109 protein-coding genes, 1 tRNA gene, 3 pseudogenes and 1 riboswitch (1 of these 114 running past the window's edge) are annotated in these 115343 nt (G+C 54.0%); of the genes and pseudogenes, 24 read left to right on the top strand and 89 right to left on the bottom strand.

The genetic code is table 11. From position 1 onward, the window contains the following. Positions 1–372: the 3' portion of a DMT family transporter gene (locus ACFWUB_RS02250; protein ID WP_416184149.1), read on the top strand. Its footprint begins 180 nt before the window's first position; the window shows 372 of its 552 coding nt (coding positions 181–552); the start codon falls outside the window, past its left edge; it ends in the stop codon at positions 370–372. Here ACFWUB_RS02250 and ACFWUB_RS02255 read toward each other — a convergent pair. Further along, entirely contained in the window at positions 346–837 is a 492-nt protein-coding gene (locus tag ACFWUB_RS02255; protein WP_416184150.1) for a hypothetical protein, read from the bottom strand. The genes ACFWUB_RS02250 and ACFWUB_RS02255 overlap by 27 nt on opposite strands. Positions 838–873: 36 nt before the next feature. Here ACFWUB_RS02255 and ACFWUB_RS02260 point away from each other — a divergent pair, with 36 nt between their 5' ends. Next, positions 874–1809 (top strand): AEC family transporter, encoded by a 936-nt coding sequence (locus ACFWUB_RS02260; protein WP_416184151.1) that lies wholly within the window; start codon positions 874–876, stop codon positions 1807–1809. 170 nt (positions 1810–1979) lie between these two features. On the opposite strand, the gene ACFWUB_RS02265 is transcribed toward ACFWUB_RS02260, so the two are convergent. The 20 genes from ACFWUB_RS02265 to coaE form a co-directional block, all read right to left on the bottom strand. After that, positions 1980–2921, bottom strand: coding sequence for an ornithine carbamoyltransferase (locus tag ACFWUB_RS02265; RefSeq protein ID WP_296820138.1), 942 nt, complete (start codon positions 2919–2921; stop codon positions 1980–1982). A gap of 192 nt (positions 2922–3113) precedes the next feature. Next, positions 3114–3311 (bottom strand): cold shock domain-containing protein, encoded by a 198-nt coding sequence (locus tag ACFWUB_RS02270; protein WP_020311871.1) that lies wholly within the window; start codon positions 3309–3311, stop codon positions 3114–3116. A gap of 76 nt (positions 3312–3387) precedes the next feature. After that, positions 3388–3885, bottom strand: a complete 498-nt coding sequence (locus ACFWUB_RS02275; protein ID WP_020311872.1) for a dihydrofolate reductase — start codon at positions 3883–3885, stop codon at positions 3388–3390. Continuing rightward, on the bottom strand, positions 3885–4676 hold the full coding sequence (locus ACFWUB_RS02280; RefSeq protein WP_292108408.1) for a thymidylate synthase: 792 nt from the start codon (positions 4674–4676) through the stop codon (positions 3885–3887). Before ACFWUB_RS02280 ends, ACFWUB_RS02275 begins: the two co-directional genes overlap by 1 nt. 16 nt (positions 4677–4692) lie before the next feature. Beyond that, positions 4693–6513 (bottom strand): DNA helicase RecQ, encoded by a 1821-nt coding sequence (gene recQ, locus ACFWUB_RS02285; protein WP_292108417.1) that lies wholly within the window; start codon positions 6511–6513, stop codon positions 4693–4695. Positions 6514–6591: 78 nt separating this feature from the next. Then, positions 6592–7779 (bottom strand): PLP-dependent aminotransferase family protein, encoded by a 1188-nt coding sequence (locus tag ACFWUB_RS02290; protein ID WP_036204774.1) that lies wholly within the window; start codon positions 7777–7779, stop codon positions 6592–6594. 269 nt (positions 7780–8048) lie between these two features. Then, complete coding sequence (locus ACFWUB_RS02295) at positions 8049–9239, bottom strand: PLP-dependent aminotransferase family protein (RefSeq protein WP_416184152.1); 1191 nt, start codon at positions 9237–9239, stop codon at positions 8049–8051. An 834-nt stretch (positions 9240–10073) separates the two neighbouring features. Beyond that, the gene (locus ACFWUB_RS02300) at positions 10074–11000 is read right to left on the bottom strand and encodes a bifunctional riboflavin kinase/FAD synthetase (protein ID WP_302511926.1); all 927 of its coding nucleotides are present in this window, start codon (positions 10998–11000) and stop codon (positions 10074–10076) included. Positions 11001–11011: 11 nt separating this feature from the next. Further along, positions 11012–11893, bottom strand: coding sequence for a tRNA pseudouridine(55) synthase TruB (gene truB, locus ACFWUB_RS02305; RefSeq protein ID WP_292106282.1), 882 nt, complete (start codon positions 11891–11893; stop codon positions 11012–11014). Next, the gene (locus ACFWUB_RS02310) at positions 11890–12834 is read right to left on the bottom strand and encodes a DHH family phosphoesterase (RefSeq protein ID WP_292106280.1); all 945 of its coding nucleotides are present in this window, start codon (positions 12832–12834) and stop codon (positions 11890–11892) included. Before ACFWUB_RS02310 ends, truB begins: the two co-directional genes overlap by 4 nt. Positions 12835–12839: 5 nt before the next feature. After that, a complete protein-coding gene (rbfA, locus tag ACFWUB_RS02315) occupies positions 12840–13187 on the bottom strand; it encodes a 30S ribosome-binding factor RbfA (protein WP_072982909.1) in 348 nt (115 codons plus the stop codon). Between the two features lie 15 nt (positions 13188–13202). Next, positions 13203–15620 carry a translation initiation factor IF-2 gene (gene infB, locus ACFWUB_RS02320; RefSeq protein WP_416184153.1) on the bottom strand — a complete coding sequence of 806 codons (2418 nt, stop codon included), beginning with the start codon at positions 15618–15620 and terminating at the stop codon, positions 13203–13205. A 14-nt stretch (positions 15621–15634) separates the two neighbouring features. Beyond that, on the bottom strand, positions 15635–15940 hold the full coding sequence (locus ACFWUB_RS02325; RefSeq protein WP_292261028.1) for a L7Ae/L30e/S12e/Gadd45 family ribosomal protein: 306 nt from the start codon (positions 15938–15940) through the stop codon (positions 15635–15637). Continuing rightward, positions 15937–16197: an RNase P modulator RnpM gene (rnpM, locus tag ACFWUB_RS02330; protein WP_292261031.1), complete on the bottom strand. Its 261-nt coding sequence runs from the start codon at positions 16195–16197 to the stop codon at positions 15937–15939. Before rnpM ends, ACFWUB_RS02325 begins: the two co-directional genes overlap by 4 nt. Positions 16198–16200: 3 nt before the next feature. Beyond that, the gene (nusA, locus tag ACFWUB_RS02335) at positions 16201–17352 is read right to left on the bottom strand and encodes a transcription termination factor NusA (protein ID WP_416184154.1); all 1152 of its coding nucleotides are present in this window, start codon (positions 17350–17352) and stop codon (positions 16201–16203) included. Between the two features lie 14 nt (positions 17353–17366). After that, positions 17367–17828 (bottom strand): ribosome maturation factor RimP, encoded by a 462-nt coding sequence (rimP, locus tag ACFWUB_RS02340; protein ID WP_416184155.1) that lies wholly within the window; start codon positions 17826–17828, stop codon positions 17367–17369. 111 nt (positions 17829–17939) lie between these two features. Further along, a complete protein-coding gene (locus tag ACFWUB_RS02345; RefSeq protein ID WP_292297434.1) occupies positions 17940–18554 on the bottom strand; it encodes a hypothetical protein in 615 nt (204 codons plus the stop codon). 89 nt (positions 18555–18643) lie between these two features. Then, positions 18644–18728: transfer RNA gene (locus tag ACFWUB_RS02350), tRNA-Leu, on the bottom strand. Positions 18729–18733: 5 nt separating this feature from the next. After that, complete coding sequence (locus tag ACFWUB_RS02355) at positions 18734–19309, bottom strand: lytic transglycosylase domain-containing protein (RefSeq protein ID WP_292297435.1); 576 nt, start codon at positions 19307–19309, stop codon at positions 18734–18736. 10 nt (positions 19310–19319) lie between these two features. Continuing rightward, positions 19320–19928: a dephospho-CoA kinase gene (gene coaE, locus ACFWUB_RS02360; protein ID WP_416184156.1), complete on the bottom strand. Its 609-nt coding sequence runs from the start codon at positions 19926–19928 to the stop codon at positions 19320–19322. 195 nt (positions 19929–20123) lie between these two features. Between coaE and ACFWUB_RS02365 the strand changes: the two genes are divergently transcribed. Both ACFWUB_RS02365 and ACFWUB_RS02370 read left to right on the top strand, forming a co-directional pair. Beyond that, positions 20124–21800: a glycosyltransferase family 39 protein gene (locus tag ACFWUB_RS02365; RefSeq protein ID WP_296820166.1), complete on the top strand. Its 1677-nt coding sequence runs from the start codon at positions 20124–20126 to the stop codon at positions 21798–21800. Next, on the top strand, positions 21797–22732 hold the full coding sequence (locus ACFWUB_RS02370; RefSeq protein ID WP_302681485.1) for a glycosyltransferase family 2 protein: 936 nt from the start codon (positions 21797–21799) through the stop codon (positions 22730–22732). Before ACFWUB_RS02365 ends, ACFWUB_RS02370 begins: the two co-directional genes overlap by 4 nt. A gap of 56 nt (positions 22733–22788) precedes the next feature. On the opposite strand, the gene ACFWUB_RS02375 is transcribed toward ACFWUB_RS02370, so the two are convergent. Beyond that, complete coding sequence (locus tag ACFWUB_RS02375) at positions 22789–23673, bottom strand: LysR family transcriptional regulator (protein ID WP_416184157.1); 885 nt, start codon at positions 23671–23673, stop codon at positions 22789–22791. 125 nt (positions 23674–23798) lie between these two features. Between ACFWUB_RS02375 and ACFWUB_RS02380 the strand changes: the two genes are divergently transcribed. Beyond that, positions 23799–24812, top strand: a complete 1014-nt coding sequence (locus tag ACFWUB_RS02380) for a YeiH family protein (RefSeq protein ID WP_416184158.1) — start codon at positions 23799–23801, stop codon at positions 24810–24812. Positions 24813–24886: 74 nt separating this feature from the next. Here ACFWUB_RS02380 and ACFWUB_RS02385 read toward each other — a convergent pair whose 3' ends face one another. From ACFWUB_RS02385 to ACFWUB_RS02395, 3 genes are all read right to left on the bottom strand, one after another. Then, positions 24887–25450, bottom strand: a complete 564-nt coding sequence (locus tag ACFWUB_RS02385; protein WP_301877080.1) for a homocysteine S-methyltransferase family protein — start codon at positions 25448–25450, stop codon at positions 24887–24889. Continuing rightward, complete coding sequence (locus ACFWUB_RS02390; RefSeq protein WP_292108131.1) at positions 25428–25616, bottom strand: hypothetical protein; 189 nt, start codon at positions 25614–25616, stop codon at positions 25428–25430. Before ACFWUB_RS02390 ends, ACFWUB_RS02385 begins: the two co-directional genes overlap by 23 nt. A 90-nt stretch (positions 25617–25706) precedes the next feature. Further along, a complete protein-coding gene (locus tag ACFWUB_RS02395) occupies positions 25707–26450 on the bottom strand; it encodes an alanine:cation symporter family protein (protein WP_292108132.1) in 744 nt (247 codons plus the stop codon). Between the two features lie 189 nt (positions 26451–26639). Here ACFWUB_RS02395 and ACFWUB_RS02400 point away from each other — a divergent pair, with 189 nt between their 5' ends. From ACFWUB_RS02400 to ACFWUB_RS02410, 3 genes and pseudogenes are all read left to right on the top strand, one after another. Beyond that, positions 26640–28637, top strand: coding sequence for a BCCT family transporter (locus ACFWUB_RS02400; protein WP_416184378.1), 1998 nt, complete (start codon positions 26640–26642; stop codon positions 28635–28637). Then, entirely contained in the window at positions 28634–30007 is a 1374-nt protein-coding gene (locus ACFWUB_RS02405; RefSeq protein WP_416184159.1) for a DUF389 domain-containing protein, read from the top strand. The genes ACFWUB_RS02400 and ACFWUB_RS02405 overlap by 4 nt, the downstream gene beginning before the upstream one ends. 421 nt (positions 30008–30428) lie before the next feature. After that, a pseudogene (locus ACFWUB_RS02410) lies at positions 30429–31147 on the top strand (arylamine N-acetyltransferase family protein). On the opposite strand, the gene ACFWUB_RS02415 reads toward ACFWUB_RS02410, so the two are convergent. The 24 genes from ACFWUB_RS02415 to ACFWUB_RS02530 form a co-directional block, all read right to left on the bottom strand. Then, positions 31139–31735, bottom strand: a complete 597-nt coding sequence (locus tag ACFWUB_RS02415; RefSeq protein ID WP_416184160.1) for an HI0074 family nucleotidyltransferase substrate-binding subunit — start codon at positions 31733–31735, stop codon at positions 31139–31141. The pseudogene ACFWUB_RS02410 and the gene ACFWUB_RS02415 sit on opposite strands and share 9 nt — an antisense overlap. 140 nt (positions 31736–31875) lie before the next feature. Then, complete coding sequence (mutM, locus tag ACFWUB_RS02420; RefSeq protein ID WP_020310082.1) at positions 31876–32700, bottom strand: bifunctional DNA-formamidopyrimidine glycosylase/DNA-(apurinic or apyrimidinic site) lyase; 825 nt, start codon at positions 32698–32700, stop codon at positions 31876–31878. An 8-nt stretch (positions 32701–32708) separates the two neighbouring features. Beyond that, complete coding sequence (polA, locus tag ACFWUB_RS02425; RefSeq protein WP_416184161.1) at positions 32709–35285, bottom strand: DNA polymerase I; 2577 nt, start codon at positions 35283–35285, stop codon at positions 32709–32711. 19 nt (positions 35286–35304) lie between these two features. Continuing rightward, a complete protein-coding gene (locus ACFWUB_RS02430; protein WP_416184162.1) occupies positions 35305–35631 on the bottom strand; it encodes a hypothetical protein in 327 nt (108 codons plus the stop codon). A gap of 17 nt (positions 35632–35648) precedes the next feature. Further along, positions 35649–36122 carry an SsrA-binding protein SmpB gene (smpB, locus tag ACFWUB_RS02435; protein WP_014016334.1) on the bottom strand — a complete coding sequence of 158 codons (474 nt, stop codon included), beginning with the start codon at positions 36120–36122 and terminating at the stop codon, positions 35649–35651. A gap of 12 nt (positions 36123–36134) precedes the next feature. Continuing rightward, positions 36135–38471 carry a ribonuclease R gene (gene rnr / locus ACFWUB_RS02440; protein WP_416184163.1) on the bottom strand — a complete coding sequence of 779 codons (2337 nt, stop codon included), beginning with the start codon at positions 38469–38471 and terminating at the stop codon, positions 36135–36137. Between the two features lie 77 nt (positions 38472–38548). Continuing rightward, on the bottom strand, positions 38549–38785 hold the full coding sequence (gene secG / locus ACFWUB_RS02445) for a preprotein translocase subunit SecG (RefSeq protein WP_014016332.1): 237 nt from the start codon (positions 38783–38785) through the stop codon (positions 38549–38551). 44 nt (positions 38786–38829) lie between these two features. After that, a complete protein-coding gene (gene sigH, locus ACFWUB_RS02450) occupies positions 38830–39489 on the bottom strand; it encodes an RNA polymerase sporulation sigma factor SigH (protein WP_416184379.1) in 660 nt (219 codons plus the stop codon). A gap of 72 nt (positions 39490–39561) precedes the next feature. Continuing rightward, on the bottom strand, positions 39562–40308 hold the full coding sequence (gene rlmB, locus ACFWUB_RS02455) for a 23S rRNA (guanosine(2251)-2'-O)-methyltransferase RlmB (protein ID WP_416184164.1): 747 nt from the start codon (positions 40306–40308) through the stop codon (positions 39562–39564). Then, entirely contained in the window at positions 40305–40790 is a 486-nt protein-coding gene (locus ACFWUB_RS02460; RefSeq protein ID WP_020310076.1) for a Mini-ribonuclease 3, read from the bottom strand. The genes rlmB and ACFWUB_RS02460 overlap by 4 nt, the downstream gene beginning before the upstream one ends. After that, positions 40787–42232 carry a cysteine--tRNA ligase gene (gene cysS / locus ACFWUB_RS02465; protein ID WP_292107798.1) on the bottom strand — a complete coding sequence of 482 codons (1446 nt, stop codon included), beginning with the start codon at positions 42230–42232 and terminating at the stop codon, positions 40787–40789. The genes ACFWUB_RS02460 and cysS overlap by 4 nt, the downstream gene beginning before the upstream one ends. A gap of 329 nt (positions 42233–42561) precedes the next feature. Then, positions 42562–44016, bottom strand: a complete 1455-nt coding sequence (gltX, locus tag ACFWUB_RS02470) for a glutamate--tRNA ligase (RefSeq protein WP_416184165.1) — start codon at positions 44014–44016, stop codon at positions 42562–42564. A gap of 32 nt (positions 44017–44048) precedes the next feature. Continuing rightward, a complete protein-coding gene (ispD, locus tag ACFWUB_RS02475) occupies positions 44049–45209 on the bottom strand; it encodes a 2-C-methyl-D-erythritol 4-phosphate cytidylyltransferase (RefSeq protein WP_416184166.1) in 1161 nt (386 codons plus the stop codon). A gap of 9 nt (positions 45210–45218) precedes the next feature. Beyond that, the gene (locus tag ACFWUB_RS02480; protein WP_416184167.1) at positions 45219–46400 is read right to left on the bottom strand and encodes a PIN/TRAM domain-containing protein; all 1182 of its coding nucleotides are present in this window, start codon (positions 46398–46400) and stop codon (positions 45219–45221) included. A 184-nt stretch (positions 46401–46584) separates the two neighbouring features. Then, positions 46585–49443 carry a DUF3427 domain-containing protein gene (locus ACFWUB_RS02485; protein WP_239639569.1) on the bottom strand — a complete coding sequence of 953 codons (2859 nt, stop codon included), beginning with the start codon at positions 49441–49443 and terminating at the stop codon, positions 46585–46587. Positions 49444–49470: 27 nt separating this feature from the next. Further along, positions 49471–49869, bottom strand: a complete 399-nt coding sequence (locus ACFWUB_RS02490; RefSeq protein ID WP_022497332.1) for a (deoxy)nucleoside triphosphate pyrophosphohydrolase — start codon at positions 49867–49869, stop codon at positions 49471–49473. 351 nt (positions 49870–50220) lie between these two features. Next, positions 50221–51477, bottom strand: coding sequence for an RNA-guided endonuclease InsQ/TnpB family protein (locus tag ACFWUB_RS02495; RefSeq protein ID WP_416184168.1), 1257 nt, complete (start codon positions 51475–51477; stop codon positions 50221–50223). 256 nt (positions 51478–51733) lie between these two features. After that, positions 51734–53014 carry an AAA family ATPase gene (locus ACFWUB_RS02500; RefSeq protein WP_416184169.1) on the bottom strand — a complete coding sequence of 427 codons (1281 nt, stop codon included), beginning with the start codon at positions 53012–53014 and terminating at the stop codon, positions 51734–51736. A 236-nt stretch (positions 53015–53250) separates the two neighbouring features. Further along, entirely contained in the window at positions 53251–53580 is a 330-nt protein-coding gene (locus ACFWUB_RS02505) for a hypothetical protein (RefSeq protein WP_020311271.1), read from the bottom strand. Between the two features lie 449 nt (positions 53581–54029). Then, positions 54030–55409 carry a DNA repair protein RadA gene (gene radA / locus ACFWUB_RS02510; RefSeq protein ID WP_416184170.1) on the bottom strand — a complete coding sequence of 460 codons (1380 nt, stop codon included), beginning with the start codon at positions 55407–55409 and terminating at the stop codon, positions 54030–54032. A 9-nt stretch (positions 55410–55418) separates the two neighbouring features. Continuing rightward, positions 55419–57848, bottom strand: coding sequence for an ATP-dependent Clp protease ATP-binding subunit (locus ACFWUB_RS02515; protein ID WP_416184380.1), 2430 nt, complete (start codon positions 57846–57848; stop codon positions 55419–55421). A gap of 10 nt (positions 57849–57858) precedes the next feature. Continuing rightward, positions 57859–58923 (bottom strand): ATP--guanido phosphotransferase, encoded by a 1065-nt coding sequence (locus ACFWUB_RS02520; RefSeq protein WP_020311268.1) that lies wholly within the window; start codon positions 58921–58923, stop codon positions 57859–57861. A gap of 3 nt (positions 58924–58926) precedes the next feature. Then, complete coding sequence (locus ACFWUB_RS02525) at positions 58927–59442, bottom strand: UvrB/UvrC motif-containing protein (protein ID WP_014016303.1); 516 nt, start codon at positions 59440–59442, stop codon at positions 58927–58929. A 23-nt stretch (positions 59443–59465) separates the two neighbouring features. Further along, entirely contained in the window at positions 59466–59921 is a 456-nt protein-coding gene (locus ACFWUB_RS02530) for a CtsR family transcriptional regulator (RefSeq protein WP_416184381.1), read from the bottom strand. Positions 59922–60292: 371 nt separating this feature from the next. Here ACFWUB_RS02530 and ACFWUB_RS02535 point away from each other — a divergent pair, with 371 nt between their 5' ends. After that, positions 60293–62041, top strand: a complete 1749-nt coding sequence (locus tag ACFWUB_RS02535; RefSeq protein ID WP_416184171.1) for an ABC transporter ATP-binding protein — start codon at positions 60293–60295, stop codon at positions 62039–62041. Then, positions 62034–63668: an ABC transporter ATP-binding protein gene (locus tag ACFWUB_RS02540; RefSeq protein ID WP_020311264.1), complete on the top strand. Its 1635-nt coding sequence runs from the start codon at positions 62034–62036 to the stop codon at positions 63666–63668. Before ACFWUB_RS02535 ends, ACFWUB_RS02540 begins: the two co-directional genes overlap by 8 nt. A gap of 253 nt (positions 63669–63921) precedes the next feature. Here ACFWUB_RS02540 and ACFWUB_RS02545 read toward each other — a convergent pair whose 3' ends face one another. The 3 genes from ACFWUB_RS02545 to ACFWUB_RS02555 all read right to left on the bottom strand — a co-directional run bounded on the left by ACFWUB_RS02545 (position 63922) and on the right by ACFWUB_RS02555 (position 66887). Further along, positions 63922–64923, bottom strand: a complete 1002-nt coding sequence (locus ACFWUB_RS02545; RefSeq protein WP_020311263.1) for a VirK/YbjX family protein — start codon at positions 64921–64923, stop codon at positions 63922–63924. A 98-nt stretch (positions 64924–65021) separates the two neighbouring features. Beyond that, positions 65022–66053 (bottom strand): alpha-hydroxy-acid oxidizing protein, encoded by a 1032-nt coding sequence (locus ACFWUB_RS02550; RefSeq protein ID WP_292106660.1) that lies wholly within the window; start codon positions 66051–66053, stop codon positions 65022–65024. Between the two features lie 12 nt (positions 66054–66065). Further along, a complete protein-coding gene (locus tag ACFWUB_RS02555; protein ID WP_416184172.1) occupies positions 66066–66887 on the bottom strand; it encodes a 4Fe-4S binding protein in 822 nt (273 codons plus the stop codon). 176 nt (positions 66888–67063) lie between these two features. Between ACFWUB_RS02555 and rnhA the strand changes: the two genes are divergently transcribed. After that, positions 67064–67753, top strand: a complete 690-nt coding sequence (rnhA, locus tag ACFWUB_RS02560) for a ribonuclease HI (RefSeq protein ID WP_416184173.1) — start codon at positions 67064–67066, stop codon at positions 67751–67753. Positions 67754–68025: 272 nt separating this feature from the next. On the opposite strand, the gene ACFWUB_RS02565 is transcribed toward rnhA, so the two are convergent. The 9 genes from ACFWUB_RS02565 to ACFWUB_RS02605 form a co-directional block, all read right to left on the bottom strand. After that, the gene (locus tag ACFWUB_RS02565; protein WP_416184174.1) at positions 68026–69087 is read right to left on the bottom strand and encodes an RNA-guided endonuclease TnpB family protein; all 1062 of its coding nucleotides are present in this window, start codon (positions 69085–69087) and stop codon (positions 68026–68028) included. Between the two features lie 393 nt (positions 69088–69480). Beyond that, on the bottom strand, positions 69481–70278 hold the full coding sequence (locus tag ACFWUB_RS02570) for an MBL fold metallo-hydrolase (RefSeq protein ID WP_416184175.1): 798 nt from the start codon (positions 70276–70278) through the stop codon (positions 69481–69483). Between the two features lie 19 nt (positions 70279–70297). Continuing rightward, positions 70298–72046, bottom strand: coding sequence for a pyruvate kinase (gene pyk, locus ACFWUB_RS02575; protein ID WP_416184176.1), 1749 nt, complete (start codon positions 72044–72046; stop codon positions 70298–70300). Between the two features lie 45 nt (positions 72047–72091). Then, positions 72092–72769 carry a glycerate kinase gene (locus ACFWUB_RS02580; RefSeq protein ID WP_416184177.1) on the bottom strand — a complete coding sequence of 226 codons (678 nt, stop codon included), beginning with the start codon at positions 72767–72769 and terminating at the stop codon, positions 72092–72094. A 113-nt stretch (positions 72770–72882) separates the two neighbouring features. After that, the gene (locus tag ACFWUB_RS02585; RefSeq protein WP_296821051.1) at positions 72883–73959 is read right to left on the bottom strand and encodes a CdaR family transcriptional regulator; all 1077 of its coding nucleotides are present in this window, start codon (positions 73957–73959) and stop codon (positions 72883–72885) included. Positions 73960–73990: 31 nt separating this feature from the next. Then, positions 73991–74770 carry a ZIP family metal transporter gene (locus ACFWUB_RS02590; protein ID WP_416184178.1) on the bottom strand — a complete coding sequence of 260 codons (780 nt, stop codon included), beginning with the start codon at positions 74768–74770 and terminating at the stop codon, positions 73991–73993. 175 nt (positions 74771–74945) lie between these two features. Continuing rightward, positions 74946–76277: a branched-chain amino acid transport system II carrier protein gene (gene brnQ / locus ACFWUB_RS02595; RefSeq protein WP_416184179.1), complete on the bottom strand. Its 1332-nt coding sequence runs from the start codon at positions 76275–76277 to the stop codon at positions 74946–74948. A gap of 165 nt (positions 76278–76442) precedes the next feature. Beyond that, a complete protein-coding gene (locus ACFWUB_RS02600; RefSeq protein WP_416184180.1) occupies positions 76443–77699 on the bottom strand; it encodes an RNA-guided endonuclease InsQ/TnpB family protein in 1257 nt (418 codons plus the stop codon). A 176-nt stretch (positions 77700–77875) separates the two neighbouring features. Next, positions 77876–78424: a hypothetical protein gene (locus ACFWUB_RS02605; RefSeq protein WP_296821038.1), complete on the bottom strand. Its 549-nt coding sequence runs from the start codon at positions 78422–78424 to the stop codon at positions 77876–77878. Between the two features lie 72 nt (positions 78425–78496). Here ACFWUB_RS02605 and ACFWUB_RS02610 point away from each other — a divergent pair, with 72 nt between their 5' ends. Together ACFWUB_RS02610 and ACFWUB_RS02615 are read left to right on the top strand one after the other, a co-directional pair. Continuing rightward, on the top strand, positions 78497–78766 hold the full coding sequence (locus ACFWUB_RS02610; RefSeq protein ID WP_296821039.1) for a twin-arginine translocase subunit TatC: 270 nt from the start codon (positions 78497–78499) through the stop codon (positions 78764–78766). A 271-nt stretch (positions 78767–79037) separates the two neighbouring features. Continuing rightward, entirely contained in the window at positions 79038–79811 is a 774-nt protein-coding gene (locus ACFWUB_RS02615) for an alpha/beta hydrolase (protein ID WP_296821040.1), read from the top strand. 17 nt (positions 79812–79828) lie between these two features. Here ACFWUB_RS02615 and ACFWUB_RS02620 read toward each other — a convergent pair whose 3' ends face one another. The 6 genes from ACFWUB_RS02620 to ACFWUB_RS02645 form a co-directional block, all read right to left on the bottom strand. After that, the gene (locus ACFWUB_RS02620; protein ID WP_416184181.1) at positions 79829–80611 is read right to left on the bottom strand and encodes a TPM domain-containing protein; all 783 of its coding nucleotides are present in this window, start codon (positions 80609–80611) and stop codon (positions 79829–79831) included. 14 nt (positions 80612–80625) lie between these two features. Next, positions 80626–81744: a hypothetical protein gene (locus tag ACFWUB_RS02625; RefSeq protein ID WP_020310349.1), complete on the bottom strand. Its 1119-nt coding sequence runs from the start codon at positions 81742–81744 to the stop codon at positions 80626–80628. A gap of 10 nt (positions 81745–81754) precedes the next feature. Next, positions 81755–83077, bottom strand: a complete 1323-nt coding sequence (locus ACFWUB_RS02630; RefSeq protein WP_296821043.1) for an SPFH domain-containing protein — start codon at positions 83075–83077, stop codon at positions 81755–81757. A gap of 38 nt (positions 83078–83115) precedes the next feature. Further along, positions 83116–83799, bottom strand: coding sequence for a TVP38/TMEM64 family protein (locus ACFWUB_RS02635; RefSeq protein WP_296821044.1), 684 nt, complete (start codon positions 83797–83799; stop codon positions 83116–83118). Positions 83800–84116: 317 nt separating this feature from the next. After that, positions 84117–84527, bottom strand: a complete 411-nt coding sequence (locus ACFWUB_RS02640; protein WP_020310346.1) for a peptide deformylase — start codon at positions 84525–84527, stop codon at positions 84117–84119. Between the two features lie 14 nt (positions 84528–84541). Then, positions 84542–85009, bottom strand: a complete 468-nt coding sequence (locus ACFWUB_RS02645; protein WP_020310345.1) for a macro domain-containing protein — start codon at positions 85007–85009, stop codon at positions 84542–84544. Positions 85010–85136: 127 nt separating this feature from the next. On the opposite strand from ACFWUB_RS02645, the gene ACFWUB_RS02650 reads away from it, so the two are divergent. Continuing rightward, the gene (locus ACFWUB_RS02650; protein WP_020310344.1) at positions 85137–85598 is read left to right on the top strand and encodes an ester cyclase; all 462 of its coding nucleotides are present in this window, start codon (positions 85137–85139) and stop codon (positions 85596–85598) included. A 42-nt stretch (positions 85599–85640) separates the two neighbouring features. On the opposite strand, the gene ACFWUB_RS02655 is transcribed toward ACFWUB_RS02650, so the two are convergent. The 7 genes from ACFWUB_RS02655 to ACFWUB_RS02685 all read right to left on the bottom strand — a co-directional run bounded on the left by ACFWUB_RS02655 (position 85641) and on the right by ACFWUB_RS02685 (position 92304). Then, positions 85641–85964 (bottom strand): winged helix-turn-helix transcriptional regulator, encoded by a 324-nt coding sequence (locus tag ACFWUB_RS02655; protein WP_020310343.1) that lies wholly within the window; start codon positions 85962–85964, stop codon positions 85641–85643. Between the two features lie 14 nt (positions 85965–85978). Beyond that, the gene (locus tag ACFWUB_RS02660; RefSeq protein WP_292108318.1) at positions 85979–87289 is read right to left on the bottom strand and encodes an aminopeptidase C; all 1311 of its coding nucleotides are present in this window, start codon (positions 87287–87289) and stop codon (positions 85979–85981) included. A gap of 264 nt (positions 87290–87553) precedes the next feature. Next, entirely contained in the window at positions 87554–88795 is a 1242-nt protein-coding gene (gene pepT, locus ACFWUB_RS02665) for a peptidase T (RefSeq protein ID WP_020310341.1), read from the bottom strand. A 106-nt stretch (positions 88796–88901) separates the two neighbouring features. Beyond that, the gene (locus tag ACFWUB_RS02670; protein ID WP_416184182.1) at positions 88902–89495 is read right to left on the bottom strand and encodes an SAM-dependent methyltransferase; all 594 of its coding nucleotides are present in this window, start codon (positions 89493–89495) and stop codon (positions 88902–88904) included. Between the two features lie 321 nt (positions 89496–89816). Further along, complete coding sequence (locus tag ACFWUB_RS02675) at positions 89817–90056, bottom strand: hypothetical protein (RefSeq protein WP_020310339.1); 240 nt, start codon at positions 90054–90056, stop codon at positions 89817–89819. A 535-nt stretch (positions 90057–90591) separates the two neighbouring features. Next, the gene (locus ACFWUB_RS02680) at positions 90592–91440 is read right to left on the bottom strand and encodes an aldo/keto reductase (RefSeq protein WP_020310337.1); all 849 of its coding nucleotides are present in this window, start codon (positions 91438–91440) and stop codon (positions 90592–90594) included. Between the two features lie 9 nt (positions 91441–91449). After that, positions 91450–92304, bottom strand: a complete 855-nt coding sequence (locus ACFWUB_RS02685; RefSeq protein WP_416184183.1) for an aldo/keto reductase — start codon at positions 92302–92304, stop codon at positions 91450–91452. 159 nt (positions 92305–92463) lie between these two features. Between ACFWUB_RS02685 and ACFWUB_RS02690 the strand changes: the two genes are divergently transcribed. Further along, complete coding sequence (locus tag ACFWUB_RS02690; RefSeq protein WP_020310336.1) at positions 92464–93321, top strand: LysR family transcriptional regulator; 858 nt, start codon at positions 92464–92466, stop codon at positions 93319–93321. Here the strand turns inward: ACFWUB_RS02690 and ACFWUB_RS02695 are convergent. Both ACFWUB_RS02695 and ACFWUB_RS02700 read right to left on the bottom strand, forming a co-directional pair. After that, entirely contained in the window at positions 93315–93890 is a 576-nt protein-coding gene (locus ACFWUB_RS02695; protein WP_416184184.1) for a lecithin retinol acyltransferase family protein, read from the bottom strand. The two genes, ACFWUB_RS02690 and ACFWUB_RS02695, sit on opposite strands and share 7 nt — an antisense overlap. A gap of 276 nt (positions 93891–94166) precedes the next feature. Next, positions 94167–94625 (bottom strand): low molecular weight protein-tyrosine-phosphatase, encoded by a 459-nt coding sequence (locus ACFWUB_RS02700; RefSeq protein ID WP_292108385.1) that lies wholly within the window; start codon positions 94623–94625, stop codon positions 94167–94169. A gap of 396 nt (positions 94626–95021) precedes the next feature. Between ACFWUB_RS02700 and ACFWUB_RS02705 the strand changes: the two genes are divergently transcribed. The 7 genes and pseudogenes from ACFWUB_RS02705 to ACFWUB_RS02735 all read left to right on the top strand — a co-directional run bounded on the left by ACFWUB_RS02705 (position 95022) and on the right by ACFWUB_RS02735 (position 99350). Next, positions 95022–96269, top strand: coding sequence for an IS256 family transposase (locus ACFWUB_RS02705; RefSeq protein ID WP_020311933.1), 1248 nt, complete (start codon positions 95022–95024; stop codon positions 96267–96269). 116 nt (positions 96270–96385) lie between these two features. Then, positions 96386–96883: a hypothetical protein gene (locus ACFWUB_RS02710; RefSeq protein ID WP_416184185.1), complete on the top strand. Its 498-nt coding sequence runs from the start codon at positions 96386–96388 to the stop codon at positions 96881–96883. 123 nt (positions 96884–97006) lie between these two features. After that, the gene (locus ACFWUB_RS02715) at positions 97007–98263 is read left to right on the top strand and encodes an RNA-guided endonuclease InsQ/TnpB family protein (RefSeq protein ID WP_416184186.1); all 1257 of its coding nucleotides are present in this window, start codon (positions 97007–97009) and stop codon (positions 98261–98263) included. A 202-nt stretch (positions 98264–98465) separates the two neighbouring features. Further along, positions 98466–98612 carry a hypothetical protein gene (locus ACFWUB_RS02720; RefSeq protein ID WP_416184187.1) on the top strand — a complete coding sequence of 49 codons (147 nt, stop codon included), beginning with the start codon at positions 98466–98468 and terminating at the stop codon, positions 98610–98612. After that, positions 98590–98640 (top strand): annotated as a pseudogene (locus ACFWUB_RS02725) (hypothetical protein); the annotation flags it as partial. The gene ACFWUB_RS02720 and the pseudogene ACFWUB_RS02725, both read left to right, overlap by 23 nt. 40 nt (positions 98641–98680) lie before the next feature. Then, the gene (locus ACFWUB_RS02730) at positions 98681–98806 is read left to right on the top strand and encodes a hypothetical protein (RefSeq protein ID WP_416184405.1); all 126 of its coding nucleotides are present in this window, start codon (positions 98681–98683) and stop codon (positions 98804–98806) included. Continuing rightward, complete coding sequence (locus tag ACFWUB_RS02735) at positions 98787–99350, top strand: class I SAM-dependent methyltransferase (RefSeq protein WP_416184188.1); 564 nt, start codon at positions 98787–98789, stop codon at positions 99348–99350. The genes ACFWUB_RS02730 and ACFWUB_RS02735 overlap by 20 nt, the downstream gene beginning before the upstream one ends. A 131-nt stretch (positions 99351–99481) precedes the next feature. On the opposite strand, the gene ACFWUB_RS02740 is transcribed toward ACFWUB_RS02735, so the two are convergent. The 3 genes and pseudogenes from ACFWUB_RS02740 to ACFWUB_RS02750 form a co-directional block, all read right to left on the bottom strand. After that, a complete protein-coding gene (locus ACFWUB_RS02740) occupies positions 99482–99940 on the bottom strand; it encodes a hypothetical protein (RefSeq protein ID WP_416184189.1) in 459 nt (152 codons plus the stop codon). A gap of 86 nt (positions 99941–100026) precedes the next feature. Beyond that, positions 100027–101229 carry an IS256 family transposase gene (locus ACFWUB_RS02745; RefSeq protein WP_293989774.1) on the bottom strand — a complete coding sequence of 401 codons (1203 nt, stop codon included), beginning with the start codon at positions 101227–101229 and terminating at the stop codon, positions 100027–100029. 110 nt (positions 101230–101339) lie between these two features. Beyond that, positions 101340–101807, bottom strand: a pseudogene (locus ACFWUB_RS02750) (lactate/malate family dehydrogenase); the annotation flags it as partial. Between the two features lie 231 nt (positions 101808–102038). Between ACFWUB_RS02750 and ACFWUB_RS02755 the strand changes: the two are divergent. Beyond that, positions 102039–103388 (top strand): transposase, encoded by a 1350-nt coding sequence (locus tag ACFWUB_RS02755; protein ID WP_416184190.1) that lies wholly within the window; start codon positions 102039–102041, stop codon positions 103386–103388. A 272-nt stretch (positions 103389–103660) separates the two neighbouring features. Continuing rightward, positions 103661–104284, top strand: a complete 624-nt coding sequence (locus ACFWUB_RS02760; RefSeq protein WP_416184191.1) for a hypothetical protein — start codon at positions 103661–103663, stop codon at positions 104282–104284. Between the two features lie 836 nt (positions 104285–105120). On the opposite strand, the gene ACFWUB_RS02765 is transcribed toward ACFWUB_RS02760, so the two are convergent. From ACFWUB_RS02765 to ilvA, 10 genes are all read right to left on the bottom strand, one after another. Next, positions 105121–105342: a hypothetical protein gene (locus ACFWUB_RS02765; RefSeq protein WP_020309919.1), complete on the bottom strand. Its 222-nt coding sequence runs from the start codon at positions 105340–105342 to the stop codon at positions 105121–105123. Positions 105343–105368: 26 nt separating this feature from the next. Further along, the gene (locus ACFWUB_RS02770; RefSeq protein WP_416184192.1) at positions 105369–106853 is read right to left on the bottom strand and encodes a putative sulfate exporter family transporter; all 1485 of its coding nucleotides are present in this window, start codon (positions 106851–106853) and stop codon (positions 105369–105371) included. A 103-nt stretch (positions 106854–106956) separates the two neighbouring features. After that, positions 106957–107059: riboswitch (SAM riboswitch) on the bottom strand. A gap of 147 nt (positions 107060–107206) precedes the next feature. Then, on the bottom strand, positions 107207–107656 hold the full coding sequence (locus ACFWUB_RS02775; RefSeq protein ID WP_292282402.1) for a PPC domain-containing DNA-binding protein: 450 nt from the start codon (positions 107654–107656) through the stop codon (positions 107207–107209). Positions 107657–107880: 224 nt separating this feature from the next. After that, positions 107881–108207: a hypothetical protein gene (locus tag ACFWUB_RS02780; RefSeq protein ID WP_020309916.1), complete on the bottom strand. Its 327-nt coding sequence runs from the start codon at positions 108205–108207 to the stop codon at positions 107881–107883. A 921-nt stretch (positions 108208–109128) separates the two neighbouring features. Then, positions 109129–110664: a glutamine-hydrolyzing GMP synthase gene (gene guaA, locus ACFWUB_RS02785; RefSeq protein WP_020309915.1), complete on the bottom strand. Its 1536-nt coding sequence runs from the start codon at positions 110662–110664 to the stop codon at positions 109129–109131. A 104-nt stretch (positions 110665–110768) separates the two neighbouring features. After that, positions 110769–111287 carry a CBS domain-containing protein gene (locus tag ACFWUB_RS02790; RefSeq protein WP_020309914.1) on the bottom strand — a complete coding sequence of 173 codons (519 nt, stop codon included), beginning with the start codon at positions 111285–111287 and terminating at the stop codon, positions 110769–110771. Between the two features lie 19 nt (positions 111288–111306). Next, positions 111307–111777 (bottom strand): CBS domain-containing protein, encoded by a 471-nt coding sequence (locus ACFWUB_RS02795; RefSeq protein WP_292262568.1) that lies wholly within the window; start codon positions 111775–111777, stop codon positions 111307–111309. A 343-nt stretch (positions 111778–112120) separates the two neighbouring features. Next, complete coding sequence (locus tag ACFWUB_RS02800; protein ID WP_020309912.1) at positions 112121–112507, bottom strand: RidA family protein; 387 nt, start codon at positions 112505–112507, stop codon at positions 112121–112123. Positions 112508–112588: 81 nt separating this feature from the next. Beyond that, positions 112589–114022, bottom strand: a complete 1434-nt coding sequence (locus tag ACFWUB_RS02805; protein WP_416184193.1) for an amino acid permease — start codon at positions 114020–114022, stop codon at positions 112589–112591. Positions 114023–114035: 13 nt separating this feature from the next. Continuing rightward, positions 114036–115256 carry a threonine ammonia-lyase gene (ilvA, locus tag ACFWUB_RS02810; RefSeq protein WP_292299174.1) on the bottom strand — a complete coding sequence of 407 codons (1221 nt, stop codon included), beginning with the start codon at positions 115254–115256 and terminating at the stop codon, positions 114036–114038. Positions 115257–115343 lie beyond the last annotated feature (87 nt).

Raw genomic sequence — 115343 nt, forward strand, 5'->3', positions numbered from 1 at the left:
ATGAAAAAGGTCAGCGGCATCGGCGGTATCCTGTCCCCGGCCTGCCAGCTCCTGGTAGCATCGCTCGTCGTCGCCGCCGTCACCTTGTCCATGCCGACGGCGCCGGTCAGCCTGGATACGACCCACATTGCCTGCATGGTCTGCCTGGGCATCGTCAACACCGGCCTCGGCTACTACCTCTATTTTTCCGGCGTCCAGCGCCTGTCGGCCCAGAGCGTCTCTATCTGCGGCTACATGGAACCCTTTACGGCCCTGGCCCTGTCGGCCATCCTCCTCGGCGAAAGCCTGACCCTCCTGCAATGGATCGGCGCTGCCTGTATCCTCGGCGGCGTCGCCCTCAGCGAATTATGGCATCCCGGCAAAAAGGGATAAAAACTTTTTCAGCTTGTCTGTCATGCCGTCCTGACGATAAGCCAGGACGGCATGTTCTGTAAAGTCGTCGCCCAGGGGGATGACGCTCAGGCCGGGATAGGCATCGCTTTCGGGCATGGGCAGGACGGCAAAGCCCTGGGACAGGCTGACCGTCAGCAACTGTTCCGACAGAGTCTTGCACAGGTGGACCGACAGGAACTCCTGATGGAAGGCGTGGCGGCAGTGCTGGCGTATCTTGGCGGCATAGGCCGGGCTGTTGGACTTGGTCACAAAGTGGCTGTGAGCGATGATGTCGCCTACCGTACCGTAGCGTTCGAGGAGGGGCTTGGAACAGATGAAGGACTGGCGGATGGCAAACAGGCGCTGGCAGGTGAAACGGCCCATCAGGGATTGGGCATCGGAAAAGAGGAAGCCATCCAGGGCCCCGTTCCCCAGGCTTTCTCCCAAGGCCTCTATGACAAGCATGATAAAATAAGGGCGTTTTAGAAAGGAGTCCGGCTAATGAGCTATTTTTCCATTGTCTTATCGCAAATCATCGGTTTCGTCATCTATCTCCTCATCGGCATGGTTGCCGTGCGCATGCGCGTCCTGGGCAGCCGCTCCCTGGGCGTCTTCTCGCGGTTCATCACCAAGATTTCCCTGCCCCTGCTCTTATTCTCCAACACCCTCAACGGGGCGACGCGCCAGCAGTTCATCAGCGCTCTGCCGGTCCTGGCCGTGACGGTCCTGATGTACTTCTTATTATACCTGCTCTGTCTGTTTTTGGCACGCCTCTTCGGCCTGAAAGGCAATGAAAATCACGTCTACCGGGCCTGTGCCATGTTCGGCAACATCGGCTTCATGGGCATCGCCATCGTCGCCGCCGTCTTCCCGGAACAAGGCATGCTCTACATCGCCCTGTTCACGGTCATCGACCAGCTCCTGCTCTGGACGCTGGGTGTCAACCTGACGGCACCGGTAGACCGGGAAAATGCCATGTCCGTCATCAGCCGCCTGCGGAAAATGGTCAACCCGGCGACCATCGCCATCGTCCTGGCCATCGTCGGCATCTTTACGGGCATCGAGCTCCCGGCTCCGGTCAATACGGCCCTGACCAAAGCCGGCGCCCTGACGACGCCTCTGGCCATGATTTACATGGGTGGCCTGTTCTGCTACATCGACATCCCCCGCTATATCCGCAAGAAAGAGTTCTACGGCGCCGTCGCCATCAAGATGTGCCTCTTCCCGCCCCTCTTCTACATGCTCTGCCAGACCCTGGGGGTCATCCACGACGTGACGGTCACCATGAGCCTCCTGTCGGCCCTGCCCAGCATGGCCGCCGTGGTCATGCTGGCCCAGAACCAGCACTCAGCCGGTAACTACGCCGCCGGCATGATCCTGGTCACGACCCTCTGCTCCATCGTCACCCTGCCCCTGGTCTGCCTGGGATTGGGATGAAAAAAGGGATTGTCGCACATGCGACAATCCCTTTTAAGTTATTAGTGGCTAGCAGTTAGTTGTTAGTAGATGGTTTTAAATTTAAAGGTTTTCGCTGAAAACTACAAACTCCGTACTACAAACTATAGAGCGAAAGAATCCCTGCATGATGGCAGAAGCCTTCACGCAACTCAGGCATCCAATTTTCCCGTGATGAGGTAGACTAACAGGCCTTTTTCGGCGTGGCGTCTGTTTTCGGCTTCGTCGAGGATGGTTTCCAGGTGTTTTTCCATAACGTCCTGCGTGATTTCATAGCCCGGATGAATCGGCATGTCGTGGAAGACCATGGTATCCGTCCCTTCCATGAGGGCGGCGTCGATCTGATAAGGCATCATCATGTTGATGATTTGGTTCTTCTTTTCGGCATAGTCCGGATTGGTGAAGAATTCCATGTCGACCCAGGTGTCGGTATAGACGCAGTCCACGTCGGCGACGACTTTCTTCAGGTCTTCTTTGGAAATGTCTGTCGGCAGTTCCTTATAATGGCCCGTAGCCGTCAGTTTGTCGTAGAAATCGGCCGGCACATTGGTAATCTGACTGAACGGCGTCAGGCCGTACATCATGCCGCCCATCTTGGTGACGATTTCGCTGAGCGAGTTATACGTATTGTTCTTGGCGCCGATGTAGAGGACCTTGGCTTCAAAATGGCCGGTCTTTTCGTAGAGCGTCAGCATGTCAGCCAGGGCCTGCGTCGGGTGGAACGTATTGTCACAGCCGTTGATGACCGGGACCGTGGCGTTCTTCATGAAGCCTTCCGTCGTTTCGTCTTTCTTGAACCGGCCCATGATGCAGTCGACGTTGCGGCAGACGTATTTGACTTCACTCATGAGGTCGCCGATAGTGAAATTGCTGTCCTTCCACAGCTGGTTGTAGGCTTTGCCGCCTAATTCTTCCATGCCGATGGAAAAGGAAAGGTACGTCCGGTTCGACGTCTTTTCAAAGAGCGTGTACAATTTCTTGCCATCCAGGATATGGCCGTAATCATCTTGATGCTGCTTGATCTTTTCGGCCAGCAATAAAATGCCTTTCAATTCATCGGTTGTATAATCTGCGAAGCTGTTTGCATGTTTCATGTATATCCATCCTCCAATAGTTAAGACCAGAACTTGTTCGATGGATATATCATAGCACAGCCGTATGAATATTGCAAGTATTTATGCAAACTTTTTCGTGTTTTTATACATATACAAGGTGCAAAAAAAGGGCCGCGCAGGCTGGCCGAAGCCTTCCTGTGAGCCCCTTAAAAGGTCTATTTTACTTTCCGATTAGCATTTAACTATGTTAGCTGCCTGCGGTCCGCGCGCACCTTCAACGATGTCGAATTCAACTTCCTGACCTTCGGTCAAGGATTTGAAGCCATCTTCCTGGATAGCGGAGAAGTGAACGAAAACGTCGCCGCCATCTTCTCTTTCGATGAAGCCATAACCTTTTTCTGCGCTAAACCATTTTACTTTACCGTGCATAACAAAATCCTCCTAAAAAAACAAATCCAGCTATCTTGTAGCTCTTACGTTAGTATAACATAACGGATTAACAATGTCAATCGAAACGGCGGACATAGTGGACGAAAGAAAAAGAATATTTTTCCCGTCCGTCTGGACGGTGCAATTCCCGGTTTTGTTCCTCCCACTCGTCCTTTTTCCAGGCCGGGAAGAAAGTGTCGGCGCCGTCGAAGGCTTCGTCGATTTCCGTCAGGTACAGGCTGTCGGCCAGGGGCAGAAAGGCTTCGTACATGGAAGCGCCGCCGATGACGAAATAGTCCTCCCCGGCTTCCATGGCCTGCTGCATGGCTTCGACACTGTGGAAGATAGTGACGGCGTCATGGCTGACGCTGTAATCCTTTTGATGGGTCAGGACCCAGTGCGGCCGGCCGGGCAGTACGCCGGGCAGGCTTTCGAAAGTCTTGCGCCCCATGAGCATCGTATGGCCCATGGTGAGGGATTTAAAACGTTTTAAGTCGGCCGAAATATGGCACAAGAGGTCGTTGTCCTTGCCAATACCGCCGTTCCGGTCGACGGCTGCAATGAGATGGATCATCAGACGGCCACCTCCATGGGCAGTTTACCCAAGTGCCGGTAATTGTCCAGGGCGATGTCGTCGATGGTGAAATCATAGAAGTCGTGGACATCGGGATTGAGGACCAGCTTCGGTGCCGGAAAGGCCTGGTCACGGCGGGCCAGCTGGGTCTTCATGGCCTGGACGTGGTTCTCATAGACGTGGGCGTTGTTGATGACGTGCGTGAACAGGCCCGGACGCAGGCCGGCGGACTGGGCGATGAGATGGATGAGGACGGCATACTGGGTCATGTTGAAGGGGACGCCCAGGCCCATGTCGCCGCTGCGCTGGATGAGCATGCAGTTCAGGCGGCCGTCAGTGACATCCCACAAGGTCTGGTAGGCACAGGGCTGAAGGGCCATGTCCGGCAGGTCTTCGATGTTCCACAGGGATACGATCATGCGCCGGTTCTGAGGATCCGTCTTCAGCGTTTCCAGGAGCTTGTCGACCTGTTTGTACTTGCGGATCTGATAGCCATAGGCCTTGCCAATGGTGCCGTCGGGCCGCATCCATTCGTCCCAGACGTGGCAGTTCATCTTCTGCAGTTCCCGCACGTCGTTGCTCTGGAGCTGCCAGATCCAGAGGATTTCTTTGACAGCTGTCTTGAAGGCGACGAACTTCGTCGTCAAGATGGGGAATTCTTTTTCCAAATCGAACTGCATGATCTGGTGGGGCAGTTTATAGGTCCGCACGCCCGTGCGGTTGTTGTCGAAATAGCCGTGGTCGAGGATATTTTCGACGATATTCAGATACTGTGTATCGGCAATGCTCATGTATGTCACCTCAAAATCAATGGTTATCAATATAAGACTGGATGGCGCTGACGAACTGGCGGCCATATTTATGGAGCTTGAAGCTGCCTACGCCCTTGATGTCGCTCATGGCTTCCAGACTGTCCGGCTTGAGAGCGGCCATATCCCACAACGTGGCATCGGAAAAGATGACGAACGGCGGAATATGCTCGTCCTTGGCCAGTTCCAGGCGGACTGCCCGCAGGGTATCGAACAGGGGCCGCAAGGCGTCTTCGTCGATGGCCCCGGCGCGGCGCTTCTGCTGGCGCTTGGGCAGTTCCGGCACGGGTTCAGCTGAAACGACTTTCTGCTGGACGATGCGCTGATGGCCGCTGAGGGCCTGCCGTCCGTCGGCCGTCAGGGAGACGACGGGATATTTCCCATCGGACTGGTCGAGATAGCCGTCGTCGATGCACTGGCGGACCATGTCGCGGACTTCGGACAAAGTGAAATCGCCGAGCATGCCGAAGGCCGAATTATGTTCAAAGCCATAGCGGCGGACCTTGGCGTTCTGGCTTCCCTTGAGGATGTCGCAGACCATGGTCATGCCGAAGCGCCCTTTCAATTCGTCGACGCAGAGGCAGATGCTGCGGACCTGTTCGGTCATGTCTTCTTCGACCGTTTCCTGGTCGCAGTTGCCGCATTTCTCGCAGTGCTGCCACGATGGATGTTCGCCGAAATAGGTCAGGATATAATGGCGCAGGCAGTGATTGCCTTCGCAGTAACGGACCATGGCGTTGAGCAGGCGGAATTCGACGGCCTGCTGCTGCGGATCGTGGACGGACTGTTCGATGAGGAACTTCTGGATCATGATGTCCTGGCGGCTGAAGAGGAGGATACATTCCCCCGGCGCACCATCGCGGCCGGCCCGGCCCGCTTCCTGGTAGTAGCTTTCAATGTTCTTGGGCATCTGGTAATGGATGACGTAGCGGACGTTGCTCTTGTCGATGCCCATGCCGAAAGCGTTGGTAGCGACGATGACCTGGAGCCGGTCATACGTAAAGGCGTCCTGCATGGTCCGGCGCATGTCGTCGTTGAGGCCGGCATGATAGCGGCCGGCCCGGATGCCCCGCCGCGTCAGCTCTTCATAGACGCGGTCCACTTCCTTGCGCGTCGCCGCATAGATGATGCCGCTGTCTTCCCTATGCTGCTGGACGTAGGACAAGGCGAAGTCGAGCTTGCGGTTCATCCGGACGACGCGGAAATACAGATTCGGCCGGTCGAAGCCGCCGATGAAGATGCGTTCCTTTTCCAGGCCCAGGAGGTTCATCATGTCCTCTTTGACCTTTTCCGTCGCCGTCGCCGTGAAGGCCCCGACGACAGGCCGCTCGGGCAGGGCCGCGATCCAGTCCTTGATGGCGCAGTAGCTGGGCCGGAAATCATGGCCCCACTGGGATACGCAGTGTGCTTCGTCGATGATGAACATGGAAATGGGCAAACTCTGCATGAAGGACGTAAAGAATTCGTTTTCCAGGCGTTCCGGCGAAATATAGACCAGTTTGACCCGGCCGGCGCGGATGGCGGCGAAGCGGGCCTTGGCCTCTTCAAAAGTACACTGGCTGTTGATATACGTCGCCGGTATCTCCTGGTTGACCAGGCTGTCGACCTGGTCCTTCATGAGGGAAATGAGCGGCGAAATGACCAACGTCACGCCGGGCATCATCAGGGCCGGCAGCTGGAAGCAGATCGACTTGCCTGCACCGGTCGGCATGATGGCCAGGCAGTCCCTGCCGTCGAGAAGGGTCTGGATGACCTCATGCTGGCCGGGCCGGAACGACGTATAGCCAAAATATTGTTTTAAAAGCGATTCAAGTTCCATCATAAAAAAACCTTTCTTTTTACGATAAAAGGAGCTGTCTCTCGATGACAGCTCCCTTATATCATATCATTTTTAGGCTTATTTTGCTACTTCTTCTTTGAGGACCTCGCCCAGGCGCTTGACGCCTTCGATGATGCGGTCTTCCGGCATGCAGGAGTAATTCATGCGGAAATGGTTGGCATTGCCGCCGTTCGGGTAGAACGGGCCGCCCGGCACGTAGGCAACGTTCTTAGCCAGTGCCTTCGGCATGAGCGCTTTGGCATCCATGCCTTCCGGAAGCGTTACCCACGTGAAGAGACCGCCCTGAGGGTATGTAAAGGTGAGGCCGGCAGGGAAATATTGTTTCATGCAGTCGTACATCAGTGTACGGCGTTTGCCGTAGACATCACAGAGTTTGGCAATATGTTTGTCGATATCGAACATATCGAGGAAGAACGAAACCTGGCGCTGCGTAAAGGACGAGACCTGCAGGTCCGATGCCTGTTTGTACTTGACGGCCTTGTCGATAATGGCCGGATCGGCGACCATCCAGGCCACGCGCAGACCGGGCATCATGATCTTCGAGAAGGAGCCGAGGAAGACGACCTGGCCTTTCTTGTCCAGGGATTTGAGGGACGGCAGCTTTTCGATGTCGTAGCGGAGTTCGCCGTACGGGTCGTCTTCGATGACGGGGAAATCGTATTTTTCGAGGACTTCCATGAAAGCTTTGCGCCGTTCGAGGGGCCAGGTGATGCCCGTCGGGTTCTGGAATTCCGGGATGACATAAGCCAGTTTGATCTTATCGCCGTATTTTTGACAAATCTTTTCGAATTCTTCCGGGATGACGCCCTTTTCGTCCGTCGGCATTTCCACGAACTGCGGGCTGCAGAGCTTAAAGGCGTTGATGGCGCCGAGGTAGGTCGGGCTTTCGACGAGGATGATGTCGCCGGGATTGACGAAGAGATACGGCAGGTACGAAAGGCCCTGCTGGGAACCGGAGGTGATGAAGACTTCGTCTTCCGTACAGTCGACGAAGAAGGATTTCTTCATCCGTTCACAGATGTGCTTGCGCAGGGGCAGATAGCCTTCGGTCGTACCGTACTGGACGGCGGCGCGCCCTTCCTTATCGATGACGGCATTCGTCGCCTGCCGCAGTTCTTCCATCGGGAAGAGTTCCGGTGCCGGCAGGCCGCCGGCGAAGGAAATAATTTCGGGCTTCGTCGTCAGTTTCAAGAGTTCACGGATCTCAGAGGCTTTCAAATTCATAGCTACGTCAGAAAATTGCATATCAATCACTCCTTCAAGTTATATGAATCACGCGTTTATCTATGTCTACATAGTATCATCAAAATTACTTTTATGCAATTAAACGTTTGCGTTATCATTATGTTACATTTCGTACAAGCTTATAAATCAAATGTAAATAACGAGAATGACTGATAATGATAAATATCCAACTTAAAAAAAATTAAAGAATGACTGTAAAAATTTTTTAAAAAAATTTGCAAAAGAAAAGACGCCCTCACGAGAGAGCGCCTTGTTTCCTTAAAATTTAATTATTTACCGATTTTTTCTTTCAAAACTTCAGCCAAACGTTTAATGCCTTCGACGATGCGGTCTTCCGGCATGTTGGAATAGTTCAGGCGGAAGTGGTTGGCATGGCCGCCGTTCGGGTAGAAAGCACCGCCCGGTACGTAAGCGACTTTCTTTTCGATGACTTCCGGCATCATTGCCTTGGCATCGAGGCCTTCCGGCAAGGTAACCCACGTGAACAGGCCGCCTTCCGGATAGGTGAAGGAAACGCCTTCAGGGAAGTATTTCTTCATGGAATCGTACATGAGGGTACGACGTTTGCCATAGAGGGCGCGGATCTGTTTGACATGGGCGTCGAGGTCGTACATGTCGATGTAGTACGAAGCCTGGCGCTGTGCGAAGGACGACGTCTGTAAGTCGACGGTCTGTTTGAGCATGACAGCCTTTTCCAGGATATCATGAGCGGCGACCATCCAGCCGATACGCAGGCCCGGCATAAAGATTTTGGAGAAGGAGCCGAGGAAGATGACGTTGCCCTGAGTATCCATGGATTTCAAAGTCGGCATCGATTCGCCTTCATAACGGAGTTCGCCATACGGGTCGTCTTCAATGATGGGGATGTCGTGTTTGTTCATGATGTCCATGATGGCTTTGCGGCGTTCCAGGGGCCAGGTGATACCCGTCGGGTTCTGAAATTCCGGGATGACGTACATCAGGCGGACGCGGTCCCCGTATTTTTCGATAGCTGCTTCCAAGGCTTCGGGAACCATGCCCTTGTCGTCCGTTTCGACTTCGACGAAATTCGGGAAGTTGACAGCGAAAGCCGTCGTAGCGCCCATGTAGGTCGGGCTTTCGACGAGGACAATGTCGCCTTCGTTGAGGAAGAGCTGGCCCAAGAGGGACAGGCCCTGCTGGGAACCGGCGGTGATGATGATATCTTCATAAGTGCAGTCCGTATGGAAAGAGGTTTTCATGCGTTTGGCAATCTGTTTACGCAAGGGCACATAACCTTCCGTCGTGCTGTACTGCACGGCCTGACGACCTTCTTTTTTCAAGATTTCCACGTCGACCTTCATCATTTCGTCAATCGGGAAAAGTTCCGGTGCAGGAAGGCCACCGGCGAAGGAAATAATTTCCGGATTTTCTGTTACTTTCAAAATTTCACGGATATCCGATGCGTGTAAACTCTTTGCTTCTTCAGAAAACTTTACCATAAAACTTCACTCCAATCTATTCTCTTTCTTTTATGGCTTTAGCTACGGCAGGCAAATGTGCGTCGTAACGATACTTATTATACCACGATATGGGCTATTAATCTACAAATTTTACGGAAAATGCCAAAAATTTCAAACTAATTAAATCAATAGTCAGCCCTGCCTTTCTTTTAATGTTAGGGCCTGACGGTCGGAGAAAAGCCGTTCGTCGTAGGTCGTTCATCGTTCATCGAGTTTAGGGCCTGACGGCCCGCCGGCCGCCTCCGTAGGGGACGCCCAAAGCCTTTCTGGTCCGTAAGGCGCCGACCAACGGAAGGCGCAAGACGGTTGCCAGAACGGACAGCCGTAGCGGGCGTCCCGCGTGAATCCTGTGTACATCCCCAATGACATACGCGGCAATAAACTCAGAATAACGACATCGCCTCGAGTGACCCTCGGCTCGCGAAAAAATAGTGGCTCGTTGTTCGTGGTTCGTGGCTCGTAAAAGCCTGACATTATACTCGGATAGGTTGTGGTCGCATCTCGCAACGGGCCGCACAAGGCTCTCTTTATAGGGGAGCTGGCCGCCAAAGGCGGTCTGAGAGGTTAAAGGTCGACCCCTACGCACAGGGCCGCTGGCCGTGTATTTATTTTGCAACCTGTATTCTCTTTCATCAAATAATTAGACCGCAAAAAAATAAGCCGTCACAGGAAGCAAAAATCACTTCCTGTGACGGCTTATTTTTACGGTTGTGGATAATTTCCTGGCAAGCTGGCTAGAAAATCGCACATATCCTGACGGGCTCGCCACGTGCGAGCCCCTACAGTATACGACCACAAACTCCGTACTACAAATTATCTTTGAAAGAACTGGCGCACTGCGGCTTCGTCTTTTTTCATCTGGGCGACGAGGTCGTCGGCAGTGGCGAAGGTTTTTTCGCCGCGGAGGCGCTTGCGGAAGCGCAGGCTCACTTCTTTGCCGTAGAGGTCAGCGTCCCAGTCGAGGACGTGAGTCTCGATGCGGCGGTACTGGTTCTCGAAGGTCGGGTTGTCGCCGATGTTGGTCATGGCCGGATGGCCCTTGCCGTCCCACCACAGTTCGGTGATGTAGACGCCGTCTGGTGGGATGGCCATGTTGATGGGGATGAGCATGTTGGCCGTAGCGAAACCGATGGTCCTCCCCCGCCGGTCGCCGGGCACGATGGTGCCGGTCAGGGCAAAGGGACGGCCCAGGAGATTCTCGGCCGTTTCCATGTGGCCCATCTGGATGAGACGGCGGATGACGGTGCTGCTGATCGGTGTCGTCCGGCCCGGCCGTTCGAGGAGGGTCAGGGCGACAACGGGGATGCCGTACTGGCTCATGAAGAATTTCATGGTCTCCGTATTGCCTGCCGCCTTGGCACCATAGGTAAAGTTCGAGCCGACGACGATGGCCGACGGATGGATGTAGGTCAGGAGGTTCTGGCAGAACTCTTCCGGCGATTCCTGCAAGAGGGTCTGGCTCATGGGCAGGAGGACCAGGCCGTCGATGCCGACGGCTTCGATATATTCCGCTTTCTGGCCGATTGTGGCCAGGCGCAGCGGTTCTTTTTCCGGACACAACACGGACAGCGGATGGGCCGTAAAGGTGACGACCATGGTTTTCACACCGCCGGCAGCGGCCCGTTTGATGGCCGTCTTCATGACCATCTGGTGGCCCCGGTGGACGCCGTCAAAGGTCCCAAGGGCCACGACGGCTCCGGTAAAGCCGGTTATTTCCTGAAAGGAGTGGAATATTTCCATCGTTAGTTACCTCACAATCCCTCTGCGAACATCTTATGAGGCCGCAGGATATGGTGTTCCCCGTCGTAGTGGGCAATGCCCATGAGCCGCTGGTCCGGTCCGTACACGCGGATGACGTCGCCATCGGCCAGGTACGGCCCGGCGAAGGGCACGGGACGGCCCTGGAGCAGGAAGGCACACTGTTTGGCGGAGCAATTCGCCTTTTTAAGGTCCTGGATAGCCATATCGGCCGGCCGGACATAGGCCATGGGATCCCGTTCCAGCTCTTCCAGCGTCGCCGCGTCGTCGATGGTGAACAGCCCGGCCCGGGTGCGGACCAGATAGGTCATGCAGGCGCAGGTCCCCAGGACCTGACCCAGGTCGCGGATGAGGGAACGCACGTAGGTCCCTTTGGAACAGGTCACGGCAAAGGTGCCGCGCCGGCCGTCAAAGGACAGCAGGCGCAGGTCGTGGATGGTCACGTGGCGCACGGGCAGGGTGAAATCGACGTCCTGCCGGGCCAGTTTATAGGCCTTGACGCCGTTGACGTTGATGGCGGAATATTTGGACGGTGCCTGTTCGATGTCGCCCACAAAGGACGCCAGGGCGCGGCGCACGTCGTCAGCCGACAGATCCGGTACGGCCGCCGTTTCGACGACGGTCCCCGTACTGTCTTCCGTATCCGTCGCCAACCCTAAGGCGAATTCGGCATGGTATGATTTGACGTCGCTGTCACCGTATTCGATGAGGCGCGTCGCCTGACCGGCATAGACCGGCAGGACACCGGCCGCCAAAGGGTCCAGGGTGCCGGCGTGGCCCATCTTCTTCATGCCATAGATACGGCGCAGGCAGCCGATGACGTCGTGACTGGACATGCCCGTCGGTTTCAGTACATTGATGATTCCGTGTATCATAGGCGCTTTTCGATTTCCTTTACGATGAGTTTCTTCGCTTCATCCAAAGGCTTATCCAAGGTGCAGCCGGCTGCGCGGACGTGGCCGCCGCCACCGAAGACAGCGGCTACGGCGTTGACGTCCATGCCCTTCGAGCGCAGGCTGACCCGCGTTTCCTTATCGCTGACGTATTTGACCGTAAAAGCCACTTCCGACCCTTTGACGTTGCGGGCGTAATCCATGTACATCCCCGTGTGTTCGCCAGTGATCTTGAGGACTTCCGGCGTGTAGGACAGGCAGGAAATGCGGCCGTCATCAAAGAGCTCCAGGTGTTCCAGCACCTTGGACAGGGCCTTCAGTTTTTCCAGGGACCGGGCGTCGAGGTGTTCCGAAATGAAATCGGGCCGGGCGCCGTGGTCGACGAGGAGGGCTGCCATGCGCAGCGTATGGCCTGTCGTGTTGTTGAACTTGAAGAAGCCGCAGTCCGTGGCGATAGCCGTATAGAGGGCATCGGCCATGGCCGTGTTCCAGTCCCGCTGCCAGAGGTCGAAGAGATAGGTCAGGATTTCGCCTGTCGCCGCGCAGTCGGGCCGGACGTATTCCCACTGGGCGAAATGCTCGTTGGAAATATGGTGGTCGATGTTGAGGACCTTGCCGCGGACCAGCTTTTCAGCCTGGCCGATGCGGCCGAGGCCCGTCGCATCGAGGACGACGGTCAGCCAGGAATCATCCGTTTCGACCTGCTCCGGCTTGTTGATGTACTGCAGGCCGTCGAGGAAGTCATAGCGGTCGTCGATATCGTCGTCGATGACCATGACGGCCTTCTTCCCCTGCAGCTGCAGCCAGTGCCACAAGGCCAGGAGGCTGCCGATGGCGTCGCCATCGGGACTGACATGGGCTGTCAGCAGGATCTTATCGTAATGGCGCAGTAAGGTATAGATTTCCTGAGCCGAACAATTCATGGGTATCAGTCCTTCTTTTCAATGTCGCGAAGAATCTTATCGATCTTCATCCCGTAATCGAGGGATGTATCTTCTTTAAACACAATGGTCGGCGAATAGCGGATACCCAGGCGCTTGCCGACTTCCGTGCGGATATAGCCGGTCGCGCTCTTCAGGGCTTTCAGCGTTTCCTGCTTGGCTTCGTCGCTGCCGAAGAGGCTGACGTAGACTGTCGCATCGCGCAGGTCGCCGGTGATGCGGGCATCGGTGACGGTGACGAAACCGATGCGCGGATCTTTCAGTTCATTCAGGAGCATCTTCGATACTTCCTGTTTGATAAATTCCTGTATCTTGCGTACTCGTAATTCTCCCATAGTACGTACCTCCCTTTATTCGGGTTCGACTTCGACCATTTCGTAGGCTTCGATTTCGTCGCCTTCCTTGATGTCGCGGTATTTTTCCAGGGTAATGCCGCATTCGTAGCCGGCTGCGACTTCCTTGACATCATCTTTAAAACGGCGCAGGCCGTCGATTTCACCTTCGTGGACGACGATGCCGTTGCGGATGAGGCGGATCTTGGACGTGCTGGTGATCTTGCCTTCCTTGACATAGGAACCGCCGACGATGACTTTCGGCGTCGTAATGACTTTACGGACTTCGGCACGGCCGATGATCTTTTCTTCGTATTTCTTTTCCAGCATCCCTTTGATAGCCGCTTCGACGTCGTTGATGGCGTCGTAAATGACGCGGTACATGCGCATGTCGACTTTTTCATGTTCTGCCATCTTGCGGGCTGCCGCATCGGGGCGGACGTTGAAGCCGATGATCAGGGCGTTCGATGCCGAAGCCAGCATGATATCCGATTCGTTAATGGCGCCGACGCCGGCATGGACGATGGAGATGCGGACTTCGTCGCTCTTGATGCCCATGAGGGACTGGCTCAGGGCTTCGACGGAACCCTGGACGTCGCCTTTGATGATGAGGGGCAGTTCCTTCAATTCGCCCTGCTGGATCTGGTTGAACAGGTCATCCAGGGTGACTTTGGCATTGACGTGGAGTTCGGACGAACGTTTCTTTTCCAAGCGTTTTTCAGCAACGGAACGGGCCGTCTTTTCGTCGGTGACGTTAAGGATATCGCCGGCTTCCGGTACGTCGTTGAGGCCGAGGATTTCGACCGGAATGGACGGTTCCGCTTTCTTGACGCGTTCGCCCCGTTCGTTGTTCATGGCGCGGACCTTGCCGAAGCAGGTGCCGACGATGATCGTATCGCCGACGCGGAGGGTCCCTTTCTGGATGAGGACGGAAGCGACCGGGCCGCGTCCTTTATCCAGCTTGGCTTCGATGACGACACCCTGAGCCGGACGGTTCGGGTTGGCCTTGAGGTCCTGTACTTCTGCCAGGACGAGGATATTTTCCAAGAGGTCGTCGAGGCCGATTTTCTTATGTGCCGAAACGGGGACCATGATGGTGTCGCCGCCCCAGTCTTCACTGACCAGGCCGTATTCCGTCAGCTGCTGCATGACGTGTTCCGGATTGGCGCTTTCCTTATCGATCTTGTTGATAGCGACGATGATGGGGACGCCAGCCGATTTGGCATGGTTGATGGATTCGACAGTCTGCGGCATGACACCGTCGTCAGCTGCGACGACGAGGACGGCGATATCCGTAACCTGGGCGCCGCGGGCACGCATGGCCGTGAAAGCTTCGTGGCCCGGCGTATCCATGAAGGTGATTTTCTTGCCCTGGTAGCGGACCTGATAAGCCCCGATGTGCTGGGTAATGCCGCCGGCTTCGTGGCTGGTGACATTGGTCTGACGGATGGCGTCGAGGAGGCTCGTCTTGCCGTGGTCGACGTGGCCCATGATGGTGACGACAGGCGGACGGGTCTTGAGGGTTTCCGGCGGGTCGATGACTTCTTCGATTTCCGTCGGGTCTTCCGGCGGTGCTTCCTTGGTGACGGTGACGCCGAATTCATCGGCAATGAGGGAGGCCGTATCGAAATCCAGTTCCTGGTTGATCGTCGCCATGATGCCGCCCATGAGGAGCTTCTTCATGACTTCGCCGACATCGCGGCCCAGGCGTTCGGCAAAGTCCTTGACGATGATTGTTTCCGGCAGTTCGATAGCCGTCGGATAATTCTTCTTCTTCTTCGGAGCTTCCTGCGCTACCGGTGCCTGATGCTTCTGGTTGCGCTTGTTCTTGTTGTGCTTGCCTTTGTTCAGGACATTGGACAACAGCGTATGGGGACGGTTGCCGCCGTTATTCTTGTTGTTATTGCGGTTATTCTGGCCGCCGCGCTTGTTCTTGTTGCCACTGCGGTTGTCATTGCCGCCCTGAGAATGACCAAAATACTTGGTGCGCTTGTTGTCGCCCTGCTGACCCTGGCTGCTCTGGCCGCCGTTGCTGCCGCCTTTATGGTTCTGCGGACGATTGCCCTGGTTCTGGCCCTGGGTGCTCTTAGCAGCTCGGTTCGGCTGGTTCTGCCCATTGCCCTGGTTCTGGCGTTTCTTGTCATGATTCTGGTTATTCTGTTTCGGCGTATTGCCCTGTTTTTTATTTTTGTTCTGTCGGCTCGTTTCGTTCACTTTTCGGCTAGTTCCTTCCCCTGTCTGTTTATTTTCCTGTTTATGTCCACGCTGTGCTTCCCCTTTGGCACCCTTCTTGAAGGATGCATCGAGGATGGACTTCATATTGGCGTCAATACCGGTGAAATTACCGGCTTTGATGTGATGATCTGCCAGCGTCTTGATTACTGTCTTTGCGGGAACGCCGTATTCTTTTGCGGCTTCGTATACTCGTTTCGTCATCTAGTTACCCCCTTCTATTCATCACGCTTCACTTTCTCTATGGCCCCGGCGAAGCCTTTGTCATCAATGAGGATGATGACGCTCTGGGCTTTGCCGACGGCACTGCCTAATTCATCTTTCGTATATGTATCAACGACGGTGATCCCTTTCCGCTCCGCCAGGCGGCGATACTTTTCGACGTTATCGCTGCCGCCGTCGGAGGCCAGGAATAAGAGCGGGACGCGCCGGCGCTTCAATGTTTTCTGTGCGGCTCCATCACCGCAGACGGTCTTGCCAGCCCGGCAGGCAAGGCCGAGGAGATTCAGGACCTTGTCGCTCACAGCAGTTCCTTTCTCAGCTGTTCATAGATTTCGCTGGACACTTTGGTCTTCAGGGACCGTTCCAGGCGATGTTCCTTGTAGGCTTTTTCCAGGCATTCGCTGTTCGGGCAGAGATAGACGCCGCGGCCGGACTTCTTGCCGGTCTTGTCGATCTCGACAGCGCCTTCCGGCGTGCGGACGACGCGGATCATTTCCTTCTTGCTCTTCTGTTCCTGACAGCCGGCACAGACGCGCATGGGAGTCTTTCGGGTCTTCATGGCTCATTCTCCTTCCGTATCGGCTGTACCTTCGTCAGCTGCCGGCATGGCCAGGTCGCTGAGGATGTCGATGTCATCGGCCGGTTCACTGTCCTGCGGAGCTTCTGCCTGGGCAGCCAGTTCGGCAGCCTGGCTTTCGCTCTTGATGTCGATCTTCCAGTTGGTCAGTTTCGCAGCCAGGCGGGCGTTCTGGCCGGCCTTGCCGATGGCCAGGGACAGCTGGTAATCCGGTACGACGACGCTCGACGATTTTTCGTCTTCATCGACCGTGACCGAAATGACCTGAGCCGGGCTGAGGGCGTTGGCGATGTAGACCGCCGGGTCTTCATCCCATTTGACGATGTCGATCTTTTCATTCTGCAATTCCGAGACGATGTTCTGGACGCGCGAGCCTTTCGGGCCGACGCAGGCACCGACGGAATCGACATTGGCATCGCGGGAATAGACGGCGATCTTGGAACGGCGGCCCGGTTCGCGGGCGACGGACTTCAGTTCGACGACGCCTTCGTAGATTTCCGGTACTTCCAGTTCAAAGAGGCGCTTCAAGAGGCCCGGATGGGTCCGGGATACAAGAATCTGGGCGCCTTTCGTCGTCTTGCGGACTTCGACGACATAGCACTTGATGCGCTGGCCGACGCTGTACGTTTCCGTCGGGATCTGTTCCGATGCCGGCAGGATGGCTTCGGCCTTGCCCAGGTCGACGTAGACGTTGCGGTTCTCGATGCGCTGGATGATACCCGTGATGATGTCGTCCGTGCGGTCCGAGAATTCATCATAGACGATGTTGCGTTCCGCTTCGCGCAGGCGCTGAATCATGACCTGTTTGGCAGCCTGGGCGGCGATGCGGCCGAAATTGTCCGGCGTGACATCGACGTTGACGATATCGCCGACTTCGTAATTGACATCAATGAGGCGGGCCTTATCGAGAGAGATTTCCGTATGCGGGTCTTCGACTTCATCGACGACGGTCTTGGCAGCCTTGATGGCATAGTCGCCCGTCGAGCGGTTCAGTTCGACTTCGGCTGTCGGGTTGGCATCGGGTTCCTTCTTGTAGGCCGTGATCAGGACGGCTTCCAGGGAATCACAGATGACATCCGCAGATACGCCTTTCTCTTTAGATAAGTAAGCAATAGCATTGAGCAATTCTTTATTCACGTTAATAACCTCCACTAAAAATCAATATGCAAACGGACTTGCGATATTTCTTTCATGTCTATCTTATCTTCACGGTCATCGACCTGGACGATGAGATGTCCGTCATCAGTCTTTTTGACAAGGTCTGCCGTCAGGTCCTTGACGCCGTTGCGGGCCTTAAAGAAATGGATATCGACGGACCGGCCAGCGTAGCGGACGAAGTCCTTATCCTTCTTGAGGATGCGGTCCAGTCCCGGCGACGATACTTCCAGGAGATAGTTGTCGCTGATCGGGTCTTTTTCATCGAGTACCTTGCTCAGCTTCTCGCTGACAGCCTGGCAGTCTTCCAGGTCGACACCACCTTCTTTATCAATGAATACGCGCAGGTACCAGTTCCGTTCGCGCACGTATTCGACGTCGACCAGCTCCAGGTCAGTCCCTTCGATAATCTGTTCTACTTCCTTGGCAATCAAATCTTCAATGTGTTCACGTCTCATCGTATTCACCAGCTTATCTTCAAAATTTCCTACAGGTAAAAGTTAAGAGTGGGCTTTCACCCACTCTTCGCATCTAAACATCTAAATTACTTTTAGTATACCACTGTCTGCTCATTCTGACAACGATTTGTCCCGATCAGCGGCGATTTCGTCGAGGACGGGCAGGAGCCGTTTCTGCAAGGCTTTCTCCAGCTCTTTCAGGGATGACGTATCGAAGTCATGGACCAGGTTGGGGAAGTTCTGCACGCGCCGTTCGGCAAAGAAGTCATCGCGCAGGAGATTGTACATCAGCGACAGGCCGCTGCGCGTCGCCGCGTCATAGTAGGCCAGGATCATATAGGAGCCATTAATGATGCGCACAGCATCATTAGGCTTGACGATCCGCCGGAAGCCCTGATGCTGCTCCGGCAGGAACGCATCCCATTGGACGCCGGGAACGCCCTTGTTCTGGAGGATGACGCTGAAGTTACGACTCCGTTCGACATAATCGTCGTAAATGATCCGGGCCAGCCGTTCTTCGACCATGGACCGGAAGAGCTCGAAGGAATCGGTGATGAATTCGATGAGGGCGAATTCCAGCATGCCGATGTCCGTCCGGATAGAGAATTCTTCCGATTCGGGATTGAAGATAGCCCGCACGGTCCAGCCGTTCTCCTTGTTCTCATATGTGAACAGGCGATACTCGACGGGCTTGCCGTCTTTCTCAATCATGCGATATTCTTCCAATAACTGAAAATCTCCCACTGAAAGTGGGAGAACAGTCGTGATATTCCATTGTTTGAGTGTTTCAATCAATGTAGCATCCATAGTAAAAATGGTGCGGTTGGCGGGAGTTGAACCCGCACGATCGAAGATCACTGCCGCCTGAAGACAGCGCGTCTGCCATTCCGCCACAACCGCATAACTCAGAAATCGTAAAGCTGTTTGTAATGCTTTTCGTTCAGCAAGACTATTTTAACATATTCTCGCGTTTCTGAAAAGGGGATTTTTTCAATTTCTTGAAAATTTTTCGTCCAGCCATATTTCCGGATCCACGAGTCGACATGTCCCCGGCCGGCATTATACGCAGCCAAGGCCAGCACTTGATTCCCGTCGTATTCCTTCAATAAGTAGGCCAGATACCAGGTTCCCAACCTGATGTTTGTACGGACGTCGCTGAGTTTTTCAGGCGTATAATCGGTCATCCCCATTTCATCGGCAATCCATTGTGCCGTGTCGGGCATGATCTGCATGAGGCCATGGGCACCAGGCTGAGAAGCAGCCCGTTCGTCAAACTTGCTTTCCACTAAGATGACGGAGGCTACCAGGGCGGGATCGACTTTGTCTTCATACGCATACTGCCGGACCAGGTAATCATACTGGAGGGGGTATACGAACTTCCGCATGACATCATCTTTCCAAGAATAAAAGTACGATGCGGACAGACATATCAATAATGCCGCTATGATGATTTTCCCTTTGGTGCTTGCTCTTTTTCTCAACGTCTTCTCCCTACCCTTTGATGCGGTCCATCAAGGCCTGCCATGCGACGAACACCTGTTTCTGCGTCTCTTCCGGAGAGCCGGTATTGTCAATGATGACCTGTGCTAAAGACCGTTTTTCGTCGATAGGAAGCTGTGCATGAATCCGTGCCAGTGCTTCACTTTCGGAATAGCCGTTCCGCTTCATCAGCCGTGTAAGCTGCGTTACCGGATCGACGTACACCAGCCACGTTTCGTCAACGTACGAATCGTATTTTACCTCATAAAGCAGGGGCATGTCAAGGAAAATGACCGATTTTTTTTGATTTTCTTCAATTTTTTTGATTTCCTCGTCGATACCGGCATGGATGAGGGGGAAAAGAATGGCTTCAAGCTGCGCTTTCTTCGCCTTATCGCCAAAGACGACGCTGCCGATGTAGGCCCGGTCCATGGATTCGTCGGCTAAGAGCGTCTTCGGCCCAAAAGCCGCAGCGACGGCCGCAAGTCCTTCTGAACCGGGTTCGACGACGTCGTGGGCAATGACGTCGCAGTCGACGATACCTGCCCCCAATTCGCGCAGCATGGTGACGACAGTACTTTTGCCGGAGGCAATGCCGCCGGTCAAGCCAATATGTAACATAAGAATCGCTCCTTCCGAAAATATCTATTTCTTCCATTATAACGGCTGATACCGGGTCTGTCCATGACACGATGAGAAGAATTGTCACAACTTCTGCGCCGTTTCGTAGAAAATCCGTAAAATCGTCAAGCCATTTAGGATTTATTTATATTTCTCCTGTATACTATAGATAAAGATATACATAGGAGGTAAGTTATGACTGACGCACTTCGCCGCCACCGGCGCTTTCTGATGGGCCTGTTCATCGCCGCTGCGGCCTTTTTGTACCTGGCCCACATCGGGTCGTATCATCTCATCGACCTCGACGAAGGACGCTATCACCGGGTCGCCATGGAAATGGTCCTGTCCGGCGACTACATCACGCCCCACTTCGATTACATGCCCTATTTCGAGAAGCCTATTTTCCAATACTGGGTCACGGCCCTGTCCATGGAGCTCTTTGGCATCCGTGAATTCACGGGCCGCATCCTGCCGGCCCTGACGGGCCTTGGTAACGTCTTCCTGGCCTTCTGGCTGGCCAAGACCATGTACAACCAGCGCACAGGGCTCCTGGCTGCCGTCATCGTGGCTACGTCGGCACTGCAGCTCATCGTCGCCTCTATCGGCGTCATGGACATGGCCCTGACCTTTTTCATCGATGCCTGCCTGGTCTCGTTCTACGTCTTTGAACGGACGGAAAACAAGAAATACCTGCTCGTCTTCTACGCTGCCATGGGTTTCGGCATGCTCACGAAAGGCCTCATCGCCATCGTCTTCCCCTTTGGCATCCTCTTCTGGTATGCCCTGCTGAGCAAGCGGCCGCGCCTCTTCCTCAAACTCTTCTACCTGCCGGGCATCATCCTCTTCCTGGTCATCGCCGTGCCCTGGTACTACCTGGTCTGCCAGAAGAATCCGGACTTCTTCTATTTCTTCTTCATCCGCGAACACTTTCTGCGCTTCGCCACCAAGATGCACGAACGCTTCCATCCCTGGTACTACTTCGTCCCGGTCCTCATCGCCGGCCTCATGCCCTGGACGGGCTTCGTGGCGACGTTCTTCAGCAAAGACGGGATTTTCCGCAAGCCCGGTTCCCTGCGGCATAAGAGGGACCTGCTGCTGCTCGCCCTCTGGGCCGGCCTGATTTACGTCTTCTACAGTATTTCCGACTCGAAACTGCCGACGTACATCCTGCCCTGCTGGCTGCCCTTGTCGGTCCTCCTGGCCGCGTCCATCGAACGGTGCCGTCAGGAAGGGCGCTGGCTCGGCCACAGTTTTCTCATAAATGCCATCCTCTGCCTGCTGTTCACGGCAGCGGGCATCGCCTACCTCATGCACACCGATTTCCTGACCGTCGCCGACTTCCTGACCCACGGCGGCCTGCTCATCGCCTCGCTCTTCGTCGGCACCCTGGCAGCGGCCTGGGTCTGGCATCGCAAGAAGGACTTCCTCTCGGTCCTGGTCATCCTCAGCTGCATGGCCTATGGCTTCGGCCTCGGCGCCCATCAGATCCAGGGCCAGATTCACGACCATCAGACGGCCTATACAGTCAGCCAGGACATCCGGTCCCTGAACGTCCCGGACAGCACGCCGATCATCATGTATGGCTCGTTCATGCCAGGCCTGGTCTACTATCTGGATCGTCCCATCGCCGCCGGCAACTTCATGGGCGAGCTGGAATTCGGCATCCATCATACGGACCAGACGAACATGTACTACGGCAGCCAGGACTTGTATGACCTCTGGAACAGCGACCAGCCGGCTATCGTCGTCGTCCAGCCGAAATACCGCGACGAAGCCCTGCGCGTTTTGGGAACGGTTCCGGCCCAGCGCCTCGATGTCGAAGACTATACCGTCCTCCTGAACCGGGCCGCCGCCGGAGGTGACAAACGATGAAGCAAATCGACATCCTCGTCCCCTGTTATAACGAAGAAGCCGTCCTGCCCCAGTTCTATCAGCGGACGTGCGCCGTCATCGACGCCCTGCCAGACTACGCCTTTACCTTCATCTTCGTCAACGACGGCAGCCGCGACCAGACCCTGCCCATCCTGCGCCAGCTCCACGAAAAAGATAAGCGCGTGGCCTACGTATCCCTGTCGCGCAACTTCGGCAAGGAAGCAGCCATGCTGGCCGGCATGGACTACGCCGAAGGCGACGCCCTGGTCATCATGGACGCCGACCTCCAGGACCCGCCGGAACTCCTGCCGGACATGATCGCCTGGTGGGAAAAAGGCTACCGCGACGTCTCGGCCCGCCGCCGGCGCCGCGAAGGGGAAACGTTTTTCAAGAAGTGGTCGAGCCATGTCTATTACCGCCTGCTCAAGAAATTGTCCCCCGTCCCGGTCCAGGAAGACGTCGGCGACTTCCGCCTGCTCGACAGGCGCTGCGTCAAGGCCCTGCGCAGCCTGCGCGAATGTCAGCGCTATACCAAGGGCCTGTTCAGCTGGATTGGCTTCGAGAAGAAAGAAATCCTCTTTGACCGGCCGCCCCGGGCTGCGGGCAAGACCAAGTGGAACTACTGGAAGCTCTTCAACCTGGCCATCGACGGCATTACCAGCTTCACGACGGCGCCTTTGCGCATCGCCGCCTTTACCGGCTGTTTCCTGGCCATCGTCGCCGCCATCTATCTCGTCTTCATCGTCCTGCGCACCCTACTCTTCGGCGAAGACGTCCCAGGCTATCCGTCCCTCATCTCCCTCATCCTCTTCATCGGCGGCGTCCAGTTCACCTTCATGGGCATCCTCGGCGAATATGTCGGCCGCATCTATAACGAAAGCAAAGGCCGCCCGCCCTACATCGTCGGCAAAAGCACGAAGGAAAAGAAATAAATCAATCAAAAATGACCGCTCCGTCGGCAGACGGATGGCGGTCATTTTTTGTCCCATCACAGCCATTCATCACTGTGGCAGCAGATGGATATGAGGTCCTGCATGGGCTGTGTCAGGTATTTGTTTTTGTGATGTACTAGGCGGAAATGGCGCTTGAATTCAATACCTGGCAAGGGGAGTTCGACGAGGCGGCCCGTTTTGATTTCGTCCTGGACCAGGCGGCGGGACAAGACGGCGAGCCCCAGGTTGGCCATGACGGCTTTCTTGATGGCTTCGGAGTTATTGTAGACGCCGATGATGCGGCAGGTCAGGTGGTGGTCTTCCAGGACGCGCTCAAAGAGGTCCCGCGTGCCGCTTCCCTGTTCGCGGACGAAGACGGGCAGGTCGTCCAGGTCCTGCGGCGCTGTAATGGCCTTACGGCTCCATTCGCTGTTCGGCGAAGCGATGAGGGTCAGATAATCCGTAAGGATGGGCCGGGATACGAGGTATGGCGAATGGACTCGTCCTTCGACAAGGGCCAGGTCCAGTTTATCTTCCATCAGGAGCTGTTCCAGTTCCTCCGTATTGTGGATAGCCGACAGGATGTCCCATTCAGGATGTATCTGACGGCAATGCGTCAGGAGTTCGACCAGGAAGATGTCGCCAATGGTGATGCTGACGCCCAGGCGGATTGGCAGCTGATGCTGCATGGCCGTCAGGCTGTCTTCAGCCTGCTGGCAGAGCGATAAAATCTGATAGGCATACTGTTTCAAGTTCTCGCCGGCAGCGGTCAGGTAAATATGACGACCCAGGCGTTCGAATAACAATATGCCGTAATGGTTTTCCATTTCATGGATGGCCTGGGTGACTGACGGCTGGCTGATGTGGAGCTGGCGGGCCGCTTCGGTCATGCTCAGCCGCTCGCAGACAGCCAGGAAAATGCGGAAATGGCGCAAGGTCATGGACTTCTCCTCCTCATTTCATAGGTAAATACTTATAGATTATATTATATCCTAGTATTTTACTTATTGAAAGAGGCAGATTATACTGGAGTCATCTCAAATATCAGTATAGGAGTGACTTCATCATGCATTTATCCACTATGATCGACTGGCGCCACGCCCTGCTCGGTGTCGTCCTGACCCTGGCCTGTTCCCTGGCCGGCCAATCCCTGGCAGCCCTGCCGGGCTTTTCCCTCATCGGCCATCTCGTCCTGGCCCTGCTATTGGGCATGGTCATCCAGGTCTGCCGTCCCGTCACCCTGGCAGCCCGGGAAAGTACGGGCTTCATTGCCAACAAATTCCTCCGGGCCGGCATCATCTTCCTGGGGTTCAAGCTGAATCTCATCGTCCTGGTCAGCGCCGGTCTGCAAAGTCTGGAAGCGGCGGTCTTTGTCGTCGCCATCATGATTCCCCTCAATTACGCCGCCGCCCGTGCCCTTCGCGTCGACCACACATTGGCCCTGCTCACGGCCTGTGGCTGCAGCATCTGCGGCGCCGCCGCCGTCATGGGCGTGTCCGGCGCCCTCAAGGCCAAGGCCGACCAGTCCGTCCTGGCCGTCGCCATCGTAGCCATCCTGGGCACGGTCTTTACACTCATCGAAGTCTTCGCCCAGCCCATCCTGGGCTTTACGGACAGCCAGTTCGGCGTCATGGCCGGCCTGAGTCTCCATGAAATCGCCCACGCCGTCGCCGCCGGCGGCAGTGCCGGCCCGGTCGGGACAGACAGCGCCATCATCGCCAAATTATCCCGCGTCCTGCTCCTGGCCCCGGTCGCCATCATCCTGGGCATCGTCGAAGCCTGGCGCCAGCGCCGTCAGTCCCAGGATAGGGATCAGAAATTCAAAGTCCCCATCCCCTGGTTCATGGGCGGCTTCATCGCAGCCAGTGCCATCGGCTCCTATATCCCCGCCATCGGATTGGCCGTCCCCATGCTGGTCAAGATAGCTTACCTCATCCTGGGCATGGCCATGGCCGCCCTGGGCCTGAACGTCAACTTCTCAGTCATCGCCAAAGAAGGCGTCCGCCCCATGGTCAGCGCCATCACCTGCTCCTTCGTCATCCTGGCCCTGTCCTGGTTCATCGTACGCACGTGGTTCTAGGAAGTGCCAAAAGAGGCTGTCGCATGAAGACAGCCTCTTTTTTCTGCAAACTACAAACTCTGTACTATAAACGATTATTTTCCCGTATACGTCCTGCGGGCGGCGACGACTTGGCGGATGTGGTCGGCTACGGTCGTACAGCAGCCGCCGACGGCGACGGCACCTGCTTTCATGTAATCCAGGGCATAATCGCCGAAACGGCGGTCCGTCCCGACGCCGTGCCAGGTCTTGGTCTGCGGGTCGTATTCTTCGCCACTGTTCGGGTAGACGATGATCGGAAGGTCCGATGCCCTTTTCAATTCGCCGATGAGGCTGGCAATGTATTCCGGCTTCGTGCAGTTGACACCGATGGCCTGCAGGTGCGGATAGTTACGGGCCAGCTGGCGGGCACAATCGGCCAGGAGCTGGCCTTCGCAGTTGTGGCGGCCGTCGCAGCAGGAAAAGCTGATCCAATAGGGGGCGCCCAGTTCTTCGGCGATCTGCGCTTCGACTTCCGCTTCCATCAGGGACGGTTCCGTTTCAAAGAGCAGGACGTCGGCACCGGCCTGCCACAGGAGTTCCGCCCGGCGGCGATGGAAGTCCCGCAGCGTATCGGCACTGACGCCGTAATGGCCCTTATATTCGGACCCATCGGCCAAATAAGCCCCGTACGGGCCGGCACTGGCCAGACAGAGCGGCCAGGACGCGGGCCGTCCACAGTTTGTTGTTCAAATCGGCCCCGAGATTTTCCAAAGCTGTCCCCATGGAGCCGTCGAGGACCAGGATGCCCTCGCGGTCCAAAATCTGTTTCAATGTACTTTTCATTTTCTTTCCCCTTTCACAGGCACCGTCCCATAAGCGACGACAGGCGGATTTTCCCCTCGTTCCTGCGCCGGCAGGAAACGGAACCAGAAATCATTGACGGACGATCAATTCCAGCGTCTCCGGTACCTGCGGCAGATGCTGGACGAGGATGGCCAGGCCGCCGAGGATGTAGAGCAGGGCCATGATGGGCACGACCCGTTCCATGACGGCCGAAATGCGCCGCAAGCCGCCGAAGATGGTGACGAAACAGGTGAGGCCCAGAAAAGCGGCTGACCAGAGCGGGTCGATGCCGAAGGCTTCCCGCAGGGCGCCTACGACGGATTCCGTCTGGACGCTGCACGTCCAGGGACCCAGGGTAAAACAGGCAATGGCCAACAGGAAAGCCCCTTTCCGCCAGCCCAGGGCGTTGCGCATGACAAAGGACCGGTCGCACATGTATTCATCCATGGATTCAGAATACTTGACGCGGAAGCGCTGGCCCAAAATGATTTCGCAGGCCTTCGTCGACATGCCGAGACAGCCCGAGACCCACATCCAGAAGACGGCGCCGGGGCCGCCGGAAACGATGGCCGTCGCCACGCCGCCGATATTGCCGACGCCTATCGTATTGGCCATGGCCGTACAAGCTGCGGCGAACCCCGATACCGACCCCTGGCCGCTGCCATGGTGCTGGAACATCTTGCCAAAAGTATTGCGGAAATGAAACCCGATGTGCCGGAAATTATAGTAAAAATGAAAACGGATACTCAAATACAAGCCCATACTGACCAGCACGACAATCATCGGCGTCCCCCACAAAGCATCGGAGACCGCCATCAATCCATTCAAAATCATAGTTTTCCCCCAATCAATACATAGTCTGACTTACTAAGAATGACATAAGCCATGGAAAAAGTCAATGATTCCTTCCATTTGTCACGTACTTTTCGATATGATACAATTTATATAATACAATTAATTTGTTCATATCTTTCATTTTTATTTTGGAAAGGTGGTTTTTCTTTGAAAATTCCAAAAAACAACTTGCAGGCAAGTATTGTCCTGCCCAGTATCTTATTCATTGGGATCGTCATCATAAGCTGTATCTTCTTTCCTGACCGTACAGATGCGGTTTTAAGTAATGTAAAGGAATATATATTCAGTTCATTTAGCTGGGTGTATATTCTTTGCGTCGCCTTCTTTTTCCTCTTCCTGGTCATCTTATGCCTGGGAAAACTCGGTGACATCCGATTGGGAAACGAAGATGAAAAACCAGAATTTTCCTTTTTTTCCTGGCTGTGCATGCTGTTTTCAGCCGGTATGGGCATTGGCCTGATGTTCTTTGGTGTAGCCGAACCGATTTCCCACTTATCGGCCCCCTTGCACGGGTCGGCTTCATCACTGGTCCAAACGAAGGAAGCCATGCTGAACACCCTGTTCCATTGGGGAATCCATGCCTGGGCGATTTACGGTATCATCGGCCTGGCCCTGGCCTATTTCGGATTCCGCTATCAGCTTCCCGTAACCCTGCGTTCCGGTTTTTATCCCCTCCTGAAGCATAGACTGAACGGTTTCTGGGGCAACCTGATCGATATCGTCGCCCTCTGTGCGACGATTTTCGGTCTGACGACGACGCTGGGCTTCGGAGCCATGCAGCTCAACGCCGGCCTGAGTGCTGTCGGCATTTTTTCGACAGCCTCTTTTTCCCACATCGTCCTCTTGATTGTCATCACCGTCGGCCTGGCCATCTTGTCGGCCATTTCCGGCGTAAGTAAGGGGATCCGTTACCTGAGCCAGGGAAATCTGATCCTGGCCATCGCCCTGCTCCTGTTCATCCTCTTCGCCGGCCCGACGGTATATCTCTTGTCGGCCTTCACAGAAAACGTAGGCTACTATCTGACACACATCATCGAACTGTCTTTCCGCACTTTCGCCTACGAAAGCACCAAAGAAGAATGGTTCACGAACTGGACCATCACCTATTGGGCCTGGTGGATTTCCTGGGCGCCCTTCGTCGGTCTCTTCATCGCTAAGATTTCCAAAGGCCGCACGATACGCGAATTTGTCGTCTGCGTCCTCCTGGTCCCTACCCTGTTCAATATCTTCTGGATGACCGTGTTCGGCAACGGGGCCATCTGGGTCGACGGCCAGACCGGTGGCATCCTGACCCAGGCCGCCGCGGAAACGGAAAAGCTCTTATTCCTGTTCCTGGACCAATTCCCCCTGGCCCTGGTCACCTCGCTGATTGCCCTGCTGGTCATCGTCATTTTCTTTATCACTTCGGCTGACTCGGGGATTTTCGTCATCAACAGCATCGCCTCGCAAGGGAAGAATACGTTTCCCAAGTGGCAGACTGTCTTATGGGGAACCCTGCTTGCCCTGCTGTCCATCGCCCTGCTCTATTCCGGCGGCCTCCAAGCCCTGCAGACGATGACCGTCATCATCGCCCTGCCCTTTGCCGTCATCATGATTCTGATGGTGTTCTGCCTGCTCCGGGGCTTGACGATCGATAACGCCTATTTCAGCAGAAAATTGTCAGAAAGTACCGTCTACTGGGATGGCTCCCATTGGCAGGACCGGCTGAAAAAAATCGTATCCGTCGGGACCTTGGACGATTTCCAGCAGTTCCTCAAACAGACTGTCGACCCGGCTTTCCAGGAACTGCGCCAGGAATTTCTGCGGAATGGAATTTCCGTCCACATCCAGGGCAGTGATGATAGTCAGACGGCCTGCCGGGAATTGATTGTCGAAAGCGGGAGCCTCCGCAATTTCATTTATGGCATCCGCTACCGGGCCAATGACGTATCCGATACTGTCGTCGGCTCCCTGTCCTTCCCGACCATTACGGAAGAGGAAAATTATGAACCCATTTGTTATTTTGCCGACGGCCGACGCGGATACAGCATCAAATATATGCAGAAAGATGAATTGATCACCGACGTCCTCCGTCAATATGAACGATATGTCAAGATGCTGGCAGCCGGCAAACACGACTTATACCTGACAGATAAAGTACATCCCGGACAAGGAGGAAAATCATGAACCGCTGGAATAACTTAATCGATTTGAAAGGCGACTCAGCCCCGATGGAAGTCATCAATCAGCGCATCTTATCCGACGCCACCATCGAAGGCACGAACTTGATCGTCTTAGTCATGGCCATCATGATCGCCTGCATCGGCCTGAACTTGAACAGCGTCGCCGTCATCATCGGCGCCATGCTCATTTCCCCGCTGATGGGCGGTATCGTAGCGACGGGCTACGGAATGGCCACATATGACGTCCCTTTTATCCGCAAATCCCTCATCAAATTATCCTTCCAGGTCGGCCTGGCCGTGCTGACCGCTTCGATTTATTTTCTCCTTTCGCCGTTTACCTCGCCGACAGATGAAATCCTGGCCCGGACTACCCCGACAATCTGGGATGTCCTCGTCGCCTTATGCGGCGGGATTGCCGGTGCGGTCGGGAACACGCGGAAAGAAAAGAGCAATGTCATCCCCGGCGTCGCCATCGCCACGGCACTGATGCCGCCCCTCTGTACGGCCGGCTATGGGCTGGCCTCCGGGAACCACACGTTTTTCCTGGGTGCCTTGTACCTGTTCTTCATCAATGCCTTTTTCATTGCCTTGTCTTCGTTCTTGATATTTAAGATTCTGAAAGTCCCGCCTCACGGCAATGTCGCTGAAGCTCATTTTCGCAAACAGCGTCTCATTTTAGTTATCCTCGGCCTATTAATTACGATTCCAAGCATCTATATGGCTCATCTAACGGTAAAAGATGCGCTCCAGGAAGTCCAGGTCAAATCTTTTATAGAAACAAACATGAATTTTGAAAAAACTAGTGTCGTTTCTTACACACTAAAAGATAAGACCTTGACAATTGATCTTGTCGGGGCTGTCCTGACGGAAGAACAAATAGACCAGCTTAAATCGAACATAAATAACTATCCACGTCTTCAAGGCATATCTCTTTCTATTATCCAGGGAAACAGGAATCTGAACACTGAGGAAGTGCAGCGATTAATCAATTCACGTATAGAAAAACAAGGCAAAGCCGAAAAAGAAGCTTCGTACAAGATGCTGACCAGTAAATATTACCCAGCTTACGAACGTGCTGCAGCAGACCAGCAGGTCATCCAGATTCTAAACAGCCAGGCTCCTTTATTATTCCCGGAAATCCAGTCTGTCCGGGGTGGCACGCTAACAGCCTTGCATCGAGATAACGATACGAAAGACGGTACATTTGGCTACGACCGTTTCATGGCCGAAGTTACCGTCAGAACTCCCCTTAGTGCCGATGACGCGCTGCGTCTGCATGATTGGATCAAAGGTCAGGTAAACATGCCTGTCATTCTGAATGTCCAGACCAGCAATGCTCCCAGCGAATACTATGGCAACGGGATTCAATGGTAAAATCAAAACTGCTTTAAGCAGCTGAAAAGTATACCGACCCCCAATGGTTAGACCAAAACTCTAACGATTAGGGGGTCGTTTTGTTATTTATTTAATTTACTCTGGCTTGATAGCAGATGAATCTATCTTTAACTTTTCTGTAATCGCTTGAAAAAACTCAGTACTTCAAAGAGCTATGTGTTTGCCAAAAAAGGAGCGACATCTCTTTTTGCAGCATCAAAATCCAGTTCGGCAAAACTTTTTTTACATATCTTTTGTATCTTGCTACAAATACCATAATGCAACCTGGCGACATTGTATGGATTGTTATTGCATTGGCACATTTCCCAGAGTATGGTATACTATTTTTTAGACAAAAGTCATGTTTGAAGATCCAGGATAAAATTCATATCCCATGAATCAAAAAAGGGAGGAACCTGTCATGGATGTCACTCATCACAAATTATCCTCGCAAGAACTCGCAAACTATCTCCAACGGATCCATCTGGTATCTCCACCGAAGGCAACCGATATAGACGGCTTGAAGGAACTCCAAATCCATCATCTTTTATCCATTCCTTATGAAAATCTGGACCCTATGAATGGCATTTCAACATCCATGGATTCAGAAGACCTCTATAAAAAAATGATTCTTCATCGACGGGGCGGATATTGCTTTGAACTGCAAGGGCTGTTTCTTCTACTGCTCACGACACTTGGCTATCACGTTGAACAGCGGGCAGGCCGTTTTATGGACGAGCCCGGTATTGTCCAGATGCGGCGTCACCGGGTCCTGATAGTTACCATAGACAGTATCCCCTGGCTCACTGATGTTGGCGTCAATAGTGAATCCCCCAGACAACCAATCCGCATTCATGGAAACCGATCTATGGTTTTACCGATGAACCGCAGATCGATGACGATTTTATCATGCCCTCTTTCTATTGTGACCAACATCCCGATTCCCGGTTCAATAAATACATGAAAATCAGCCTGTTTACCCAGGATGCCGATTTGACTATCGTAAAAGATGAAATGAAAGTGTATCGAAATGGCAAAGTAGAAAAGCGTCTTCCCATTTCTGGAAAAGAAGAAGCTGCCCATCTCCTGTCTGACATTTTCCACATCTCAGTTCCCCATAATTATCGTCTTTTACCATAGTTTGACCTGCATGTCCAGCCATTTTTCCGCATCGCCGATGAGATGTTGTTTCCAGGCTTCGCGGATACTGCTGCGTGGGCTGGTCGCTTCGATGCCTTCATAGTCCAGGACGGCCTTCATCAGTTTCCAGGCCAGTTCAAAGGTAAATTCAAAACGCTGGATGGTTGCATCGAGATAGAGGTCGTCTTCGTCCAAAGTCTTGGTCAGGGCAATTTCCAGGCGGTTCAGGGCTTTGTGGTAGTCTTCCCACTTCAGCCGTAATTGTTCTTTCGTCATCATCCATTCTCCTTTGCCGTCGACAGCCCAGAGCAGTTTCCCTTCCCTGTCGATGGCATCTTTCAATTTCTGATTCGGCTGACGCCGGTAATCAATGAGATCAAAAGTAAAGGGCAGCTGGCTCTGGTCGAAATCGAGCTGCAGCGGCGTCACCAGATTTTCCGTACTGGCAATGGCCAAATCCACATCGGAAACAGGCTTATAATCGCCACGAGCCCGCGACCCGAAGAGTTTCACCCAATCGATCCGCTTGCCATAGCGGGATAAAATAGCAAAGATCTGCCGCCACTGTCTGACACTCAATCCGTACATAGTACTCCTCCTTTGGGACGGCTCCTGCTTAACCTCTCCGGCCCTGCGGGCCACCTCCCCTATGAAGGGAGGCTTGGGCGCCCCTATGATTGGCGGGCGGCCGGCGACCTGCGACCTGCGGGCCGCCTTTTAGGCGGCCCCTACGATTGGCACTTCGGGCAGTAGTGGGTGCCGCGGCCGTTCAGTTTGGTGTATTCGATGGTCGTGCCGCAGACGGTGCAGGGCGTGCCTTCGCGGCCGTAGACGCGGAGGTTTTCCTGGTTCTGCCCTTCTTTGCCGTTGCTGCTGATGAAGTTGCGGATTGTCGTGCCGCCGTGTTCCAGGCCTTCCTGGAGGACGGCGACGATGGCTTCATGAAGGCGGGCCGCTTCTTTTTGGGTCACTGTATCGCTGTGGCGCATGGGCCGGATGCCCGCCCGGAACAGGGCTTCGTCGACGTAGATGTTGCCCAAACCGGCCACTTTGGTCTGGTCCAGGAGGAGCATCTTCACCGGCCGGTGGCAGCCCTTGAGGAGGTCATAGAGCCGCTCCGTCGTGAAGTCCGGACTGATGGCGTCCGGTCCCAGGTTGTCGTAACCTTTGACGCCTGTCGCCCCCTCTGACGGCACGAGCCACAGGCAGCCCAGGGTGCGGATATCGCGGTAGAGGAGGCGCCCTTCGCTGAGCGTAAAAATAAGATGAATGGCCCGGCCAGCATACTGGCCGGGCTTTTCTTCATAGAGCAGGCTGCCTGTCATGCGCAGATGGACCAGAAAGGACCAGGGACCGCGGCAGCGGACAAAGAGGTACTTGCCGCGGCGTTCCACGCCTTCCAGGGTCTGGCCGGTCAAGGCGGCTGCAAAACGGTCTGCCGTCGTATTCTTGATGAGCCTGGGCAGGCCTATTTCAACGGCCGTAATGGCCTTTCCCCGGACACGCTCGTCGAGGAAGGCCCGTATCGTTTCTACTTCCGGTAATTCTGGCATGGTCTCACCTACTTCGCTTCTTCCCAGTTGACGCCGCTGTGGATGTCGACGACGAGGGGCACGGATAAATCGACAATGTGTTCCATTGTATCCTTGAGGAGCTGTTCCACTTCGTCCTTTTCCCCGGCCGGGACTTCCAGGACCAGTTCGTCATGGACCTGGACCAGGAGCTGGCTCTTCAGATGGCGTTTTTCCAATTCGTCCTGGACAGCGTTCATGGCCAGCTTGATGATATCGGCGGCGCTGCCCTGGATAGGCGTGTTCATGGCCGTCCGTTCGGCAAAGGACCGGCGCGTGAAGTTCTTGCTGTTGATTTCCGGCAACGCCCGGCGGCGGCCGAACATGGTGACGGCCATGCCCGATTCCTTGGCCGAGGCGATGAGGCCGTTCATGTAGTCGTGGACCGTGTTGTAGCGGGCAAAATACGAATCGATGTATTCCTTGGCTTTTTGGCGGGAAATGGAGATATTCCGGGCCAGGCCGAAGTCGCTGATGCCATAGATGATGCCGAAGTTGACGGCCTTGGCATGGGACCGTTCTTCCGGCGTGACCTCGTCCAGGGGGATGCCGAAGACTTCCGACGCCGTCCGGCGGTGGATGTCCTGGCCCTTCTTGAAGCCGTCGATCATAGTCGGGTCCTGGGACAAGTGAGCCAGGAGGCGCAATTCGATCTGCGAATAGTCGCCAGAGACGATGTAGTCATAGCCTTCGCCGGGCACGAAGAGGGAGCGTATCTTGCGGCCCTGTTCGGTCCGGATGGGGATATTCTGCAGATTCGGGTCGGAACTGCTCAGACGTCCCGTCGACGTGACCATCTGGTTGAAATGGGTATAGATGCGCCCCGTTTCCGGCACGATGAGCGGTTCCAGGCCATCGAGATAAGTGGAAATGAGTTTCTTCAAGGCCCGGAAGTGCAGAATCTTGTCGATCATGGGATGCTTGTCGCGCAGGGCGTCGAGGACGGAACTGTCCGTCGAATAGCCGGTCTTGGTCTTCTTGATGACCGGCAGCTGCAACTTCTCGAAGAGGATGACGCCGAGCTGTTTCGGCGAATTGATGTTGAAGGTCTCGCCGGCGTCGTCGTAAATGGCTTCTTCCAGGGCATCAGCCTGGCGGGACAATTCGCTCTTCATGGTCATGAGGCGGTCCGTATCGACAGTGAAGCCGTTCATTTCCATGACGGCCAGCGTATGGATGAGCGGTTCTTCGATGGTATCGTAGAGCTGTGTCAGGGATGCCTTATCCAATTCAGCTGCCGCTTTGGGCCAGACCTGGAGGGCAAAAGCGGCATCGCAGGCCAGCTTCTGTCCGTCGTCTTCTGTGCCTTCGTCCAGGCTGACGTCGAAGGTTTCGGAAATATACGTCAGGCCATAGGACGTCCGCGTCGGGTCGAGGAGATAGGCTGCCAGGATGATGTCCTTCAAGGGCAGGCGGCCCGGAGCGACGCGGGATACGACCTTGGTCAGGTCCTTGCCGTCATCGGTGACGACGGCTGCCGCTTCGGTCAGGACGGCGAGATAGGCGTCGTAATCGCTTTCGGGAACGACGAAGGCGCCATCATCGACGGCCATGGCCAGGGCCGTCACAGCCGGGATGGGCTGGCTGCCGTCATAGCGGGCGGCGACGGCGACGGTCTTCCCTTTCAGGCTGGCCGCGCCCGGTGCGTCCATGACCTGGACGGCCGCTGCCGGTGCCGCGGCGTCTGCCAGATGAGAGAAGCGGTCGAAGGCGGCAAAGCGTTCCAGAAGATTGCGGAAGCCCAGGCTGCGGAAGAGCTGGGCCACGTCTTCCTGGCGCGGCTGGGGCTGGAACATGTCCATGGTGTAATCGAGGGGCACGTCACAGCGGATAGTGGCCAGGTCCTTGGACAAGACGGCCTTGTCCTTGTTGTCGGCCAGTTTTTCCTGCATCTTCTTGCCCTTCACTTCGTCCAGGTGCTCGTAGACGCCGTGGACGCTGCCGAACTGGCTGATGAGCTTGAGCGCCGTCTTTTCGCCGACGCCGGGGACGCCGGGGATATTATCGGCCGTATCGCCCATGAGGGCCTTCATGTCGATGACCTGGGCCGGCGTATAACCGTATTCGGCTTCCATGACGGCCGGCGTAACGGCCAGCATGTTGGTGATGCCCTTCTTGGTCAGATAGACCGTCACGTCGTCCGTGACCAGCTGCAGGGCGTCGCGGTCACCGGTGACGACAGCGACGGCATAGCCATCGGCTGCCGTGCGGCGGGCCAGGGTGCCGATGATGTCGTCCCCTTCGTAGCCTTCCTGTTCGAGGACGCAGATGCCCAGGCAGGCCAGGACTTCGCGGATCAGGGCGAACTGGGGCCGCAGGTCATCCGGTGTGGGCTTGCGCGTAGCCTTGTAGCCGTCGAACAAGTCGTTGCGGAAGGTGTGCTTGCTCTTGTCGAAGGCGACGGCAACGTACTGCGGGTCCAGTTCTCCGTACAATTTCAATAACATATTCAAAAAACCATAGACGGCATTCGTCGGGTGCCCCTGGGCATCGGTGAGATGCGGGATGGCATAAAATGCCCGATAGAGCAGACTGCTGCCGTCGATGATGACGATATTTTCTTTCATAGAACCTCCCTACGCCCACTCACCGATGCAACAGGGAGCTGACGATGCTGTAGATACAGTAGATGACGAAGATGCCCAAGAGATAGGGCATGGCCATGATGATAAAGCCCAGGGCGCCGATGATGACGGCGACGATGCAGAAGACGATGAAGCCCAGGGCCAGTTTGACACGCCACGAAAGGCCGGACGTGACGATGTGGATGCCATGATGCGCTTCCTGTTCCTGGCGCAGCCGTTCTTCATAGAGGGACTTCTGGTCGTGGACCGTACCATCTTCGTCAATGGTCTGGCCGCGGAAACTGTCCCGTTCGTGATCGGAAAGGATTTTGGGATCTTCTGAATTCATAGACGATTCTCCTTCTGTTAATAGTTACGGCTCTTCATGCGGCGTTCAATGTCGCGCTTGGCTTCTTTTTCAGCCAGGGCCTGCCGCTTGTCGTAGAGTTTCTTCCCTGTTACCAGGGCGACGGTCACTTTGACCTTCCCCTTTTTGAAATAGAGGTTGAGGGGGATGAGGGTATAGCCTTTTTCCTGGATCTTGCCCAGGAGCTTGATGATTTCATATTTATGGAGCAAGAGCTTGCGCGTCCGCAGGGGATCGTGGTTGAAGCGGTTGCCCTGATCATAGGGACTGATGTGCATGCCCAGGAGGAAGACTTCGCCGTTCTCGATGCGGCAGAAGCTGTCCTTCAGATTGACCTTGCCCTGGCGCAGGGACTTGACTTCCGTCCCCGTCAGGGCAATGCCGGCTTCATACGTTTCATGGATAAAATAATCGTGACGGGCCTTGCGGTTGTCCGAAATATATTTCACACCCTTTGTCGGTGACGTTGCCAAAACGAATTCCTCCTATTTCTTCTTCTTTTTGCCGCGGCGGCTCTTGCTGCCCTTGCCCTTGCACGCGGCTTTGCGGCCGGATTTCTTGTCCTTGCGGCCTTTCTTATCTTTCTTGCCCTTCTTGCCGATGGCTCCGGCGAACCAGTTGTGCTTGGTGTCGGTGTCCTTCTTATCGCTGTGTTTCCGTTTATGGCGCCGTTCGGCACTGGCCGCCATGAGCTGCTGCACGTCTTCCAGCGATTCGTAGCGGCCCGGGACGAAGTCGATTTCGCATTTTTCCACATTGACCTGAGCCAGGGTGACTTCCATGGCATCGCCTAAGCGGTAGACCTTGCCGCCGTGCTGGCCGCGCAGGGTGTACGACGCTTCGTCGAATTCGTAGTCGTCGTCAGTGAGCAGGGAAATGTGGACCAGGCCTTCGATGCCGTTTTCCAGGCCCACGAAGAGGCCGAAAGACGTAATGCCCGTAATGTGCGCTTCAAAAGGCTGACCGATGAAGGGCAGCATGTACTGGCACTTCTTGAGGTCGTCTGTTTCCCGTTCGGCTTCGACGGCAATGCGTTCGCGCGAGCTGGCCTGGTCGGCGGCGATGGTATGGTACGACAGGGGCTGCTGCGATTCTTCCTCGGTCAGCTTGCCCCGGCGCTGGTACTGGCGGATCAGACGGTGGACCATGAGATCCGGGTAGCGGCGGATAGGCGACGTGAAATGGGTATAACATTCCGAAGCCAGGCCGAAGTGGCCGGCATTAGTCGTCGAATAGCGGGCCTGCTGCATAGAGCGCAGAGCGATGGTCTGGACGACGGCGGCTTCATCGGTGCCCTTGGTCATTTCCAGGAGCTTCTGGAAGTCTGCCGGCTTGACCGATTCCGTATCGGGCATGGGCAGGTTGAAACTCGACAGGACGGTGCGCATCATATCCAGCCGTTCCGGTTCGGGCAGTTCGTGGATACGGTAGACCGACGGGTTTTCGCTGTCCCGGAGATAGCAGGCTACGGTTTCATTGGCAATGAGCATGCTTTCTTCGACGATCTGTTCGGCAATGGTCCGTTCCCGTTTTTCCAGACGCAGCGGTACGCCGTCCGGATCAAGGATGACTTTGTATTCAGGGAAATCGAAGTCGATGGCCCCGCGGCGGAGGCGCATGTTCTTGAGGATCGTCGACAAGGCCCGCAGTTCGTGGAGCATGGGCATGAAGGGCTGCAAGTCGTCAGGCACGATGCCTTCCAGGAGGGCCTTGCGGATTTCGACGTAGTTGCAGCGCCGTTTGACGCGGATGACGGCCGGGCCGATGTCGGCCTTGAGGACCTTGCCTTCTTCGTCGATTTCCATGACGCAGGTCATGGAGTAACGGTCTTCATTGGCGTTGAGGCTGCAGATGCCGTTGGACAGGACCGTCGGCAGCATGGGGATGACCCGGTCGACAAGGTAGACGCTGGTGCCGCGGTTATATGCTTCCTGGTCGATGGCCGATCCCGGACGGACGTAGTAGCTGACGTCGGCGATGTAGACGCCCAGTCGGAAATGGCCGTTGGGCAGGCGGACGACGTCGATGGCATCGTCCAGGTCCTTGGCATCTTCACTGTCGATGGTGATGAGCTGGCGGTCGCGGTAATCGCGGCGCCCTTCTTCCAAGGTGACCGTCGTGTCGATCTTGGCGGCTTCCTTCTTGACGTCGTCCGGGAAGTCGAAAGGCAGGCCGTGGCGGGCCATGATGACCTTGATATCCAGGTCCTTGTCGCCGTCATAGCCGAGGACTTCCGTCACTTCCCCTTCGGCTTTGCGCCCTTCTTCGGGCCACTTGGTGATCTTGACCAGGACGCGGGCACTGCTGCGGGCGCCGCCGGTCTTGTCGAGGGGCACGTAGACGTCTTCGCGGATGCGTTCGTCGTCCGGCGTGACGAAGGCGCTGTGTTTTTCCAGCTGGAACGTACCGACCAGGGTCTTGTTGGCCCGTTCGACGATGGATACGATTTCCCCTTCCTGTTTATGACGGCCATCGCCGCTGTGCAGGATGCGGACCGTGACCTTATCGTTATTCATGGCCGTATGGCGGTTCTGTTCGGCAATGTATACGTCCTCCGTCAGGTCCTGGCTGAGGACGAACCCGAAGGTCGGCGTATAACCTTTATAAATACCGGTGATTTCCTGGGGCTGTTTGGCCGAGATATACCGGTCTCCTGCGATTCTCATGAGCTTTTCACTCCTCACTAATTCTTCAAATGTGTCAAATACGTCAGCCAGCCGGGCGCCGGTGATGCCGAGCTGTTCGGCACAGTCTTCGACCGTTGCGCCGCCGCTGTCTTCATTACATATACTTATTATATCATGAGCCAGCTGTAAATCCATAGTTCCCCTCCTCAAATCGCCGTTCTGCAAAGGATAAAAAAGGAGCCGCCGCATATGCGACAGCCCCTAAGAATTCATTAAAAAGTATGCATCAGTCTGCCTAACAGCAATGTACAAATGGCAAATGCTATCGACAGGACGATAGTCAGTTTGGAAAGCAGGGCATCCATGCCGCGGGCCCGGCTCCCGAACAAGTCTTCGGCACCGCCGCCGAAACCGGCGCCCATGCCCTGGGTCTTGCTCTTCTGTGCCACGACGACACCGATGATGAGCAGTGCCAAAATGACAACGATGATTTCTAATGCTGTGATCACGTTAATCCTCCTCACACAATGACGCTAACAGTACTATTGTACACTCATTTAGCTTTTCTATCAATAGGTTCTCTGGCTTTCTCATCGGGTTCCGTTTCTTTTTCGGCATTGCGCGTTTCCAGATAATGTTCCAGCTTGCGTTTGACCCGCTGCAGGGCATTGTCGATGGACTTGACGTGCCGGTGCAGCTGACGGGACATCTCGTTGTAGGATTTGCCGTCGAGATAGGCTGTCAGGACCTGCCATTCCAGATCGCTGAGGATCTCATTCATCTTCAGTTCGATATCATTGAATTCTTCGCGGCTGATGACCAGCTCTTCGGGATCGCTGACGCGGATGCCGGACAGGATGTCCTGCAGCGTCCGGTCCGATTCGTCTTCATAGACGGGCTTGTTGAGGGACACATACGAGTTAAGGGGTATGTGTTTCTGCCGCGTCGCCGTCTTGATGGCCGTGATGATCTGCCGGGTAATGCATAACTCGGCAAAGGCCCGGAACGACGACAGCTTGTCGCCGCGGAAATCCCGCGTCGCCTTGTAGAGGCCGATCATGCCTTCCTGGATGATGTCATCCCGGTCGGCGCCGACCAGGAAGTAGGCGCGGGCTTTGGATTTGACGAAGTTGCGATACTTGTTGACGATATAATCGGCCGCTTTGCCATCGCGCTCTTCCTGGGCGATGCGTACGATTTCTTCATCTGTCATGCCTGCAAAGCGGTCATGTTTTTCTTCTGCATTGGACGCTGCCTGCATAATCGTTACCTCGCTTATTTTAAATTATTCGCCTGCCTGCCGCTGCCGCACGACTTCATACATGAGCAGGGCCGCTGCGACGGAGGCGTTGAGGGAGTTGACGTGGCCGAACATGGGGATCTGGACCAGGACGTCGCACGTCTCCTTGACCAGGTGCGAGATGCCCCGGCCTTCACTGCCGATGACCAGGACGACCGGGTCCGTCAGGGAGCTGTGGAAATAGTCCGTCTCGCCGTCCATATCGGCGCCGATGACCCAGAAACCGCGCTTCTTGAGCTGCTTCAGGGTCTGGGCGATGTTGCCGATCTGCACGAGGGGCATGTATTCGACGGCGCCGGCCGACGTCTTGCCGACAGTCTCATTGATGGGCGCCGTCCGCCGCTTGGGCAGGAGGACGGCGTCGACGCCGGCACATTCCGCCGTGCGGATGATGGCCCCCATGTTGTGGACGTCTTCGATGCCGTCGAGGAGGACCAGGAACGGTACCTTCCCCTTTTCATCAGCAGCGATGAGAACGTCTGTCAAATCGGCGTATTCCACGGGCTTGGAAAAGGCGATGACGCCCTGGTGGCGGTTCCCCGGTGCCAGGTGGTTGAGGACCTTCAGGGGCACGTCTTCGACGAGGATTTCCTTCCGGCCTGCCAGGTCGCGGATGCGCTGCAGCGGCTGCGACTCATTGCCGGCAGCGACGTACAGCTTGGTGATGGACCGGCCGGCCTTCAGGGCTTCGGTGACGCTGTTGCGGCCGATGATGATATTTGCCTCACTCATTCCATTCCTCCATGTTTTTCGTTACAATAGGCTTTCGTTTCTTCATAGACCTGGGCCATGACGGCGTCCAGGCGTTCCGTCCGGCCAGCCATGACCAGGTAGCCCACCAGGGCTTCCAGGGCCGTGCTGTCGTGGTACTCGGCGACGGTGGCGCTCTTCGGCGCCAGGGTATAGGCATTGCGGGCCCGCTGGCAGACGGCCTTTTCGTCGTCCGTCAGGCCGTCGTGGATGCGGCGGTAGACATAGGCCTGGGCCTTGGCGGATACGAATTCTGCCGCCAGCGTGTGCAGGACCTGGACGTGGGGGATGCCCGTTTCCACCAGGCGCCGGCGCAGGGTCAGGGCGTAATAGGCGTCACCGACGAAGGCCAGGTTGATCGAATCGAGATGGGCCGCATCCTGGTCGGGCACGTCCAGGCGCTTGCCGTCGGCAAAGGCCTGGTAGGCCCGTTTCTTCAGTGCTTGCAGTTGTTTGAATTTCACTTTTTCCAGCGCGCTCCCTGCGGCGAATCTTCGATAGTGATGCCAAGAGCGGCCAGTTTATCGCGGATGGCGTCGGCCAGGGCGTACTGTTTCTGGGCGCGGCATTCCTGACGGATGTCGAGGATGGCCTGCATGAGGTCGTCGTAGTCCTTGCTGCTGGCGTCTTCCTTCTTGCCGGTCCAGCGGTCTTCGAGGATGCCGAGGATATCCGTGAAGGTCTTGAAGACGCGCTTGACTTCCGACATGGCTGCCGAATCGACGGGGACGCCGTTGTTGACGACGGCATTCTTGAAGATGTTGACGTTCTTGGCCAAATCGAACATGGCCGCGCTGGCCAGGGCCGTATTGAAGTCGTCGCACATAGCATTTTCAAAGTCTTCTTCGTCCTTGTGGGCCGTTTCCAGGAGCTGCTGGGCTTCCGGCGATTTAGCACCGGCCGGCATAGCCAGGAGTTCCAGGACGTTGTCGATGGCCGTGCCCAGGCGTTCGAGGCTGCGCGTCATTTCTTCCAGCCGTTCGTCGCTGAAGTCCAAGGGGCTGCGGTAGTGGTTGGAAATGAGGAAGAAGCGCAGGGCATCGGGGCTGTAGTGTTCCAGGACGTCCTTGACCAGGAAGAAGTTATTCAGGGACTTGCTCATCTTTTCCGAGTTGATGGTGATGAAGCCGTTGTGGAGCCAGTATTTGACCATCGGTTTCTTGCCCGTAAAGGCTTCGGACTGGGCGATTTCGTTTTCATGGTGCGGGAAGATGAGGTCGCTGCCGCCGCCGTGGAAGTCGAAGGTATCGCCAAGGTACTTATTGCTCATAGCCGAGCATTCGATGTGCCAGCCCGGACGGCCTTTGCCCCAGGGGCTGTCCCACGACGGTTCGCCGGGCTTAGCACCTTTCCAGAGGGCGAAGTCCATGGGATTGTGCTTGCGGTCGTCGACTTCGATACGGGCGCCGGCCATCATGTCGTCGAGGCTGCGACCGCTCAATTCGCCGTAGTCGGCGAACTTTTCGACGCTGTAATAGACGTTGTGGTCGATGACGTAGGCATAGCCTTTGTCGATGAGGGTCTGGACCATGTTGATGATTTCATCCATGTGTTCCGATACGCGGGGATACTTGTCGGCCCGGCGGATGTGGAGCTTGTCCATGACGTCGAAGTACGATGCGATATAGCGGTTGGAAATGGTATCCCACGTGACGCCTTCGCCGTTGGCAGCGTTGATGATCTTATCGTCGACGTCGGTGAAGTTCTGGATGTGCGTGACTTCATAGCCCAAGTGTTCCAGATAGCGCTTGATGACGTCCCACGTGACGAAAGGACGGGCATTGCCCATGTGGGAATGGTTGTACGGCGTAATGCCGCAGACATACATCTTGACCTGGCCCGGCGTAACGGGCACGAAGATTTCTTTTTTACGGGTCAATGTATTATATACTTTCAGTTCTCTCATACGGTAACCTCCCTGAAATTTGAACAAAAAGGCCACCATCCCCTATGACAGAGACGGTGGCCCGTGGTTCCACTCTGTTTTTACGGCAGTGCCGTAATCTTTACTGCGCAGTAACGGGCGCCCCCCGGACCGGATTACTCCTTTCACCCGGCCTGCTCACAAAGGCAGCATTGCAGTTTTATGACCTGGAAAGGCTCTCAGCCATGACCCTTCTTCTCTGTCGGATGCCACTGCAACTCATTTTGATCATCGCAGATTCTTATTTGATACATATTATTAGTTAATACGTATGTATATAGTACCCAATAATCGGGCTCATGTCAAGCCCTTTATGCCAACGTTTCGTCCAGACGGGCCAGGACTTTGTCGCGGCCCATGAGGGCGACGATGACGTTTAGGTCCGGGCCGTGCATGACGCCGGTGACGGCGACGCGGATAGGCATGTAGACGAACTTGCCCTTGACCTTGAGGCCCTTCTGGATTTTCTTGAACAGGGGCTGTACCGTGTCGGGCGTGACGTCGTCGAGGGCAGCCAGTTCATCGCGGAACATCTTGAGGACGGACGAAGCCGTTTCTTCTTTGAGGACTGCTGCGGTTTCTTCATTTTCCGGCGCATAGTCGTCGGTGAAGAAGACCTTGGCAGCGTCGACGATCTGAGCACCGTACTGGACGTGTTCGCGCATGGCGGCGCAGATGGCTTTCAACCAGGCAGCTTCCTTTTCGTCCGGATTTTCGCTGGCATAACCTGCCTTCTGCAGGTGCGGCAGGCAGACGGCATAGAGCTGGTCTTCATCGAGCTGCTTCATGTAATGGAAGTTGATCCAGTTGAGCTTTTCGATGTCGAAGACGGCCGGGTTCTTGGCGACGCGGTCGAGGGTGAACTGTTCGATGAGTTCATCGCGGCTGAAGATTTCCTGATCGCCTTCCGGCGTCCAGCCGAGGAGGGCCAGGAAGTTGACCAGTGCGTCGGGCAGGTAGCCCATATCGCGGTACTGCTGGACCGATGTAGCGCCATGGCGCTTGCTCATCTTCTTCTTGTCGGCGCCGAGGATGAGCGATACGTGAGCGAACTGCGGGGCTTCAAAGCCCAATGCCTTGTAGATGACCAGCTGGCGCGGCGTGTTGGACAAGTGTTCTTCCGCACGGATGACGTGGGTGATGTGCATGAGGGCATCGTCGAGGACGACGCAGTAGTTATAGACCGGGATGCCGTCGGATTTGACGATGACGAAGTCGCCGACGTTGTTGGAATCGAAGGATACGTGACCGCGGACGAGGTCGTCCAGTTCAATCGTTTCGTTCTTCGGCGTCTTGATGCGGATGACGTGGGGACGGCCTTCCTTGAGGTACTGTTCGACCGTTTCTTTGGGCAGGTCAGCGCATTTGCCGGAGTAGACCGGCGTTTCCCCTTTGGCCAGCTGAGCCTGTTTTTCCGCTTCCAGTTCTTCCGGCGTGCAGAAGCAGTAGTAGGCCTTGCCTTCGGCCAAGAGCTTTTCCGTATATTTCTGATAAATGCCCAGGCGTTCAGTCTGGCGGTACGGGCCATCGGGACCGCCGACGTCGATGCCTTCATCCCAGGTGATGCCCAGCCATTTCAGGGCTTCCTTGATGTTTTCTTCCGATTCCGACGTCGAACGCTTGCGGTCCGTATCTTCGATGCGGACGACGAACTTACCGTGGTTGTGCTTGGCAACGAGGTAGTTGAACAGTGCCGAACGGGCACCGCCGATGTGGAACGGGCCTGTCGGGCTCGGAGCAAAACGAACGCGTACTTCCTGTGACATAAAAAATTCCTCCTAAAGACTATATATATGTATTATTGATAGCTAAGGACCATGGCTGCCGCCTGGGCGGCCATTCCTTCTTCCCGGCCGACGAACCCCAGTTTCTCTGTCGTCGTCGCCTTGACGGAGACAGCAGTCTTGGGGATACGCAGGGCCTCGGCAATATTAGCGATCATCTGCGGCACATAGGGCTTGATTTTAGGCCGTTGTGCCAATAAGGTCACGTCGAGGTTGACGATGCGGCAGCATTTCTCCCGCAGCAGATGGCGGACCTTTTCCAAGAGGACCAGGCTGGAAATATCCTTGAAGGCCTGGTCCGTATCGGGAAAATACGTCCCGATATCGCGGAGCCCGGCGGCTCCCAGCAGGGCGTCCATGATGGCGTGGATGACGACGTCGGCATCGGAATGGCCATCGAGGCCCCGTTCAAAGGGAATCTCGACGCCGCCCAGGACCAGGCGCCGCCCTTCTTTCAGGCGGTGGACGTCATAGCCCGTACCGATGCGCTTGACTTCCCTCCCCTTCATGTACAGGGACAGGATGGGAATGTCGTCGCGCGTCGTCACCTTGCGGTTCTTCTCGCTCCCTTCGAGGATGACCACGGGTATACCCAGGGCTTCGACGAGGGATGCGTCATCTGTCGCCTGGATGCCCTCGGTCCGGGCGTGCTCATGGGCTTCCATGAGCAGGTCGCGGTGAAAGATCTGCGGCGTCTGGGCGGCGACCAGGCGGCTGCGGTTCAGCGTATGGAGCCGGCCGTCGTCGCCGCGGACCTTGACCGTATCCTTGAGAGGGATGCCGTAAATGGCAGCTCGGGCCGTTTCCATCATGGCCGCGCCCTGGTCATACCAGTCCGGGCCGGCAAAAGGCCGGGCGCCGTCGTGGACCATGACCACATCCACGTCGCGGCTGACGGCCATGAGGCCGTTGTAGACCGAATCTTCCCGTTCGGCGCCGCCCAGGGCGTAGCGTACGGGCTGGATAGGATGGAGGTCATCGACGAGGCGGCGGATTTCCTTCTCATCGACGCGGGAATGGACGATGACCACTTCACTGACCGACCGGGCCGCGAAAATGTGGCGCAGCGTATGGGTCAGGACAGGCTCGCCGCACAAGGGATAGAAGAGCTTGTTCCGCTCGTAGCCGAAGCGGCTCCCTGTGCCGGCCGCTACGACGATGACAGATACTTTCACACATTTCACCTACTCATTTGCAATCTTAACGAATATCATGCGCCCAGCCGACGTCTGCAGGACAGACGTCACCGTAACGGGCACAGTAGAACCGATGTATTTCTGGCCATCTTCGACGACGATCATCGTGCCGTCATCGAGATAGGCGACGCCCTGGTTCTCTTCCTTGCCGGCCTTGACGATGAGGACGTTCATGTGTTCCCCAGGGATGCGGGCCGGTTTCAGGGCATTGGCCAGGTCGTTGATGTTGAGGACGGCCACGCCCTGGAGGGCGGCGACTTTATTCAGGTTATAGTCGTTAGTGACGACTTTGGCATTGATCTTGCGGCCCAGGCGGACGAGCTTGGAATCGACGCCCTGGACGTCGTCGAAATCGTCGTTGATGATGCGGACTTCGACGTAATTATCTTCCTGCATCTGTTTCAGGATATCCAGGCCGCGGCGGCCCTTATTGCGCTTCAGCAAATCCGACGAATCGGCGACGAGCTGCAGTTCTTCCAGGACGAAGACCGGCACCAGCAGGGGCCCTTCGAGGAAGCCCGTACTGCAGATTTCGGCGATACGGCCGTCGATGATGGCACTCGTATCGAGGAGCTTGCCAGAAAAGTCCATATCCTTGCGCTTGCCGCTGTGCTCCTTGCCGGACTTGCCCAGGCGCAGGTTGCTGACCAGGGCGATGATTTCGCTCTTCTTGCGGGTGGCAATGCTCATGCCGGCATAGCCGAAGACGATGCTGAAGACGATCGGGCCATAGGCCCCGATAATCGGCAGGCGGGCGAACGCCAGGCCAATTAAATTCGCAATAATAAGTCCAAAAAGCAATCCCAGCGTCCCGACGATGATATCCTGGCTCTCGAAATCACTCAAGCCCGATTCGATGCGGTGAATCGCCGCCCAGATCAGGCGCAGCACGAACGGTGAAATCCCATACCCCACCAGGGCCCCGACGAGAATGCCGATGATGTAGGCCACGATGGTGATGATAGTCGTCCCGAAAATACTGCCGTGGAAAAATTCCCCTTCGATTTCGGCACTGATGAAGGGCGTCGTAATGACCTGGTCGGCAATCATGACGAAAATGACCGCCATGATCAGGACAATGACCCCTTTCATGATGTTGTCGGCCACATTGCGCCCATTGAATTTCTTCGATTTCGGCCCATCATGATTCGATTCATATTTATCTTCCATAGAGTAAAAAAACACCTCCCCTTTGTATATACTTCTATAACTATACTAGTTTACCACATTTCCCGTCAATGTACCACAGGTGGCGTGTAAAGTTTTTGTGTAGGCCTGTTTATAACACCTTGCACTAGTAAATCATAAATTAGTAAGTTACGATTTACTAATTTACGATTTACTAAATAATGACTCACTCACACAGATACCGATAGAGCTTATCCTCAACAGGCTTGTCCAAAAGGAACTGGAAATTGACGATAGGCAGCTGCTGCCCTTTGCCATCGGCAATCGTCGTTTCGACAGGATCGCCTAATACCGTCAAATCTCCCATGTAATAGAAGTCGGAGCCTTCGGCATCGCTCTTTTTTACAAACAGCAGTTTCCGCGTGTGCTCATTGCAAATCGCCGGAATCTGCGACGACGTCAGGTGAATCCGAGCCCGCGTCATCCAGCTGAACTGCTGTGGCGAGACGAACTGGTCTTCGTACTTCGTATTGGCCGAAATGTCGTCACGTTTCTCATAGGTGACGAAAATAGGACACGTAGCCCCGACAATCTGATAGCCATTGAGCGTGCCTTCGCGATTCGTCTCATAATTGAGAATACGCGATACGTCTTTACGGGAATAGCGGCCGTAGCGGACAAAGCCTTTAATGATTTCCGGTTCGTCGTGGACGTAGAGGCTTTCAAAACGATAGGTCCCATAGTCGAGGATATCTTGAACATAGCACTGAAATTCTTTATTTTCTTTCAAATCGTTCCAATAAGGAGTCGCTGTATAAGCATGATTTTCAAAGGAAATGAGCGGCTGTCCGCCGTATTTTTTTCTGGCCGTTTTAGTAAAAAATTGCAAATCCAGCAGGCGGGCCACGCTTTCCATCGTTTCCGCAGACGGCAGGAAATGGTATGTTTCGTTCATTTCCTTAGCCAGGGCCGCCGTAGACCAGGAATCTTCTGTCAGCAAATGGCGCAAGACCAGCAATTCTTCTATCCGTTTGCCATTGGCCAGTTCCAGGCTCATCATCTTCAGCACAGCCCGATGCGATGCGTTCAGCGTCGAGTTATAAGGCTCCATGTATTGAACAAATTCAAAAAAAGACTCTTTCTTAGCGACGAACAGCGCCGGATCCTTGTCGCCAAAGCGGACAAAATCCATCATCATGGGCTGGCGGCCCAGGCGATAGGCCATATTACGATATGATTCTTTCAAATCCCGCAGGTCTGCCAAAGCACTTTTGGCATCAATAGCCGCGTAAATTCGTTCTTTGGCGATATCGTCAAAATGAACCGACGTCGGTCCCGGCAGAAAATTGACCTGCATGAGGCGGCGGACAAAATCCTTATCATACGTCCGGTCGCCAAACAGGGCGATGGGAAGTAAAAAGTTATTTTCATAGTTGCCAATGAAATCGAGCACTTCTAAATAGCGCTTATGCGGATATTTGCGAAGCCCCCGGCCTAACTGCTGCACAAAGACGATAGCCGACGTTGTCGGTCGCAGCATGATGACCTGATTGACCTGGGGAATGTCGACGCCTTCATTGAAAATATCACAAGTGAAAATGTAATCGAGATACTGCGGGTCTTCGGCAGCTTTCGCCTCTAAATGACGAATCGCTTCACTCCGTTCGCTTTCGCGCGACGCGCCCGTCAAGGCGATTGCCCGTTTCCCATGCTGGCGAAACGCTTCAGCCAAGGCCTGCGCTTCTTCTACATTGCGGCAAAAGACGAGGCCTTTGATGCGGTCGGCATCACTGCCATACAAATCGGCATAATATAATATATGTTTTATACGTTCTTCGCAAGTCAAGAGAGCAAAATCGCTTTTATCGTCCAACACGTTGCCATTGACGGTAATCTCGCTGATGCCGTGGTAGTGAAAAGGAACGAGCATATTTTCTTCCAAGGCGTCGTGCAAGCGGATTTCATAAGCAATATGATGATGGAACAAAGCATAAATATCGAAATCATCGGACCGTTCCGGTGTCGCCGTCATACCTAACAGAAATTTGGGCCGAAAATAGCCAATGACCTTTTGGTACGTCGCGGCTCCGCCATGATGCACTTCGTCGATGACAATATAGTCAAAAGCATCGGGCGCAAAGGTATGGAGTATTTCATCCTGGGCCAAGGTCTGAATGGTCGCAAAAATATAGGGCTTATCCATTTCTTTATCGTGCCCTGTCAGCAGCCCCGTATCGGCTGGATTAATGCCAATCCGGACGTAACTGTCCCGTGCACTTTTGACGATGAGCTCCCGATGGACGACAAAGAGAAACCGCCGGGGATGCGTTTTTAAGACATCAAAGGCCGACAAATAGGTTTTCCCCGTCCCAGTCGCTGAAATGAGCAGCCCCCGGTCCTGACCATCGTCGCGCAACTTTTGAATCCCCGCTAAAGCCGCTTTTTGCATGGCGTTCGGCTGGATTTTATGAAAAGGAACATACACGGACTGCCGTTTCGGTTTATTGTGCGTGTACACAGACTCATAAGCCTGAATCCACGCTTCATCGACGACTTCCGCCGTATCCCACAAGGCATCAAATTCTTCCTTGGTCTGCCTGATGAGCGAGCCGTTTTCTGCCGATGTAAAGAACACATTCCATTCCTGATTGTGCGTCAAGGCATTGGCCGTCATGTTACTGCTGCCAATGACCATGGTATAATTTTCCGGCCCTGCCTGGGAACGATGAAAGAGATAGCCTTTGGCGTGAAAAGCCCGTTCTTCCGTTACCATGCGCAATTCGACATTGGGAAACTTCAACAATTCCCGCAATGCACCGGGTTCCGTAAAGTTCAAATACTGAGAGGCTAAAATCTTCCCCGTCGCCGTCCGGTTCTGAATGAGCGCATCCTTCAGACAGGCAATCCCGCTTTTCGTCAAAAAGGCAACGGAAAACAAGAAGGAATCACAAACGTACAACTGTGACAAAATCGTATCGAGGACCTTGCGCTTTTTATCCCTATTGTTGGTCAGAATTTTCGGAACATACCGTTGGTCCGCTTCCACCGTATAATCAATGAAACCTTCGCGCAAACACTGCTCCAAAGCCCCATATTCCCCCATGGCTATCGCCTACTTTCCAGAAAGCTTTTTCATGATAGGCACATCTGCCGGTGCCCAGTCCAGCGTCGGCATGTCTTCAGGAGCCATCCATTTCGCATCGACGTGTTCTTTGCGGACAAAGTCGGGCTTGTCCAAATGGCAGTAAAAGGCGTACATGGTCATGGAAAAATCAGGATAATCATGATGGACCGTCATGTACAAATCCGATTCTTTGACAGATACATGGACATCCATTTCTTCCCGCAGTTCCCGTTCAATGGCCGTATGCTTGGCTTCGCCCGGTTCAATCTTGCCACCGGGAAACTCGTATTTGAAACTGACATAGTCAAATTTCCCCTGGCCCCGTTCCATGCAAAGAATTTTTCCATCATACTCCAAAATCGCAGCTACCACTTCTAAATGCTTCATCAAAATTCCCCTTTTCTGCATTGTTTTCTCTATTGTATCACATCCGAATCGCTCCGTATATTTTTACCGTTTCCACATAATTTTTCCCCTTCTTATATAGTGATTTTTCTGATAGTATGCGGCTTCCCTTCTATCCATCGAAAAAATTTTTATCGAATATCTCCAACACAGCTCTCCGTTTTGGCAACCAGCTTGCATCTCCCTACGGTCGATTCCTGCTGTGCCAAAAAGGGTCTTCGCAGGGGAGGCAAAGCCCCTACATGACTACGGCGACTTTCTTTTTTTGAACCTCTCCCGCTTATAGAATCGGGAGATTCTTGAGAAGGTTGCTGTTTAAGTTTCCTCCTGAAATCAGGATAGCCTTATTCTCAAAGGGCTGTCCAAAAGCCCTTTACACAGTCCCTCGAAATCGAAGTTCTGCTTACTTTTACGGAGTATATTGGCGGCGCCGTTGATATCGGCATTGGCCGTCCTTCCATCGGCAAAGCGGTACAAGCCGCGCTGGACTCGTTGTCCACTGAACCTTCCTGTATAGGGGGTATCCGGCTGGTATACGGGAATGTCGTCCAAATCCAGGCAGCTGGACTGAGAGGTATAGGATTCTTCCTGTTCCAGATAGGTTATCCCATAGCGTTCACACAGCTGTTTCAAGGTACTACGCAGATAGCTCAGGCTGATTTGGGTGAAATGCTGATTCATCACTTTGCCCAGCTTTAGTCCTCGTTTGAAATCGCAATTATAGCCGCAGACAAGGATCCCTATCTGATGACTGATGCAAAAATCGAGGATATAGCGGGCTGTCTTGCGAAGGATGTCCTGCATCCGGAAATGGCGTTTCTTCGCTAACTGACAGAGCTGATTCGTCGTCTTCTGGCCCTGTTTGGCGGCAATGCTTTGGAGTCTGGCTTTGCGTTTGTTCCAATACTGGTTGATAGATTTAAGTTTACGACCGTCCATGAGGAACGACGTCCCCGTATTGGTAACGCAGGCGGCCAGATTGTCCAGGCCCAAGTCGATAGCCAGGACACGGTCTGACGAGGTTTTCACCGGTTCTGAGTCCTGTAAGTAGCAATACTGAATCTTGAAATACCGTCCGCCATACATGGGACAGATGCGGACTTCCTTGATTTTCTTATCCTTCAGCCTGTCAGGAACAGGAATCCGAATCCGATGACCATTATGGCGTTTCATATATTCACGGCTCATCGGCACGGTTAAGAAGCCATTCTTAATGGTAATAGCGTTCGTCGACAAGATAAGATTGAAGAGACCGCCTTTTTCACGATAGTGTGGCAGGCAGACAGCCTTTGAACCATAGTCACCTGACTTGACTTTCTGCAAAAGCCCGAAAAAAGAACGAAAACTACGGTCGGCTACTTTCAATATCTGTTGAGAAACACCAGCCTGCAATAAGCTGTAATTTTCATTTTTCTTGCAGACATGGCAATTTTTTTCATACCGCAAGAATTGCTGGGTATCGAAATAATGCTGCCGAATCGTATAGACCGCTACATTGTATAGGTTATTGCTGTATCGGCACATTTCCCGGAGCATCGTATAGTCTTGTTTCGCCAAACCGCGGATGACATTCGATTGCGTCAAGTACATCTGGGATTCACCTCCTCTGTTATCTACCATTATACCGTAGACGAAGTGAAAAGGCTAAGACGGAAAAGACATAGAGTGGATTTTGCAGGCATCAAACCTGCAAAATCCATCACCATTGATGCCCCTACCTAAGAGGAGAGTCTTCTGGCGAAACTGTGATAAAAAGCAATCCCGTATTTCCATACGTTATGGATTCCCCTGGTTTGAAACTCTGTGATGTATTCCTGGTTTCAATTTGTCGTAAGGCTTCGTTAGCTCAATCGAACAGGTCATCAAAGGTATTCTTGGTCACATTTTTTCCTAAGGAATTCATGATTTCTGTGCTGTATAGTTTGCGGATTTCCTCATTCGGTATCCTTAATGCATAACGGTCATCGCTAAGGGATAAGACCTTTTCGACAGTCAAATAGCCCGTCGTCAACAGGAGATTGAACAGGGCTCCCGGGTCCTGGTCTATTTCAGAATAGATGAGGCTGTCATCTAAGGTGACGCGAACGGCTTTGCCATGCAGCAGATTTTGTATCATCTGAATCCGTAACTCATCCGTATGAGAAAGGAGATGACGTAAAAGGCTGTTTCCCGATGTCCGGACCCAATAAGGCCTGGCTTGGCAGTCATGGGCCACATAATTGATGACGGACCAGGGATTATAGATTTCTGCGCAGCCAATGTGATAGCCATCATACCATTTTTTTAATTCTGGAAGCTTTTCCCCATGATGTACGGTTTCTAAGAGTTCTTGTATTTCTGCTTCCGTAAATCCGAAGACCTCGGCGTACTGATCGCGCAAAACAGAACAGACATCCAGATTATTCAGGCCACTGAAAATGCTTTCTTTAGAGATGCGGGTAATGCCCGTCAGGACAGCAAATTCCAAGGTGTTGTTCGTTTTCAAGGCGCTGCTCAAAAATTGGCGCATGAAACCGATACAACCGGTATAATATCCGCTTTCCCAAGCCTGTTGAATCGGTGCATCGTATTCATCGATAAGGAGAATAACTTTTCGGCCATAGTAACTCTGTACCATAGCCATCAAATTGGTCAAAGATAAGGCCAATTCGTCTTCTGTCGCCTGTCCTTGGACGACGTGATCAAAAAGGCGGGCTTGGACTTCATTGATATCTGCCTTTTCACGGATGTAGCGATATCTATCATAGACTTGTGCTAAAAACAGCCGTATAAAGGAAAGCATCCGTTCCCATGTCGTCCAAGACGGATTTTGGATATCTTTAAGTGTAAGGAAAATGACAGGATACTGGCCACGCTGAGCCATATATTCGGGCCCGGCTTGTTCAATGGCCAGATGGTCGAATAAATGACGGCTCTGGCTTTCTTTTTCAATGGAAAAGAAATATTCCAGCATACTCATTGTCAACGTCTTGCCAAAGCGGCGCGGCCGCGTAATCAAAGTGACTTCCCGGGGGCTATCGATGAGTTGGCGAATAAATGCTGTCTTATCCACAAAATAGAAATCTTTATTGCGGATTTTCCCAAAATCATCTATTCCTATAGGCATTTTGCCAATCACTTTTGTCACCTGCTTTCTAATAAAAAACCTGTCATTATACGTGCATAGGCTGTGGCCGAATAGCACAGCGGGCCGCCCAGCCACAGCTGTCCGTTTTGGCAACCGTCCTGCGCCTTCCGTCGGTCGGCACCTGACGGGCCAAAAAGGCTTGGGACGGTCCCTACGCACAAAGCCGCTGGCCGTGTATTTTTGTGGCCTACCAACTGTAACGCGCGTATTTTCATGGGGATAACCTCTTCACTAAGTTAGGGGACTCCCGGGAAACTGTTGACGAACTGGATGCGGATGTCCGGGAAGGAATCGACGAATTGGACTGTGAAGTCTTCGCCGTAATCGACGAACTGCCATTGGCCGATGTCATCGGGGAAATAGTCGACAGTCTGGACGCGCAGGTCCGGGAAGGCGCTGACGACCTGGACGCGGATATCCGGGAAGGAATCGACGACGCGGACTTTGCCGGCCAGACGGATGCCGTTGAAATAGCCGTCCGGCGTCACAGCCGAGGCAGCCAGGGCAGCTCCGCTGAGACAGAAAAAGCAGAGAACCAGTAAAGCTAACTGAATCCATTTTCGCATGATGATATACTTCTTTCCGGTTATAGTGATCGTTAACAGCCAGCCATCAACCTCTCAGTCAGCTTCGCTGACAGCTCCCCTATCAGAGGAGCCGGAAAACAGCCACCCAACGTGGGCGCCCCTACGGGTCAGGCGGGCCGCCAGCTACAGCTGTCCGTTCTGACAACCGTCTTGCGCCCTTCATCGGCCGGCACCTGATGGGCCAGAATGGCTTGAGACGGCCCATTCGGATTATGCCTCCCATAATAGGGGAGGTGGCCGTAAGGCCGGAGAGGTTGCCTTGAAAACCTCTCAGTCAGCTGCGCTGACAGATCCCCTATCAGGGGAGCACTAGCCACTAGCCACTAAAATTAGCGTAACAGGTTTACTCAAAAAAGGCAAGCGAAAAGGCGCTGTCGCATAAAGACAGCGCCTTTTGGGGTATTAAGTTCGCAGTTTGTAGCATAAGGTTATCTCCGGAAGGCCTTTTCGATGGCTTCGCGCAGGGTGGCTACGCCTACGAAATGGCAGTCCGGGAATTTGTCTGTTTCGATGTCTTCCAGGTTGCCTTTGGGCAGGATAAAGGCGTTGAAGCCCATCTTGGCCGCTTCTTTGACGCGGCGCAGGGCCTGGGGGACGCGGCGGATATCGCCGGTGAGGCCGACTTCGCCCATGACGACGGTCCGGCTGTCCATGGAGATATCCCGCAGGCTGGAGTAAACGGCCAGGGCCACGGGCAGGTCCGCTGCGGTCTCGGTCAGGCGCAGGCCGCCGACGACGTTGATGTAGACGTCCTGGCTGCCCAGGGGTACGCCCAGGCGCTTTTCCAGGACGGCCAGGAGGATGATCAGGCGGTTATAGTCCATGCCCGATGCCGTCCGCCGCGGGACGGCGAAGACGGAATGGGCCGTCAGGGCCTGGATTTCACCAAGCATGGGCCGCATGCCATCCAGGACGGCAGCTACGGCTGAGCCGGCCTGGTCGGCCGCCCGTTCGGCCAGGAGCAGCTGAGACGGGTTCTCCAGTTCCGACAGGCCGCTGCTGGTCATGGTGAACAGGCCCGATTCATTGGTCGAGCCGAAGCGGTTCTTGATGCCCCGCAGGATGCGGAACTGGTAGTTCCGTTCACCTTCAAAGTAGAGGACCACGTCTACCATGTGTTCCATCATGCGCGGCCCGGCAATGGCGCCGTCCTTGGTGACGTGGCCGATGACGACGATGGGGATGCCTTCGCTTTTGGCAAAGGTCATGAGGCGGCTCGTGTTCTCGCGTATCTGGGCCAGACTGCCCGGCGTCCCTTCGACGGCCTGGCTGTACATGGTCTGGATGGAATCGACGACCAGCAAGGACGGCCGCCGCTTTTTAGCTTCATCGAGGATATGGTCCAAGGAGGTATCGGCCTGGATGATCAAGTCCGGCGTAAAAATGCCCAGTCGCTGAGCGCGCATCTTGATCTGACCAGCCGATTCTTCTCCCGAGCCGTAGAGGACAGTGCCGTTCTTGTCACAGACAGCGGCCGCCAGCTGCAAGACCAGCGTCGACTTGCCGATGCCTGGATCACCGCTGAGCAGGATCAGCGCCCCTGGGACGATACCGCCGCCGAGGACGCGGTCCAGTTCGCCAATGCCCGTTTCCATGCGGACCATGTCTTCCATGGCGATATCCGCCAGGGACGCCGCCTGCGACGCCGGACCGCTGCGAGCCATGCTCTGTGCCGCTTTGGGCGCTTCCGGCGCGACCGTCTCTTCAACCATGGTATTCCATTCGCCGCACTGCGGGCAGCGACCGAGCCAGCGGCTGGACACGCTGCCGCAGTTACTGCAGACGTAACGGGTCTTTATCTTTGCCATGACTGCTCCTTACTCCGTCGTAAAGACGAGTTTCTTCTTGTCCAGGCTGTCGACATGGATTGTATTGCCTTCCTTGACACTGCTGCTGAGGAGCATTTCGGCAATCGGGTCTTCGACGAGCTTCTGGATAGCCCGCTTCAACGGCCGGGCGCCATAGGCGAAGTCCGTCCCTTCCTCGACCAGGACGTCGTCGGCAGCCGTTGTCCAGTCGAGGGCGACACCCTTTTCACCGAGGCGCTTGGTCAGGTCCTTGAGCAGGATGTCGACGATCTGGCGCAGGTCTTTCTGTTCCAGCGGCTTGAAGACGATGATTTCGTCGATACGGTTGAGGAATTCCGGCCGGAAGAAGCGTTTCACATCGGCCATGATTTCCTTCTTGGCTACTGCAAAAGATGCTTCCCGGTCCTTGGCGCTGTCGCCGCCCGTCGAGAAGCCCATGACCGGGCCCGACGGCTTGAGATGCGATGCGCCGAGGTTGCTGGTCATGATGATGACCGTATTGCGGAAGTCGACAGTCCGACCTTTGGAGTCGGTCAAGCGGCCTTCGTCGAGGACCTGCAGGAGCAGGTTGAAGAAGTCGCTGCTGGCCTTTTCCACTTCGTCGAAGAGGATGACGCTGTACGGCTTTTCCCGGACGGCATCGGTCAGTTCGCCGCCTTCTTCATAGCCGACGTAGCCCGGAGGCGCGCCGACCAGGCGGGAAACGCTGTATTTTTCCATGAATTCGCTCATGTCGATGCGTATCATGTTGTCAGCACTGCCGAAGAGCTGGGCTGCCAGAGTCCGGGCCAATTCGGTCTTGCCGACACCGGACGGGCCGAGGAAGAGGAAGGAACCGATAGGCCGGTTGGCATCCTTGAGGCCGGCTCGGGCCCGGCGGACGGCTTTAGCTACGGCCGTGACGGCGTCGTCCTGGCTGATGACCCGTTTATGCAGTTCTTCTTCTAAGTGAAGGAGGCGCTGCGATTCCGTTTCCGTAATCTGTTGGACCGGGACGCCTGTCCACATGGATACGACGTCGGCAATGTCGTTTTCCGTAACGACGAGCTTTTCATCGTCGTGCTGCTTCTTTTCTTTCTGAAGGGCCGAGATTTCCGACGATACTTTCTTGCCGGCATCGCGGAGGGACGCGCATTTTTCAAAGTCTTCGCCAGCCAGGGCCGCTTCTTTTTCTTTATTGATGTCGGCCAGTTTCTGTTCCAGGTCCTGAAGTTCATGGGACGGCGCATAGACCTTCATGCGGACGCGGGCCGCGGCTTCGTCCATGACGTCGATGGCCTTGTCCGGCAGATAACGGTCGGAAATGTACCGTGACGACAGTTTGACCGCAGCCTTTACGGCTTCATCGGTGATGTGGGCCTTGTGGAAGGCTTCGTAGCGGTCGCGCAGGCCGAAGAGGATAGCCATGGCATCGTCTTCCGTCGGTTCGCCGACCAGGACGGGCTGGAAACGGCGGGCCAGGGCGGCATCTTTTTCAAAGTGTTTCTTATATTCGTCGATAGTCGTGGCGCCGATGCACTGCAAATCGCCGCGGGCCAGGGCCGGTTTGAGGATGTTGGCCGCATCCATGGCGCCTTCGACAGCACCGGCTCCGATGAGCTGATGGATTTCGTCGATGAAGAGGATGATCGAGTCATCCTCTTCGATCGTGTCGAGGATGCGCTTGATCCGTTCTTCAAATTCACCACGGTACTTGGTACCGGCAACGATACTGGCCAAATCGAGGGAGAAAATGCGCTTGTCCAGCAGGCTGTCGGGCACATTGCCAGTGATGATGCGCTGGGCCAGACCTTCGGCGATGGCCGTCTTGCCGACGCCAGGGGCGCCGATGAGGACCGGATTGTTCTTAGTCCGGCGGCTGAGGATCTGGATGACGCGGCTGATTTCCTTTTCCCGGCCGATGACCGGGTCGATTTTCCCCTGTTTGGCCCATTCATTAAGGTCGCGGCCGAACTGGGACAAGTCGCTGCCATTCTTGGACGGTACGGCATCGCCGCCTTCGACGGCCGGGTCGTTCATAAGCTCGCTCAGGCGCTGGGAGACCAGGTCCGGGTCGATGTCCATATCTTCCAGGATCTGGACGGCCATGCCGCTCCCTTCTTCGAGGATGCCGGCCAGCATATGTTCTGTGCCGACATAGTTCTGTTCCAGCCGGTTGGCTTCACGGACGGCCAGTTCCATAGTCCGCTTCGTCCGCGGCGTCAGGCGCAGCTTCGTCGGCGAATCCTGGCCCCAGCCGACATGCTGTTCGATGGCACGGGTAACGTTTTCCGGCGTCAGGCCCAACTGGTTGAGGAGCAGGCCGGCAATGCTGTCTGTATTGAGAACGAGACCGAGCAGGATATGTTCGGTCCCGACGTAATTATGGTGGAATTTTTGTGCCGCGTCCTGCGCATACTGCAGGACAGCTTTGGCATCATTGGTAAGACGATTGTTCATCATGGGAAATTCACTTCCTCCGGTAAGCAATGAGTACTTGCTGCACGGCTTCAGCCCGCTGGTGTTCCAGCTCTTCCCCGTTCAGTTCGGTCCCGGCCTTGAGCTGCAGATAAGCCGGTTCGACGACGGTCATGATGGCTTCATAAGCCAGAGGGCCTTCGGGGATGACCCCCATGTCGATGCCGAAACGCAGGTCGCTGGCCAGGGCCAGGGATTCCTGGTCGGCCAGGAGCCATGCCCGGCTGAGGGTGCCGTAAGTACGCAGCCATTTATCTTTTAATGTATTTTCATTGTGGTCCCAGACCAGGCTGCGGCAATTCTGTTCTTCCTGGACAATCTGGGTGACGATTTTGCGCAGCTGGTCGAGGATATCTGTTTCGGTCACTCCCAGGGTAATCTGATTGGTGATCTGGAAGATGTTGCCGATACATTCATTGCGTTCGCCGTACATCCCGGATACGGTGAAGCCGAATTTAGTAATGCCCTGGACGATGCGGTTGAACCGCTTCATGAGGATCAGGGCCGGGACGTGGATGGTCACGCCGACGGTCAGGCCCGTACCGGTCAGGGACGGACTGGCCGTGAGGTAACCGAAATCGTCGCGGAAGGCGAAATCCAGGTGGCTTTCCAGGGCATCGTCGACCTGGGCCGCCTGGTCCCAGACGCGCTGGAGGTCGAAACCAGGTGCTGCCGTCTGGATGCAGAAATGGTCTTCTTCATTGATCATGATCGACACGGCCCCGTCTTCACGGAGCAGGAGGCCCCGGTGCTTGGGCTGTTCGATATGACTGGCCGAGGAAAAATGTTTCACTGCCAGCATTTCCCGTTCCAGCGGCGACAATTCGTCGAGGCCGATGAAGGTATAGCGCCCATGGCCCAAGGTATCGAGGGTACCAATCTGGCGTTTGCCCTCTTCGAGGACGGCGGCCAGTTCCGTATCCGACGCCTTATCGGGAAAGACGTATTTCTTCAGGTTCCGGTCCAGGCGGACGCGGCTGTCGATGACGATATCGTTGAAGTTTCCCGTGCCGTCCTGCCAGGGGCAGAGCGGCTGCTGGAGCATATCGTGGACCATGGCTTATTCCCCCTTTCCGCCATCCGGCAGCTGACGCTGGAGGGCGCGGATCTCATCGCGGACTTTCGCCGCTTCTTCATAGCGTTCTTCCTGGACCAGTTTCTGCAGGTGCTGGCGCAGGCGTTTGACGTGTGTCGCCGTCCGGAAGACGCCGGTACCGCGGTTGGGCACCTTGCCGACGTGCTTGCTGTGGCCGTGGATGCGGCGCAGGAGCGGCGGAATTTCTTCCTTGAAGGCTTCGTAGCAGTCGGGGCAGCCGAACTTCCCGAGGCGGTTGAATTCGCTGTAGGTCATACCGCAGCTGGCACAGCGCGGTTCGTCGCCGCTGCGTCCCTGGTAGTCCGGGTAGGCCATCTTGCGGAAAAAGTCGTTATCAATGATATTCAAATCTCTGAAATTAGAAAAATTGGTCTGTTTCTTGGCACAGGCTGCACACAGGTGCAAATCCGTGCGCCGCCCGTTCTCGATCTTGACGATATGGACAACAGCCTCTCTTTTCTTACAGGCATCACATAACATAGCCCTCACGTCCTTTCTATCACTCAATGGAGATTGAGGTTCTTCAAAATGTCGCTGATGACCAGCAGGCGCGTCCCTTCATCGTCGATGCGGCGATAGAGGGATTCAAAAGTCAAGTGTAGGATGACCGCTTCGTTGTTGGCCAGGCTGCGCCGCTTGAGGAGCTGGTACAGCAGGGCATCCAGGTCTTCCATGGAAATGCTGACGGCCGGCAGACGTTCGTGCAGGAGGACCGGCGTGCGGTCCTGCTTCTTCGGCGTCAGCTTGATGATGCGGACGAATCCACCGGACCCGCGCCGCGATTCGACCAGATAGCCCTTGTCGTTGGAAAAACGCGTGCTCAGGACGTAGCTGATCTGGGACGGAGCGCATTGCAGTTCGTCGGCCAGCTCATTACGGCGCAATACAATGTCTGAATTGTCTTCTTCTAACAATTTATGTAAAATGAATTGTTCAATCTTATCCGCTAATACACTCATCATAATCACCCCGTAAAAATATATTTTCCTTTTTGACTTTCATACAACTCTATTATATTCGTCTTTTTGACTTTACGCAAGAGGCCTGTCCCCATTTCCCATCATATAGGCAATAGTCTCATTCGAAAAAAAGGCGCTGTTACATGAAAACAACGCCTTTTTGAGCTTTAAGTTTGCAGTTTGTAGTTTTTAGTGAGTGGTTTTCTACAAACTCCATGCTACAAACTATAAATTGAAAGGTACCTTGCATGATGGCAGAAATCTTCATGCGATAGTCCTACGACGAACGATGAACGGCACCCTGCCTGCGTCCTGTTGTACAAAGGCCCATAATAGTGTATGATATATGAACTATAATCATCAAATGTGAGGTGTTCCCATTGAAACGATTCGGCCCGGGTTCGGTCCGTTATTATTTTTACCATGAAAAGAAATTGCTGCTCATCGTCACGCTGAGCGGTATCTTATACAATGTCGGCATGATTGCCGGCCCCTGGTTCGACGGGCAGCTGGCCCAATACCTCTATGATATTTTCGGCGGTACCCGGACGGCAGCGGATATGTACGCCCTCTGTCTCTGTTACGCCCTGGTCATCCTCGGCGTCCAGGGCGCCCGCTATGTCAAGCGCCTGTACGTCCGGAAGTTCGCCAACAACATCAGCCTTTCCATGAAAGACCGGCTTTACCAGCACCTGGTCCAGACGCCGAAGCGGGACATGGAGCAGGCCGATACGGGTGCCTTGATGACCAAAGTCATTTCCGACATCGACACCTGCGTCGAAGGGATGCGCAAGTTCACGACGGAAATCTTCGATACCGGCGTCGTCATGGCGGCCTATGTGGTCATGCTCGTCTGGTACGACTGGCGCCTGACGCTGTGCGTCCTCGTCTTCCCGCCCATCGCCTATGCCCTGGCCAACAGCCTGCGCCGCCTGGTCGCCGTGACGGCGGCCCGCAGCAAAGAAAGCAGCGGCGCCCTGTCGGGCATGACCCTGGACCGCATCAGCAACGCCCTGACGTACCGCGTCTACGGCGAAGAAGCCATACAGGACCAGCGGTATGAAGGCTACCTGGCTGACTATGAAAAGAAGATGATCCTGGCCAATCTCTGGGAAAATACACTCCAGCCGATTTACAAAGTCATCGCCATGATCGGCACGATGCTGGTCATCTGGTTCGGCGGCCGCAACGTCCTGGGAACGGGTTGGGAAAGCTGGGATATCGCCGCTTTCTCGACGTACCTGGCCTGTTTCATCAAGCTGGCGACGAAATCATCCCATGCGGCAAAATTGTTCAACGCCATCCAGAAAGCCCAGGTTTCGTGGCAGCGCATCCAGCCCCATCTCCAGGCGGCAACGGAACTGCCCGATCCCGTACCGCCGGCAGCCCCGGCAGCCCTGACGGTCCGCCACCTGTCCTTCACCTATCCCGGCAGTGACGGCCCTATTTTCCAGGACCTCTCCTTCTCGGCCCGTCCCGGTACTATCATCGGCATCACCGGGCCTGTCGCCTGCGGCAAATCGACGCTGGGCCAGGCCTTCCTCTGTGAAAACCCGCACGGCGGCCAGATTTTCTTTGGCGCCAAGGAACTGGGCAACGGCCACACGGCGCCAGACGGCATCGTCGGCTATTGCGGCCACGACGCAGAACTCTTTGCGGCTACCGTCGAAGAGAACATCCGCCTCGGCCTGCCTGGCGATATCGGCACTGTCCTGAAAATGGTCTGCATGGACCAGGACTGCGCCACCTTCCCGGCCGGGACCCAGACGCCTATCGGCGAAGGCGGCCAGCGCTTGTCCGGCGGCCAGCAGGCCCGCATCGCCTTGGCCCGGACCTTGTTCCATCTGCGGCCGCTCCTCATTCTCGACGACCCTTTCGCCGCCGTCGACATGGCGACAGAACGGAAGATTTTCACCAGCCTGCGCCAGGATTACAGCGACCGCATCATCCTCCTCATCTCGCACCGCCTGAGCCTTTTCCCCAATCTGGACCAGGTCATCTGGCTCAACGGGGACGGGACCAGCGTCGTCGCCACGCACGAAGCTCTATATGCATCCTGTCCGGCCTACCGGAATCTCTATGACCTGCAGCATGCCCAGGGAGGTGCCCACCATGCGTAATATTTTCTGGCAGACCCTGAAAAAGAACGGCCTGCTCCTGGTGATCCTCATCGCAGCCATCATCGCGTCCATCGCCGTAGGCGTCACGCCGCCCCTCATCCTGCAATACATCGTCGACAGCCTGGTCAGCGGCTCGTTCAGCGCCTATCCCCTGCTGACGGCAGGCATCCTCTACTTTGCCCTCAATGCCGGCAGCGGCCTCGTCGATGCCCTCAAGGAGACGCTGATCACCGTCTTCGGCCAGAAAATCACCCACGGCCTGCGCTCAGCCATGTGCCAGCGCCTCGACGAATTGCCGGCGGCGTACTTCGTCAGCCATGAAGCCGGCGCTGTCACATCGCTCTTCGTCAACGACGTCGATACCCTGGAAAACCTCTTCGATTCCGGCGTCGTCAGCATGATTGCCGATGCCTTCACGATTCTCAGCATCCTCGTCGTCGTCTTCCACCTGAGTCTGGGCCTGGGCATATTGCTCTGTATCTGCCTGCCCCTCTTGTTTATCCTGACCCGCTATTTCCAGAAGCGCATGCTCCAGGCCCAGCGGGACAACCGCATCGCCGTAGGCCGGACGAACGAACTCATTCCGGAAACGGTCCATAATATCCGCACGATTCACACGTGCCAGCAGGAACGCTACCTGCGACAGCGCTATGGCCGGACGATCCGGGCCAGTTTCGACGCCATGGAACGGAGCAATTTCTGTGACTCCATCTATTCGCCGATCATCATCACCAGCTGCACGGTCATCATCTGCCTGATGATGGCCCTGTCCGTCAGCAGTCCGTCCCTGCAGGAAATCTTCGGCATGACCGTCGGCAGCGTCGTCGCCCTCATCGCCTATGTGCGCCGCATCTTCTCGCCCTTAGAAAGCATCGGCATGGAAATCCAGAACATCCAGTCTGCCGTCGCCGGTATCGGCCGCCTGAAGGACTTCTTTGCCGAACCCATCCAGGAACGAAAAGAACCGGAAGTCCCTGACGCAGCAGCGGCACCACTGGTCATCGACGATGCCGCCTTTGGCTATGGCCGGGAAAAAGATATTTTCCGCCACTTTTCGCTCACCGTCGCCGCCGGGGAAATGGTCACCATCACCGGCCGTACCGGCGCCGGCAAGAGCACCCTCTTCAAACTCATCCTCGGCCTCTACCAGCCCCGGGAAGGCCAGGTCCGCATCTTTGGCTGCGACCCGTCCCGGCTGGCCCCTGCTGTCCGGCGCCAGGTCTTCGGCTACGTCGAGCAGCAGTTCCACGCCATCAGCGGTACCGTCGCCGACCAAATCAGCCTCAAGGACCCTCGGGTCACAGCAGGCGCCATGGAAAAAGCCCTGCACCTCGTCGGTCTGTGGGATACGTGCTGTGCCCTGCCCCAGGGACTGGACACGCCCTTCCGGCCGGAACTCTTTTCCCGCGGCCAGAGCCAGCTCCTGTCCATCGCCCGGGCCGTCGTCATGAACCCGCAGATTCTCTTGTTCGATGAAATCACGGCCAATCTCGATTCCCTGACAGAAAGCCAGGTCCTGCAGGCCCTGCAGGCCGCCGCCAAAGACCGGACGGTCCTCTCCATCTCCCATCGCCTCTACGAAGCCCAGGGCGGCCGCCGCGTCGTCATCGGAGAAACAGAAGCGTAGGTCGTTCGTCGTTTGTCGCAATCCGCAGACCGCTGATTGCAAAAAAAAAGAAAGCGCTGTCGCATGAAGACAGCGCTTTTTAAGTGGCTAGTGGCTAGTGGCTAGTGGCTAGTTGTTAGTGGTTAGCGGATGGGTTTAAATTTAAAGGTTTTCTCTGCAAACTACAAACTCTGTACTACAAACTATAAAGTAAACGGGGCCGCGCATGATGGTAGAAGCCTTCGTGCGACAGCCTCCCACGGATCACCATTCACTATTTCGCCGGTGCTTCGATAGGGTCGTAATCAGCCGGTTTGTCCGTAATGGATGCTTCGTCGATGGCCGACGGTACCGGGTCGAAGCCCTGGCGGAACAGGGCCTTGATGGCAGCGATGTACGGCGGGATGATGGTGTCCATGAGGAGATAGCGCTTGCGGAAAAGGTTGCGCTTCTGCGACTTGATTTCGCCGTATTTGCGCCGTCTTTCTTCGATAGGCAGGTGGTAATACCACGGTTCCTTGCCATCCGGTGCGGCTCCTTCGCCGATCCAGAATTCATTGAAATTGGTCTTCTTCGAGCGGTTGCCGCGCAGCATATGGCTGTTGGTATAGAAGCCTTCGTCCGTGATGACATATATGTCATGGATGCCCAAGGTCTGGACGAAGATGCGCATGAGATAGAGGATGAAATTCTTCGGCCGATAGCCAAAGAGCTTCTTGGTCAGGACCTTGGTCGTTTCCAGGCCGTGCTTTGAGCCCTGGATGGTGCCGATGTACACGGACGGCGTCCCGTCAACATTGTAATCGAAACGAAAATTGAAATGATAGATCATCTGGCCTTCATGATAGAGGTAGAGCGACAAGAAGCCTTCCTTGCGCTGGCCCGTATCGAAGATGAGCCGCGCTTCCAGGGGCAGCGATTCGTCCGGCGAAGTCCACAGGGTATAGCCGTTCCCCCAGTAGAGTTCATGGATGACCTCGTCAGAAAAGAAAGTCCGCAAGATAGTGAAATGATGTTTCAAGGCATCGAGACGCTGGCGCATGGTCGAATTCTTGAACAAGAAGACGCGGGTCATGACTTCCTGGAAATCCGGGTCATGCTGCTCCAAGAAGCCCTTCATCGGTTCATAATGGTCAAAGAAATCGTAGAGCTCTTCAAATAAAGCCCGGTTGGACACGGCACGGGCAAAAAAAACGACAGCCCGCTTGTTTTCCTGGAAATTCCGGGGCCCGTATATAAGGCGCGATAAGTGCCAGAAATAGGAAATGCTGTGCATGGAATACCTCCTATCAAGTACAAAGCTAATAGTACTATTATACGGGCAAGACAAGCAGGCTGTCAATGTGGGATGCGTGGCCAGTGGCTAGCTTCTATCTAATCCAGCTTCCGCACGATATTCGCCGGGACATGGGACAAATCGCGGACGCCGGTGATCATCATGGCATCCATGAGCTGGCGTTTGAGCGTATCCAGGAGGAGTTTGACCCCTTCGGCCCCACCTCCGACAGCCGCGACGGCAGCCGGTCTGCCGATGAGGACGGCGTCGGCGCCGAGGGCCAGCATCTTGAGGATGTCTTCGCCGTGACGGATACCGCCATCGACGAAAATGGTGATCCGCCCTTTGACGGCTGCGGCGATATCAGGCAGGACATCGGCCGTACCGGCCATGCCGTCGAGGACGCGGCCGCCGTGGTTGCTGACGACGATGCCTTGGGCACCGGCTTCGGCACAGGAGACGGCTTCTTCGGCCGACATGACGCCTTTGACGATGAAGGGCAGTTTGATAGCCTGGACGACTTCGGCAATGTCACGGGCACTCTTGGGCCCTACGGGCTGACCGAAAATCCGCATGTTAATCAGCGTCGCCGCATCGATGTCGCTGGCAACGGCAAAAGCGCCGGCTTCTTCGGCCTGATGGGCTTTCTCGATGATCTGGTCGTTGCTGCGGGGCTTGATAGTCGGGATGACGATGCCCGGCCGTTTCTTACAAGATGCAATGCCGGATGAATACATATACGGAGCACCGCTGTCACCGGTAAAGCACAGCGTACCCACATCCAGGGCTGCCTGAGTGACGGCTTCGTCATACTCTTGTTCTACTTCCGCCGGGTCGCCGTCTACCTGGGCATTGAGGACGATGCCGCCGACCGGCGCCAGGAGTACCGGCATACTGAGCCGTTTTCCCATAAGGGTCACAGCCGTATCCGGGTCGTCGACGCCAGACATGCTGCGCATGACCAGGCCGTATTCCTGGAGCGCTTCGACGTTACGCATGAAAGACCGTCCCGTGCGCAGGCCGCCGAAACCGGGAATCATGCCGACGCAGGCTTTGCCGTTGCACAGGGGACAGACATGGCAGCCTTTCATTTTTTCGCGTGCTTTGTTCCTTACTTCCTGTAAATCCATGAGAATCACTTCCTAAATGAAAATTTTATTGTCAGCACGGCCGCTGTAGGTCGTCTCTAACATCTTGACATGGGATAAAAAAGCTGGGTCATCAAAATACTTGGCCCCTTTGGGGCAGTTGCGCACGCAGCGCTGGCACTTGATGCAGATGCCGGTGACGATGGATGGCTGGTCCCGGTCGATGGATCCCATCGGGCACTGACGGGCACAGAGGCCGCAGGATACGCATTTTTCCAAGTCCGTCTTGGGCTTGGCCTTGAGGAATTTAGCCGGCTGGCCATCGACGCCCTTAGGAACGTAATACGGCGCCTGAGCATCGCCGTCGACGACGAGATGCGGTACCATGCCATCGGTCTGACGGATTTTCGATACGGCCAGATCCGTCAGGCGGACCATGAGGGCCAAATCGTCCTCATCGGGCCGATTGGGCGCCAGGGCGTCGGAAAAAGCGTGGGTCCCGACGAAAGCACCGGCCGCAACGGTGCGGAAGCCGTTGCCGTCGAGGGTCGCACAAAGTTCGGCCAGGGCGTTGTCGAAAGACCGGTTGCCATAAGTCACGACAGCCAGGGCCAAGGCCCCTTTGCCGATGAGTTTTTCCTGATACGTCGGCAAAATCTTATTGGGCAATTTCCCGGCATACGTCGGACCGCCGACGATGACCAGGTCGCCTGCCGAAAAAGTACGGACCCTTTCGCGTTCTTCCGGCAAATCCAGGGAAATGGCCCGGCACGATACCTGAAAGAGCCGCGCCGCTTCAGAAGCGGCCTGACAGACGAGGCGTTTCGTATTGCCTGTCGGGCTAAAATAGACAGCATACACATGTTGGATGTTCATAAAAATCACCTCAGTTACACAAAACACGATGCACCCTTCCTTTTCCTTATTATATACCTAAAAAGGACTGTCGCACAAAGTTTTTTACGCTCTGCGAAGTCCTTGTTTGAAGTTTGATGTTCCTTCCGCTTTTATGTTAGAATACAGTATGATTTTTACAAAAAATGAGGTGTCTTATGCAAAAGAAAATCTATGCCGTGCGGCATGGCCGTACGACGGGTCTGTTCCTGTCCTGGGCAGACTGTCAACAACAAGTGAATGGCTTCCCCGGCGCCCGCTTCAAGAGTTTCACCGACGCGACAGAGGCCTGGAAATGGCTCAACGGCGAAGAAACGGCGACGCCGAAGAAGGCAAGGGCTCCCAAAAAAGCCCGGCCATCATCCAAAGCAGCTGTACCGTCTTCCCCGCTCCGTCCCGACGAGGAACAGGATTTCGTCATCTATACCGATGGCTCGTGCCTGCGCAATCCCGATGGGCCCGGCGGCTGGGCCGTCGTCGCCCGCAATGTCGCTACCGGCGAAGTGACGGAGCTGTCTGACGGCAATCCGTCGACGACGAATAACCGCATGGAACTCCTGGCAGCCATCATGGCCCTGCGCTTCGCGCCGGAAGGGACGAAAGTCGCCTTGTACACCGACAGCCAGTACCTCAAGAACGGCATCACCAAATGGGTCGCCGGCTGGAAGCGCCGGGGCTGGAAAAAAGCCGACGGCCAGCCCGTCCTTAACCAGGGCTACTGGGTCGAACTGGACAAACTCTACCACGCTCACGACGTTACCTTCCACTGGGTCAAAGGCCACGTCGGCGTCGAACTCAACGAACGCTGCGACCAGCTGGCCAAAGCCCAGGCTGTGAAATATAAATAAGTGGTTAGTGGTTCGTTTTTACTGTAGGGGTCGCCACGTGGGTGACCCGCTTGGGTATTGGGGACGCGCTCTCCGAGCTGGAAAATAGCTCATATGCTGGGACGGGCTTGCCACGTGCAAGCCCCTACAGGTGTGAACGTACTCCCGCCTATAGAGGCGGGAGCTTCCTGCTTCAACGAAAACAGCGCCACTGACTCCAAAGAGTTGCGGCGTCTTACACTCTCTCCACAGGCGTAGATTCCCGTGCGACCCACGGTATTTTATGGATTACGTCAGGCTGATATTCGCCTGGCTTCTTCTCGGATATTTATGGCTGCGTTTTTATCCCTGTCATGATGACTGCCACATTTGGGACAATTCCATTCCCGTACAGACAAATCTTTAGTTTCACTAGTTCGGTAGCCACATACGTGACACAGCTGGCTGCTCGGATACCACTTGTCTATCTTGATAAGCTGTTTGCCTTGCCAAGCCAACTTATATTCCAGCATGTTCGTGAACAGATTCCAGCCATTGTCCGCTACGGATTTGCCAAAACTGAACTTACCACCCTTTTTCCGCTTTGCCATCGCTTTGACGCTGATATCCTCAATGCCAATGGCATCATAGCGGTCTGCAAGGTAGCGGGACTTTTTGTGCAGGAAATCCCGGCGTTGATTGGCCACTTTCTCATGGAGAATAGCTACGCGCAGTCTTTGTTTCTCTCTGTTGTGACTTCCTTTTTGTTTCTTGGATAGCTTCTGTTGCGCCTTAGCCAGTCTTTTCTCTGCCTTTCGCAGGAAATCGGGATATTTAGCATCCTCCTCATCGGAAGCCACATACAAGCCGTGCATCGCAAAATCCAAGCCAAGGAAGGTCTTCGGTATGACAGGGAGTACTTGGTTTTCATACTCCACCAGCATACTGATATAGTACTTTCCTGATGGCGTCTTGCTGATGGTTACGGTCTTTATGATACTGTTCTCTGGCAAGGGGCGATGCTGGCATAATTTCACCCAGCCGACTTTTGGCAGTTTCACCTTATGGCCCTCGATTCGGACAGAACCCTTCTGGTTGTTCGTGGAATACGAAGCGCGACTATTTTTCTTTGACTTGAAGCGCGGCTTGCCGAAATGCTGGCTGTCATTCCAAAAGTGGCTGTATGCCTTGTTCAGATTCAGTTGGGCATTGGCAAGGGCTAAACTATCGACTTCCTTTAGCCAAGGGAAGTCTTCCTTGTACTGCGCAGGCGTGTTATTCAGCTTTTGGCCGGTTTCCTTATAATAGGCAAGGCGGTCACTCAACATTTTGTTATAGATGAATCGGACACAGCCGAAGGTCTTGGCAAACATCATTTTCTGTGCCGTTGTCGGATAGATTCTGTATCGGTATGCCTTATTCACTATCATCACCTGCCTTGACTTTCTATATACTTTCACTCTTACTACTGATTATACTGCAAATCAACTTGTGAAGCTATTGTTTTTCTGATGGCATCGAGCCCTCAGAAAAACCTGCAATTCATCTCACCGCCTAAAGAGGCGGGAGACTTCTTGCAGAATCAGGTTAAAACGTATCATTTTACCCTATCTCCTTACTGTATCCCTTAATCTTCTTCAACTTCTGCTAATTTTTGTGCAATGTTTTCCCAAGCTGCCAAAAAGCAGGACTAAATTTATTTTAACAGAATCGTATAAGGTTGTACAATAAAAATAGGCTGTCGCCCATGCGACAGCCTATTCTACAAACTATAAAGCGATGACGTCTAAATCATCTGGGATATACAGTTTTCCCTGATAATACCGGCATCCTTCGGCATGGTAACGCTGGCGGCGATGGGCCAGGTCCTTATCTTCCGTATGATAGAGGATCAGGTTCTGCACGCCCAGGCGGGCCGCCGTTTGGCAGGCATCTTTGACGGTAGAATGGTGTTTCTCATAGGGATGGAAGATATCCGCTTCGGCATCGAGGCAGAAAGCTTCATGAAGGAGCCATTTACTATCCCGGACATAGGCTTCTTCCCAGGGCTGATACGGCTCATCACCACAGCAGGTCAGTCTGCCGTCGGCGAGTTCTAAAGAAAAGCCGAATTGTTTGGCCTTGGTCGAACGAATATCGAAAAAAATTACGTCATGACCCATGAGCTGACGCGTCTCCCCATCGGTCACCGTCACAAGATGAAGGCGGTCATCGAGGAAAGCACTGTCTTTCGAGGACAGCAGAGCCTTTCCCATCGTGCGCAGCAGGGAAATGACTTCATCATGACCGTAGATAACGGCTTCGCCCTCATAGGTCCCGCGCCGCCAGGACTGACACATCATGCGCATAAGCCAGAGGATGCCCAGAAGATGATCCATGTGTTTATGGGTGACGAAGACCGTCCGCATATCCTGCCAGCGCAAATGGGCCTTTTCCAGCTGACACAGGAGTCCGTTCCCGCCGCCGCCATCGACGAGCAGATATTGACCGCTTTCATGGAGGACGAAACAAGTATTATAACAATGGGTCACCGTTGCGTTCCCCGTCCCTAACAAGGTCAGATTCATGACTATCCCTCCCGATGGTTTATCGTGCGTTGGCTTCGCCACGGAAGATAGTACCGCGGCTGGCGTCTACGGTGACGACTTCGCCGTTTTCCAGGGTATCGGCAGCATGGGCAGCGCCGACGACGGTCGGGATGCCGAGGGTGATGGCGACGATAGCCGATTCGCTGGTGAGGCCGGCTTCTTCGGAGACGATGGCGCTGGCCCGTTTCATGTAGTCGACGAAATCAGCGCGGGCCGAACGGACTACGAGGATGCAGCCGTCGGTGAAGTTCTTTTCCAGGTCTTCTTTCGATTCGGCGATGCAGACTTTGCCGATAGCCGAGTTACGGCCGATACCGGTACCGCGGAGGAGGACGTCACCGACAACCTGGACGCGGATCATATTGGTCGAACCGGCTTTGGCAACGGGGACACCTGCCGTGAGGACGACGAGGTCGCCGGCTTTGATGAGGTTGTTGTCGAGGGCTGCAAAGATGGCATTGTCGACGACGGCATCGGTGTCGCTGGCTTCTTTGCCGGTGACGGCCTGGACGCCCCAGTTGAGCTGCAAGCGGCGGACGATGGCTTCGTGCGGCGATACGGCCACAATCGGGCAGGCCGGGCGGAATTTAGAAATCATCTGGGCTGTGCCGCCGCGTTCAGTCGAAGCGATGATGGCTGCAGCGTGGAGGTCTTGGGCAATCTTGACGACGGCTTTGCCGATGGATTCTGTCGTCGTGGCCGATTCAGCGTCGACGTCTTCATAGGACTTCGGCGTGAAGCTGCTTTCCGTAAAGGTTGCGACGCGGGCCATGGTTTCTACCGCTTCTACCGGATAGAGGCCGCCAGCCGTTTCGCCGCTGAGCATGATGGCATCGGTACCGTCGAGGATGGCGTTGGCGACGTCGCTCGTTTCGGCACGGGTCGGACGCGGGTTGTTGCACATAGATTCCAGCATCTGCGTAGCCGTAATGACCGGTTTGCCTGCGGCCTGGCATTTATGGATGAGGACTTTCTGGAGCATCGGCACTTCTTCTGCCGGGACTTCGACGCCGAGGTCACCGCGGGCGACCATGATGCCGTCGCTCATCTTGATGATGTCGTCGATATTGTTGACCGCAGCCTGACATTCGATTTTGGAGATGATCTTCATATGGCTGTCGTGTTTTTCCAAAATCTTGCGGATCGTCAGGACGTCTTTGCCGCGCTGGATGAAGGAAGCGGCAATCCAGTCCATGTTCATGCGGCAGCCGAATTCGATATCGTCGGCGTCTGTATCGGAAACAGCCGGCAGGTTGATGGCAATGCCCGGTACGGCAACGCGTTTACGGTCGCTCATCTTGCCGCTGTTGAGGATTTTCGTATGGATGTCTTGGCCTTCGACGCTGACCACTTCCAAGTTGACCAGGCCGTCCGACAAGAGGATGTGGTCGCCGGCTTTGACGTCCTGCGGTAATTCTTTATAGTTCATGGAGGCAATAGTTTCATCGCCTTCTACGTCACGGGCCGTCAAGGTAAAGTCTTTGCCGGCTTCCATCATGATCGAACCATTTTTAAATTTGCCCAAACGGATTTCCGGGCCTTTCGTGTCGAGGAGCAGTGCCACCGGGATACCCAGTTTCTGAGAGACAGCGCGGACCATGTCGATGCGCTGTTTATGTTCTTCATGAGAACCATGGGAGAAATTAAAGCGGGCAACGTTCATGCCGGCTTTAATCATCTTTTCGATAATTTCCGGGGTATTGGAACTGGGGCCTAAAGTGCAGACGATCTTTGTTTTTTTCAGCATATCTATTCTCCTTGCTTCTATTTAATGTAATCGGATGATTCTCGTTCAGCTGACGGCGCGGATGAGGTTGAAGACCTGCTGGGCCGTATTGGTCATATTGCGCAGGGCCGTTTCTTTATTCATGGCTTCTTCCAGCGGCATGGCCTTATCGACGATAGAAAAGAAAGCATCAATGCCCTGCCGGTTGCATTCAGCAGCGTCGGCGGTCGTGCAGCCTGCCAGGGCGATGACTTTGGCACCGTATTGTTTAGCCAGTTTCGCTACGCCAATCGGTGCCTTGCCCATAGCCGTCTGGGCGTCGAGGCGGCCTTCGCCGGTAATGACGTAATCGGCATCCTTGACGGCATCGGCCAATCGGATGGAATCGAGGACAATCTGGATACCTGAACGCAGGCGGCCGTTCAGATAAGCCAGGAAGGCGAATCCCATACCGCCGGCTGCACCAGCCATTTCAATGACAGCCGTTTCCATCCCCGGCAGATAGCCGTAAGGACAGGAAACAGCTTCACCTAAAGGCCCCTGGACGCCGACATAGCGGAGCTGGCCGTTCAATCCGTCGACGAGGGCTTCGACGGTTCCTTCGCCACCATCGGACAAGGGTTTGACGATGACCTGGACAGGATGGCCGCCATAGGCTTTACGGACGCCAGCCTCAATGGCCCGGCCGGCTTCGACGGAAGTCAGGCTATTTTTCAAGGAATCAATGGCTACAACGACTTTCATGATGATCTCTCCTCTATCTGCAAATTCGTAAGACTGTGTTTCTCTATGCCTATAGTGTAGCAAAAGAGGTCATCCCTTTCCATGTTATGAGACACAATATATTGTCATTATTTTTATTTTCTAAACCAAGGAAGAGTGGCAATGTAAAGGGGCACGGCATCACAGAATACCCGTGGGTCGAGGCCGGTCTTCCCAGCAATCCGCTTCAGCCGGTATTGCAGGGTATTCTTGTGGATGCAGAGAATCCGTGCCGTCTCCTGGATGGACAAATCCTGCTGATAATAGACCTGGAGTAAATGGATATCGCTGTCCGTCAAAAGGTGACAAATATCCTGACAGTAGCGGCGACGCACGGCACCATCCAGACTTTGCAGCAAAAAGGCCAATTTCATATCATCGGCGTGGACGCAAAAGACCTGCCGGTCCCCGGCTGCCTGCAAAGCCATTTTGGCAAAACGGTACGATTCGTAGATACGGTGGAAAGCTTCTTCCGTCCCGATACCGGCCAGGATTTCCGGATAGAACCATTCTTTCCACTGAGGCAGTTTTCTGTCCCATTCTGCATAGCCCCTGCTGGGAACGAGGACAACGAAAGTATTCGGATAAACATAAGTATATAAGGAAACCCCCAACTTCTGACAGAAGCCGGCCATTTTCTGGCGAAACGCTCCAGCCTGCCGGAAACCATCATGCCAACGGAAGACGACGGCCGTATAGCAGCTTCCCGCCAATTCAGGCTGATCTTCAGCCAGTTGCTGCACCGTATCTTCATCGCGATAAATCAAGGCCATGACCTGGCGGCTGCGATGCGCTTCTTCGCTGAAGGCCTCCTGACTCAGGCGGTATTCCTTGAGGAAGACTTCACAAATTTTCGTCAGCAAGAAACCGTACTGACCGACGACAGCCGGATTCCCGGTAATCCCGATGACGCCCAGGACCTGATGATCCATGATGATAGGATAATTGACCCCTCGGCTGACGCCGTCCTCAAGCCGGTCTTCCTGAACAGTCTGGACCTGCCCGGTCCGGGCCGCAACGTGACCGGCTTTATGGTACGTTCCGATACGTCCGCTATCCGTACTAGCCATGATACGCCCATGACGGTCGATGAAGTTGATATTCCAGCCGACAACAGCCCTGGCCGAATCGACGATTTGCTGGGCCAGTTCATCCGTAATGCGTACTTTCACCTGAATACCTCCCTTTCCTCCTGAAAAAATCTCACGACAAAACCACGTCCAAAGCCATCATCAGGGTAAATCCCAAGGCAAAAGACAGGACGCCGATGTCAGAGTGTTCGCCGGCCGACATTTCCGGGATGAGTTCTTCGACGACGACATAGCACATGGCACCGGCAGCCAGGCTGAGGAGATAGGGCAGGACCGGTACGATGAAGGCCGTCATGGCAATGGTCAGGGCCGCCCCGATGGGTTCGACGATGCCCGACATGACGCCGCCGAGAAAGGCTTTGTACTTTCCGACGCCGGCTGCCTTGAGGGGCATGGAGATGATGGCCCCTTCGGGCAGATTCTGCAAGGCGATGCCCAGAGACAAGGCCAGGGCCCCGGCGGCGCTGATGCCCGTCTGCCCGGCTAAAAGCCCGGCATAGACGACGCCGACGGCCATGCCTTCGGGGATGTTGTGCAGCGTCACGGCCAGGACGAGCATCGTCGTCCGCTGCAAGTGGCTGTGCGGTCCTTCAGCTTTTTCACTGTACATGTGCAGATGCGGCACCAGCCGGTCCAGGGCCAGGAGCAGGAAGATGCCCAGCCAGAATCCGGCCACAGCCGGCACAAAGGCGAACTTCCCTAACGGCGCCGCTTCTTCCATAGCCGGTATCAAGAGGCTCCAAATAGAGGCAGCAATCATGACGCCCGACGCAAAACCGGTCAGCCCTCGTTGGACCTGACGATCCAATTCCTGTTTCATGGCATAGACGCAGGCCGCTCCCAAAGACGTCCCGGCAAAGGGGATAAGGATCCCTATGACAGCATTTTCCATAATAACTTTCCCTCCCTGTATCTCATTTAGCTATATTTGATACTTAATATCGTTATAATTTCATTATACACGAAAAGAGGCCGTCGTACAAAGACAGCCTCTTTTTTTCTGCAAACTATAAGAGGCCGTCGTACAAAGACAGCCTCTTTTTTTCTGCAAACTATGAACGCTTATATTACAAACTTTCATCTAACGCACTTTCGCCGCTGATTTTCCCGGGCAGGACCAGGGACAGGACCAGGCAGATCAGGACCGGTACGAGCCAGCCCAGGCCGCTGTCGCCTAAGGGCAGGCCCTGGATGAAGGCAGCCGCCCCGTCGAGATGGAAGAACTGAGCCGCAATGTCGATGGCCGATACCAGGCCGGCAGCGGTGACAGTACAGCGCATGCCCAGTTTCGACAAGCCGACGAATTTATTGATGATAGTCAGCATGACGACGGAAATGGCAATGGGATAGACGAACAACAAAAGGGGCAGCGTGACCTGGATGATCTGGTTCAGGCCGAGATTGGCCAGGACCAGGCTGACCAGGCAGATGAGAGTGACGTATTTCTTATACGACAGGACTGGGAACTCTTCGGCAAAGAAGGTCGAAACGGCGGCGATGAGGCCGACGGTCGTCGTGAAGCAGGTCAGCGTGACCATAACAGCCAAAAAGGCCATGCCGACAGTCCCGAAAATCTGGAATGACGTCTGGGATAACACATAGGCGCCGAGATTGACACTGGCGTCTTCATAGACCGACTGGGGAATAGGAAAATGATTGCCCAAGAGGGCCAGTCCCAGATAGAGCCCGCCCATGAGGACGGCGACGGCAGCACCGGCCATCCAGACGCTGGCAACGTGTTCCTTTTCCGACGCGAAGTGGATCCGCTTCATGGCACCCAGGGCGATGATGCAAAAGGCAAAGGAGGCCAGGGTGTCGACGGTGTTATAGCCTTCGACGAAGCCGTTGCCGAAAGCCGAAGCGGCGTATTTCCCCATAGGAGCTGCTGTAGACGGCGTCGTATAGGCGACCATGCCGACGATGATGAGCAGGACGATCATGATAGCAAAGATAGGCGTCAATACCTTACCGACGCGGTCCAGGAGTTTCGACGGCGTAATCGACAGCCACCAGGCGCAGATGAAATAGAGCGTCGTGAAGATGGCCAGCGGCAGCATGCCATCGCCCGTGATGGGCAGGATACCGATAGAAAAGGACGTCGCCGCCGTCCGCGGGATGGCCATGAGGGGCCCGATGGCCAGATACATGAGCGTCAGGATGACCAGCGAAAAGAGCGGCGAAATCTTATGGTTCATTTCCGCCCGGAAACCGCCGGGGTTGAAAGTCCCCATGATGACGGCAATGACAGGCATACCGATACCGGACAAGAGGAACCCCAGGACGGCCGGCATGAACGACGAACCTGCCTGAAAACCTAAAGAAGGCGGGAAAATAAGGTTCCCCGCCCCGAAAAACATGCCGAACAACAGCAATCCGACTTGTGCACCATTTTTTAACATGAGCAGATAACACTTCCTTTACAATTTTAATTTGTTCCTGTAAATCTTTATTGTTACATTGTAAAGTTTTAAGTGGTTTCTGTCAATATCTGCTATTTTGAACCTCTCCCGCTTATAGAAGCAGGAGATTCTTGAGAAGGTTGCTGTTTAAGTTTCCTCCTGAAATCAGGATAGCCTTATTCTCAAAGGGCTGTCCAAAAGCCCCTTACACAGTCCCTCGAAATCGAAGTTCTGCTTACTTTTACGGAGTATGTTGGCGGCGCCGTTGATGTCGGCATTGGCCGTCCTGCCGTTGGCGAAACGGTACAGGCCGCGCCGGATTCGTTGTCCACTGAACGTTCCTGTATAGGGGGCATCCGGCTGGTATACGGGAATATCATCCAAGTCCAGACAGCTGGCCTGAGAGGTATACGATTCTTCCTGTTCCAGATAGGTTATCCCGTAGCGTTCACACAGCTGTTTCAAGGTACTGCGCAGATAGCTCAAATTGATTTGGGTGAAATGCTGATTCATCACTTTGCCCAGCTTTAGTCCTCGTTTGAAATCGCGATTATATCCACAGACAAGGGTCCCTATCTGATAGTCAATGCAGAAATTAACAATGTAACGGGCTGTCTTGCGAAGGATGTCCTGCATCCGGAAATTGCGTTTCTTCGCTAACTGACAGAGCTGGTTCGTCGTCTTCCGGCCCTGTTTGGCGGCAATGCTTTGGAGTCTGGCTTTGCGTTTGTTCCAATACTGGTTGATAGATTTAAGTTTACGACCGTCCATGAGGAACGACGTCCCCGTATTGGTAACGCAGGCGGCCAGATTGTCCAGGCCTAAGTCGATAGCCAGGATACGTTCTGGCGAGGTTTTCACCGGCTCTGGTTCCTGTAAGTAGCCATACTGAATCTTGAAATACCGTCCACCATACATGGGACAGATGCGGATTTCCTGAATCGTCTTATCCTTCAGCCTGTCGGGAACAGGAATCCGAATCCGATGGCCATTATGGCGTTTCATATATTCACGGCTCATCGGCACTGTTAAGAAGCCATTCTTAATGGTAATGGCGTTCGTGGACAAGATGAGACTGAAGAGACCACCTTTTTCACGATAGTGTGGCAGGCGGACAGCCTTTGAACCATAGTCACCTGACTTGACTTTCTGCAAAAGCCCGAAAAAAGAACGAAAACTGCGGTCGGCCATCTTCAATATCTGCTGGGCGACACCGGCCTGTAACAAGCCATAGTTTTCATTTTCCTTGCAGATGGGGTAATTTTCTTCGTACCGCAAGAATTGCCGGGTATCGAAGTAATGCTGCCGAATCGTATAGACCGCTACATTGTACAGGTTATTGCTGTATTGGCACATTTCCCGGAGCATCGTATACTCTTGTTTCGACAAGCCACGGATGACATTCGATTGCGTCAAGTACATCTGGAATCCACCTCCTCTGTTATCTACCATTATACCGTAGACGTAGTGAAAAGGCTAAGATGGAAAAGACATAGGGTGAATTTCGCAGGCATCGAACCTGCGAAATCCATCGCCATTCATCCCCTACCTAAGAGGAAGGAGTCTTCTGGCGAAACTGTGATAAAAAGTTAAACGATTTATTTTACGATGACCTTGGCTACAGCCTGAGCGACCAGGCGTTCCCCGTCCGGTTCGGCCTGGAGCATGTTGAGATACATGCAGGACAACTGGGATTCAACATAATTCTTGAAGTAATTGAACTTCGCGCCCTGGCTGTCGCCATCGCTCATGCCGTACTGCTGGACAGCTATTTTCTTGAGCAGGGCCGACGTCTTCTGGCCGGCTGGTGAGCTGAGTACCCAGTCATGGTCACCGAGATGAACGATATAGCCTTCCTGACGGTGCGGCGATGGCAGGCCATTGCCCATCTTGTTGAGGACGCCATAAGCGACGGGGGCTTTCTGAGCCATGAGAGACGCGGCTTTCAGCCAAGCTACGACGTCTGCTTCCCCTTTAGCATCATTCGGGGCCCCATGGGCACAGGCCTGAGCGACGACGACATCCGGCAGCAGGCTGCGGTACATCGATTCAGCGATGGAAATGACATGATGTGCCCCCTGGCCGGCAATCGTATATTCCTTCAGGGATGAACCGTCGGGCTGCCACTGGAAGACGAAGGGTTTCATGATATCGTGAAGCAGCTGGCCGGCTAAGGCCGTGTCCGTGTGGACGTCATAACAGAAGACGTCTTCATACGTATGGATGACTTGAATTTCGTCTTCATGCTGGTCCTGCCCTTCGGCGTCCTCTTCAACCTGCCACTGGTCCTCATCGTCCTGGCCAAGCTGGATTTCATCACGTCTGCCATGCTGGCCAAAAAACGGAAATACATCATCCTCCTGGCCTTCATCGCAGCCGCCGTCATCACGCCGACGACAGACATCCTGTCCCAGTGCCTCCTGGCCCTGCCCATGATCGCCCTCCTGGAAATCAGCCGCCTCATCATCCGATACGGCCTGCATCGGTAAGGGTTCGTGGCTAGTGGCTCGTGGTCCGTAGGAGGTTGTCTTTATAGTTTGCAGTACGGAGTTTGTAGGGGTCGCCACGTGGGCGACCCGTTAGGAATTGGGATAATTCTTCTAGCAAACGGGTCGGGAAATCGTACATATCCCAGAGCGGGCGCCCCACGTGGGAGCCCCTACAAGAAAAAGGGCTTGTCTTCGTGCGACAGCGCCTTTTTTGTGCTATACTAACGACGTACGTCATTTTGACGAATTTAGGGTAAAGAGGAATGACAGCATGGAAAAGAATTTCGACATCAATCAGCAGGGCTACAGCATCCGCTGCAAGCTGCTCATCAATGATAATGATAAACAGACGCGCACTTTTGACAATGTCGTCATCGTCACGCACGGCTTCGGCAGCCACAAGGACACGGCCGGGACGGTCCATTTCGCCGAACACTTGACGAGCAAATACAAGAACTACGCCGTCATCGCCTTCGACTGGCCCTGCCACGGCGCCGACGCCCGCAAGAAGTTATCCCTCCCGGAATGCATGAACTATCTGACCTGGGTCGTCGACTACGCCAAGACCGAGCTCCAGGCCAAACACATCTACAACTATTCGACGAGTTTCGGCGCTTACATCACCCTGCGCTACCTCATCGAAAAGGGCAATCCCTTCCAGAAAATCGCCCTGCGCAGCCCAGGCGTCAACATGTATGAAAGCATGAGCAACCATGTCTCCGACGAAGGCTTTGCCAAGCTGAAGAAGGGCAAGGAAATCCAGGTCGGTTTCGAACGCAAGATGAAAATCGACCAGGCATTTATGGATGATTTGAAGAGCTTCGATGTCCGTGACCACGAATACTTCGATTTTGCCGACGATATACTCATCCTCCACGGCACGAAGGATGAAATGATTCCCATCGACCTCGTCCGGGAATTCACTGAAAACAACGTCATCGAATTCGTTCCCGTCGAAGGGGCCAACCACCCCTTCCAGAACCCGAACCACATGGCCCTGGCCATCCACAAGATCATCGAATTCTTCCATGACGACAAGGCCTGATGGCGCCACCGCCGTTCCTAGAACGAGCCGCCACCGCCGCCGTGGTCGTCGCTGCAGTCAGCGTCACTGTCGAAATCAGGCAGGTCATCATCGGCCGGACGGGCCTTGGCAATGTGCTGGACGGTCATGAAGACGAACGTATCGCTGCTGTCGGTCAGATGGAAACTGCCGGCGTCGACATAGGCATCAGCCGCCGCTGCTTGGCGGACATTGCTCATCCGGCTGATGAGATAGGCCCGGAAAGCCACGCCGCCACCCACAGCCAGGACGAGGGCCACGACCAGGGCCAGGGGGCTGAAGGCATCGGCCGGGTCATAGGCCTTGCCCTTTTCCTGGTAATAAGCCAATAGTTTTGCCGACGACTGGCCATAGGCCTCGAAGGCTTTCGCATAATGACCGTCCTTCAAGGCCGGCAGGAAGGCATCCTTGAGATAAGGGATGCCTTTTTTATTGCTGATTTTCTCCTTCATGGCCTTGTCTGTCGCAACATACCAGTCATGGCGGTCCATGGCCAGGAGCAGGACCATATTGCCGTTCTGGCCGTCCTTATAGTCCCGGTCCAGGAGCCGATTGGCATAGGTTCCGGCCTTGACGCCCTTCGTCGAGGCGACGGTGACTACAGCGACGCGTACACCATATCTTGCTTCTGTATCCTGCAAGACGGCCGTCACTTCAGCCTGTTCTGCCGGCGTGAGTAGATGGGCGCCGTCGGACAGGCTCGGCGCTGCCGCTGCGGCACCAGCCGTCGTCAGGACCACGACAACTATGGCAAGGATTGTTTCTTTCAACCATTTCCACATCGTACTCACTCCCTTCATAACAGGCCCGACCAGACCATGACGAATTTCACCAGGAAATACAGGATTGGTACCAGGACGGCGGCCAGGGCCGCGCCGTATTCATAGGACTTGGCCTTGTCATACCGCAGGGAACCGACCATCCTGCCAGTCTGGCCATTCATCATGAAGGTGTAGGCTTTGCCGTCATAGCGCGTCGTCAAGATCCAGACCGGCGCCATGGCGTATTCCACGGTCCCTTCGTCTTTATGGACGACGCCGTCTTCAAATGTCCGGCGCTGATGATTGTCGACTGTCTCTTCCAACATGGCGAAGGCACTCTGCGACAGCCGTTCATCGGCCCTGGGGACGGCAGCGTCGGCGTCGACGTCGTATTTATCGGCCAAGTAACCGGCGAAATAGGCCGGACTGAACGGGACCATTTCGCCGTAGTCAAAGGGCTCGATGCTTTCCATATATGTATCGTCCATCTTCTGGCTGCCGTCGACAGGGATGCGATGGAAGGCCAGAGAGCCCGTCCGGTCACAGTGGTAGATGCTGGTTTCGATAATCGTTTCGTCCGGCGTCTCAAAGACGGCATCGTCTTCGGCCCGGAAAGCTGCCGACGCCGTGACCTGGGCATGGAAGAGCCAGAACGGAACGTACATGGGCTGGATGGCTTCGACGCGGTTGTCAGCCGTAAAGGCCTTAGGCAGGAGCCAGCGCCCTTGATAGAACTTCTTCAGCGCCGCTACGGCTTCGTCTTTCGTCTTTTTGAAAGGAATGACGTAATCGGGCTTGAGCATCCCTGAAAAGCGGCTGGGAATGAGAGTCGGATTGCCGCAGTAACAGCACTCTGTGGCCATGGTATTCTCATCGCAGACGATTTCGGCGCCACACGACGAACACGTGTAGGTCTGTAAATGAGCCGCTTCGTCGTCGCTCCAATCCTGGCCTGCCGCTTCCGTCTTCCAACGGACCTTGCGGGCCGCATCAGCTTCGGCAGCCCGCGCTTCTTTCTGGGCATAGATGGCTTCCAGGGTCTGGACGTCGAACTTCGTATCGCAATAGTCACAAGTGACGGTCTTGTCTTTCGGCTTGAATTGCAGCGGTGCGCCACAGTTCGGGCATTGATAGCTGACCGATGTATCCGCCATGACCCTCACCTTACCTTTCCGGCTTCTTTGCACCGCAGTTCATACAGAAATTCCCCGTATTGACAGTCCTGCAGGACGGGCAGGTCCAGTTGGCCGGAACCTGGGGCCGCGGCGCGCCGCAATTGCTGCAGAAGTTGCCCGTATTCCCGGCCTGGCCGCATTTCGGGCAGGTCCAGGCAGCGGCGGCCTGCGGTTTGGGACGGCCGCAGGCCGTGCAGAAGTTCCCCGTGTTGCCGGACTGACCGCAGGCACAAGTCCAGCTGCCGGCCGGCGCAGCCTGCGGCATCGGCGAAGGCGCCTGGGCCGCCTGGCGGGCTGCCAGTTCCTGGGCCAGGCCGGCGCCGGCCTGATTGGCCATATTCATGCCCATATAGCCCATGGCAGCACCCATGCCGCCTTCATTGGCTGCAGCCGTGCGCATGGAATCGGCCGTCGCATCGACGAGGGTCCCCAGGCCGATATCGGGCCGAGACATGGTCAAGCCCATCTGAGCTTTCTGAATCTTTTCTTCGTCTTCTTCATTGGCTTTGACACTGTTGATGCCGATAGATACGATTTCGATGCCCCGCAGGTCGCGCCATTTCGGCGACAGGACTTCATTCAGGGCCTGAGCCAGTTCCGGCGTATGGCCGGGCAGCTGGGAATAGTCGATGTGCAAGGCTGAAATCCTGGCAAAGGCCGGCTGCAGGGCCGTCAAGAGTTCCGATTTGAGCTGACTGTCCAGGCGGCTCCGTTCGTAGACGTCGACGTCATTGCCGGCCACGTTCGTATAGAACAGGATGGGATTGACGATGCGGTAGCTGTATTCACCGAAGCAGCGCAGGCGCATGAGCAGGGCCAGTCCCGTCGTATCGTCATAAGACTTGAAGGGCACTTCACTGGGCGTACCGTATTTATTGCCGATGATTTCCTTAAGGTTGACATAGTAGACGCGCTGGTCCTTGCCCGTATCGCCGCCAAAGGCAAAGCGTTCCTTCATCTGGCGGACGAGCAGGCGGAACGATTCGCCCAGGTCACCGGCATAGTCGCCGTCGAAGATAGACGCTTCCGTCGACGCATCGTATGTATATTCGCCCGGTTCAGCGCAGACTTCGACGATTTTCCCCGATTCGACGATGAGCATGCACTGGCCGTTGTTGACGGCAATGCGCGAGCCGTTGGAAATGATATTGTCTTCGCCGTCCGTATTGCCGCTGCGGCCATGACGGCTGGTCCGTTTCTGACCTTTGGCCATCAAGATATTTTCATTCAGGCTGTCACAGTAAAAAAACTCTTTCCACTGGTCGGCCAGGACGCCGCCGACAGAACCGATAGCTGCTTTGATCAAACCCATGAAGAATCCCTCCCATTATATATAATATGATAAGATGTCTATTTTTCGTCTTTCTTCTGCCAGCGGCGGCTGCCAAAGAGACCCGCTGCCAGCAGACAGACCATGATACCGGCTACGATGAGGCCGTGCGGATTGAAGTGGATGAGGTCGTAACCCAGCCAGACTTCCATACAGACGGCCAGGAACTTGCCGGTCATCGTCGCCGCCGCATGTTCGCCGAAGCGGACACGGCTCAGGGCACAAAGGGCGGTGACGACGAAATTCGGAGAATAGGGAATGGCCCGGAAGAAAAAGATAAGCCGGAAATCGATACCGCGGTTCAGCTTGGACAGCCAGCGGCTCTTATCGACCAGGACCTGTGCCTTGCGCCGGAAGACATAGCGCATGATGACAAAGGCCAGGATATTGCCGATGACCTGACCAGCCCAGGAAATGAGGATGCCCGGCAGGAGGCCGAACAAGATGCCATTGACCGTGACGAACTGGACCGACGGCAGGCCGGTCATGTTGGTCAGGACGATGAGCAGGATCATGAGGACCACGGCAATACTGCCAAAAGAAGAAATATACGACGTCAGCCCCGGAATATCATGGCTCACCGTCAGCTGCCATAACGTGCTGTAAAACGAAGGAATGGCCCAGTGGATCGCCCAAAACAAGGCCACGATCAGCCCCAGCGTCAAAGGCTTCATCAAATTCGCAATCATCGATCGATTCATCATTGTCTCACTTTCTTGAAAAGTACTCATAAATCCAAGGTGACCCCAACGGGCCGCCTTTCAGGACGGCCCCTACGGCCCACTAGCCACTAGCCACTAGCCACTAGCCACTAGCCACTAGCCACTAGCCACTAGCCTATTATACCATATTGCGCGCAAAAAGGGCTTGCCGCATGACGACAACCCCTTTTAAGTTGTTAGTAGCTAGTTGTTAGTGGTTAGCGAAGGATTTTACATTAAAAAACAAAAGGGACCGAGCCCGATGGCAGAAACCTTCGTGCGATACCCTGCGGCCTGCGGATGTCCTGCAGGCGTCCTTTCTATATGATGATGCCGTCCAGGTGGTCACATTCGTGCTGGATGATCTGGGCCGTCCAGCCGGTAAAGGTCTGGCGGTGTTTGCGGAAGCGGCGGTCCTGGTAGAACACCTGTATCTTCCGGTAGCGCGTTGTCTTCCGCGTGCCGACCAGGGACAGACAGCCTTCTTCGGCCTCAAAAGGATCGGCCTTCTTTTCGATGACCGGGTTGATGAAAATTTCGTCGCCCCTATCCGTATGGACGACGATGATGCGCTTCAAAGAACCGATCATATTGGCCGCCATGCCGACACAGGTCATGCGGTTGGCCTTCAGCGTGTCGAGCAGGTCCTGGACGACGGGCAAATCATCTTTCGTCGCCGCTTCGGACTTACGGCCCAAGAAGATGACGTCATGTACAATATTGCGAATCACAATGTTTTCCTTTCCTAGGGATATAAGACCAAGTAAATATCCATGTCATGATTTTTCAAGAAAGCCGCTGCCGCTTCCCGGGCGACATCCAAGGCTTCTGCTTTCGGGTAGCCAAAGATGCCTGCCGAAATGAGGGGAAAGGCGCTGGACCGGCAGCCGTGCGACGCTGCCAGTTCCAGGGCCGTGGCATAACAGCTGGCCAGCAGGTTCCGTTCTCCCCTTTGGCCGCCCTGCCAGATGGGACCGACGGTGTGGATGATGTATTTCGCCTTCAATCCGTAACTGTCCGTCAATACCGACTGCCCCGTCGGGCAGGGCGCCTGGGCCAGGCAGGCTTCCTGGAGTTCCCGGGCCCGCGGCCCGACAGCGTGGAAAATGGCCCCGCAGACACCGCTGCCGGCGAGAAGGCCAGAATTGGCTGCATTGACGATAGCATCCGTTCCCATTTGGACAATATCGCCGTGAACGATAGAAAATGCCATGAAAATCCCTCCCTGAGTGAAAAGGCCAATACTTACCTCTACGTAAGGACCTGACCCGAAAGTGCCTTCTTCCATAACTGAGAAAGATTATTTATAATAAGGTCATCAATCAAGGAGGTCCTTTTACATGAACAAAAAATCAATCCTTTTAGGCCTGACCCTGGCCCTTGTCGGCTGCCTGCCCATGGGGACATCGCTGGCAGCCGATACGCCCCATTTCAAAAGCAACAAAGCCGCAGCTGAATATTTCTGGAATGAAGTATTTAACAAACACGACACAGCCGTCATCGACACGATGGTCGGTCCCAAATACAAACAGCACAGCCCGGAATTCGCCGATGGCAAACAGGCCTTTAAAGATGGCGTCACGGGCTTCCTGAAAGCCTATCCGGACAGCTCGGCCGTCATCAAGCACATCGGCGCCGATGGCGACCTGGTCTTCATCCACAATCACATCAAACTCAATAAAGCAGACCGTGGTCAGGCTGCTGTCGACATTTTCCGCATCAAAGACGGCAAAATCGTAGAACACTGGGATGTCATCCAGGATATCCCGGAAAAAGCAGCCAACGACAATACGATGTTCTAACGCTTCCCCAAAGAGAGGCTGTCGCACGAAGACAGTCTCTTTTTATTTTCCAAAAAAGCCATCGACCCAGCCGTTGATGCCCTGCATGACATGGATCAGCTTTTCCCCTCTGTCGGTCAGGCTGTATTCGACAGTCGGCGGTACCGTGGCATGGACGTTCCGCCGGACCAGGCCGTTGCGATCGAAGACGTGGAGGTTCTCCGTCAGCACTTTGGCACTGATGCCCGGCAGGCACCGCTGCAGCTTGGCGAAGAACACCGGCCCATCTGCCAGGGCCAGTAAGATAGACGTCCGCCATTTGCCTTTGATGATGTCGATGAAACAATCGAAGGGGCAGTCATAGGCCTTGCCATCAAACGTATACATAAAAGCCTTCCCTTCTAATAATCTTCGTCCCAGGCGTTGATGACGACAGGGTCTTTTTCCAGCATGGCTAATTGGGCCGGGCTGAAATGACGGCGGTCGATGACGGCTTCGTAGACGAATTCCTGGAAATAAGCTTCAGAGCAGACGAAATAGCCTTTGTCGCCGACATCCTTGCCCCAGGAATTTTCGATTTTCCAACGGTCCGGCTTGCCTTCCTTGTCGAAATGGACGCCTGTGAGCAACATGGCGTGAGTCGCCGAACTACTGTTATACTCCAGCCGTTTGCCCTTTGGCATGGCCGTCGAAAAGCCGCCCAAAAGGGCTTCGTACTGGACGCTGGCCGGGTCCCAGATACCTTCCTTGCGGGCGCCGAAGGCCCCGGCATCGCAGGCGAACCAGATGGCCTGACCGTTTTTCAACTGTTTGACGCAGAGTTCTTCCAGGGCTTCCTGCGACAGGTTCAGGGCCTTCATGTCGCAGCCGGCCATATTTTCGACGGCATGGAACTGGATGGGCGTATCCAGCGGCTTATCTGCCGTCGGTTCATTGATGACGGCGACATAATCGCGCAGGGACAGGCCGACGTATTTCTGATAGAAAGCCTGCGGCGTCAGGTCCCGCTCTTCATGGTAGTTGCCGTCTTTATCGCGGTAGGCGAAGTCAAAGGTCTGGACAGGCTGGCCAAAGGCGATGCAGGCAGCCTTGTAGACTTCGGCCATCATGGCCGCCTTGCGCGGATACGGGTCCGCACCGTCCTGGACGAGTTCCCGCAACTCCATGGCATCTTTGCGCAGGAGGCGGTTCAATGTCGCTACAAAGCGGTCTATGTGGTTGGACTGATACGTTTCCGGCTGGACCTGTTTGGGCACGACGCCGTATTTTTCGATGAGGTCCACGGCTTCGCTCCAATAGCCGCCGTCAGTCATGCCCCGCAGGACGTACTGCATGAGCTGGCCTTTTATGGGTTCCTGGGCGTTGTCGATGACCATTTCCAGGAAATTGTTGGCTTTTTCCAATTTATCGTAAAAAGACAAGTAATTCTGGGACAGCTCGAACTGGTCGAGGTGGCACGTTTCGGCCACCTTTTCCCGCAGGATATTCAAAGCCGCAAAGAGCCAGCAACGGCCTGATTTCTGCTGGGCCGTAATGCCCCGCGTCTTCACTTCGACCGAAAAAGCGCCTTTAAGGCGGGCACCGGCCACGGGGACATAAGCCAGGTCAGCCATGTCCGTCTTGGCCAGGGCCGAATGAAGGACCTGGGCCTGCCCGTCGGCTTCATAAGCCGTGCGGAACTGGGCTAACATATCATGAGTAATCTCTTTCATCAAAATTCCCCCTTTTATCATTCCCCATCCTGAGAATGACGAGAATCGCCACATCGCCTGAACCGCTCCGTAGGGGACGTCCTGCTAAGGCGTCCCGCTGTGAATCTTGGATATAACTATTCAGGTATATGAGGAATGTTTTCACACATCACCCGTTATGCATTACGTATACACCATCATATCAGGCGGGCCGCCCTTTGGGACGGCCCCTACGAAGGTCTTGTCTTCTCACAGGTTGTTCATCGTTGCAGGACCATCCGGCGCCTACGGACGTTTAGCTGCCCGCTTGGCGATTTCGATGACCGTTTCGCAGGCCTTGACCAGCGACGGAATGGGCAGGTATTCATAGCGGCCGTGGAAGTTGGCGCCGCCAGTGAACAGGTTCGGGCACGGCAGGCCGCGGAAAGAGAGCTGGGCCCCGTCCGTACCGCCGCGGATAGGAGCGACCTGCGGCGTGACGCCGACTGCTTCCATGGCTTCTTTGGCCAAGTCGACGACATCCATATGGCCGTCTTCGATTTTTTCCAGCATATTATAATAGACATCATACGGCGTGACGACAACGGTCCCATCGCCGTATTTTTCATTGAAGAAATCGGCCATCTGCTGCAGCAGGGCCTTGCGCCGTTCAAAACGCTGGCGGTCGTGGTCGCGGACGAGCATGTGCATCGTGCACGTTTCGACGTCGCCATTCAGTTTATAGACGTGGAAGAAGCCTTCATGGCCTTCGGTGTATTCCGGTTTTTCCCCGGCCGGCAGGAGCTGCTGCCATTCTGCGGCAATCGACAATGCGTTGACCATCTTTCCTTTGGCGTCGCCTGTATGGACGCTGCGGCCATGGAAGGTGATGACCGGGTTGGCAGCATTGAAGTTTTCATATTCCAGACCGCCCAGTTCGCCGCCGTCGACAGTATAGGCAAAGTCGGCAGCAAACTGCTTCACATCGAACAAAGCCGCACTGCGCCCCGTTTCTTCATCAGGCGTGAAGCCGATGCGGATCATCCCGTGAGCGATGTCCGGGTGCTGGATGAGGTATTCCATAGCGCTGACGATAGCCGTGATGCCCGCTTTATCGTCGGCCCCGAGGAGGGTCGTCCCATCCGTAAAAAGGATGTCCTGGCCTTTGTATTTCAGGACTTCCGGAAAAGCCTTCGTCGAAAAGACGATGCCCCTTGCTTCGTTGAGGACGACATCCTTGCCGTCATAATCAGTGACCCGGACGGGCTTGATGTCCTTCCCCGATGCATCGGGACTGGTATCGACATGAGAAATGAAGCCGACGACCGGGCCTTCTGCCCCGTTGGCCGGCAGCGTGGCCATGATATATCCGTGTTCATCCAAGGTGACATCAGACAAGCCGATTGCCTTCAGTTCCTCTGCCAAGGCCTTGGCAAAGACCAGCTGTCCCGGTGTACTCGGGCAGACGGCATCATTGTCTTCATCGGACTGGGTATCAAAAGAAACATACTTCAAAAAACGCTGTACAACGTGTTCCGTGTCTATCATAGTAATCATTCTCCTTCTTTAAGAATCGTTAATTCAATTTTATGCCGTTATCGGCAATTTATCAATCGTTTAACTTGAATATTTTCATAAGATAAATTGCCGATAATCAGTCACGCAGCCGCAGGACCAGGATTTTTTCCCGGTCATCGTCCTCATCGAACAGGTCCCGGCAGTCGATGACGTCTTCAACGACGAGGTTGGGATGATGCGTCAGGAAAGCTTCTGTTTCTTCATAAGGATAATAGAAAAACAGGCGCATCGGCCGCGGCGCCTGGTAATGGGCGTCGAAAAGTTTCCCCAGGACCCGCTTCAGCGTGTGCAGGGCAAAGGGGTTGAAGAAAAAGAAACGATTCCCCTGCGGCGGGACCTCGTACTCCACGGCATCGGCCAAGACGAAAGTCACGCGCCGCCGGGACGCCGCCGTCTGTCCATTGGCCAGGGCTTTTTCCCACAGCCGCTGGTCGTATTCCACACCGATGGCCTGACAGCGCGTCTGATAAGCCAGGAAGAAGCTGACCCGTCCTTTGCCGCTGCCGTAATCGATGAGCGTATCCCTCTTGCCAATATAGCCGCTGTTGGCCAATCGTTCGAGGACGCCGTAATCCGTCGGCTCATAAGGATGGTGCTCCCCATCGGAATGGCTGTCGTCGCGGCCAGCCGTTTTGATATGCAATAACTGTTCCCATTCCCGTTCATCCATCGTTATGCCCTCCATGATTATATGATACCTTATTATACTCGCTTCCAGGGGATAGAAAAAGGCGCTGTCCCATGAAGACAGCGCCTTTTTCTGTAGGGGCGCCACGTGGGGCGCCCGTTCACTCAAATCCGGTTCACAAGTATCGCACAATACCTGACGGGCTCGCCACGTGCGAGCCCCTACAAGCTGCCAGACCATTTCCCGCATAAAAAAGGCTGCCATACAACGACAAGCCCTTTTAAGTGGTTAGTGGCTAGCAACTAGTGGCTAAAGATTAGCAGATGGCTTTAAAGATTTGTTCTGCAAACTACAAACTCCGTATTACAAACTATAAAGAGAAAGGGACTGCACACGATGGCAGAAGCCTTCGTGCGACAGCCCCATTAAAACTATACCATAGTAGAAGGCAAATACGAATTCAGCTCTGGTCTGTTCTTCCGGATCCGTAGCGTTGTTCTTATTGTCTTTCCACTTAGAAGCAAAGCTCTGGTAGACGTTGAACTGAGCGTTCTTCGCAAAGACGTAGCTGCCGCCGACGCCCCACGATTTGATGTTATGCAAGTTTTGTCTTCATCATGAGAAATTCCTCCTTATTTTCACAATAGTGAACCGCAGGATTCCCAAAATGCCGCTGCAGGCGAGTGGTCCTAGTTTCCTCTCTCAGCGCCAGTCCGGGACAGACATCCTGCACAGCCTACGTTTGTCTGCATGGCCAGTATACGAAAAAGGCTTTAGCCTGTCAAAAGACGAAGAAACGGCGTACCTGCGCCATCTATCGTCCTATTTTACACAAATCAGACAAGAGTTTTTCACAATGAAGACACAATTTTTACACAGCTTCTTACGCAGTACTTACGCAAAATTAACACAATATTTATGCACCTTCCTTATACTTATGAGGGAGTCGTAGCTCGTGGTTAGTGACTCGTGACTAGTAAAAAGAGGCTGTCGCATTAAGACAGCCCCTTTTTGAGTTTTAAGTTTGTAGTTTTTAGTTTGCAGCAAATGGTAAAAAATTTAAAATCAGCTTCTACAAACTATAAAGTAAAAGGAACCTCGCATGATGGTAGAAGCCTTCGTGCACCAGCCCTTCTTCTTACTCGTGAATCGTCATTTTACCGATGGCCATGGCAATATGCGGGTCCATTTCGTCATAGATGGTACTCTTGCCCGTATCCAGCATGCGGATGGCCTTCATGTCTTCCTCATCGAGGGTAAAGTCGAAGACATCGATGTTTTCCTGCATCCGCGCTTTATGGACCGTCTTGGGGATGACGACGATATCCCGCTGGAGCAGCCAGCGCAGCATGACCTGACCGACGGTCTTGCCGTGTTTGTCAGCGATGTCCCTCAAAAGCTGCGTATGGAAGACATCGTTGTTCCCTTCAGCAAAGGGCGCCCATGCTTCCTGCTGGATGCCCAGTTCTTTCATGAGGCCTTCTTCAGCCCATTTCTGGTCCCATACGTTGGTTTCAATCTGATTGACAGCCGGCGTGATGGTATTCATGTTGGCCAGGTCTGCCAGCCGTTCGTTCCAGAAACTGGTAACGCCGATGGCCCGGATACGGCCTTCCTGATAGAGCCGTTCCATGGCCCGCCAGGCCCCATAGTAATCGCCATAGGGCTTGTGGATCAAATAGAGATCCAAATAATCCAGGCCTAATTTTTTCATCGACACGTCGAAGGCCTTCAGGGTCGCATCATAGCCATGGTCCTGGACCCATAATTTCGTCGTGATGAATAACTCTTCCCGGCGGATGCCGCTCTGACGCACGGCATCACCGACACCTTCTTCATTTCTGTAAGACGCAGCCGTATCGATGAGGCGGTATCCCGTTTCCAAGGCTTCACTGACGGCTTTTTCCGTTTCAGCCGATGCCGTCTGATAGACACCAAATCCTAATTTCGGCATGATGACGCCATTATTCAAGGTTACAAATTCCATGATTTCCTCCTATTTCTCTTCAAAGGGCAGATGCATATTGGCATAGCGTTCTTCTAAATCCGGTGTTGCCGTGTAGTACTGGCGCGTCCCGTTCAGCCCGTTGACAACGGCCATTTCTTCATCAGTCAGGGCAAAATCGAAGATGTCGAAATTGCTGCGCAGATGGTCCGGATTCTTCGTGCCGGGGATGGTGATGAACTGCCGCTGGACAGCCCAGCGCAGGATAATCTGTGCCGTACTCTTGTGATACTTGTCGGCCAATGCCGTAAAGATTGGGTCGCGGAGCAGTTCCGGGTCGCCATGCCCCAATGGATACCAGCCCATGGGCTTCGTACCGTATTCAGCCAGGCGGGCCATGATATCATCGTAGACGTGGTACGGGTGCGTTTCCAGCTGGATGACATGGGGCTTGACATCGGCATGGGCCAGGAGTTTTTCCAGTTTGTCGCCATGGAAATTGGAAATCCCCAGGGAACGGGCCTTGCCGTCGCGATAGGCCTGTTCGATAGCCGCATACCCGGCCAGATAATTGCCTGCCGGCTGATGGATGAACAGCAGATCGACATAGTCGACGCCCAGCCGTTCCAGGGTCTTATCGACAGCTCCTGCCTTTTCATACAGCGTCGGCCACAACTTCGTCGAAATGAAAATATCTTCCCGTTTGACCAGACCTTCTTCCAAAGCCCGGCGCAATCCCCTGCCGACAGCTTCTTCGTTGACGTAGGCATTGGCCGTGTCGATGAGGCGGTAACCCATCTTCAAGGCAGCATAAACGGATTTCTCCGTATCTTCCGGGCCGATCATGAAGGTCCCCAGGCCTAACAACGGGACCTGCACGTCGTTGCTCAATGTCGTATATTCCATGGTATAATCTCCTTTCAGACTCTGTTTATATGATATAGTGTGTAATAGGTATTTCCTGTCTACATCTCGCATTTTACAACAGCTTTCAAAAGATGTACAATGCCAACAGGGGAATTCACTATCCACTTTTTATATACTGAAGCAGAGAAAGGAGCCACTATGATAGAAACGAACCTGCTTGCACAATTTGTCGCCTTCGCCAAGGCCGGCACCCTGACCCGGGCAGCCCAGGACCTGCACACGTCTCAGCCGGCACTGACGCGCTCTATGAAAAAACTGGAAGAAGAGCTGGAGGTCCCCTTGTTCGTGCGCCACAAAAACCACCTGGAACTGACACAGACCGGCCGTTATGCTGTCTATTACGCCCAACGCGTCCTCCAGGAAAACCAGGATTTCTGCGACCGCATCCGCAGCTATGACCGCAGCCTGCATACCCTCTCCATCGGCTACTGTGCACCGGTCCCGCAAATGGTGCTGACGCCCTTGCTGAACGGGATTTTCCAGGGCATGACCTTATCGGCCGACATGAAGGACGATGTCTCCTTCCCGGAAGGCCTGCGCCGCCAGACCTATCAGCTGGCCGTCATGCATGCCCGGCCAGACGGCGACGAGTTCTTCGTCAAGAAATGCGGCAGCGAAAAACTTTATCTCTCGGTCCGCGCATCGGACCCCCTGGCCTTTTATCCGGAAGTCCGCCTGCAGGACCTGGATGGCCGGGCCATCCTGCTCTTTTCTCATATCGGCTTCTGGATGAAAATGACCCGGGAAAAGACACCGCACGCCCGCTATTTGCTGCAAGTCCAGCGGGATGCATTCCATGAGCTGACGGAGCACTCGGACTACCCCTGCTTTTCGTCCAGCTATTTCCTCGGACAGGGACAAAAAATCCCGGGCCGCATCAACATCTCCCTGGCGGACCCGGAATGTCAGACAGACTATTACCTAGTCTGCCTGAAAAGTGAACAGAAACGTTATGAAAAACTCTTCCAGCAAATCGACGACCGGACTATCTACTGATGGGATTCCAGGTCCCGGCGCAGTTTATCCAGGACCTGGGCCGTCAAATCGTGCCAGGCATCCTGGAGCCACTGGTCCCGCTGCGCTTCGTCGCCGATACATTCCAGGGCCTTGGGGATGGCCTCGCCGAAGAGGATATCTTCCGTCTGACGGCTGCGGTAGACGCCGAGCTTACAGGCATTGGCAAAGTGTTCACAGTTATGGAAGAGCAGGTCGTATTTTTTATTGCCCAGGCAGGCACGGGCAAAGGCAATCGTCTCGGGTACAGAACAGAGCTGTGCCTGTTCTTCCGGCGTATACTGACGCACTTCTACGTCACCGCCCTGGCGGAACTCATCGAACGACGTCGACCGGATTTCCGTATCCCACCAGTCGATGGGATTGAAGTCATCATCTCCGGCAAAGGCGATGACTTCATCGTCACTGACATAGATGCCGTGATGGTAATACAAGCCTCCCAGCCGGCGCACGCGGATATGGTCGCCCATAATCGGTGCCTGCCGGGCCCAATGTTCCGACGCCCCGTCGTCCTGCAATAAGGATAAAATCGAATTCAAATTAATGGCCATCGTCGTCACTCCCTACAAAATTGCCTAACTCTTACCAGGCTGTCACCATTCTTTTACATAATGCCATTATAGTAATAACTGTAAACGAAGTCAGCTATCCCCGGCGGCAACCCACCGGCCCGTTACCGAACCCCTCTGCCAGGATGGCCTCCCGACCAGAATCGGAGAGGTTCGCCGTACTGTCCACCGGCCAGCGTGCCGCTAAACTTGGTATCATAGAATCAGAAAAAACCCCGGAGACCTCCCGCTCCGGGGCTTTTTCTATACCGGCAGCCCCTACAGGAAGGTCAGCAGTCCCTGACAGCCCTCCTGGACATCGTCCCAGGTCCGCTGGAAATCCCGCGTATACCACGGGTCGGCTACAGGACGGGGATTTTCCGTATAATCCATGAGAAGATGGCACTTCTGGTCCGGGTCGCCATGGAAGATGCGCTTCATGTCCCGCAGGTTCTCGTCATCCATGCCGATGAAATAATCGTAAACTGCATAATCGCCAGCCATCAGCAGCACGGCCCGCTTATCACTGGGGTCCATACCGTGTGCCCGGAGCAGCCGTTCCACTGGCGGATAGACCGGATTGCCATAGCCGTTCCAGATTTCCTCATCCGTCGTAGCCGCCGATGCCACGTCGAACCGTTCTGCCAGCCCGGCCTGCTCGGCCATCTGCCGGAACACAAACTCCGCCATGGGCGACCGGCAGATATTGCCATGGCAGATAAATAGTATCTTGATCATAAAGGTGAAACTCCTTCCATACTGCAAATTACCTGTAGAAAACTATTCTTTTTTATTGTAACAGAAAGCAGTGATTTTTGCCCCGTTTTCTATGAATATGACGCTTCCCATTTTCAGGTCCCTGTGGATTCTCAGTATACACAGGAATCGTCAGTTTGTAATTTCAAGTAAATTTCTTTACATTTTCCTCATTTACCGTTACAATAGCAGTACGTCTTTCAATAATCAGGAGAGATTAAAGATGATTACGTTTATAAGTGATGCCTTATTTGTCTTATATATTTTTGCTTTTTTGTGGCGGCAATTGGGAGTGTAAAATAGTTTGTGTAAATCGGTATTGCATGAATCTACTTTATGCCCCATACTGGGGTAAACAAAGATAAGGACGGTAACAGAATGGCAAAGTGTAAAACTCCACCAACTACCCCAGGCGAGCAGATTGCTCAGCAAATCCTCAACAACTACGACATCAAGAGCGCGGAAGACGTACAGGACGTCCTGAAGCAGATTTTTGGCCCCATTTTTGAGTCCATGCTCAAAGGTGAGATGGAAAATCATCTCGGCCATAAGAAGCATGAGCGCTCCGAAGACGGTGACAATGTCCGGAACGGCTATTCATCCAAGACGCTCAAGACCTCTCTGGGCGAGGTTCCTATCCGCGTCCCTAGGGATCGCCAGAGTACGTTTGAACCGCAGATCATCAAGAAGCACCAGCGCGACGTTTCGTCCATCGAGGGCAAGGTACTGGCGATGTATGCCCGTGGCATGAGCCAACGCGACATCGCTGCAACCATCGAAGACATCTACGGCTTCCAGATGTCACATGAACAGATCTCCACCATCACAGGCTGCGTCATGGAAGAGGTCGAGGCATGGCGGAATCGTCCGCTCCAGTCGTTCTATCCATTTGCTTTCGTCGACTGCATCTACGTATCGCTGCGCACGGAGTATGGCGTCCAGCAGGTGGCCGTCTATGTCATGCTTGCCTATGACGTCAACGGCTGCAAGGATGTCCTTGGCCTCTGGATCAACGAGACGGAGAGCAAGCATGCCTGGATGCAGATCTTCGACGAGCTGCGGGCTCGCGGCGTTAAGGATCTTGGCATCCTGTCCATGGATGGCGTGAGCGGATTGGAGGAAGGCGCCAAGGCTGTATTCCCGCATGCCACGGTTCAGCGCTGCATCGTACACCTCATCCGCAATTCCATCCGCTACATCCCACGCAAGCAGTGGAGTGCATTCACGAAGCAGCTGAAGCTCATCTATGGTGCCATCAACGTCAAGCAGGCCCGTCAGGAATTCGAGAAGTTCAAGACCGACTGGCAGGCTTATCCAGGCGCGGTCAGCGTATGGGAAAACAATTTCTCACACGTCGAGCAGCTCTATAACTATGGCAGTGCCGTGCGCAAGATCATGTACACGACCAATGCCATCGAGAGCGTCAACTCTAGCTTCCGCAAGGTGACCAAGAAAGGCGCTTTCCCCAACGAGGATGCAGTCTTCAAGATTTTCTACCTACGCATCCAAGAGCTCTATAAAAAATGGAAGGGTCGTCACGTCGCAAACTGGGCGATGGTCCGGAACCAGCTGCTCATGGACGACAGGATGTCTCAGCTTATGCAGCAATACGATGTTGCTTATTGAATCGATTTACACAAAACTCTTGACACACCCCGGCAATTTCCTTTTATAAATACATCCGGACAAAGAAAGGGAGAAGAAAAAATATAGCAATTATACTAATAGGAGTTGTATATTTAATGTTCTATTCTGATGACTCCATACTAGTAGAACCGATTCAATGTAATCGTATAGCAGTATCAGATGCAGAAGGATTATCAGAAAAAGAAATTGTTAATAAAATATTAATTCGTGAATTTGACCATTATAAATCTGAAAGATTGTTCACTAAAAATAAAATTTTTGATTATACAATTAATAGAATTGACGGGCCAATAAAAATCAGGGACAGTGATGGAATGGATAAGAATTATTATGATATATCCTATTCAGTGAAAACCATAGATCCAGCATGGATTGCCGGTAATGGAAAAAATGAAGGCTTATGGGTAAATAATAAATCGGGATTTTTTATTTTAAATCCCGACCTCTCCCACCACCGTGCGTACCGTTCAGTACACAATGTTTCTCTAGTTTTTACAAATTTGCGCATAATAGTCCAGCAAGGTGATGTATCCTTGCCGGGCTATTTTTTTATTTATCCCAGTTTTGCCAGAAGACCCCTTCCTCTTAGGTAGGGGATGAATGGCAATGGATTTCGCAGGTTCGATGCCTGCGAAATCCCCCCTATGTCTTTTCTGTCTTAGCCTTTTCACCTTGGCTAGGGTATAATGAAAGATGACAGAGGAGGTGAATCCCAGATGTACTTGACGCAATCGAATGTCATCCGTGGCTTGGCGAAACAAGACTATACGATGCTCCGGGAAATGTGCCAATACAGCAATAACCTGTACAATGTAGCGGTCTATACGATTCGGCAGCATTACTTCGATACCCGGCAATTCTTGCGGTACGAAGAAAATTACCCCATCTGCAAGGAAAATGAAAACTATGGCTTGTTACAGGCCGGTGTCGCCCAGCAGATATTGAAGATGGCCGACCGCAGTTTTCGTTCTTTTTTCGGGCTTTTGCAGAAAGTCAAGTCAGGTGACTATGGTTCAAAGGCTGTCCGCCTGCCACACTATCGTGAAAAAGGTGGTCTCTTCAGTCTCATCTTGTCCACGAACGCCATTACCATTAAGAATGGCTTCTTAACAGTGCCGATGAGCCGTGAATATATGAAACGCCATAATGGCCATCGGATTCGGATTCCTGTTCCCGACAGGCTGAAGGATAAGACGATTCAGGAAATCCGCATCTGTCCCATGTATGGTGGACGGTATTTCAAGATTCAGTATGGCTACTTACAGGAACCAGAGCCGGTGAAAACCTCGCCAGAACGTATCCTGGCTATCGACTTAGGCCTGGACAATCTGGCCGCCTGCGTTACCAATACGGGGACGTCGTTCCTCATGGACGGTCGTAAACTTAAATCTATCAACCAGTATTGGAACAAACGCAAAGCCAGACTCCAAAGCATTGCCGCCAAACAGGGCCGGAAGACGACGAACCAGCTCTGTCAGTTAGCGAAGAAACGCAATTTCCGGATGCAGGACATCCTTCGCAAGACAGCCCGTTACATTGTTAATTTCTGCATTGACTATCAGATAGGGACCCTTGTCTGTGGATATAATCGCGATTTCAAACGAGGACTAAAGCTGGGCAAAGTGATGAATCAGCATTTCACCCAAATCAATTTGAGCTATCTGCGCAGTACCTTGAAACAGCTGTGTGAACGCTACGGGATAACCTATCTGGAACAGGAAGAATCGTATACCTCTCAGGCCAGCTGTCTGGACTTGGATGATATTCCCGTATACCAGCCGGATGCCCCCTATACAGGAACGTTCAGTGGACAACGAATCCGGCGCGGCCTGTACCGTTTCGCCAACGGCAGGACGGCCAATGCCGACATCAACGGCGCCGCCAACATACTCCGTAAAAGTAAGCAGAACTTCGATTTCGAGGGACTGTGTAAGGGGCTTTTGGACAGCCCTTTGAGAATAAGGCTATCCTGATTTCAGGAGGAAACTTAAACAAGCAACCTTCTCAAGAATCTCCCGCTTCTATAAGCGGGAGAGGTTCAATATCGAATTATGTTATAAAACCAACATACTTGTCTCCCCTGCCATGCTATACTCATCCAGAAAGACGAAGAAAACAATAAAGAATGCCTGTAATGACCGTATCATGAACAGGCAACAGAAAGGGGCAGACCTCATGAAAAATATAGAATGGAAAGATAAAGTGGCAAGTTTTAAAAAAATTGATGTGCGCGGCATCGCCGGTAATTTCCTTGATGGGCTGAAAAAAACAGGCAGCCAAGCTTCCCGTCGGCGAAGGGATGGAAGTCATTCAAAGTTTTGAACCAATCCCCCTCTATGAGATCATGGAAATGCTGGGATATGAGCATTATACAGAAAAAACAGCAGAACATGAATATCACGCTTATTTCTATCGGACCGAGGAAAAAGGGAACGTGGAAGATGCGCCAGAACGGCCGGCAATCCGGCCAGACCGACCGGGGAAGCGGGGCAGCAGATGCTGGCGCGCATGAATGAGAGCCATGCCGCCCTTACGGCATGGGGCCTGTCCCATTTCCATTGGCGCGGCGATGAAACGGTCCTGGACATCGGCTGCGGCGGCGGAGCCAATCTCCATCGCATGAGCGCCCACATCACGACGGGCCATCTGACTGGCGTGGACTATTCAGCGACGTCGGTCCAGACCTCACGCCAGACGAATGCTGACGATATAGCTGCCGGAAAAATGACAGTCTGCGAAGGTTCTGTCGAAGCCCTGCCCTTTACCGACCAAACCTTTGACAAAATCACGACCGTCGAAAGTTTCTATTTCTGGCCCAATCCGCCGGAAAACCTGAAGGAAGTCCATCGCGTCCTGAAACCAGGCGGCACGTTCCTGCTCATCGCCGAAATCTACGGCCACGACGGCCTCAGCGCTGACGTCCGGGAAAACATCGAACGCTACCACCTCTATAACCCGACGCCGGAAACCTTTGAAACCATTTTCCATGATGCCGGCTTCTCCTCCGTCCAGGTCCACATCGAAAAAGACCACCGCTGGATCTGCGTCGAAGGGCGGTAAAAAAAGAGGCTGTCGCGTTAAGACAGCCTCTTTTTGAGTATTAAGTTTGCAGTTTGTAGCAAATATTTTCAAATTTAAAGCCCTCTTCTACAAACTACAAACTCCGTACTACAAACTCCGTACTACAAACTTTATTTCCAAAATTCTTTGGCTTTAGCGATGTTGGCGCGAATCGTAGCGCAGCAGGCTTTGAAGTCCTTCATTTCCTGTTCCGGCAGGTTATATTCGATGACTTCTTCGATGCCATTGGCGCCGATGACCGACGGGACACCGCAGAAGATGCCCGTTTCGCCGTATTCACCATCTAAAGGCGCGCTGGCTGCCATGATTTTCCGTTCATCCCGCAGGACGGCCCGGACCATGGTAGCTGCCGTCATACTGATGCCGTATTCCATGCAGTGCTTGCCAGAATAGGTGACCCAGCCGGCATGGATGGTTTCATCCTGGACGCGGGCCTTATCGAAGACATAGGCCGGATTCTGTTCCAGTTCTGCCAGGGATTTACCGCCGAACTTGATGAGCGACCAGGGGACGATCTGGGAATTGCCGTGTTCCCCCATCATGTAGGCTGAGAAGGAATGATGATCCAAGCCGGTCTGCTGGGAAATGGCACTGACCAGGCGGTAGTGTCAAGATTCTTTCGCAAATTCATTTCATCCGCCAGTAAATATCGTAATCAGATATATGGATTTTCCTCGTCATTTGGCTGCTCAATTTCCATCTTGAATAGATGCTCCATATCCATATAGCGTTTTGAGCCCCATTCCGAGGCGGCAACATGACGAAGTCTGGCACAGACGAGCATCAAAGCACTGTTGCCGTCAGGAAAGGCACCAATGGCCCGTGTACGGCGGCGTATCTCGCGATTCACCCGTTCTGTTAGGTTATTCGTGCGGATCCGGCTCCAGTGTTCTGTTGGGAAATCCATATAGGTCAAGGTTTCGCCCACGCTGTCCTCGACTTTCTTGGCTGCGGATAAAAGCTTCATTTCACGGAGCTTGGCGGCAATGGAGACCGCCTTTTCCTGTGCAGCTTCCTTGCTCTCCTGCGCGTGGATTGCCTTGAGCATTAAGGTAACCTGCTTCATCTTAGTCTTTGGCGTCACTGTGAAGACGTTCCGGTAAAAATGGACCGTGCAGCGTTGGTATTTGGCTTCAGGAAAGACTACAGGGATGCTTTCCAGCATGCCAAGGCATTTATCGCCGATAATGAGACGCACGCCTGCAAGGCCACGGCCTTTGAGCCAGGTGAAGAAGTTCAACCAGCTTTCCCTGTCTTCTTTCATGCCTTCTGCTGCTCCGAGAATCTCACGGAACCCGTCTTTATTGACGCCAATAGCGACTAAAACGGAGACATTTTGAATCTCGCCACCCCAGCAGCGCTTGAGGTAAATGCCGTCGACGTAAACATACGGATATTCCCCCGTTAAAGGACGCTGACGCCATTCCTCGATGTGCTTGTATGCCTTCTGGTTGAGATTGCTGATGGTGCCAGAGGAGACCTTTGTGCCCCAAAGCAATTCGGTAATATCTTCGACACGGCGCACGGATACGCCGGCCAGGTACATCTCAATAAGGGCTTCCTCGACAGAGCATTCACGGCGTTTATAGCGCTCGATGATGGCCGTCTCAAACTGGATGCCCTTGAGCTTCGGCACGCGTAATCTGACTTCGCCGGAAGTCGTGCCAAAATTCCGCTCGTAATGACCGGAACGGTAGCCCTTACGGTCTCCCGTTCGCTCATACTTGCCAGCGCGGACGAGTTCATCCGCCTCGTGGTCGAGCAGGGCGTTCAGTGTTTCCTCTACACTGTTGCGTACAAGATCCTTTAAATTATTCTTTATAAGATCCTCATTAAGTTGTATAATATTACCAGACATGGTCTATTGCCTCCTTACGAATTTTGTGTGGTAACTTAATTGTACTAGCGGCAATAGACTATGTCTATTTTTTATGAAATTGAATTTGCGAAATATATTTTACCTTATCCCAGGCGCGCGCTGTCCAGCCCCGTGCCGGTACCGAAAACATGACCTTTCGGAAGGCCGCTCTTCTTAGCGATGAGGTCCGTAATGACGTCACAAGGGTTGGTGATATTGATGATGATGCCCTGGAAGCCGCCGGCCATGACCTTGGGGATATAATCAGCGACCTGAGGCACAGTGAAATGCATTTCATCGTCGCGGTTCCCCGATGCGCAGAGCGTAATGTCGCCGATAGCATTGACGATGACGTCGCAGTCTGCCAATTCTTCATAGCTGGCAATCGTGTAATTGACACGATGAGGCATGAACATGACGGCATCCATCATATCCTGCCGTTCACTGACCAGTTTTTCCGACTTCACGTCGCATAACTTGACTTCATCGGCAATCCCGAGGACCCCTAAATTAAAAGCTACATGAGCCCCGACATGACCTAAGCCGATGACCCCTACCACACGTTTCTTAAAAGCCATACAAAACGCCTCCTGTTCACTATAGCATATAGAAAAAGTCTATTTATATATTATATCAAAAAAACACCCTCTTTGTCCGTTGTAATTACAACAATCCCTAGGCTCTCAATTTTACCTATTTATTTCATACTTTACAGCAGTTTACAACTTTTTGAACAAATAAATATCGCGTAACCACACTTTGAAGTATAATGAATCTGCTAAAACACATCATCTCAAAGGAGTTACGCGATGAATTCATTATACCTCGAAAATTCGATTATTGGTAGTCTGTTTCGTTTCTTTTCTCCATATTTTTCTACGGCGACACGGCCAACGCGATTCCTACTGACCTGGTTGGTCATCGCTCAGGTAGCCTTGCAGGCCTTCCCATCTCTTCGCTTTCTTCATCGGAATTTTTTGTCCCAGGTGACGCATCGCTGCTTAAATAGTTATTACCGGGCGCTTCAGAACGAAACGGTGACGAGCCATTCTCTCCGCCTGCAAACAGCACAATTGGCTTGCAGCCTGATTCCGGCGGCCTTACAGAATGAACCGGTCTTTCTCAGTGTCGATGATACGACGGTACCGAAATTCGGCAAGAAGTTCGATGCTGTTTCTCTGTTGCATGACCATGCCTGCCATACAGGCAAGCCTTACGTAAACGGTCATTGCTTCGTCAGTTTGACACTGAGTGTCCCTGTCCTGAACCAGCATGAAGGAAAAGCTCCGCTTATCCGCTATCTGGCGGTTCCCGTAGGGTACCGGATGTGGACGAAAGAGCAGACCAAACTTGAATTAGCTGGTGACCTCATCGAGGAGGTGATGCCCTTACTGAAAGACCGGCAGGTACTGTTGCTCTTTGACAGTTGGTACGCTAAAAGCTCGCTGATAGAACGGGCTTTGCAGTATCCCGGACTGGACATCATCTGTAATGTCCGCAGTGATTCGGCAATGTATGAACTACCGCCATTGCCTAACGGCAAGCCGGGACGCCCGAAAAAACGAGGAAAGCGGCTTCATCTGGATGATTTCAACTTGTCCTGGGATATGGATGGCATGCAGGTCGGCCATCGGATTGTTTTGACCCATATCTGCGGGAATCGCCGTATCCATGCTTATGTCAGCTACACTACATCTGGCTCCCGGCGGCTTTTCTTCAGCACCCTGAATCCCAGTGACCTGCATATGAGCTGCGCCTGGCAGGAACGAAAGATCCTACGGGACGCACCGGCAGAAGGCATGGACTATTATCCTTTGAAGCTGTACAAGCTGCGTTGGGCCATCGAAACCAACTACTATGAGCAGAAGGCCTTCTGGTCGCTGAATGCCTACCGGATTCGCCGCCAAAATGGTATTGAACATAGGGTGAACCTGGTAAACCTCGTTCACAGCAGCCTGAAAATGCTGCCGTATCTGGACAAGCATTTTGCAAAGTACCAAAACGCCAGTCCACAAGAGCTGCGAAGCCATATAAGCTGGCAAATACAGCGTGAAATATTTTTAGGCACTTTGGTCTCTAAAGCCCAAACCGCAAAAAATCCAACGGACTTAGTGCAGGCCTTGTGTAAACTGGTTTCGTCAACTTCCGAGGTAGCGTAAAAGTTGTAAAGTGCTGTCATACTTTATACAAATCCAAAAAAATCCGGGCCTATAATGCAGTATGTAAAAATGTCAACTACGGTACAGGAGGCCAGGAATCATGACAAGCCCAAGCCGTCCAAAGCCCCCGCTGGGACGCTACGGTCCGCCAGGGAATCAACGACTTCATCGCGGCTTACGGCAAAGATTCGCCGAACTACGATAAAAACAATCATCCCTATGCCGTCTTCGATTTCGACAATACGACATCCATCCTCGACGTAGGCGAACAGTTGGAAGTCTGGCAGCTCGATCATCTGCAATTCGCCGTCCCGCCGACACAGATGAAGTCCGTCCTCATGACGGGGATCCCAGCTGATAAATTAGACGCCATCCGCGCAGCCGTTTCCTATTTCAAAGTCCCTGGCGTCAAAGATGTCCTGGCCATGACCAACAAAGTAGACGCCAATGGCCGTTACCTCAATCAGTACGATTACGACCTCCATCCCCAGACCCAGGGCGTCGGTAAAGCCGAAACACTGGCAAAAATCCTGGTACCGAAATACAAAGGCCACGGCCCCAGCTTCACGGCTATGGATTCCCAGGGGGATTTCAACTTCTGCACCGAATTCAAAGACACGAAAGAAGTCTTGGTCATCAACCGGACGCGCACCGATGACGCTGCCCTCTGCGCCGGCATTGCAGCTTACCAGAAAAAACACGGCATCGACCTCGCCGCAGCCAACAAAAATGGCGACAGCCTCTTCCTGATCCAGGGCCGTAACGAAAACAAAGGCGAATTCTGGAACGACGACAAGACCCTTCTCTTAGGCAAAAAGACGCATCCTACCTGTCCGATAAAGCCACCAAAGCCGAAACAGAACTCGAACAAGGAAAAACCATCGTCCAAGTATTGAAAGACAATACGAAATTAAAAGACAAATATCAGGGATATAAGACGCGGTAAAATCTGATTATCTCCTCAAAAAAAGGACTAGCACATGATATGGTCGAAACCTTCATGCGCTAGTCCTTTTAACTTTGATAGAGGCCTGACGGCCGGGCGTAAAGTCGTTCATCGAATTTTGGGGCCGACGGCCCCGCCGGTCGCAGACCGCAGTTCGCAGGCCGCCTCAGAGTCAAATGCCGCCTTGCGGCAACATATTTAGAATAACGACATCGCCTCGAGTGACCCTCGGCTCGTAAAAAATGCCCCGTCTGGGACCTTCGTTCATTTCTATCGCCTGATTGCGATTCCGTAGGGGACGTCCCAAAGGGCGTACCGCCGCGACTTGTGTGAATAGCCGGTGCCATGACAGATGCTCGTGGCTCGTAAAAGCCTGCCATTATACTCAGATGGGCTGTGATGAAATCTCGCAACGGGCCGCACAAGGCTCCCTTTATAGGGGAGCTGGCCGCCAAAGGCGGTCTGAGAGGTTAAAGGTCGGCCCCTATGAATGCCCCGATTGGGGCTATTTTTGCAATCTGCTACCTGCGACCAGCGCGCTTCGTTTATTTCATGAGTTTATCACGGCATAGCCGCAGCTGAATCCGAGGAAAGCAAAAAGAGGCTGTCGCATTAAGATAGCCTCTTTTTGAGTATTAAGTTTGCAGTTTTTAGTTTTTAGTGAATGGTTTTAAATTTAAAGCTATTTTCTACAAACTACAAGCTTCGTACTACAAACTTTAAAGAGAAAGGGGCTTCGCATGATGGCAGAAACCTTCGTGCGACAGCCCTTTTCCATAATAAGCCTCAGCCGAAGACTTCAAAGATGACGATGAACAAGGCCATCAGTCCCAGGCCCAATCCCAGGGAATAGGCACAGAGTTTTTTTTCGATGGGCTGCAAGGGGAAATATTCGTCTGCATCCCGTTCGAGCTGTCCCGTATGGGTCGCAGCGTCTGTCGGGGTTACGGTTTGGTTGTAGTAATATTCGTCAGCCGTCGATGCGGCAGAAGTGATTCGCGATGCCATAGCAATTAATCCTTTCTATGATGAAGTTATAATGTCGGCGGAACAATGCCGTGATAGAAGATGTAAGAAATGAACAGGCCGACCCAGATGATGAAGCCGACGAGGGCTACGGCATAGACGCCGATGACACGGCCCAGGCCGGATTTCCAGAGCTTGCGGACATTCGTGACCAGGCCGATAGAGAAGAAGCAGAGGCCAAAGAAGACGGCCCGCAGGAGGTTAGCCTGTCCGGCGCCGGCTTTCGCAGCGTCGACGATGCCCGGCTGCAGCCAGCCAGCTGCAAAAATGACGACCAGGGCCAGGACGAAACCGATGATGAATTTCGGGAAGCGTTCCCAGATTTCCCGTTTGGAAACCTTGCCAGCCCCGGATGCGACGGCTGCCCGCGGGTCATTGAGATGGTAAATGGACCAGACGATAGCCAAGATGAAGGACCAGACGCCGATGAAAACGTCGATGAAGACCTTGGACGTCGTCGCAGCCATGAGGATCCAGCCTTCCTGGTAATTGACGCCGAATTGCTGGAGCGCACTGTTGCGGATGAGCGTATCTGCGATTGCCCCGGATGCGACGGCACCGCCATCACTCTTGATGACCAGGCCCAGCCAGGACCCGGCGACCATCGGTTCACTGGGCAGGAAATAAGCAGCTGCAAAGGGCAGGATGAGCAATTCTACGGCAACGAAGACGATGATGACCGATGCCAGGATAGTCGGGATGATCTGGCGCGCCTTGATGGCACTGCCCGTAGCAATCGCTGCGGCGACACCACAGATGGAAATGCCCGACGCCATGGGAGCTGCCCATTCCGGCGTGAATTTAAAGAATTTCCGGGCCACGAAATAGACGATAGGCCAGTAAATCAGGTAGGCTTCGACGACGGCGCACATGCCGCGGACGATGACCGTACCGGCCAGCCCCAGGGCACTGATGGCCTGGATGCCGATATTCATGCCCAAAATGACGATGCCCGTCTTGATGTACCATTCCGGTTTGGCAGCATCAGATAAGAAACGCGTCACTTTCGGGAAAAAATTACCGATGACCAGCCCGGCCAGCAGGGCAATGACAAAGCCCAATTCGCCAAGACTCAAGGACCAGCCGATGTTAAAAGCTTCCCGCTTATTCGGCGTCGCTGCCAGATAAGCATAATTGCCGATGACCGTCGCCGCCATGGTGATCCAGTAAATCACGGTATAACCGGCGACGAATTTCTTGACCTTCGTCCCCATGAAATACGCACCGATAGACGTTACGACCAGGGTAAATACATACGTCGCCACTAACGACCCGATACTGCCGAGCCAGGCAAACCCTTTCGACCCCGGCCCGACCGCCTTGGACGGGTCGATCCAGACACCGAACTTAGCAGCCCAGCCGAGCAAATCGATGTGCCAGATCTGTCCGGCACCGAGGACGACGATAAATAATCCGAGCCATACGGCCCACCAGTCTTCGCTTCGCAACAGGCCCGACCGGTTGACGGCCTGTGCAGATACTTCGTTACTCATACGAACACCCCTTTTACAAAATAAATAAAGACGTGCCGATGACAAAGCCATAAAAAAAGCGCGCCATCAGCTACAGATGACGCGCAAAATCCCTTCCATTTCTCGCTCATCTGCCGGGAAAACTCCCGCTGGAATTGGCACCTTCCGTCCCCACGGAGGTTGCCGCAGCATCATAGGGCCAGTCCCTCAACTGCTCTGGATGATTGATATTCATTCATCAAACATATAAAATGTTTACCCAAATAGTACACTATTAGGTATGTTCTGTCAATCCTTTCATTTGAAAATAAAGTATAAAGTGAAAAGATCCTCAGAAGTGCCGACCAATCGGGAGATACAAGACAGTGGCCAGCTTAATCCGTTTCTGGCCCGAAATCCCAAAAGCCGGTCCCCGTTTCTGGGTCATATTTCCGCCGAATCCGTCCTTCTATAACGGGGCGCAATTCGATTTCTGCCGTGTACAGTACCTCTATCGATTTGATGTGCCCTGCCGCAACATGATGTTCCCCATCCTGTTTATAAGAAAAAGCAGCGTGAGTATGATGAAAATAAGTTCCATCATCATCGCTGACGATATTGCCTGTCAACGAAACCAGCTCCAGCATCCCCTTCAGCTCTTGAACTTCAAAACTGCCCGTTTCTGGGATGAACGTCTGTATTTCTGCCGAACGGCACCCGCCGATGCCCGAAAAAATGGCCGATGCAATCTGTTCTTTCTGACAGATTCCCAGAATCGTGCTGATGATTTCATCCCCCTTATCCATCCGGATATAATAAGTTTCACCAAATTTGCGATAATCCATACGTCATGCCTCCTGTAATATCATAACCTACTGCCACTGTAAGACCGGCACCAGAAAAGAGACTTGTTAGTTCGTTTGTAGAGTACCCTCTCTATTGATCCATATAGGCTGTAATCGAAACGATTTTACCATTCTCCACACCAAAGCTCAATCCACACATTCCCGAAGGATGAGTGAAAATAAGTAATTTCTTCATAATAACGCCCTTCCCGTTTCACAAGCGCTTACAATTTTCCAAGAGTCTTCAACGCATAGAAACCACAGCTAGCCAATTGTTCCATGTGAGATTGTTGTTGCAAGCCGAATTCCCATTGATGCCACTGGTCTTCGCTTTCAAGTTTCCAAAAACCTAAGTCCGAATGAGGCCTATTGTCATAAACAAAAGTATACGCCGTACCGTCATCATCAATAACGTTGATTGCTGAACGGCTATAAGATTGAACCATCCCAAGATTAACAGCAGAGCTTTCATCTGCATAAAAGGCAAACACTGTATTTCCTATCAATAAAGTTCCAGTAAGTAGCAACATACTTACAATTCGTTTCATCATATGCCTCATCCTCCTTAAAAAGACTTACCTCTCAATCTCAATATATGCTATATAGATTCTACAAAAAACTTATAAAGTCCTGCAAAGGAAATTTGTAAATTCAGAATTAATGACACATCATGTGATTCGTGATTCATAAAGACCTGCCATTATATCAGAACAGGCTACGGTAAAATCTCACAGCGGGCCGCCCTGTCCGGGTCGGCGCCTACGCACAAGGCCGTTGGCCGTGTATATTTTGTATCCGGTGAACGTTGTTTCCATTTATCGCCTGGCTGCGATTCTGTAGGGGGCGTCCTGATAAAGGCGGACAGCTACAGCTGTCCGTTTTGGCAACCGTCCTGCGCCTTCTTATGGTCGGCGCCTGACGGGCCAAAAAGGCCGCGTGAATTTTGTGCATAGCCGGAATTTATAACGAATGGCACATGGTCGTAATACAATCATAAGTTCGTCGCGGCGAAGCCGCATCGTAGGGGCTCACACGTGGTGAGCCCGCGTGAATCCTGTACGTAGCCGTAATTTATGACGAGTGGCACATGTTCGTAATACGATTTGAGTATCTCGCGGCGAAGCCGCATATGAAACCGAGGAAAAACACGCAGCTCGGTGTTCGTGATTCGTAAAGGCTCTCCATAATGTCAGAACAAGGTGTTGTTAAATATCGCAGCAGGCCGCCCTGTCCGGGTCGGCTCCTACGCACAAGGCCGTTGGCCGTGTATATTTTTACATTGCAAATCTACTCGGCTTTTGTAACCGCTTTTGTTTTATACGTATAAAAATGCACATTTTTTGTTCGAGAAATTTGGCAAAAATAGGCCCTAAAAAAGGTTTTTTAAATTTTTCTGGTACACTTTTGGAACTTTTGAAAAAAAGAAAGCCTCACAAACGGCTTGGTTAAGCGATTTGTGAGGCAATTTGCAACTATTCCCATTCAATCGTTGCGGGTGGTTTACTGGTGATGTCGTACACGATGCGGTTGATGTGGTCTACTTCGTTTACGATGCGGCTGGAAATTTTATCGAGGACGTCGTATGGGATACGCGCCCAGTCAGCCGTCATGAAGTCGGTCGTGGTGACGCCGCGCAGGGCCAAGGTGTAGTCATAGGTACGGAAGTCGCCCATGACGCCGACAGAGTGGTTATTGGTCAGGACGGCGAAGTACTGGTTGATATCGCGCTGCATGCCGGCATTGGTGATTTCTTCGCGGAAGATGGCATCGGCATCGCGGAGGATGGCCAGTTTTTCTTTGGTGATTTCACCCATGACGCGGATAGCCAGGCCCGGTCCCGGGAAAGGCTGGCGCCATACGAGGTATTCTGGCAAGCCCAGTTCGGCACCGAGTTCGCGGACTTCGTCTTTGAAGAGGTTGCGGAGCGGTTCGATGAGGCCTTTGAAATCGACGACAGCCGGAAGTCCGCCTACGTTGTGATGGCTCTTGATGACGGCTGCATCGCCGGCACCGGATTCAATGACGTCGGGATAAATGGTCCCCTGGGCCAGGAAATCGACGGAACCGATTTTACGGCCTTCATCTTCAAAGACGCGGATGAATTCTTCGCCGATGATTTTCCGTTTCCGTTCAGGGTCGCTGACGCCTTCGAGTTTCTTCAGGAAGCGTTCCGACGCATCGACGCGGATGAAGTTCATGCCGCTGTCCTTGAAGGCCGCTTCGACTTCGTCGCCTTCGTTCTTGCGGAGCAGGCCGTGGTCGACGAAGATACAGGTCAGCTGGCTGCCGACGGCTTTGGAGATGAGGGCTGCTGCGACAGAGCTGTCGACGCCGCCGGAAAGGGCCAGGACGACTTTGCCGTCGCCGACGGTTTCTTTGATATTGGCAATAGCCGTCTTGGCATAGTTGGCCATAGTCCACGAACCGGTGCAGCCGCAGACTTCAAAGAGGAAGTTATGGAGCATTTCCTTGCCGTGTTCCGTATGGAGCACTTCCGGATGGTACTGCATGGCATAGAGCTTCTTAGCCGGGTTCTGCATGGCAGCGACCGGGCAGTTGGCCGTGTGGGCTACGATTTCAAAGCCTTCCGGGATGGAAGCGACGTAGTCCTGATGGCTCATCCAGACGATTTCTTTTTCCTGCAGGCCTTTGAACAAAGGCGAAGCCGTATTGACATCGATTTCGGTCTTGCCGAATTCGCGCATGTCGGCGTGTTTGACTTCGCCGCCTAAGGTCTGGGCCATGAACTGCATGCCATAGCAGAGGCCGAGGACGGGGATGCCGAGATGGAAGACTTCTTCTTCGATCTTCGGCGCATTATCTTCATAGACGCTGCCAGGACCACCGGTAAAGATGATGCCCTGGGGCTGAAGTTCTTTAATCTTTGCAACTGCTTTGTGATACGGGTATACTTCACAGTATACGTGGTTTTCACGGACGCGCCGTGCAATGAGCTGGTTATACTGACCACCAAAATCGACAACGATGACGAGTTCTTTGGTATCCATTAAGTGCCTCCTCGTGAAATACTTTCTGCGGCAGCGGCCGCTGCCTAAATCATTCGATTATAATATTATAGCACACGAGGCAGAGAGTGACTAGTCACAAAGGTCTAATACTTCCATTCCCGGTACAAATCTTTGAGGATGCAGGCCCGGGTGATCATGCCGACGACGCGCTTGTTGTCCACGACAGGAAGAACCTTCAAGTGTTCCAGGATCATGACGGCTGCGACCTGTTCGACATCGGCCTTGGGCGTCGCGATCATGACGTTCTTGGTCATCAATTTTTCGCAGGGCTGATCCAGGAGGTTCTTGAATTCCTTGGCGTATTTGCCGACGCGGCTGGTATAAATTTTGGTGCCGATGAAGGGCAGGCGCGGAATGTGTGGCTTCGAACTGCGGTACATGAGGTCGGCGCTGGAAATGAGGCCGATGAGGTGGTCTTCTTCATCGACGACGGGCACAGCCAGCAGGCGATGCTTGATGAAGATGCGGAAGACGTCGCGGATGGGAATATCCGGTGTCACCGAGACGAAAACCTTTTCCATGACATCTTTGACGCGGACGACAGGGCGTTCCGCTTCCTTGTCTTCGCCCGGTCCCGGACCTTTATTGATGTTTTCAGCCATTGTCTATTCCCCCTTTCCCCTAGTCGTCGCCGTATTCACGGTACAATTCATCGAGGATGTTGCCGCGGGTGACGATGCCGACGATGTGCTTTTCTTTAACAATAGGAATGACCTTCAGATGTTCGGCCACCATGACGCCGGCGATCTGTTCGACTTCCGCATCCGGTGCGGCAATGATGACGTCTTTGGTCATCATATCTTTCGCCGTGCAGGCCATGAGTTTCTTGAATCCCTTGTCGTATTCGCTGATGCCGTTATAATAAATGCTGGCTCCCAAAAGATTGACATAGTGAGGGACATGAGGTTTGACCTTCTTGTAGAGCAAATCCGCATCGGTGACGATGCCGGCGAGCTCATCTTTTTCATTGATGATGGGAATGGCCGTAATGTGGTTCTTGACGAACATGTTGACCAAATCGAAGACCGACGTTTCCGGCGTTGCCGTAACGAAATTCTTTTCCATAATATCCGATGCCGTACGTTTAGACATAGTTATCACTCCTTTTCCTTATATTATAAGTATTAGACATGAGACCCCCGATTTCCTGCTTGGGAGGTAAAAAAAGCGCTGTCGCATGAAGACAGCGCTTTTTTACGTTGGTCGTAGGTCGTTCATCGTTTGTCGTACGGGATGAAAAATATCAACCTATCACGATGAATGATGAACTACGAACGAAAAAATTTTAAGTCTAAAGGATTTTGCATGATAGCAGAAGCCTTCATGCGACAGTCCCTTTTAGTTGTTAGTGGTTAGCGGATGGTTTTAAATTTAAGGCACAGCGGGCCGCCCTACGAACAACGAGCCACGAATCACGAGCCACTATAAATCCAGCTTATTTCCCGCAATAGGCGATGACTTCGACTTCTACGAAGACGTCTTTCGGGAGGCGGCTGATTTCGACGCACGAACGGGCCGGCAGGTTCTTCTGGAAGTATTTGCCATAGACTTCGTTGACGGCGCCGAAGAAGTTGATGTCCGTCAGGTAAACCGTCGTCTTGACGACATCATCGTAAGAGAGACCGGCTTCTTCGAGGATAGCGCCGACGTTCTTCATGCACTGTTCAGCCTGTTCGACGACACCGCCGGAAACGATCTTGCCTTTTTCCGGGTTGATGGCAATCTGACCGGATGCGAAGAGGAAATCACCGGCTTTGATAGCCTGGGAATACGGGCCTACTGCGCCCGGAGCTTTGGTCGTGCTGATAACATTAACTGCCATGATAGATGCATCTCCTTAATTTTAATCTAACTGTATTATACATCGCAGGCCCCGGGAAAGCCATAGACCTGCGACAGATAATCACGATTCCGATTCAGTTTTGGCGACCGTCGCCGCATCTCCTCCAGCCCCTTCGATGAGGTGCCCTTCTTTATCGTACTGTTTCTTGTTCAGGCCACAGGCGAACCAGGCGATGATGACGGCGGCGATGTAGACCCACGACGAGAAGATGGACATGCGCGTATCAGGATTGTAGATCATGCCGATAGTGACGAGAATCAGGAAGATGATGCAGAAGTAATTGGAATAAGGATAGAGCGGCGATTTGAAAGGATGTTTCGCCATGACTTCCGGTCCCCAGGCCTTGCGGAAATTTTTCTGGGCATAGGCCAGGACGAACCAGGCGACCATGCCCGGAAAAACGGAGGCACTGTATAAATAGAGGAACAATTTGGAGTCCGGAATGAGATAGTTGAGGATGACGCCGATAGCCAGGACAACGATGGTGACGGCAATACTGTTGCGCGGCACGCCGGTCGGTGACAATTTGGCGAAAATCTTCGGCGCCTGGCCGTTCTGGGCCAGCGTATAGAGCATACGGCCTGAGCTGTACATGCCGCTGTTGCAGCCGGACAGGGCCGCCGTGAGGACGACGAAGTTGATGATGCCTGCCGCTGCCGAGATGCCGACTTTGGCAAAGGTCATGACGAAGGGACTGCCGATATAGCTGACTTCATTCCAGGGATAGATACAGAGGATGATGAAAATCGAGCCGATGTAGAAGATGAGGATACGCCAGACGATATTGTTGACGGCCTTCTTCAAAGTATGTTTCGGTTCCTGGGCTTCGCCGGCCGTGATGCCGATGAGTTCGACGCCCTGGAAGGACGCGGCGACGACGCACATGGCCGCCAGCATACCGCCCCAGCCGTTAGGCATGAAGCCGCCGTTGACCCAGAGGTTGCTGATGCCGACGGGGACGCCGCCGTTGCCGAAGCCAAAGAGGATGACCGCCGCACCGACGATGAGCATGACGATGATGGTGACGACTTTGATCAGGGCGAACCAGAATTCAAATTCGCCGTAATATTTAACGGCCGCCATATTCGCCGCAGCGACGATGGCCATGCCGGCCAGGGCCGATATCCATTGCGGCAGCAATGGGAACCAGTAGTGGACATAGATGCCGACGGCTGTGATTTCCGACAGGCCGACGACGACCCACAAGAACCAATAGGAGCAGGCAGTGAGGTAGCCGACGAAAGGACTGATGTACTTATGACCATACGTGGCAAAGGAGCCCGTAACCGGTTCCTGATAAAGCATTTCCCCCATGATGCGCATGATGAAAAACATGACGACGCCCGTTACGGCATAACAGAGCAATACCGACGGTCCCGCCATCTGAATGGTGTTGGCCGACCCCATGAACAAGCCGACACCAATCGTCCCCCCAAGAGCGATCATCTCTACGTGACGCGGCTTCAGGCCGCGTTCCATTTTCTGCTGTTCCATGATTAGGCCTCCACTACTTCAAGGTAACAAAATAATGATGGTCTTTGAGCATGGTCATCAATTTTTCAACGTGCTTTTCGTTAGCCGTTTCCAGTTCCAGTGAAACGGCGGTCATGCCCATGTCGATGCCGTGCTGGCTGCGTTCATGGGTGATGGAAAGGACGTTGGCATTGGTGCCGGCAATGAGGGTCAGGAGCTTGACCAGTTCGCCCGGTACGTCGGGGATAACGGTCTGGAAGAAAATCTTGCGCTGGGACTTGATCAGGCCCTGGTTGATGACGCGGGTCATATTATTGACGTCGATGTTGCCGCCGCTGACGAGGGCTGCGACTTTCTTGTTGCGGATGCCGGAAATCTTGCCGCTCATGAGGGCTGCTACCGGTACGGCACCGGCCCCTTCGGCAACGGTCTTGCCCCGTTCGAGGAGGAGCAGGATGGCGCTGGCGATTTCCGATTCATCGACAGTAACGATTTCATCGACGTATTTCTTGCAGATATCAAAAGTCAGGTCGCCCGGTGTCTTGACGGCGATGCCATCGGCCAGGGTAGCCTTGCCGTTGTAGGTGATGACCTGCCCCTTTTCGACGGATTCCTTCATGGACGGCATGTTTTCCGTCTGGACGCCGATGACTTTAATCTTCGGGTTGACGCTCTTGGCTGCTACGGCCAGGCCGGAAATGAGGCCGCCGCCGCCAATCGGTGCAACGATGGCATCGACTTCAGGCAGCTGTTCGATGATTTCCAGGGCAATCGTCCCCTGGCCGGCGATGACTTCCGGGTCATTGAAGGGATGGACGAAGGTGTAGCCGTGTTCCGTCGTCAATTCAACGGCTTTGGCAGCGGCTTCGTCGAAGAAGTCCCCGTAGAGGACGACGTTGGCACCGTAGCCGCGGGTTGCCGTAATCTTGCTCAAGGGAGCGTGTTTCGGCATGCAGATGACGGACTGGCAGCCGTATTCGCTGGCTGCCAGGGCGACGCCCTGGGCATGGTTGCCGGCCGAAGCGGCGATGACGCCTTTTTCCCGTTCTTCCGGTGTCAGGGATGCGACTTTGTTATAGGCACCGCGCAGTTTAAAGGAGCCTGTCCGCTGGAGGTTTTCCAACTTCAAATAGACTTCGCAGCCAGCCAGATCGCTGACGGAATTGCTGTACGACAAGCCTGTCTTCTGGGCGACGCCCTTCAAGCGTTCCTGGGCATCTTTGATCATTTGTAAGGTTACTTTTTCTTCACTCATGGTATGTGCTGCTAAATAGCGTATGTGCTGCTAAATAGCAGCGTCCCTCCTTCGTTAGTTAGAATAAATACGGTTTGCTTATGCCTT

Origin of the sequence: Megasphaera sp., assembly GCF_047831605.1 — a bacterium.
GTDB lineage: Bacteria > Bacillota > Negativicutes > Veillonellales > Megasphaeraceae > Megasphaera > Megasphaera intestinihominis.

What these genes read in the sequence shown, in the direction of transcription:
- ACFWUB_RS02515 (WP_416184380.1), bottom strand. Translation starts at nt 57,848, where the DNA reads ATGAACAATCGTCTTACCAATGATGCCAAAGCTGTCCTGCAGTATGCG.
- polA (WP_416184161.1), bottom strand. Translation starts at nt 35,285, where the DNA reads ATGAAAGAAAATATCGTCATCATCGACGGCAGCAGTCTGCTCTATCGG.
- ACFWUB_RS02530 (WP_416184381.1), bottom strand. Translation starts at nt 59,921, where the DNA reads ATGAGTGTATTAGCGGATAAGATTGAACAATTCATTTTACATAAATTG.
- ACFWUB_RS02625 (WP_020310349.1), bottom strand. Translation starts at nt 81,744, where the DNA reads ATGGCGGATACATCGGTCAGCTATCAATGCCCGAACTGTGGCGCACCG.
- ACFWUB_RS02800 (WP_020309912.1), bottom strand. Translation starts at nt 112,507, where the DNA reads ATGGCAGTTAATGTTATCAGCACGACCAAAGCTCCGGGCGCAGTAGGC.
- ACFWUB_RS02570 (WP_416184175.1), bottom strand. Translation starts at nt 70,278, where the DNA reads ATGAATCTGACCTTGTTAGGGACGGGGAACGCAACGGTGACCCATTGT.
- pyk (WP_416184176.1), bottom strand. Translation starts at nt 72,046, where the DNA reads ATGCTGAAAAAAACAAAGATCGTCTGCACTTTAGGCCCCAGTTCCAAT.
- ACFWUB_RS02765 (WP_020309919.1), bottom strand. Translation starts at nt 105,342, where the DNA reads ATGGCATCGCGAATCACTTCTGCCGCATCGACGGCTGACGAATATTAC.
- ACFWUB_RS02705 (WP_020311933.1), top strand. Translation starts at nt 95,022, where the DNA reads ATGGCAAAGTGTAAAACTCCACCAACTACCCCAGGCGAGCAGATTGCT.
- ACFWUB_RS02495 (WP_416184168.1), bottom strand. Translation starts at nt 51,477, where the DNA reads ATGTACTTGACGCAATCGAATGTCATCCGCGGTTTGGCGAAACAAGAC.
- ACFWUB_RS02555 (WP_416184172.1), bottom strand. Translation starts at nt 66,887, where the DNA reads ATGAACATCCAACATGTGTATGCTGTCTATTTTAGCCCGACAGGCAAT.
- ACFWUB_RS02700 (WP_292108385.1), bottom strand. Translation starts at nt 94,625, where the DNA reads ATGATCAAGATACTATTTATCTGCCATGGCAATATCTGCCGGTCGCCC.
- rlmB (WP_416184164.1), bottom strand. Translation starts at nt 40,308, where the DNA reads ATGAGTGAGGCAAATATCATCATCGGCCGCAACAGCGTCACCGAAGCC.
- ACFWUB_RS02365 (WP_296820166.1), top strand. Translation starts at nt 20,124, where the DNA reads ATGACTGACGCACTTCGCCGCCACCGGCGCTTTCTGATGGGCCTGTTC.
- ACFWUB_RS02295 (WP_416184152.1), bottom strand. Translation starts at nt 9,239, where the DNA reads ATGGTAAAGTTTTCTGAAGAAGCAAAGAGTTTACACGCATCGGATATC.
- coaE (WP_416184156.1), bottom strand. Translation starts at nt 19,928, where the DNA reads ATGTTACATATTGGCTTGACCGGCGGCATTGCCTCCGGCAAAAGTACT.
- ACFWUB_RS02620 (WP_416184181.1), bottom strand. Translation starts at nt 80,611, where the DNA reads ATGTGGAAATGGTTGAAAGAAACAATCCTTGCCATAGTTGTCGTGGTC.
- infB (WP_416184153.1), bottom strand. Translation starts at nt 15,620, where the DNA reads ATGACGAAACGAGTATACGAAGCCGCAAAAGAATACGGCGTTCCCGCA.
- ACFWUB_RS02600 (WP_416184180.1), bottom strand. Translation starts at nt 77,699, where the DNA reads ATGTACTTGACGCAATCGAATGTCATCCGTGGCTTGTCGAAACAAGAG.
- ACFWUB_RS02480 (WP_416184167.1), bottom strand. Translation starts at nt 46,400, where the DNA reads ATGGAAGATAAATATGAATCGAATCATGATGGGCCGAAATCGAAGAAA.
- ACFWUB_RS02430 (WP_416184162.1), bottom strand. Translation starts at nt 35,631, where the DNA reads ATGAATTCAGAAGATCCCAAAATCCTTTCCGATCACGAACGGGACAGT.
- ACFWUB_RS02590 (WP_416184178.1), bottom strand. Translation starts at nt 74,770, where the DNA reads ATGGAAAATGCTGTCATAGGGATCCTTATCCCCTTTGCCGGGACGTCT.
- ACFWUB_RS02795 (WP_292262568.1), bottom strand. Translation starts at nt 111,777, where the DNA reads ATGTCTAAACGTACGGCATCGGATATTATGGAAAAGAATTTCGTTACG.
- ACFWUB_RS02395 (WP_292108132.1), bottom strand. Translation starts at nt 26,450, where the DNA reads ATGATTTTGAATGGATTGATGGCGGTCTCCGATGCTTTGTGGGGGACG.
- ACFWUB_RS02290 (WP_036204774.1), bottom strand. Translation starts at nt 7,779, where the DNA reads ATGCAATTTTCTGACGTAGCTATGAATTTGAAAGCCTCTGAGATCCGT.
- ACFWUB_RS02605 (WP_296821038.1), bottom strand. Translation starts at nt 78,424, where the DNA reads ATGAAACCCTTCGTCTTCCAGTGGCAGCCCGACGGTTCATCCCTGAAG.
- ACFWUB_RS02685 (WP_416184183.1), bottom strand. Translation starts at nt 92,304, where the DNA reads ATGGAATATACGACATTGAGCAACGACGTGCAGGTCCCGTTGTTAGGC.
- ACFWUB_RS02645 (WP_020310345.1), bottom strand. Translation starts at nt 85,009, where the DNA reads ATGGCATTTTCTATCGTTCACGGCGATATTGTCCAAATGGGAACGGAT.
- ACFWUB_RS02415 (WP_416184160.1), bottom strand. Translation starts at nt 31,735, where the DNA reads ATGTACGGATTGAGTGTCAGACAGTGGCGGCAGATCTTTGCTATTTTA.
- ACFWUB_RS02275 (WP_020311872.1), bottom strand. Translation starts at nt 3,885, where the DNA reads ATGATCCATCTCATTGCAGCCGTCGACCGGAACGGCGGTATTGGCAAG.
- radA (WP_416184170.1), bottom strand. Translation starts at nt 55,409, where the DNA reads ATGGCAAAGATAAAGACCCGTTACGTCTGCAGTAACTGCGGCAGCGTG.
- ACFWUB_RS02710 (WP_416184185.1), top strand. Translation starts at nt 96,386, where the DNA reads ATGTTCTATTCTGATGACTCCATACTAGTAGAACCGATTCAATGTAAT.
- ACFWUB_RS02680 (WP_020310337.1), bottom strand. Translation starts at nt 91,440, where the DNA reads ATGGAATTTGTAACCTTGAATAATGGCGTCATCATGCCGAAATTAGGA.
- rnhA (WP_416184173.1), top strand. Translation starts at nt 67,064, where the DNA reads ATGCAAAAGAAAATCTATGCCGTGCGGCATGGCCGTACGACGGGTCTG.
- ACFWUB_RS02610 (WP_296821039.1), top strand. Translation starts at nt 78,497, where the DNA reads ATGGATGACTTGAATTTCGTCTTCATGCTGGTCCTGCCCTTCGGCGTC.
- rnpM (WP_292261031.1), bottom strand. Translation starts at nt 16,197, where the DNA reads ATGAAGACCCGAAAGACTCCCATGCGCGTCTGTGCCGGCTGTCAGGAA.
- ilvA (WP_292299174.1), bottom strand. Translation starts at nt 115,256, where the DNA reads ATGAGTGAAGAAAAAGTAACCTTACAAATGATCAAAGATGCCCAGGAA.
- ACFWUB_RS02540 (WP_020311264.1), top strand. Translation starts at nt 62,034, where the DNA reads ATGCGTAATATTTTCTGGCAGACCCTGAAAAAGAACGGCCTGCTCCTG.
- ACFWUB_RS02300 (WP_302511926.1), bottom strand. Translation starts at nt 11,000, where the DNA reads ATGGAAATATTCCACTCCTTTCAGGAAATAACCGGCTTTACCGGAGCC.
- cysS (WP_292107798.1), bottom strand. Translation starts at nt 42,232, where the DNA reads ATGAGAGAACTGAAAGTATATAATACATTGACCCGTAAAAAAGAAATC.
- ACFWUB_RS02260 (WP_416184151.1), top strand. Translation starts at nt 874, where the DNA reads ATGAGCTATTTTTCCATTGTCTTATCGCAAATCATCGGTTTCGTCATC.
- ACFWUB_RS02635 (WP_296821044.1), bottom strand. Translation starts at nt 83,799, where the DNA reads ATGATGAATCGATCGATGATTGCGAATTTGATGAAGCCTTTGACGCTG.
- ACFWUB_RS02770 (WP_416184192.1), bottom strand. Translation starts at nt 106,853, where the DNA reads ATGAGTAACGAAGTATCTGCACAGGCCGTCAACCGGTCGGGCCTGTTG.
- recQ (WP_292108417.1), bottom strand. Translation starts at nt 6,513, where the DNA reads ATGGAACTTGAATCGCTTTTAAAACAATATTTTGGCTATACGTCGTTC.
- ACFWUB_RS02720 (WP_416184187.1), top strand. Translation starts at nt 98,466, where the DNA reads ATGAAAAATATAGAATGGAAAGATAAAGTGGCAAGTTTTAAAAAAATT.
- ACFWUB_RS02615 (WP_296821040.1), top strand. Translation starts at nt 79,038, where the DNA reads ATGGAAAAGAATTTCGACATCAATCAGCAGGGCTACAGCATCCGCTGC.
- ACFWUB_RS02550 (WP_292106660.1), bottom strand. Translation starts at nt 66,053, where the DNA reads ATGGATTTACAGGAAGTAAGGAACAAAGCACGCGAAAAAATGAAAGGC.
- ACFWUB_RS02545 (WP_020311263.1), bottom strand. Translation starts at nt 64,923, where the DNA reads ATGCACAGCATTTCCTATTTCTGGCACTTATCGCGCCTTATATACGGG.
- mutM (WP_020310082.1), bottom strand. Translation starts at nt 32,700, where the DNA reads ATGCCAGAATTACCGGAAGTAGAAACGATACGGGCCTTCCTCGACGAG.
- sigH (WP_416184379.1), bottom strand. Translation starts at nt 39,489, where the DNA reads ATGACAGATGAAGAAATCGTACGCATCGCCCAGGAAGAGCGCGATGGC.
- ACFWUB_RS02660 (WP_292108318.1), bottom strand. Translation starts at nt 87,289, where the DNA reads ATGAAAGAGATTACTCATGATATGTTAGCCCAGTTCCGCACGGCTTAT.
- ACFWUB_RS02630 (WP_296821043.1), bottom strand. Translation starts at nt 83,077, where the DNA reads ATGGGTTTGATCAAAGCAGCTATCGGTTCTGTCGGCGGCGTCCTGGCC.
- ACFWUB_RS02650 (WP_020310344.1), top strand. Translation starts at nt 85,137, where the DNA reads ATGAACAAAAAATCAATCCTTTTAGGCCTGACCCTGGCCCTTGTCGGC.
- ACFWUB_RS02775 (WP_292282402.1), bottom strand. Translation starts at nt 107,656, where the DNA reads ATGGATTATCGCAAATTTGGTGAAACTTATTATATCCGGATGGATAAG.
- ACFWUB_RS02805 (WP_416184193.1), bottom strand. Translation starts at nt 114,022, where the DNA reads ATGGAACAGCAGAAAATGGAACGCGGCCTGAAGCCGCGTCACGTAGAG.
- ACFWUB_RS02525 (WP_014016303.1), bottom strand. Translation starts at nt 59,442, where the DNA reads ATGTTATGTGATGCCTGTAAGAAAAGAGAGGCTGTTGTCCATATCGTC.
- ACFWUB_RS02375 (WP_416184157.1), bottom strand. Translation starts at nt 23,673, where the DNA reads ATGACCTTGCGCCATTTCCGCATTTTCCTGGCTGTCTGCGAGCGGCTG.
- ACFWUB_RS02655 (WP_020310343.1), bottom strand. Translation starts at nt 85,964, where the DNA reads ATGTATACGTTTGATGGCAAGGCCTATGACTGCCCCTTCGATTGTTTC.
- brnQ (WP_416184179.1), bottom strand. Translation starts at nt 76,277, where the DNA reads ATGTTAAAAAATGGTGCACAAGTCGGATTGCTGTTGTTCGGCATGTTT.
- rimP (WP_416184155.1), bottom strand. Translation starts at nt 17,828, where the DNA reads ATGAGACGTGAACACATTGAAGATTTGATTGCCAAGGAAGTAGAACAG.
- ACFWUB_RS02270 (WP_020311871.1), bottom strand. Translation starts at nt 3,311, where the DNA reads ATGCACGGTAAAGTAAAATGGTTTAGCGCAGAAAAAGGTTATGGCTTC.
- ACFWUB_RS02255 (WP_416184150.1), bottom strand. Translation starts at nt 837, where the DNA reads ATGCTTGTCATAGAGGCCTTGGGAGAAAGCCTGGGGAACGGGGCCCTG.
- ACFWUB_RS02790 (WP_020309914.1), bottom strand. Translation starts at nt 111,287, where the DNA reads ATGGCTGAAAACATCAATAAAGGTCCGGGACCGGGCGAAGACAAGGAA.
- ACFWUB_RS02490 (WP_022497332.1), bottom strand. Translation starts at nt 49,869, where the DNA reads ATGAAGCATTTAGAAGTGGTAGCTGCGATTTTGGAGTATGATGGAAAA.
- ACFWUB_RS02370 (WP_302681485.1), top strand. Translation starts at nt 21,797, where the DNA reads ATGAAGCAAATCGACATCCTCGTCCCCTGTTATAACGAAGAAGCCGTC.
- ACFWUB_RS02265 (WP_296820138.1), bottom strand. Translation starts at nt 2,921, where the DNA reads ATGAAACATGCAAACAGCTTCGCAGATTATACAACCGATGAATTGAAA.
- ACFWUB_RS02505 (WP_020311271.1), bottom strand. Translation starts at nt 53,580, where the DNA reads ATGCGAAAATGGATTCAGTTAGCTTTACTGGTTCTCTGCTTTTTCTGT.
- ACFWUB_RS02690 (WP_020310336.1), top strand. Translation starts at nt 92,464, where the DNA reads ATGATAGAAACGAACCTGCTTGCACAATTTGTCGCCTTCGCCAAGGCC.
- pepT (WP_020310341.1), bottom strand. Translation starts at nt 88,795, where the DNA reads ATGATAGACACGGAACACGTTGTACAGCGTTTTTTGAAGTATGTTTCT.
- ACFWUB_RS02715 (WP_416184186.1), top strand. Translation starts at nt 97,007, where the DNA reads ATGTACTTGACGCAATCGAATGTCATCCGTGGCTTGGCGAAACAAGAC.
- ACFWUB_RS02565 (WP_416184174.1), bottom strand. Translation starts at nt 69,087, where the DNA reads ATGATGTTTGCCAAGACCTTCGGCTGTGTCCGATTCATCTATAACAAA.
- ACFWUB_RS02280 (WP_292108408.1), bottom strand. Translation starts at nt 4,676, where the DNA reads ATGAGCATTGCCGATACACAGTATCTGAATATCGTCGAAAATATCCTC.
- ACFWUB_RS02730 (WP_416184405.1), top strand. Translation starts at nt 98,681, where the DNA reads ATGAATATCACGCTTATTTCTATCGGACCGAGGAAAAAGGGAACGTGG.
- ACFWUB_RS02735 (WP_416184188.1), top strand. Translation starts at nt 98,787, where the DNA reads ATGCTGGCGCGCATGAATGAGAGCCATGCCGCCCTTACGGCATGGGGC.
- ACFWUB_RS02695 (WP_416184184.1), bottom strand. Translation starts at nt 93,890, where the DNA reads ATGGCCATTAATTTGAATTCGATTTTATCCTTATTGCAGGACGACGGG.
- ACFWUB_RS02310 (WP_292106280.1), bottom strand. Translation starts at nt 12,834, where the DNA reads ATGAATTGTTCGGCTCAGGAAATCTATACCTTACTGCGCCATTACGAT.
- ACFWUB_RS02755 (WP_416184190.1), top strand. Translation starts at nt 102,039, where the DNA reads ATGAATTCATTATACCTCGAAAATTCGATTATTGGTAGTCTGTTTCGT.
- ACFWUB_RS02405 (WP_416184159.1), top strand. Translation starts at nt 28,634, where the DNA reads ATGAACCGCTGGAATAACTTAATCGATTTGAAAGGCGACTCAGCCCCG.
- ACFWUB_RS02390 (WP_292108131.1), bottom strand. Translation starts at nt 25,616, where the DNA reads ATGAAAAGTACATTGAAACAGATTTTGGACCGCGAGGGCATCCTGGTC.
- rbfA (WP_072982909.1), bottom strand. Translation starts at nt 13,187, where the DNA reads ATGGGAGAATTACGAGTACGCAAGATACAGGAATTTATCAAACAGGAA.
- ACFWUB_RS02580 (WP_416184177.1), bottom strand. Translation starts at nt 72,769, where the DNA reads ATGAAAGTCGTTGTAGCCATTGATTCCTTGAAAAATAGCCTGACTTCC.
- gltX (WP_416184165.1), bottom strand. Translation starts at nt 44,016, where the DNA reads ATGTCACAGGAAGTACGCGTTCGTTTTGCTCCGAGCCCGACAGGCCCG.
- truB (WP_292106282.1), bottom strand. Translation starts at nt 11,893, where the DNA reads ATGATACACGGAATCATCAATGTACTGAAACCGACGGGCATGTCCAGT.
- ACFWUB_RS02780 (WP_020309916.1), bottom strand. Translation starts at nt 108,207, where the DNA reads ATGATGAAACGAATTGTAAGTATGTTGCTACTTACTGGAACTTTATTG.
- ACFWUB_RS02380 (WP_416184158.1), top strand. Translation starts at nt 23,799, where the DNA reads ATGCATTTATCCACTATGATCGACTGGCGCCACGCCCTGCTCGGTGTC.
- rnr (WP_416184163.1), bottom strand. Translation starts at nt 38,471, where the DNA reads ATGGATTTACAGCTGGCTCATGATATAATAAGTATATGTAATGAAGAC.
- guaA (WP_020309915.1), bottom strand. Translation starts at nt 110,664, where the DNA reads ATGGATACCAAAGAACTCGTCATCGTTGTCGATTTTGGTGGTCAGTAT.
- ACFWUB_RS02670 (WP_416184182.1), bottom strand. Translation starts at nt 89,495, where the DNA reads ATGGATGAACGGGAATGGGAACAGTTATTGCATATCAAAACGGCTGGC.
- ACFWUB_RS02520 (WP_020311268.1), bottom strand. Translation starts at nt 58,923, where the DNA reads ATGGTCCACGATATGCTCCAGCAGCCGCTCTGCCCCTGGCAGGACGGC.
- ACFWUB_RS02745 (WP_293989774.1), bottom strand. Translation starts at nt 101,229, where the DNA reads ATGTCTGGTAATATTATACAACTTAATGAGGATCTTATAAAGAATAAT.